Raw genomic sequence first — 92,775 nt, forward strand, 5'->3', positions numbered from 1 at the left:
GGCCCCTCTTCCATGCCCCGGCATCGGCCGACTCACTCGATCCAGGACGCTGTTCGAACCCAGCCGACCACGCAAGCGGATAGAGAACAGGCAGTTAGGCAGCCACTTTGGCGCGAGCCTCGAAGATCATGGCCCCAACGTCGTGCTTTACCGGGCAGGTCCACAGACTGCCCGACGCGCCGGAAGCTTACGGGGCCATGATCACTCGCGCCAAAGCAGCTCCAGCCCAAAGCCGCTCCACCGACCTGTCGGATCGCTGCGGCAGGGAAATTAGAAAAGTCGCATAGCCACAGATCTCGGCGGCAGCAACGGTGAGATACGCATCTCTTCCCGGGACCAATCCCGGAATTCAGGACGTCGCTCGGCGCGCGGAATAGCCCAACGACCCTTATAGTATTCGGAAATCTCGCCAAGCGGGAAAGAGAAGGGCGTGAACTGATCCGTCTCCTGCCGGAGGAAGGCCCTCCATCCGACCCCGAGCGGGGCCAGGTAAACCTCCCGCTTAATCCCATGCCGCAAGAGGTCGCCAGAAAGTCCCAGCTTCACGAGGGCGGTGCGGATGGTGCGCATCTTCCAGTTAGGCCCCTGGCCATACGAATTACCGCGGAAGTTTTCATCATCCTCAATCAATGACACAAGTTCACTGAAAAGTTCTTCGGAGAACTGAAAGTGACCGAAACCTTCCGTGAATCCGACTGGCTGGAAAACTCGACGATCGTGGAATTTGATACGGTTATACACACTCGATCGACCGAGTGCCGACGTGGTGGTAATGAGGACCGGGCGGGAGTCTTTTTCCTTCCCCAAGATATGGGTCACTTTCCCACTATACTTCTTTTCAAGGAAGGAGGTAACTTCATCCGACACCGTGCAGAGAGCGGCAAGTTTACCGGCGATGAGCTGCCTGTACGGCTCAACTGCACCCAGAACGAACGCGTCGAATACGTTATAGAGACGCTCCTGCCGATCACTTGGCGTCCAGTCGATCATATTGTCACGCACGCGCAGATTGAAGACCGGGTCCCCTAGCGCGAAGATTCCGATCAGTTTCCCATTGAAACCATCGGTGATGATGAATCGCGTTCGGCGCCCGTAGCCCTGAGACACCGGTACGCTCCAGTGCAAGCTGGCGAACCGGAAAAGGGCTGCCTCCTCCTCTGTGGCAACGGGGCGCACTTCCGGCTGAATTCTCGCCGGATCAACCTCCTTGCCATCAGCAAAGAACGGAAGTAGACGATCCTCCCATGCGTCAACAAATGACGCTGCCTTTTCAAGTACTTGTCGGCGTTGCGTCTCATGCAGAGCGCGGGTGACCTCTTTGGCGTCGCCAGCAGGACGGACTAGCAAGCCTCCTTGCAGTTCGAACCCTGACGCCATCAGCTCCTTAACAAGGCGCAAGCGCAAGTCACTCGCTTGAGACACGTGCTCGTCCTCCTATGCGTGTGCGGGGAGCCCAGCACCATACCGGGCTCCCCGCACCCATGTGCGCGGCCAGCGGAGCTGGCCCCTCACACCTTCCGTCACTCCATCATCTCACCCGGCATCTCGCTCTCCTCCGGGTACTCCCTGTCGGGGTCGACCTGGTCCTGAGCCAGGGTGAGCAACACGTTGAGCCGGTTCGACCACTCGATACGCTCGGAGACGTAGGTAGCTCGGACGGCTGTCGGTGCGTCCAACTCGCACTGGCCGATCGCGAAGAGCAGCAGTTCCAGACCTGTGCGCAGTTGCCGACCCTCGACGCCGGGCACACCAGAGTACACGTCGGTGAAGAAGCGATGAGCCTTGTTAAGGAGCAGCACCATCTGCCCACCACGCTGCTCGACTCGGAAGAACGGTCCCCCGGTGATCGACTCCGTCTCCACCTTGAAGGGCTTGGAGGCAATCTCCTCGTTCTTCTTCTTTTCGATTACTTTGGGATCAATGCCGGTCGCTTCGGCGATCCTGTCAACTTCCTTTTGGAGGTTGACCTCTGCCTCCCGCTCAACCTCTTCCGGCGCCGGCCTCCGCCGCACGATCGCTTCGGCTTCCTCCATGACCCGTTCAGAGGGCCGAGGAATCTCGGGGCTTGCTTCGAGCAGTGCGCTAACGTCTCCGTCGTCCTCACGTCGGCGTCGCCGGAGGTCTTCCAGAATGCGAAGGAATCCGGCCTCTTTGAGCCTGTCCCAGATGCGATCGGAAATGGTGATCTGCTGCTTCGCCGTCGTAACCCCGAACTCCTCATCGAGTTCCGCCGGGAAGTCGAGCTCCAGACCGATGAGCCGGTCATAGTTGACAAAGGTCGTCAATGGATTGCGGACGATGACGTCCAGTTGTCGGCCGTTACGGCAAACAACGATACCGTGGTTTTCCTTGCGGATGGCCAACCTAGGGTTCGCATTCCGTCCTTGCGCCGGCCGAGTTTTATCGACGGAGAAGAACGTGGGCGGCATGTAGGAGATCCGCAGCTTGACGACGTGTTCCTTCTTACCATCGCTGCTCTTCACCTTGATGGGCAACTCAGGCAGCGCTTCCGCTCGATCATGGTCAAGGTCGAAGTAGCGCGCTCCAGGCGTGACGAAGAGCGGGTCGAGCGATTCGACCTTCTTGCCGTTAACGGTGATGGCGGTTTGGCGGAGGAAGCCCCTGTACACGAGACCGAAATGCTCAAGGAGCTTGGTCTCAAGCACCTTCGTTGTCTTCCAGGTGAGCCTGTCAAGCTTCTCCCACACGACAACTGTGCTCAACCCGTCAACCCCATCGGGGAAGTTTTTGTTGGCGTAATCGACAACCCATTTGGGGAGTTCCTGCACCTTGGGCTGAGGAACTACGACACGGTTGGTCTTGAGGTCGATGTATTTACCGAGGCCGATTTCCTCTGTGTCCATGGTCACCGCATGGAACGGACCCGACTCTGTGCGGGAATAAACGGTAAACCTCTTGCCCTGGCTAACCGAAGCGCTCGGCAGCCCGTAGCCGTAGCGCCCGAAGAGATTTCGACTGCCCTCTCGATCCGTGCCACCCCACACTACGGCCGCCCGAATCATCTTTTTCACCATTCCATAACCATCGTCAAGGATGGCGATAGACTCGGGTTTGGCGTCGCTTTTTCCGTAACCAAAAGCGACATGAACGTTCTGAGCGCCCGCCTCGACCGAGTTATCGATAAGTTCGTCGAGCGCCGTCCCGCAGCTCTTGTAGCCGAGGTCTCGAATCGACCGGACGAATGCGTCAGCGACTGTCAGGCCGAAGTCGAATCCCTCCTTCTCCACCTTGTTGATGTATGCCTCCTGACGCGCAATGACCGTAGATTTCTTGCTCATCAGACATCCCTCTTTCTGCAGCCATTTTTGGGCCGCACTGTTTTCGAATGTTTGGGGGCGCGCATCAAGCGCGGTGGGTGTGAGATCGTTACACGGCTTCTATTGGCCGAGAAGCTCTAATGCCCTAGAACGGGGTGAGCTGATTGGTTACCTGTTGGCTGGGGATCCCGCTTAAAGGGACCACTTACTCAGGGGGTCGCCACAAATGGGGGCGAAACAGAAGATGACATGAAAGACCCTCCCGGATGTAAACACAGGAGGTCGACTCACGTCAGGGACTGTCGTCTCAGCTTCTGCAGCCACATTTGGACCGCGTTGGAGGACGACCTCCGTCTAGTGCAGAGGACTGTAGCACAACAGCACGACCTCAAGTGCCGTTCGCCACACGGTCAGTTGAGAGCCAAGGGCGGGATGGGCTTGACCTGCACTTATTGATCACCATGAAGTTCCCGCATCAGTGCAGGCCTTGATGCAGCAGTGTGCTTGGACGCTATGGCCGGCGCGATCCCCCGGGGAGCGGGCGGTGCATCCCATGCCCTATCCCCCACGCGTCCTCCTCCCTGGCCTGCACTGGCTCACTCAACACTGCGACGTGGTCTGCTGGTTGGGATGTTGAACCTCACGCACCTCGACGCTCCGCGGCTCGACACCACGGTGATCGATTTCGATCTCGTTGTCCGCTCGCCGAGGGAGGTCAGTTCACGTCGAAGGTACTGCGAACAAGAACAAGTAACGCTTGTTAGGATTCGGATCCCGACCGCGCGCGAGATCTCTCCAAGCGACTAACACGGACACATGTCCGGAAAGGTGGTCCAATGCCTTCCTCGCCTCGCAAGATCAAGGCAGCCGATGCCACGGCGGCAGTAGAACTTATTACGGACAAAGCAGTCGGACGAGAAGTCGCCGGTTTTGAAGTCTTCGGCGTCAACAGCCTCAAGACCCTCGAAGACCCGGCCCAAATTTCCTCACAGGTTCTAAGGAAGGCTGAACTCAGTGAGGACCGGATCTCACTCACCTTCGATACAATGCGAATCGAAATCGATCTTCAACGTGCAGGATCGGTGGTTTGGTCTGACGAGCAACTATCGGTCGACGATACGGCCGTCTCCCGACGACCCACCGGACGGCTGGTTTTCTCTGAGTCGGGCGTTCTTTCATTCGAGGAACCAGCCAAGACCAAGCGTATTGGATTCTGGATCAAGTCATTGACTCAGTAAGCCGTCCCTCCGAGGTAGTCGCTGGAGGGATCGCTGATCAACAGGCGGCGACACCGATGCCAGTTGAGCCCAGCGCCGTGGACTATACGTGGACAGCGTGACGGTAGAGACTCGTAGTCAGCAGGCTGACCAGGGGGAACGCGCACAGGGCGAGAGCCCTCCGGAGCCGTGTGCGCAGTCTTTGGGCACCTCGTGCAGGGTGCCCCCGGCAGGATCGAACGGTGCGGACGTAGCCCGGCGTGCCGGTCCCGCTCCGGATTCGCGGCGCCGAATATGCTGCGAGGACGTCCGACCCGACGTGCTTCATAGTGCGCAAACACTGACTGCCGCACGGCGGCGGCTCTTCCCCACGGTCCGGATGGCGCAGCCGCCGCATGCTGGAAGGGATGTGGCATGAGGTCTCCAGGCGTGCACCTGCGTGAGATCACCGATGACAACCGGGATGCCGTTCGTGCCCTCCGCGTCCGACGTGATCAGAAGCAGTTCGTCGCCTCCGTGTCCAAGTCGCTCAAGCAGGCGGCGCAGAATCCGGAGGCCAATCCCTGGTACCGCGCGGTGTACGTCGGTGACGAGCCCGTCGGCTTCGTGATGCTGTCGTGGAAGCCGCCGGCTGGTCCTTACAAGGGGCGGCACTTCATCTGGCGCCTCCTCATCGACAAGCGGCACCAGAGGCGGGGCATCGGCCGAGAGGTGCTCACCCAGATCGCCGCCCTGGTTCGCGCGGACGGCGCCACCGAGCTGCTGACCAGCTACGACCCCGGCGAGGGTGAACCGTGGCCCTTCTACCAGAAGTTCGGGTTCGAGCCCACCGGGGAGATCGATGACGGCGAGATCGTTCTGCGGCTCGTCTTCCCCACTCAGTGAGCCCATACGGGAAACCGCAGACAGTTTTCCGCTGGTCACCTGACCAAGAATTTGGTGGCTCCTGGAAGTCGGCGGGCAGCGGCCGACACCCTGCGACCGGACGCGAGGAAGCCCCCGGCCTGCGCGCGGACACGGTGGGGTGGCAGGCGGTGACGGCCGTGTCCGGGGTGGGAGTCGAGCGTTCGGCCCCGTGTGGGGACGTCACCGCTGGATCGTGTCGGATGAGCTGTGGGACCGCCTGGAGCTGTCGGATCAGTCGTCCTCCGGTGGAGTCCACGCGGCCACGAGGTCCAGCAGGCCGGGGAAGCGGGTGTTCAGGTCGGTCACCCGGACATGGCTGCGGCGTTCCAGGCCGTACTGGCGCTGACGGGTGATGCCCGCCTCGCGCAGCGCCCGGAAGTGGTGGGTCAGGGAGGACTTGGGGCGGTCCAGGCCGAACCAGCCGCAGGTGTGGTCGAACTCCTCCGACTCCAGGAGGAGTTTGCGGACGATCCGCAGCCGCAGGGGGTCGCTGAGGGCGCCCAGCACCGTCTCCAGGCGGAGCTCGGAGACGGGGGGTTCGGGGAGCGGGGCGGGGAGGTCCGGCGGCTCGGGCAGGGTCTTGATCGGTCCGGCTGGTCCTGACTGCCCGGTCTCCCCGGCCGGTGAAGTCCGGCCGGTCCGCTGCGTTCGCGCTGTCACCTGCGGCTCCTTCTCCCCCTGCATGCTTATACGACTCTGATCGTACAGCGTGCTAGGTTCGACTTTCCTCGTACCAGTACGAGCGAAGTCGTACTGACCGCGTCCGGGAGGTATGTCCATGACCGAGGTGATGTCCGATGCGCGTGCCCGGGCGGGGAGCGGTGACGTGCCCGTCCGGTGGGTCTGGCTCGCCGCCTGGCCCGTGACGGCCGTGTTCGTGCTGTCCAACGCGGCCACCCCGCTGTACGTGCTGTGGCAGCGCGAGATGGGGTTCAGCAAGGGCACGCTCACCGTGGTCTTCGCCTGTTACATCGCGGGGTTGCTCGGTTCCCTGCTCGTCTCCGGGGTCGTCTCCGACCGGCTCGGCCGCAAGCCCGTGCTGCTGCCCGCGCTCGGGCTCGCCCTCGTGGCCTGCCTGGTCTTCGCGACCGCCGGTGGCGTGGCCGCGCTGATCGTCGCCCGGCTGTGCACCGGTGTCGCCGTCGGGGCCGTGGTCTCGGCGGGGATGGCCGCGGTGACGGACGTGGCCGGGCCCGACCGTCGGCGGCTCGCGGCGCTGCTCGCTTCCTGCGCGATGGTGTTCGGCGCGGGAGTGGGGCCGTTGCTCGCGGGGGTGCTGTCCGAGACGCTGCCCGCGCCCACGGTCACCGTGTTCGTGGTGGAGGCGGTGCTGCTCGTCACGGCCGGCGTGGTGGTGCTGCGGATGCCGGTACGACGGCCCGTGCGGGGCGGTGGCGGTGCCGGTGCGTGGGTTCGGGTGCCGGGGGTGCCGCGTGGTGCGGGCCGGCGACTGGCCCTCGGAATCGCCGTGTTCGCCCCCGGGATCACCGCCACGTCCTTCGTGCTGTCGCTCGGGCCCTCGCTGCTGTCGGGTCTGCTGGGTACCGGCAGCCGGATCGTTGCCGGGGCGCTGGCGTTCGCGATGTTCCTCAGCGCCACGGGTGTGCAGTTCGCGGTACGACGACTGCGCCGCCGGGTGGTTCTGGTCACCGGGGCCGGCGCCACGGCTCTCGGGATGCTGGCACTCGTGGTCGCCGTGCACGGTGGCTCGGTTCCGGCGTTGGCCGCTGCCGCGGTGCTGGCGGGGAGCGGACAGGGTCTCGGTCAGCTTGGCGGGCTGTCGCTGCTGAACTCGACCGTGCCGGGGGCCCGGCTCGCCGAGGCCAACGCGGCGTTCAACGTGGGGGGTTACCTTCCCGCCGGGCTTCTTCCGGTCACGGCCGGTTATGTGAGCGACGCGGTGGGGCTGACGGCGGGGGCGACGGGCTTCGCTGCGGTGCTGGGCGCCTTGGCTGTGGGCGGGGGCGGGCTGGTGCTGCTGCGGTGGGGCCGGGTGGGGTCTGCGCAGTGAGCGCCCGGTGCGGGGGCTCGGCGGGGGTGGGTGCGCTTGCCGGCGGCGACAGGGTGCCTCTCCTCAAGACCCCGGAGGCGCGGGGCACTGTACGAGCAACCGCAGCGGGCCCGCGCTCGACGCCCCGCCGCCCCCACCCGCCCCACGGCGCTCCGCCGGCACCGTCACGCCGGCCGCTTCCGTGACGCCGTCTTCTTCGTCGTCGTCTTCTTCGCCGCCGTACTCTTCGAGGCCGCCGTATTCCTCGCGTTCGCCGTGCTCTTCGCACTCGCCGCCTTCTTCGTCCCCTCACCCGCCTTGGCCGTCGACTTGCGTGCGGGTGCCGCCTTCTTCGTGGCGGCCGTCTTCTTCGCCGTCGACTTCTTGCCCTCGGTCTCCTTCGGCTCGGCCCGCCCCCGTTGCAGGGGTCTGACCTCGGCCTCCTCGCCGGGGGGCGGGGCGCCGCGGGACTCGCGGGCCGCGCGGACACTGTTCTCCAGCGCGGCCATCAGGTCCAGCACCTTGCCGCCGGCGGCGGGCTCCGGGGTCTCGGGCGGGGCCTCGCCGGAGGCCTTCGCGGCGATGACCTCCTCCAGCGCCTCCCGGTACTCGTCGTGCAGGTCCTCCAGGTCGACCTCGCCGAGGGTGTCCATCAGGGCGTCGGCGAGGTCGAGTTCCTTGTCGCGGATGGTGACGGAGGTGTCGGGGGCGACGCCCTCCGGGGAGCGGACCTCGTCCGGCCAGAGCAGGCCGTGCATGGCGATGGCGTCGCCGACCACGCGGAGCATGCCGAGGCGTTCCCGGCCGCGCAGGGCGTACTTGGCGATCGCGACCTTGTTGCTGCGTTTGAGGGCCTCGCGCAGGAGGGTGTACGGCTTGGCGGCGGGGGCCCCGCCGGCGGCCAGGTAGTAGGCCGCGCCCATCTGGAGCGGGTCGATCCGCTCGGCCGGGACGAAGGCGACGATCTCGATCGTGCGGGCGGTCGGGATGGGGAGGTGGGAGAGGTCCTCGTCGGTGATCGGGATGACCGAGCCGTCGGCGTCCTCGTACGCCTTGCCGATCTCGGCCTGGCTGACCTCGCGGTCCTCCAGTTCGCACACCTTGCGGTAGCGGATGCGGCCGTTGTCCTCGGTGTGGATCTGCCGGAAGGAGATGGCGTGACTCTCCGTGGCGTTCACCAGCTTGATCGGGATGCTGACCAGCCCGAAGGAGATGGCGCCGTTCCATATCGATCGCACGTGCCGCACCCTTCCCTTTGCCGATTTTTCCGGTTCGTCTGGGATTGTCATCCTATGACGCCTATCACAGAGGTGGAGGGGCGCCGGGTCGCGCTCAGCAACCTGGAGAAGGTGCTGTATCCGGAGACCGGCTTCACCAAAGGGGAGCTGCTGCACTACTACGCGACCACCGCCACGGCCCTGCTGCCGCATCTGCGCGACCGGGCGGTGTCCTTCCTGCGCTATCCGGACGGCCCCGAAGGGCAGCTGTTCTTCACCAAGAACGTGCCGCCGGGTACGCCCGAGTGGGTCACCACGGCCGAGGTCCCGCGGTCGTCGGCGGACAGCCCGGCCCGGATGGTCGTGGTGCAGGACCTGCCGAGCCTGGTCTGGGCGGCGAACCTCGTCACCGAGTTCCACACCCACCAGTGGCTGGTGCAGTCCCCGGAGGAGGCGGACCGGCTGGTCTTCGACCTCGATCCGGGCGCGCCCGCGACGGTCGTGCACTGCTGCGAGGTCGCCCTGTGGCTGCGGGAGCGGCTCGCGGCGGACGGGGTCGAGGCGTACCCGAAGACCGCCGGGTCGAAGGGGCTGCATCTGCTGGCGGCGGTGCGCGGCAGCTCGTCCGAACAGACATCCGAGTACGCGAAGGCGCTGGCGGTGGAGGCCGAGCGGGCGATGCCCCGGCTGGTGGTGCACCGGATGACGAAGAGCCTGCGGCCGGGGAAGGTGTTCGTCGACTGGAGCCAGAACGCGGCCCGCAAGACCACGGCCACCCCGTACACCGTGCGCGCCCGCCGGCTGCCCCTGGTGTCCGCGCCGGTGACCTGGGAGGAGGTGGCCGGCTGCCGGCGCCCCGGGCAGCTGGAGTTCCACGCGGAGGACATGGCGCCGCGCTTGCGGGACCACGGGGACCTGATGGAGCCGCTGCTGGATCGGCGGTCGGCGGCCCCGTTGCCGTAACGGCACATCCCCCGTGCGGGCTGACTTCGCTACAGCCTCCCCCACGTGTTGCGGTCCCGGGCCATCCCGTGCAGCGCCTCCACGTCCGCCGGCTTGAGCACCCCGCCCAGCCGGGCCAAGGCCGCCAGCTCCGTGTCCGTCATGATCCGCACCCCGCGCGGCTGCGCCGTCACGGTCACCTCGGACGGGTCGACGAGGGCCAGCAGCGGGCGGACCTCGGCGGTCAGGGCGTAGGAGGCGCGGTCGGCGTCGGCGCGCAGCCGGCGCAGCAGCGGCTCGGCCTCGCGGCGGCCCAGGGTGACCATCGGGTCGGCGACCAGGACCCGGCTCTTGCGGGCGTACAGGGCGTGGACGGCGAACAGGCCGCCGGGGCCGATCACCAGGTGGTGGATGCGGTCGCCGCCGGGCAGGGGGAGGGAGTGCAGGGTGTGCCAGCCGGCCCCTTCCAGGCCGTCCAGGGCCTCGCCGACGGTCTGCTCGGCGGTCAGGGCGCGCCGGCGCGGGTCGGGGCGCAGCCGGTGGACGGGGCCGGGATCGCGGTCGAGGGCGACGAGCAGGGCCTCGCCGGGGCGGTTGGGGGCCAGGTCGTCGTCCGGGTGGAGGGTCAGCCGGGCGAGTTCGGCGGGGGTCGGGACCGGGGGCGGGCCGACGGTCACCGGGCCGGTGAGGAAGGGTTGCAGGGCGTGGAGCACATCGTCCCTGCTGTCCTCGCCGAGCAGGTTGACCCGGCCTGTCTCACGGTCGTACCAGGCGATATTGCTGCCGTCCTCGCGGCAGACGTACAGCCGTTCCCGGCCGTGCCGGAAGGCCGGCACCACGCGCAGTCCGCTCATGCGCCATCACCCCTCGACCATGGGAACAGGCGGGGTGCTCCCGGGGCAAGACCGGTTACCGTGGAGGGCGGCCCGGTGAGGGGGAGTTGGGGAGGCGCCGTTGCGGACCCGCGGAAAGCAGCCCGACGTACCGGCTCCGGACAGCCCGTGGAGCGAGATCGTGCCCGGCCTGTGGATGGGCGGGCACGAGTTCCGGGGCCGGTCCGGACGGCTGGAGTTCGCCGTCGTCCATGACGAGTTCGACGTGGTGCAGTCCTTGCTGCGGCTGCCGGGGTACGGCCCCGATCCGGGCGTGGAGCACCATGTGTGGCCGATCCCGGACGGCCCCCTGGACGGGACGCAGCTCGCCGGGGTGATCCGGCTGGCGCGCGCGGCGAACGAGGCGCTGGACGCCGGCCGGCGGGTGCTCGTGCGCTGTTACCACGGGTACAACCGGTCGGGGCTGGTGATCGCGCACGCCCTGGTGCAGCGGGGTGACCCGGCCGACCAGGCGATCCAGCTGATCCGGGCCCGGCGCTCGGCCTGGGCGCTGCACAACGAGCTGTTCGTGGAGTACCTGCGGGCGGGCCTGGCGACCGTGCGGCTGCTGGAGGAGCTGGCCGAGTAGACAGGCTGGTCGTGCGCGCGGCGCTCGGCGGGGGCCCCCTGCCCCGCACCCGACCCGCGAAGCAGCACAAAGCTCGCTTCCGTCAGAATGTGACCATGCCTGTCCGCCGTCCCGCGCGCACCGCCCTCGCCGTGGCCGCCGTCGCCCTGCTCTCGGCGACCGCGACGGCCTGCGGGGACACCGGCGAGCTGCGCGGCGCCGGGCCGACCACCACCGCCGTCAGTCCCGCCAAGCTCTGGCCCGATCTGCGCCCGGCCTCCAGCCCGGCCTACCCGTACGACGTGGCGACCCGGGCGACCGTGCGGGGCGTCACGGTCCCCGGTGACGACATCCGGATGGTCGATCCGGTGGACGTCGTGGAGGCGGAGCTGAAGGCGCGCCCCGACGACTACGGGTCGAAGGGCGCCTACCACGGGACCGTGGACCGGATGACGGAGTGCCGGCCGGGCGGGGACCGGGCCCGGTGCCCGCTGCTGAAGCCGTACTACCGGGACCTCACCGGGGACGGCCGGGCCGATCTGACGCTCGGCTTCCGGCTGTACCCGACCAACCAGACGGCGGTGCGCGTGTACACCGTCGAGCGGCACGGACTGGTGCAGGTGCTGGCCGACAACGACGCGGTCGTCGGGGTGGAGCTGGCCGGCCGGGCGCTGATCGCACGCTCGCCGGCCGACATCTCCGGCTACGAGTACCGCACCACCTGGCTGTGGGACCCGGGCCAGCGCGCGATGGTGTTCTCCCGTGACGAGTACCTGCACGTCGGCGACGGCCGGCACAGCAAGACGCCGTCCCCGTCGCCCTCCCCCGCGCAGAGCCCGTGATGAGGCTCGCGCTCCCCCAGTGGGCCGGGACCCTCGCCGTCAAGGCCGCCGCGTTCATCACGGTGATGTGCTGCGCGCTGGCGGCGCTGCTCGGCGTGCTCGTGCATGTCTCGGTGCGGAACCAGACCGTCGGCCAGGCCCGTGACCTGGCGCTGTCCCGGCTCGCGGACGCCACCGAGGCGTACGAGGCCGGGGACACGCTGCTGCCGGGCGCCGGCGTGGACCCAAAGGGGCTGCCGGCGTCGCTGCGGGCGCTGGCGGTGGCCGGGAAGCGCGGCACGATGGTCGCCACGCACCGGGGGCGACCGGCCATGTGGGCGGCGGGACCGGCGGCCGGGCACCGGGCGCTGGCCGTGGAGGTCGACTACTCGCAGCAGTCCCGCACCATCGCCGGTCTCGACCAGTCGATCCTGTGGTCGTCGGGGCTGGCGATCGGCGTGACCGTGCTGGTCGGCGTGTTCGCGGTGACCCGGGTGACCCGGCGGCTGCACGGCACCGCGCGGGTGGCCCGGCGGATCAGCGCGGGCGATCTGGACGCCCGGGTGAACGACCCCCGGACGAAGGACCCGACCCGCCCGCAGGACGAGGTGGCGGCGGTGGCCGCGGCCCTGGACTCGATGGCGTCGAGCCTGCAGAGCAAGCTGCTGAGCGAGCAGCGGTTCACCGCGGATGTCGCGCACGAGCTGCGCACTCCGCTGACCGGGCTGCACGCGGCGGCGGAGCTGTTGCCTCCCGGGCGGCCGACGGAACTGGTCCGGGACCGGGTGGCGGCGCTGCGCACGCTCACCGAGGACCTGCTGGAGATCTCGCGGCTGGACACCGGACGAGAGCGGCTGGAGGCCGACACGGAGGAGCTGGGCGCGCTGGCCGAGCGGGTGGTGCGGGCGTCCGGTACGGAGACGCGGGTGCGGATTCTCAGGGACGCGCGGGTGGAGACCGACCGGCGGCGGCTGGAGCGGGTGCTGGGGAACCTGGTGGCCAACGCGCACAGGCACGGGGCACCTCCGGTGGTGCTGACCGTGGACGGGCCTGTGGTGACCGTGCGGGATCACGGGGGCGGGTATCCGGGGTATCTCGTCGCGCACGGGCCGCAGCGGTTCCGTACGGAGGGCGGGGCCACGGGGCACGGGCTGGGTCTGACCATCGCGGTGGGGCAGGCGGAGGTGTTGGGGGCGCGGCTTTCCTTCGCCAACGCGGTGGACGGGGGCGCGGTGGCGACGTTGAGGTTGCCGGTGGCCGAGTAGGGCTCGGGGCGGGGGCGCGGCCCCGCCCTCCGCACACAAGACGTCCCGTTTAGGTAGGTTCCGGGCATGACGAAGGCCGGAACCACCCTGGCGGCGGCTCCCGCTCCCGCGCGTGCCGTGCGCCTCCCCCGGCGTCGGGGCGTCGAGCTGTCCCTGCTCGTGCTGGCCGTCCTGCTGTCCGTGTACGGCTACTGCGCGGTGGGGCTGGCGCGCACCGGTACCGTGCCGCCCGGTGCCGTCGGTTACGGGGCCGGGCTGGGCGTGCTCGCCCTGTTCGCCCATGTCGCGGTCCGCATCCGGGCGCCGTACGCCGATCCGCTGCCGCTGCCCATCGGCGTGCTGCTCAACGGGCTCGGGCTGGTCCTGATCTACCGGCTGGACCTGGAGACACCGGGCGACCAGGCGGCCCCCACGCAACTGGTGTGGTCCACGCTCGGGGTGGGTCTGTTCATCGCCGTCGTGCTGGTGCTGCGCGACCACCGGGTGCTCCAGCGGTACGCGTACGTCTGTGTGGTGGCCGCCCTCGTGCTGCTGGCCCTGCCGATCCTGTTCCCGCCGGTCAACGGGGCCCGGATCTGGATCCGGATCGCCGGGTTCTCCATCCAGCCGGGCGAGTTCGCGAAGGTGCTGCTCGCCGTGTTCTTCGCCGCCTATCTGGCCGCCAACCGCAGCGCGCTCGCGTACACCGGGCGCCGGCTGTGGCGGTTGCAGTTCCCGACCGGGCGGGTGCTCGGGCCGATCCTGACGATCTGGCTGGTGAGCGTGGGCGTGCTGGTGCTGGAGCGGGACCTCGGGACCTCGCTGCTGTTCTTCGGGCTGTTCGTGGTGCTGCTGTACGTGGCGACCGGGCGCACCGGCTGGATCGCGGTCGGGCTGCTGCTGGCCGTGCTCGGTGCGTTCGCCGTGGGGCGTCTGGAACCGCATGTGGGCGGGCGGATCGAGGACTGGCTGCACCCGTTCGCCACCATCGAGGCCGGGCAGGGCCCCAACCAGCTCTCCCAGTCGCTGTTCGCCTTCGCCGCCGGCGGGTTCCTCGGCACCGGGCTGGGGCTCGGCCACTCCATCCTGATCGGTTTCGCCGCCAAGTCGGACTTCATCCTGGCGACCGCCGGTGAGGAGCTGGGCCTCGCGGGACTCGCGGGGATCGTGCTGCTGTACGCCCTGCTGGTGGAGCGCGGCTACCGGGCGGGCCTGGCGCTGCGCGAGCCGTTCGGCCGGCTCCTCGCGGTCGGGCTCGCCTCGATCGTGGCGTTGCAGGTGTTCGTGATCGCGGGCGGGGTCACCGGGCTGATCCCGCTGACCGGCATGGCGATGCCGTTCCTCGCCCAGGGCGGCTCCTCGGTGGTGACCAACTGGGCGATCGTGGCGCTGCTGGTCCGGGTGAGCGACTCGGCGCGCAGCCAGTACGACGGCCGGGAGGCACCGTGAGCGAGTACGGCCTTCCCGACGGCGGGCGCCCGATGGCGAAGTACATCCGGCACGCCTGCGCGTTCTGCGCCCTGCTGCTCGCGGCCCTGCTGGCCAACGCCACCCGGGTGCAGGTCGTGCAGTCGGACGAGTACGACGGCAATCCGGCGAACCGCCGGGCCGCGATCGCCCGCTACCAGGTGCCGCGCGGGAACATCCTGGTGGGCGGCGAGCCGGTCACCGGGTCCCTGGACACCGGCGAGCAGCTGCGCTACGAACGCACCTACCGGGACGGCCCGTTGTACGCGCCGGTCACCGGCTTCTCCTCGCAGAAGTACGGCACCACGCTCCTGGAGCACGCCGAGGACGGGGTGCTCTCCGGCACCGATCCGATGCTCGCGCCGCTGCCGCTGTGGAACGACGTGACGCGGGCACCGAACCGCGGCGGCGATGTCGTCACGACCCTGCACCGGCAGGCGCAGGAGGCCGCGTACCGGGGACTCGCCGGGCGGAAGGGCGCGGTGGCCGCGATCGAGCCGGCCACGGGCCGGGTCCTGGCGCTGGTGAGCAGCCCGTCGTACGACCCCTCGGAGCTGTCCGGCAACAGCGAGGCGGTGACGTCGGCGTGGGCGCGGCTCAACCACGACCCGGAGAGGCCGATGCTCAACCGGGCGGTGCGGCAGACCTATCCGCCGGGGTCGACGTTCAAGGTGGTCACCGCGGCGGCGGCGCTGGACGCGGGGGTGGTCACGGACCTCGACAAGCGCACCGACTCCCCCGACCCCTACCGGCTGCCCGGCACCACCACCCGGCTGACCAACGAGGGCGACGGCTGCCGGGACGCCTCGGTGCGGGACGCCTTCGAGTGGTCCTGCAACACGGTCTTCGCCAAGCTGGGCGTGGACGTGGGGGTGCGGGACATGGCGACCACGGCCCAGGCGTTCGGGTTCAACGACACCGGGGTGCGCATTCCGTTCACCGTGGCGCCCAGCACCTTCGACACGCGGGTGGACAAGGCGCAGCTGGCGCTGTCCTCGATCGGGCAGTACAACACGCGGGCCACGCCGTTGCAGATGGCGATGGTCGCGGCGGCGGTCGCGGACGGCGGCCGGCTGCGGCCGCCGTATCTGGTGGAGCGGACCACCCGGCACGGCGGCGAGACGGTCTCCGGCAGCGAGTCCCGGCCGGGGCGGCAGGTGATGCGGCCGGCCACCGCGGCCCGGATGAAGGAGCTGATGGCCGGCGTGGTGGAGGAGGGCACCGGAACCAACGCGGCCATCCCCGGCGCGCTGGTCGGCGGCAAGACCGGCACCGCCCAGCACGGGATCGGCAACGCCGGGGTGCCGTACGCCTGGTTCGTCTCCTGGGCGCAAGCCGAGGACGCGCTGGAGCCGCAGGTGGCGGTCGCGGTGGTGGTGGAGGACGCCTCGGCGGACCGGGGCGAGATCAGCGGCGGCGGGGACGCGGCGCCGATCGCGCGGGAGGTGATGCGGGCGGTGCTGGGGCGGTGAGGGTCAGCCGATCGGCTCCCGCATCTCCGAGCGGATCGTGAGGGTCTTGCGTGCGAACGCCTCCAGGTCGACGTCCGACGGGTCCTGGTTCATGGCCGCCGTGGCCACCTCGGCGACCGTGGCCCCGGTGTTGCCGTCGGCCCAGGCGCACACCGGTACGGTGATCTTCGTGCCGAGGTGCCCCTCGGTCATCACCTCGCAGCTGATGGTGACGCCGTCCAGCTGGAACTCCTTCGCCGGGACGGCGATCGTGGCGTCGTCGCCCTCGCCGGCGCCCTTCATCATGTTCTTACGGGCCTCGTCGGTGTTCTTGAACCGGCCGTACATGCCGGACACCACCAGGGTGCCCTTGGCCTCGTCACCGCCGGGGCTGTAGGTGCCGACCACGCCGTGGGTGTCCTTGGCGTCCCAGGCTCCGTCGGCCTCCCTGCTGATCTTCTTGCCCTCGGACCCGGAGAGGTCGTCGACGAGTTCGTACTTCCCGTCGAGCAGCTTGCCGGGCAGGGTCAGCTTGTGCTCCGCTGCGGGGAAACCGCTCTCGGCCACCGTCCCGAGCACGATGAGCAGCGCCACGACGGCCGCGACGACACCGCCCACGATGCCGAGCACCAGACCGATCCGCCGCTTCTTGGGGGGCGGGGCCATGGGCGGGACGCCCCAGCCGGGGTACGGCTGCTGGGCCGGGTACGGCTGCTGCTGGGGGTACGGGGAGCCGTACGGGCCCGGGGCCTGCGGGGGCTGCTGGCCGTAGGGCGGCTGCTGGCCGTACGGCCCCGGGTTCTGCGGGGGCTGCTGGCCGTAGGGGCCGGGATTCTGCGGCGGTGGAGGCATGGACACGCCAGCACGCTACTGCACCCGGGTGACGAACCGGCACCGCATTCCGCGCCCGGTCAGTCCTCCGCCGCCCCCGACCGGATCGCCGTCTCCACCTCGGCCACCCGTTCCCGCTCCTCGGCGGCGAAGCGCTCGGCGTCCAGCCGCTCGGCCAGCTCCTCGTCCTGGGCCATCAGCAGGTCCAGGTCGGAGTCGCCCAGCTCCAGCACCCCCATGTCCACGTAGGCCTGCTGGAGCCGTTTGCCCCACAGGCCGATGTCCTTGACGCACGGGACGATGCGGCTGAACAGCAGCTTCCGGAACAGCCGGAGGAACTCGGACCGCTCGCTCAGCGCCTCCGCCTCGGCCTTGGGGATGCCGAAGTTCTCCAGCACCTCCACCCCGCGCAGCCGGTCGCGCATCAGGTAGCAGCCCTCGATGACGAACTCCTCGCGCTCGCGCAGTTCGGCGTCGGTGAGCTGCTTGTAGTAGTCGCGCAGCGCCATCCGGCCGAAGGCCACGTGCCGGGCCTCGTCCTGCATGACGTACGTGAGGATCTGCTGGGGCAGCGGCTTGTTCGTGGTGTCCCGGATCATGCCGAAGGCGGCCAGCGCCAGGCCCTCGATCAGCACCTGCATGCCGAGGTAGGGCATGTCCCAGCGGCTGTCGCGCAGGGTGTCGCCGAGCAGCGACTGGAGGTTGTCGTTGATCGGGTAGACGAGGCCCATCTTCTCGTGCAGGAACCGGCCGTAGATCTCGGCGTGCCGGGCCTCGTCCATGGTCTGGGTCGCGGAGTAGAACTTGGCGTCCAGGTCGGGCACCGACTCGACGATCCGGGCCGCGCAGATCATGGCGCCCTGCTCACCGTGCAGGAACTGGCTGAACTGCCAGGAGGCGTAGTGCCGGCGCAGCTCGCCCCTGTCCTTCTCCGAGAGCTTGTCCCAGTACGGGGTGCCGTACAGGGACATCGCCTCGTCGGGCGTGCCGAGGGCGTCGTACGGGTCGACCTCCAGGTCCCAGTCGATCCGCGTCCGCCCGTCCCACTGCTTGTCCTTGCCCTTCTGGTAGAGGGCGAGGAGGCGGTCGCGGCCGTCGTCGTACTCCCAGCTGAACCGGGCCGCGCCGGCGGCGGGAACCTGCCAGGGGGAGTCTCCCGGGTCGTTGGCGTAGAGCTCATGGGTCGGCATACCCCGCAGGCTCACACGTAGACGCCGAGTCAACAAGTCATGCGCAAGGGATTGACGGCCTTGCTGACAGGCAGTCTCATAAGAGGCAGGACGACTACCCCCGGGTAACGAGGTGAGGGAGCCATGACGACCCTGACGGAAGCGGACGCGCTGGACGGGCTGCGCGACGCGCTCGGCCTGCTCAAGGACCGGGAACAGGTGGCCGAACGGCTGCTCGTCTCTTCCGCCAAGCACTCCTTCGACCCGGACGAGGAGCTGGACTGGGACGCGCCCTTCGAGGAGGGCAAGTGGTTCTGGCCACCGGAGCTGGTGTCGCTGTACGACACGCCGATGTGGAAGCGGATGAGCGAGGAACAGCGCATGCTGCTCTCCCGGCACGAGGCCGCCGCGCTGGCCTCGCTCGGCATCTGGTTCGAGATCATCCTCATGCAGCTGCTCGTCCGGCACATCTACGACAAGGCGGCGACGAGCGCGCACGTGCGGTACGCGCTCACCGAGATCGAGGACGAGTGCCGGCACTCGAAGATGTTCGCCCGGCTGATCTCGCACGGCGGCACGCCCTGGTACCCGGTGAGCCGCGTCCACCAGAACCTGGGCCGCCTGTTCAAGACGATCTCCACGACCCCCGGTTCCTTCACCGCCACGCTGCTCGGGGAGGAGGTGCTGGACTGGATGCAGCGGCTGACGTTCCCCGACGAGCGGGTGCAGCCGCTGATCCGGGGTGTCACGCGGATCCACGTGGTGGAGGAGGCGCGGCATGTCCGGTACGCCCGTGAGGAGCTGCGGCGCCAGATGGTGACCGCCCCGAAGTGGTCCCAGGAGTTCACCCGGGTCACGTCGGGCGAGTTCGCCCGCGTCTTCTCGGTCGCCTTCGTCAACCCGGAGGTCTACACCAACGTCGGCCTGGACAAGCGGGAGGCGATGGCCCAGGTGAAGGCCAGCGCGCACCGGCGGGAGGTCATGCAGACGGGCGCGAAGCGGCTGACGGACTTCCTGGACGACATCGGGGTACTGCGGGGTGTGGGGCGGCGGCTGTGGAGGTCTTCGGGACTGCTGGCGTAGACGGGGGCTGAGCGCCCCGAAGCGGCGCGGGGCTGGTCGACGTGCGGCTCCGCCGCGTGGGCGCGAGCAACCACTACGCACCGGCAGATGGAGGCCGGCCGAAGCCGCGCGGCGATTAGGCTGCTGGCCATGACCCCGTCGGCCACCCCCGCATACCGTCGGCTCAGCGTCGAGGAGCGGCGAAGCCAGCTTCTCGACGCCGCCCTGGGCCTCTTCGCGCACCGCGCGCCCGAGGACGTCTCCCTGGACGACGTGGCGGAGGCGGCCGGAGTGTCGCGCCCGCTGGTGTACCGGTACTTCCCCGGCGGCAAGCAGCAGTTGTACGAGGCCGCGCTGCGCTCCGCCGCCGAGGAACTCCGGCAGTGCTTCGACGAGCCCCGCGAGGGCCCTCTGCTGCCCCGGCTGTCCCGCGCCCTGGACCGCTATCTGGCCTTCGTGGACGAGCACGACACCGGCTTCAGCGCGCTGCTGCAGGGCGGCAGCGTGGTGGAGACCTCGCGCACCACCGCGATCGTGGACGGGGTGCGCCGGTCCGCCGCCGAGCACATCTACCAGCACCTCGGCATCCCCGACCCGGGCCCCCGGCTGCGCATGACCGTCCGGATGTGGATCACGGCCGTGGAGGCGGCCTCCCTGATCTGGCTGGACGAGGACAAGCAGCCCCCGGTGGAGGAGCTGCGCGACTGGCTGGTGGAGCAGTTCGTGGCGGTTCTCACGGTCACCGCGGGCCGGGACCAGCAGACGGCCGCGCTGGTCACCGCGCTGTCGGCGGATGGCTGAGACTGGACCCGTGAAGAGCCAGGACACCCCCTTCGAGGGCGGCCCCATGGACGGGCGCGTGCTGCCCGTCCTGGTCGGCCCCACCGGGCACCCCCCGAAGACGTACCGCATCCCCGTCCCGGACCCCGGCGGCGGCCCGCCCACGGTGCTCGTCTACCGCCGCGTGCCCCGGGGGCACAGCAGGCGGCTGGGGCTGGTCCAGGGGTGGAAGTACCGGTACCACCCGGACGACAGGTCGGGCGGAAAGCTCCGCTGGCCCTGGTCGAAGCCGGACGCCACGCCGTCCGGCAAGCCGGACGACGCGAACGGGTGAAACCGCTGCGCCGAACCGCGCACGCTTCGTATCCAGCCGCACTTACACGTCTGATTATCGGGTTGCGCTGGGAAGTGGAGATTCCGCTTCCTTCGCAGCGGAGGTGATGACGTGTCAGGAAGACTTCTGCGTCTGGCCTGTACGACGGCGGTGACGGCCCAGGCCGCCCTCGTGCCCGTGACCGCCGTGGCCACGCCGGAACCCCAGCGGTCCGTGGCCCAGCTGCTGACGGACCTTCAGCAGCTGTACCGGCGGACCGAGCAGGCCACCGAGACCTACAACGCCACGACCGAGCAGCTGGAGCGGCAGCGCGCCGAGGTGGCCCGGCTCGACGGCGAACTCGCCCGCGCCCGGCTCGTCCTGCGGGGCAGCCGCACCGACGCCGGGCGCCTGGCCCGGCAGCAGTACCAGAACAGCGGCGGCCTCGGCCCGTACGTGCGCGTACTCCTCGCGCCCGATCCGCAGCACGCGCTGGACGAGGGCCACGTCCTCGGCGAGCTGGCACGCGAACGGGCCCGTACGGTGGCCCGGCTGACCACCGCGGAACAGCGCAAGGACACGCTGGCCCGCGCGGCCCGCAAGGCCCTCGACACCCAGCTCAGCCTGGCCGGCCGGCAGAAACGGCAGCGCGACGACGTCCAGGCGAAACTCGCCGACGTGGAACGCCTGCTGGCCGGTCTCACCCCGGCCCAGCTCGCGGCCGTGGCCCGGCTGGAACAGCAGGGGGTCACCGCGGCCCAGCAGCGCCTGGCCACCGCGGGAGCCCTGCCCGCCGACCGCGCGGCCACCCCGGCCGGCGAACGTGCCGTCCGCTACGCCATGGACCAGCTCGGCAAGCCGTACCAGTGGGGCGCGCAGGGCCCCGACGCGTACGACTGCTCGGGCCTGACGTCGCAGGCGTGGTCCCACGCGGGTACCCCGATCCCGCGCACCAGCCAGGAACAGTGGGACCGGCTGAGAAGGGTCCCGCTGAACCAACTCCGGCCGGGCGACCTGGTGGTGTACTTCCCGGAGGCGACGCACGTCGCGATGTACGTGGGCGGCGGAAAGGTCGTGCAGGCGCCCAGGCCGGGGCAGAAGGTCACGGTGTCACCGATCGCCAGCTATCCGGTCCTGGGCGCCGTGCGTCCCGATACGGGCGGGGGCCGCTAGTCCTTGCAGAATCGCTTCAGCGCGGCCTCGGCACCCGCCTTGTATCCGGATTGCCAGTTGGGGTCGGCGGCGGTGACGCCCTGGTTCTTCTTGTTCTCCTTGCAGTCCTGCTTGATGTCGGCGAAGCCGTCCTTGAAGCCCTGCCTGAACTGCTCCCGGGCGTTCTTCTGCTCCCCCTGCTCGGCCGTGCCGCACTTGACCTCGGGGCCGCCGACCTGCTGGGCGCTGACGGTGCCGCTGGCGTCGGTGACGGTCAGGGAGAAGCTGCCACTGGCGTCGGTCTTCACGGTGCCCTCGGATCCGTTGGCGGACTCCACGGCAACGGCCTTGTTCGGCTTGAAGTCCTTGCCGCTGACCTGGAGGTTCTTCGGATCGTTGGTGCTCCTGACACCACAGGTGGGCGATGCCGCCGTAGCGGTGGAGGCGGTGAACGTCACCGCCCCCAGCGCGAGCGACGACACCGCCAGGGGTGCCAGCACCGCCAGGCGTACACGTCGACCGTTCATGGAAACTCCTCCGTGTCCTGTCCCCCCTTCAGCCCCGCCTCCTAGCGTCTCTCCGCCGACAGAGGGTGTCAAAAGGGGACAAACACATCAGGCTCCGGTGAGCGATCCCAGGTACGCGGCCGTCTTCTCCGGGTCGTAGAAGAAGTTCTCGAAGTCGGCCGGGTCGTTGAACGCGTTGGCGAATCGATCCGCCACCGGCTGCAACTGCCCGGCGGCGCCGATGAGGTTCAGGACGTGCTCCGGCGGCGGCGCCAGCATCGCGTTCGTCCACTTGGTGACGTGCTGGGCGGTGGCCCAGTACCGGTCGAACGTCTGCCGCATCCACTCCTCGTCGAACGGCTTGTCGCCGTGCTCCAGGATCGACGCGAGGTACGCGGCGGCGCACTTGGACGCCGAGTTGGAACCCTGTCCGGTGATCGGGTCGTTGGCCACGACCACGTCGGCCACGCCCAGCACCAGCCCGCCGGAGGGCAGCCGGCCGATGGGGTTGCGGACGGTCGGGGCGTAGCGGCCGGACAAGGTGCCGCCCGCGTCCGTGAGTTCGACCTTCGTGGCCCGCGCGTACTCCCAGGGCGTGAACTTCTCCATGAGTTCCAGGGTCAGGGAGAGGTGCTCCGCCGGGTCCTTGACGCCCTGGAAGACGTCGAGCGGGCCGCCGGGTATGCCCTCCCAGAACAGGATGTCGGCGCGGCCGGACGTGGTGAGCGTCGGCATGACGAACAGCTCGCCGACGCCGGGGACCAGGTTGCAGCGGACCGCGTCGAACTCCGGGTGCTCCGGGCGCGGGCCGAGGCCGTGGACGTACGCCACCGCCAGCGCCCGCTGCGGCTCGCTGTACGGGGAGCGCTCCGGGTCACGGGCGAACATCGACACCAGCTCGCCCTTGCCGGCCGCCACCATGACGAGGTCGTAGGTGCGGGAGAAGTAGTCCAGGTCGCCGACCGCCGCACCGTGGATGACCAGCTGGCCGCCGCGCTGGGCGAAGGTCTCCATCCAGCCGGCCATCTTCACCCGCTGGTCCACCGACTGCGCGTACCCGTCGAGCCTGCCCACCCAGTCGATCGCCCGCTGGGTGGGGCCCGGGTCGTGCGAGCCGGGCGCGGCCACCGAGACGCCGAGTCCTTCGATCTTCGGGGCCTGGGACTCCCAGAAGTTCAGCTGGAGGTCGCGCTCGTGCTGGAGGGCCGTGTCGAACATGCACTGCGTCGACATGACCCGGCCGGAGCGGATCTCGTCCGCGGTCCGGTTCGACATCAGGGTGACCTCGTAGCCGTGCGACTGCAGGCCGAGGGCGAGCTGGAGGCCGGACTGGCCGGCTCCGACGACGAGTATCTTCCGCATGCGGGTGGTGCCTCCTACGGGATGAGGACGAGGGGTGAGGACTACTCCGGGGTTTCGTCCAGCGCGTGGGCCACCAGGGCCAGGAGGGTCTCGATCACCGAGATCCGCCGCCGCGCGTCCATGATCATGACAGGGATGTGCGCCGGTATCGTCAGCGCCTCCCGCACGTCCTCCGGTTCGAACCGCTCGCTGCCGTCGAAGTGGTTGACCGCGACGACGTACGGCAGTCCGCAGCTCTCGAAGTAGTCCAGGGCCGGGAAGCAGTCCTTCAGCCGGCGGGTGTCGGCCATGACGACGGCACCGATCGCACCACGCACCAGGTCGTCCCACATGAACCAGAACCGCTGCTGGCCCGGCGTGCCGAACAGGTAGAGCACCAGGTCGTCGTCGAGCGTGATGCGGCCGAAGTCCATGGCCACGGTGGTGGTGAGCTTGCCCGGCGTGGCGGACAGGTCGTCGGTGCCCTCGCTGGCCTCGGTCATCAGCGCCTCGGTCTGCAAGGGCGTGATCTCCGAGACGGAGGTGACGAGCGTGGTCTTGCCGACGCCGAAGCCGCCCGCCACCACGATCTTCGTCGCGATGGGAGCGCGCGTCCGGTCCGTCTGCCAGGACTTCAGGTCCTCGTCCGGCGCGGTGAACCCGGCGACGAGGGGGGCGCCCCCGAAGGAGGCGGTGGCGTCAGAGACGGCGGAGTCCACTCAGCACCCTTTCCAGCAGAGCGCGGTCCGGGCGGCCGGTGCCGTGACCGGTTCCGGTGCCGTACACACGGATCTTTCCCTGGTCCGCGAGATCGCTCAGGAGCACGCGGACCACGCCGAGCGGCATCTTCAGCAGCGCGGCGATCTCGGCCACCGTGCGCATACGGCGGCACAGTTCGACGATGGCCCGCATCTCCGGCATGACCCGGGTGGTGAGCGAGCCGTTCGTCAGTTCCTTGCGCTCCTCCGGGGCCTCCAGCGCCGCCACGAACGTCTCCACGAGGAGGACGTGGCCGAAACGGGTACGGCCGCCGGTGAGCGAGTAGGGGCGCACGCGGGCGGGTTTGCGGTCGCCGCCGCGGACCGGGAGCTGTGTCTTCCCTGGTTTCTTCGGGGTGCCGGTCATCGGCCGCTCCCCGTCGACTCGGCTTCCAGGTTCTTGCGTAGTTCGCTGCGCAGCTCGGGCGTCAGGACGTGCCCGGCGCGGCCGACGAAGAGCGCCATGTGGTACGCCACGACGCTCATGTCGCACTCGGCGGAGCCGTGCACGCCGAGCAGCGATCCGTCGCTGATCGACATCACGAACAGGCTGCCCTCCTCCATCGCGACCATCGTGTGCTTGACCCCGCCGAACTCCAGCAGCTTGGCGGCGCCGACGGTGAGGCTGCCGATGCCGGAGACGATGGTGGCGAGGTCGGCGGAGGAGCCCCGGGGGCCGGTCCGCTTGGTGTCGCGGGACTGGCGGGCCTCCTCCGTGCGACCCGGGTCGGACGACAGCAGGAGCAGCCCGTCGGATGAGACCACGGCGACGGACTGGATGCCGGGTACTTCCTCGACCAGGTTGGTCAGCAGCCAGTGCAGGTTGCGGGCTTCACTGCTCAGTCCGTAGGTAGTGGGCGCGGTCAACTGCTTGCCTCCTCGGCTGTGCCCCCCGTGGCTTCTTCGGCGTGTGCGTGGCTGGTCGGCCGCCGGTTGTTGGCCGTCTGCTCGGCGATCTCCGCCTCTACGTCGCGGTAGCCGGCCTGGGCGCCGGTGCGGAAGCCGCCGAGCCTGCGGCGCAGGGCGTCGGCGTCGACGCTGGTGCTGCGCTGGCGGGGCGGGGTGGTGGGGGCGGTGATCTTCGGTGTGCGCTTGGGGAGCCCCTTGCTGGTGAGCCGCTCCTCCTCCTCGGCTTCCTCTGCGGGGCCCGTGGTCCCACCGGCACCACCCGTGCGGTTCTCGTCGTCGGGTGCGGGTGGCGCCTGTGGGGTCTTCTCGTCGTCGGCGGCCCGCGGGTCGCCGAAGCGGCCGGTCACCGAGTTCGCGGGTTCCGCCGGAACGTCCGGGAGCAGCAGCTCCATCGTCGTCTCGGCGTACGTCTCCGCCGGGGCCTTCGGACGGGTCTCCGTGTCCTGGGCGGGCTGGGCGGCCTGCTCGTGGGCCTCCGGCGGTGCCTTGCGCGGTGACTCCTGCGGTGCCTCGGCGGAGGCGTCCCGTACCGCCTGTTCCGCCAGGGTGACCAGCGGGTCCTGGTGCTTGGCGCGGGTGGGGAGCAGGTTGGAGTTGGCCTCGGCGTCGGCACCGGGGAGGGTGAAGGTGCCCGTGGCGCCGGGCGTGGCGCTCTGGGGCGGGAGCGCCGTGGGCGGGGCCTCGACGAGCAGGGACGCCGGGAGGACCACCACCGCCGCGATGCCGCCCTGCTTCTGCTCGCGCAGCTGGACGCGGACCCCGTGCCGGTGGGCGAGGCGCGCGACGACGTACAGACCGAGGCCGAGGCCCTCCTCGCCCTCCTGGTCGTAGAGCGACTCGGGGTCGAAGTCGCCGAGGCGGGCGTTGAGGGTGTCCAGGCGGTCGGCGGTCATGCCGATGCCCTCGTCCTGGACCGACAGCATGACCTCGCCCGACTCCAGGAGCCAGCCGGAGACCTCGACGGGCAGGTCCGGCGGGGAGAACGAGGTGGCGTTCTCCATCAGTTCGGCCAGCAGGTGGGAGAGGTCGTCGGCGGCGAAGCCCGCGACGTGCGCGTGCGGCGGGAGGGCCGCGATGCGGACGCGCTCGTAGCGTTCGATCTCGCTGACCGCCGCCCGGACCACGTCGACCAGCGGCACCGGGCCCGGATGCTGCTGGACGTGCTCGGTGCCGGCGAGGACCAGGAGGTTCTCGCTGTGCCGGCGCATGACCGTGGCGAAGTGGTCCAGCTTGAACAGGGTGGCGAGGCGTTCGGGGTCCTGTTCCCGGTCCTCCAGGCCCTCGATGACCGCGAGCTGGCGCTCGACCAGGCCCAGGGTGCGCAGGGCCAGGCTGACGAAGGTGGAGCCGATGCTGGTGCGCAGCCGCTCCAGCTGGGCGGTGGACTCGGCCAGTTCGGCGCGCAGTTCCTCCCGGGCGTCGGCCATCTTCTGGCGCTGGCCCACCAGGTGCTTGCGGTCGGTCTCCAGGGTGGTGACCCGCTCGTGCAGCGCCACGGCGTGCGCGTGCAGGGCGTTGACCGAGCGGACCACCTGCGCGAACTCGTCGTTGCGGCCCGTGAAGGCGATCGGCTCCTGGGCCGTCGGGTCCTCGGCCCCGGCGAGGCGGGCCGAGCCGCGGCGCAGGACCGACAGCGGGCGGGTCAGGGTGCGGGCCATGGCCGTGGCGATGCCGACCGCGACCAGCATCAGCGCGCCGAGGACGGCGACGCGGATCTCCAGGGCGGTGACGTCGTCGTCCCGGAGCTGCGCGAGGTCCTTGGTGCGGTGGTCGTAGAGCGCGGACTCGGCGCCGCGCATGAGGTCGACACGGGCGGACAGAGCCGCGTCCAGCTTCTTGGTGCCGGTGGCCAGCTCGCTGTCGGCGAGGGTCGGCTGGTCGGTGAGCGAGGCCAGGTACTTGTCGGCCGAGTTGACCTCGGGGCCGGTGACCGTGGAGTCGTAGGAGTCCACGGCCGCCTTCGGCGCGGTCTCGCGGAAGTCGGCGAGGGCCGCGTCGGCGCGCAGCCGTGCCTGCTGGGCGGCGGCGGTGAGCGCGTCGCGCTGTTTGCGGTCGGCGTCGCTGCTGGTGGCCGTGGTGGTGGGCAGGCCGGTGGCGGGGTCGATCACCGTCTGGGTGCTGGACGGGATGTTCAGCGCGGCCAGCAGCAGGCCGCGGGCGGCGGCGGACTGCTGGACGGCGGAGTCCAGTTCGGCGAGGGCGTGGGCGCCGGAGCCGGCCCGCGGGGGCGTCTGCTCGGCCAGCTGCTCGGCGAGCCGGTGCAGCGCGGTGATCGTCGCCGAGTACGCCTGGTGGGTCTGGAGAGCGCTGGTCTTGCCGGTGAGGGCGCTCCGGCGGAGCGCGTCGATGCCGTCGAGGGCGGTGCGCAGGCTCGCCGGGGTGTCGGTGTCGGCGCGCAGCTCCTCGACCTGCCGGTCCACGCGGGCGCTGCGGTCCTCGGAGGGCGCCTTGGCCTTGGGACGGCCGGCCGCGACGTAGGAGGTGACCTCGTCGCGTTCGTCGGCGAGGGAGTGGGCGAGGGTGAGCGCGTCCTGGGTCCGGGCGGCCAGCGTCACCAGGTCCTGGGAGTCGCTGACGTCCTGGGAGGCGGTGAGCAGTGCGGGCGCTCCGGCTCCCGCGACGGCGGCGGCCACCACGGCGACGGCGACGATCAGCCGGGTGCGCACATGGGTGGGGCGACCGGAGCCCACGGGGGTCTGGGGGACGGTCCCCTCGGGGGCCGTCTGCCTGCCTGTGCGCCGAGGCCGCTTCTTCTGCACCGGTGCTCGCATTCCTGAACTCGTCTACCCAGGGGCCCGGGTGGCGCCCCGTCAGCTCGGTGCCAAGTGGTGCGTACACCCGGTTCGTACGGTTCCCGACCCTCCCAGCGCCGGTGGGCAGTGGTCGCGCATCACCTGACCCGCCACTCGAAGGAGTGAACATCGGAGGGGAGTTGGGGGGCAAGTTCCCCTGGCGCGTGCGACGCTCTTGCGCGGCGGGCCGGTTGGACGCACGCGGCAGGCTTTGGCAGTATTCGCCGCCACGCCTTCCCGGAGTGGATCATTCTCACCCAAAACAGGCGCCTGACCTGCGGGGTCGTGAGAATTCACCGGTTGGTGCCAGCCTTTGGCGCACCGTGTGAAGGGCTCGTGCAGACTGGCTGGATGCGCACTGATCTCGTTTCGGAACCCGGGGACGCGTCCCGCCCCAACGAGGACTTCGCCGGTGTCGGACTACCCGCCTCGGGACAGGGAGGTTGCGTGATCGTCCTGGACGGAGTGACTCCGCCCAGCGGCGGGACGGGCTGTCTGCATTCCGTCCCCTGGTTCACCGCGCGGCTGGGCGGTGCGCTGACCGAACTGACCGTTTCCTTCCGAGATCTGACGCTCTCGGAGATTCTCGCGCGGGCGATCCGGCGCACCGCCGACGCCCATGCGGACACCTGTGAGCTTTCTCACCCGCGAACCCCCCAGGCAACCGTCGTCCTGGCCCGCTGGTCCGCCGCCGCGGTCGAGTACCTGGTGCTGTCCGATTCCGTGCTGCTGGTGCGGGGGCCCGACGGCACGGTCACCCCGGTGCTGGACGACCGGCTCGCCCGGCTCCCCCGCTCCGCGCTCGCCACGGACGCCCTGGTCGACGCGAACCTGCGCAACAAGGAGGGCGGCTTCTTCACCGCCGCCGCCGACCCCGCCGTGGCCGCCCGGGCGGTCACCGGCAGCCTGCCCCGGCGGGAGGTCCGGGCGCTGGCGGCACTGACGGACGGCGCGACCCGCTGGACGGAGACGTTCCGCGAGGGGGACTGGACGGCCCTGTTCGACCTGGTCGCCAAGGAGGGCGCCCGGTCGCTGGTGGACCGGGTACGGGAGCTGGAGACGGCGGACCGGGAGGAGCGGGCGTTCCTGGGGCACGGCAAGACCCACGACGACGCCACGGTGGTGTACGCGGAGCTGTGACGGGCGGACAGGGGCGGCCCGACACCGGGGGCCGCGGCCGGGGCCGGGCTACGCGCCGGGGCGGGGCTGTACGGCGGGACGGGCCGGGACGCCGGGGCGGAGCCGTTTCGCCGGGACGGGCCGGGAAGCCGGGGCCCAGCCCGCCGGGACGCCGGAGCCGGCCTGCGCGCCGGGACGGGCCCGGACGCCGGAGCGGAGCCGTTTCGCCGGGACACCGGGACCGGGCTACGCGACAGAACGGGCCCGGACGCCGGAGCGGAGCCGTTTCGCCGGGACACCGGGGCCGAGCCGTTTCCCCGGGACCGGGACCGGGCTACGCGCCGGGACGGGCCCGGACGCCGGGGCCGAGCCGTCTCCCCGGAACAGGGACCGGGCTACGCGCCGGGACGGGCCGGGACACCGGGGCCGAGCCGTTTCCCCGGGACAGGGATCGGCCTGGGCGCCGGGACACCGGGACCGAACCGTGTCGCCGGGACGCCGGGACACCCCGACCGAACTACGCGCCGGGACGCCAGGACACCCCGACCGAGCTACGCGACGGGACGCCGGGATACCCGGACCGAGCTACGCGGCAGGACGCCGGGACCGGCCTGCGCGGCAGGACGCCGGCACTGGGCTGTTTCGGCGTGCCGGGTCGCGGCGCCGGTGCTGCGCTATTTCGCCATGACGCCGTTCAGCTCGTGCAGCAGCCGGGCCAGTTCGGCGACCTCGCGGCGGTCCCAGTGGGCGAGCTGGCGGACGTAGCGGGCGCGGCGGGCTTCGCGGACCGTGCCGACGCGGCGGCGGCCCTCGTCGGTGAGGGTGACGAGCCACGCGCGGCCGTCGGCCGGGTCGGGCTCGCGGGCGATCAACCCCAGGTTCTCCAGGGCGCGCAGCTGGCGGGACATGGTGGCCTTGCCGACCCCGATGTAGGCGGCGAGTTCCGTGGCCCGCTGGCCGCCCAGTTCGTCCAGCCGGATGAGCAGGCCGTACGCGGAGGACTCCAGGTCGGGGTGGACCTCCCGGGCCATCTCCCCCTGGTTGGCCCGGGCGCGCCGGAGCAGCACGGTCAACTCGCGCTCCAGCGCGAGGAATTCCTGGTCTGCGCCACTGGGCGTCATCTGGCCGACGGCGCCGTGCGCGCCGTCGCTTCCGTCCTCGTGCACGTCAGCACCCCTGCTCGGTTTCGCGGTCCTGAAAGTTTCTGTCAAAAGTCGTCATTGCCGCAGCTCTGTCAGTATTTCGCAGGCGTAGACCAACGGCGTCGTCCGGACCCTCTTCCCACCCCGTCATCTACGTGCGTAGCTTCTTTACCACGTCATTAATGGCATGCCCACGCCAGTGGGCCGACGGTCGGTGTCGCAGTCCCCCACGTCACTGCCCCCACTTCACTCCCGGAGGCACGTCATGCCCGTGCTCAGACCCGGCTCCACCCGCTCCCCCCGTTCCCCCCGCGCCTTCCGCCCGCGCCCCCTCGCCGTCCTCCTCACGGCCCTTCTCGCGGCGCTCTCCCTCACGCTTCCGCTCACCTCCGCCCAGGCCGCGAGCACGCCCAGCCGCGGCTCCGCCTACATGGGCATGGGCGTCCTCGCCCACGACGGCCAGGACGGCACGCCCAGCACCGGTGACGTCACCCAGACCGAGGGCGTCGACGTCTCCGGGTACCAGGGCAACGTCGCCTGGTCGACCCTGTGGAACAGCGGGGTCCGCTGGGCGTACACCAAGGCCACGGAAGGCACGTACTACACGAACCCGTACTTCGCCCAGCAGTACAACGGCTCCTACAACGTGGGCATGATCCGCGGCTCGTACCACTTCGCCACCCCGGACACCACGAGCGGCGCCACCCAGGCCAACTACTTCGTGGACCACGGCGGCGGCTGGTCCCGGGACGGCAAGACGCTGCCCGGCGCCCTCGACATCGAGTGGAACCCGTACGGCGCCGCCTGCTACGGCAAGACCGCGAGCCAGATGGTCAGCTGGATCGCCGACTTCATCAACACCTACAAGGCGCGCACCAGCCGCTACCCGGTGATCTACACCGCCACCAGCTGGTGGACCCAGTGCACCGGCAACTACGGCGGCTTCGCCGTGAACAACCCGCTGTGGATCGCCCGCTACGCCTCCGACCCGGGGACGCTGCCGGCCGGGTGGTCGTACTACACGATGTGGCAGTACACCTCCTCCGGCCCGACGGTCGGCGACCACGACAAGTTCAACGGCGCCCTCGACCGGGTGCAAGCCCTGGCCCTCGGCTGACGGCCGGCGGAGCCGGCAGCTGACGGCGCACACGGTGGCTCCTGTCCGACGGCAGGGGCCACCGTGTGCGCCGCGTTGCGTTGGTGCTCCGCGCCGCCCGGGATCATGCTGGTCAGGAGAGCCTGCCGAGCAAGGGCGAGATGAGCGGCGATGGAGCGACAGTCGACGTACACGGCCACGGCCACCATCGATGAGCACGGCATCCTCACCGGCTGGAGCGAGGGCGCGCGGCGGCTGCTCGGCTACGACTCCCCGGCGGTGCTCGGCCGGCCCGCCACCGCGCTGCTCGCCGCCGACGGCGCGGCGGTCCGGCGGGCGCTGGCCGGCCGGACCCGCTGGAACGGCACCGTCCCGCTGCGCCACCAGGACGGCCGGCTCCTGGAACTGGGCGTGCTCGCCCACCGCCGGACCTCGCACACCGGCGCCAACGACTGGCTGGTGGTGAGCGCGGTGACGGCCCGGACGCAGCCGCCGCGCGGCGAACCGCTGGAGGAGTGGACGTTCCTCCAGTCCCCCTTTCCGCTGGCCATCTTCGACGCGGACCTGCGCCTGGTGCGCGCCAACCGCCGGATGGAACACGCCCTCGCCCTGCCCGAGGCGGCGATGCGCGGGCTGTACCTCACCCACATCGCGCCGGGGGCCGCGAGCGAGGAGGCCGACCGGTCGATGCGGCGGGCGCTGGAGTGCGGCCGGCCGCAGGAGGCGCGCGGCCGGCTCGGCCCGGACCTCGGCCGGGCCATCGTCGTCACCCCGCTGAAGGACGCCGACGGCCGGGTACGGGCCGTCTGCCTGTCCGTGCCGCAGCCGGCCCGGGAAAGCGCCGGTGGGCAGCGCCCCTCGGGCGAGGCCGGCGCACCGGTCGGCACGGCGGCTGAGCAGGCCCGCGCCGCCCAGGAACTCGGCGAGGTCACCGTCCCCCGGCTGGCCGACCTCATGGCGGCCGACCTGCTGGACTCGCCGTGGACCAGCGCCGAGGCCGCCGGCCGGTTGCCGGAGCAGGTGGTCCTGCGCCGCGCCGCCCTGCGCCCGGTCCCGGAGGGCGGCGGGCCCGGCCACGGCAGTGGCGTCGGGACCGGTGCCGGTGTCGGTGTCGGTGTCGGTGTCGGTGTCGGCGTCGGTGTCGGTGAGGCGATCGTCTGCCCGGCGGACTCGCCGCCCGCCCGGTGTCTGACGGCGGCCCGCCCCCTGCTGTACGACATGGCGGACCCGGCCGTGGCCGAGTGGGCGGCGCTGGACCCTGGCGCCTCCTGGCTGCGCACGTCCGGGACGCGCTTCCTGCTGGCGGTGCCGCTGCTCGCCCAGGGCAACACGCTCGGCGTGGCCCTGTTCGGCCGGCACGGCGAGCGGGGGCCCTTCGGACCGGAGGACCTGCGGCTCGCCGAGGAGTTCACCGCCAAGGCGGCCGCCGGCATGGAGCAGGCCCGCGGGTACTCCCGGCCCCGCACCACCACCGTGGCGCTGCAGCGCAGCCTGCTCCCGCACACGGTGCCCGACCAGGCGGCCCTGGAGATCGCCACCCGCTATCTGCCGGCCGCGACCCGGGCCGGCGTGGGCGGCGACTGGTTCGACGTGATCCCGCTGTCCGGGGCACGGGTGGCGCTCGTCGTGGGTGACGTGGTGGGCCACGGCATCCGGGCCTCCGCCACCATGGGCCGGCTGCGCACGGCGGTGCGCACCCTGGCCGACGTCGATCTGCCCGCCGACGAGCTGCTCACCCACCTGGACGACCTGGTGCTGCGGCTGGCCGCGGACGAGGGCAGCGCGGACCCGGGCGCCGACACCGCCGGCGGCATCGGCACCACCTGTCTGTACGCCGTCTACGACCCGGTCTCGCGCCGCTGCTCCGTGGCCCGGGCCGGGCATCCGCCGCCCGCCGTGGTGACGCCGGACGGCACCGTCCGCTTCCTCGACGTGCCCGCCGGGCCGCCGCTCGGGCTCGGCGGGCTGCCCTTCGAGGCGATCGAGACGGAACTGCCCGAGGGCAGTCTGCTCGCGCTCTACACCGACGGGCTGCTGGAGGCCCGCGACCACGACATCGACGAGGCGCTGGACAAGATGTTCATCGCGCTCGGCCGTCCCGCGAAATCGCTGGAGTCGGTGTGCGACCGGATCCTCACCGACCTGCTCAGCCACCGCCCCGACGACGACATCGCCCTGCTGCTGGCCCGCACCCGGGCCCTGCACGAGGACCTGGTCGCCTCCTGGGAGCTTTCCGACGAGCCCGCCGTCGTCTCCCTGGCCCGCCGGTACGCCACCGACCAGCTGTCCGCGTGGGGCCTGGACGAGGCCGCGTTCACCACCGAGCTGATGGTCAGCGAGCTGGTCACCAACGCCATCCGATACGGCCGCCCGCCCATCCGGCTCCGGCTGATCCAGCAGGGCAAGACTCTGATCAGCGAGGTCTACGACTCCAGCGGCACCACCCCGCACATGCGCCGGGCCCGGATCTTCGACGAGGGCGGCCGGGGCCTGCTGCTGGTCGCCCAGCTCGCCGAGCGCTGGGGCACCCGGCACGACCGGATCGGCAAGACGGTGTGGGCGGAGCAGTCGCTGACCGCGCTCTGACACCGGACGCGCACATGCCCCCGCCCCGGCGCGGGTGCGGCGGGGCGGGGTTCGGCAGCGGTCGCGAGTCACTTGACGATCGGTCCGGAGTCCGGGTCGGGACCGGGATCGGGGTGGGTGGGCGGTTCGGAGCCGGCGGGGGACTCCGGGTGGGACGGGGTGCCGGGGTCGGTCGGAGGCTCGGGGTCGGTCGGAGGGTCCGGGCTGGGTGAGGCCGTGGTGCCGGTGCCAGTACCCGTGGTGTTTCTTCCGGTGGTCGTCGTGCCGGTGCCGATGGCCCTTCCTGTCGCGCCTGTCCTCGGCTGCCTTGTCCTTGTGGTGTCTGTCCCCGTGCCCCTTGTCGTCATGGCTCGCCGAGGCCGTCGCGCTGTGCGGGACGGTGGCCGCGACCGCGGAGCCCGCGGGGAGCAGGACGGCGCCGATACGGGCGCAGGGCGAAGGCCCGGGCCTCCCTCACGGAACCCGGGCCTCGCCTCATCCGGCAGCGTCCGTCACGCCGCTACCGGAACCTCCGGCGCCGCGTCGCTCGTGGCGGGCGCGAGCGCCAGTTCCAGGACCTGCCGGACGTCGGTCACGGTGTGGACGTCGAGCTTGTCCAGCACCTCGGCCGGGACGTCGTCCAGGTCGGGCTCGTTGCGCTTGGGGATGATGACGGTGGTCACCCCCGCGCGCTGGGCGGCGAGCAGCTTCTGCTTCACACCGCCGATGGGCAGCACCCGGCCGGTCAGCGAGACCTCGCCGGTCATGGCGACGTCCGTGCGGATCAGGCGGCCGGAGAGCAGCGAGGCGAGGGCCGTGGTCATCGTGATGCCCGCGCTCGGGCCGTCCTTCGGCACCGCGCCCGCCGGGAAGTGGATGTGCACGCCCCGGTCCTTCAGGTCGGCCACCGGCAGCTCCAGCTCGGCGCCGTGGCTGCGCAGGAAGCTCAGCGCGATCTGCGCCGACTCCTTCATCACGTCGCCCAGCTGGCCGGTCAGGGTGAGCCCCGCCCCACCCGTCTCCGGGTCGGCCAGGGACGCCTCCACGAAGAGCACGTCGCCGCCGGCGCCGGTGACCGCGAGGCCGGTCGCCACACCGGGAACGGCCGTCCGGCGCTCGGCCGGGTCCTGGGCGGACTCGGGCACGTGGTGCGGCCGGCCGATCAGGGCGCGCAGATCGCCGTCGGTGACGGTGAACGGCAGTTCCCGCCGGCCCAGTTCGTGCTGGGCCGCGATCTTCCGCAGCAGCCGTGCGATGGACCGCTCCAGGGTCCGCACGCCCGCCTCGCGCGTGTACTCGCCGGCGAGCTTGCGCAGCGCGCTCTCGTCCAGCGTGACCTCGTCCTTGTCCAGGCCGGCCCGCTCCAGCTGGCGCGGGAGCAGGTGGTCCCGGGCGATGACGACCTTCTCGTCCTCGGTGTAACCGTCCAGGCGGACGATCTCCATACGGTCGGCGAGCGCCTCCGGGATGGCCTCCAGGACGTTGGCGGTGGCGAGGAAGACCACGTCGGACAGGTCCAGCTCCACCTCCAGGTAGTGGTCCCGGAAGGTGTGGTTCTGCGCCGGGTCGAGCACTTCGAGGAGGGCGGCGGCCGGGTCGCCCCGGAAGTCGGAGCCCACCTTGTCGATCTCGTCCAGCAGGACCACCGGGTTCATCGACCCGGCCTCCTTGATGGCGCGCACGATCCGGCCGGGCAGCGCGCCGACGTACGTACGGCGGTGACCGCGGATCTCGGCCTCGTCCCGGACGCCGCCGAGGGCGACGCGGACGAACGTGCGGCCCATGGCGTGCGCCACGGACTCGCCGAGCGAGGTCTTGCCGACACCGGGCGGGCCGACGAGCGCGAGCACGGCACCGCCGCGCCGCCCGCCGATGACGCCCAGGCCCCGGTCGCTGCGCCGCTTGCGCACGGCCAGGTACTCGGTGATGCGTTCCTTCACGTCGTCCAGGCCCGCGTGCTCGGCGTCCAGCACGGCCTTCGCGCCCTGGATGTCGTACGCGTCCTCGGTCCGCTCGTTCCACGGCATCTCCAGGACGGTGTCCAGCCAGGTGCGGATCCAGGAGCCCTCGGGCGACTGGTCGGAGGCGCGCTCCAGCTTGTCGACCTCCTTGAGGGCGGCCTCGCGGACCTTCTCCGGCAGGTCGGCGGCCTCGACGCGGGCGCGGTAGTCGTCGGACTCCTCGCCCTCCTTCTCGCCGTTGAGCTCGCGCAACTCCTTGCGGACGGCCTCCAGCTGACGGCGCAGCAGGAACTCGCGCTGCTGCTTGTCGACGCCCTCCTGGACGTCCTTGGCGATGGTCTCGGCCACGTCCTGCTCCGCGAGGTGGTCGCGCAGCTGCTGCGTGGCGAGCTTGAGCCGGGCCACCGGGTCGGCGGTCTCCAGCAGTTCGACCTTCTGCTCGGTCGTCAGGAACGGCGAGTAGCCGGAGTTGTCGGCCAGCGCCGACACGTCGTCGATGGCCTGGACGCGGTCCACGACCTGCCAGGCACCGCGCTTCTTCAGCCAGGTGGTGGCGAGCGCCTTGTACTCCTTGACCAGTTCCGCGACCTGGCCCGGCAGCGGCTCGGGAACGGTCTCCTCGACGCGGGCGCCCTCGACCCAGAGCGCGGCGCCCGGGCCGGTGGTGCCGGCGCCGATGCGGACGCGGCTGCGGCCGCGGATCAGGGCTCCCGGGTCACCGTCGGCGAGCCGGCCCACCTGTTCCACCGTGCCGAGGACGCCGGTCTTGGCGTACGTGCCGTCGATGCGCGGCACCAGCAGCACCTTGGGCTTTCCGGGTTCGGAGCGGGCGGCGGCCTGAGCGGCCTCCACCGCGGCCCGCACCTCGGCGTCGCTCAGGTCCAGCGGGACCACCATGCCGGGCAGCACGACCTCGTCGTCGAGCGGCAGCACGGGCAGGGTCAGCGTGAACGCCGGTGACTCAGCAGCCATGATCTCCCCTTCGGCAGTCAACTTGAGCTATGCCGACTCAATGTTCTGACGGGGTCCATTGTTCCCGGGCTTCCGTTCGCTCTGAGCGATCACGCGCGCCTACGGGGGATGAGCTGCGGGAACGCTCAGACCGGCAGGTGCCGGCGCCGGACCAGGGGCCAGGCGGCCACACCGATCGTCAGGGCGATGACGTGTCCCCAGTTCGTCAGCGGGTCCGCGTACGTCAGCAGGTCGCTCAGCAGCCCGCCGGCCGCCAGGGTCAGCAACGGCCAGCGCAGCCAGGGGCGGAGGAGGCCCGTCAGGGCACCGGTACTCGTGGCCACGCCGAAGCTGATGCCGTAGTCGAGGCGGTGCAGTGAGGTGTCGGGCAGGTGGCCGAGCAGGACGGCGAGGCCCACCGGTACCTCGGTCGCGAGGGTGGCCAGGACATGCCCGGCCAGGAAGACACAGGCGGCCCGCGCCCCGCCTATCCGCCGCTCCAGTGCCGTGAGCACCAGCAGGAACGCGACCGTGTACGGCGAGAGGATGCCGCCCGCGACCCACAGCGCGCTCGCCAGCAGCACGAGCACGGGCGTGCGCACCAGGTGGGCCACGTCGGTGCTGGAGTCCTGGTGGAGCGTGTGCACCAGGCCGGGGTCGGCGTGGGCCGCGAACAGGGAGGTGACGGCCAGGACGGCCACGTAGGCGAAGGTGAACGGGGTGCCGACGGGGGTCGGCAGCAGGCGCCACGGGAGGAGCGGGGACCGGCGCGGGGGTGCGGTGGGGTGCGCGGCGGCGGGGGCCGCCTCGGGGGTGGCGGCGCGCTGGCGGGGCATGCCGTCCAGCAGGCCCGCGAGGACCGGCGCCGGGACGGCGGCCGTGCCGTCCGGAAGGGGCGTGCCCGGCGCGGGCGGGCAGGCGTCCGGCGCGGGACCCGTCGTGCTCCGTTCCACGGTGAGGCGCTCCTTCCGTCGCGCCCCACCCTTCGTGCTCGGCGTGCCGCTGTCTATGACCGACGCCACCCGGGAGCGGATTCACAGCAACCTCTCACCCGCCGGCCGCGTCCGGCCCCGGTGCGGACCACCCCGTCCGTGGGCGTCATGCGCAATTCCCGTGAACGCCAGGCTCCGTTCAAGCAGGATGGGGTCATGACTGCCGTGTACGACACTCCCGTGGTCCTGGACCGACGCGACGGCCCGTACGGCGAGGTGGTGCTGCGCAGACACGGAGCGCTGCTGCAGATCATCGCCAACGGCTGCTTCCTGATGGACACCTCGGACGGGCGCTCGGAGCGGCTGCTGGTCGACGCGGCCCGCGCCGCGCTGGACGGGCGGCCCGCGCCCGAGGTGCTGATCGGCGGGCTGGGCGTGGGGTTCTCGCTCGCGCATGCCGCCGCCGACCCGCGGTGGGGGCGGATCACCGTGGTGGAGCGGGAACCCGCCGTCATCGACTGGCACCGGGGCGGTCCGCTGGCACAGCTGTCCGCCGACGCGCTCGCCGATCCGCGCACCGCGATCGTGGAAGCGGATCTCGTGCGGTACGTCAATGAGACATCGGACACGTTCGACGCGCTGTGTCTCGACATCGACAACGGGCCCGGATGGACCGTCACCGAGGACAACGACAGCCTGTACTCACCGGCCGGACTCGCCGCCTGCGTACGGGTGTTGAGGCCTGGCGGGGTGCTCGCGGTGTGGTCGGCCGAGCCCTCTCCGGAATTTGAAGGAAGCTTGCGGAATGCCGGGTTCCAGCAGGTGCGTACCGAAGAGGTGCCGGTTGCCCGGGGCGTTCCGGACGCCGTCCACCTCGCCGTCCGACCTGGATAGCGACAGCGCGGTCGGTCACCGTAATGTGCTGCCCTGACGCGGATCATTCAAGCGTCAAACGCAGACATGGGATCACCCCACTGATTCCGGAAAGCAACAACAGGGGCGGGCGATGGAGCAGACACACACCTCCCAGAGCGGCGCGGCGACGACCACCCCGGGCGCACAGCGCCGGGTGCTGGTCGTCGAGGACGACCCCACGATCGTCGACGCCATCGCGGCCCGGCTCCGCGCCGAGGGATTTCTCGTGCAAACGGCGGCCGACGGTCCGGCCGCGGTCGACACGGCCGAGGCCTGGCAGCCCGATCTGCTGATCCTCGACATCATGCTGCCGGGCTTCGACGGGCTCGAAGTGTGCCGGCGGGTGCAGGCGCAGCGACCGGTGCCGGTCCTGATGCTCACCGCGCGGGACGACGAGACGGACATGCTGGTCGGGCTCGGCGTGGGCGCCGACGACTACATGACCAAGCCGTTCTCGATGCGGGAGCTGGCCGCACGCGTGCACGTGCTGCTGCGCCGGGTGGAGCGGGCCGCGCTGGCCGCCACCACCCCGCGCTCCGGCATCCTGCGGCTCGGCGAGCTGGAGATCGACCACGCGCAGCGCCGGGTGCGGGTGAAGTCCGAGGACGTCCACCTGACGCCCACCGAGTTCGACCTGCTGGTGTGCCTGGCGAACACCCCGCGCGCGGTCCTCTCCCGGGAGCAGCTGCTGGCCGAGGTGTGGGACTGGGCGGACGCCTCCGGCACCCGCACGGTCGACAGCCACATCAAGGCGCTGCGGCGGAAGATCGGCGCCGAGCGGATCCGTACGGTGCACGGCGTGGGCTACGCGCTGGAGACACCGACCCCATGAGCGACGGCGGGCGCCAGGCCGCACGGAGGAGCCCCGGGACCCTCGGCGAGGACCCCTGGGGCGGTGTGCGCCCGTTCTCGATCAAGACCAAGCTGGGTGCGCTGGTCGTCATCTCGGTGCTGATCACCACGGGTCTGTCGATCGTGGCGGTGCACACCAAGACGGAGCTGCGCTTCATCACGGTCTTCTCGATGATCGCCACCCTGCTGATCACGCAGTTCGTGGCGCACTCGCTCACCATGCCGCTGGACGAGATGAACGCGGTGGCCCGCTCCATCTCCGAGGGCGACTACACCCGCCGGGTGCGCGAGAACCGCCGGGACGAGCTGGGCGACCTGGCCCAGACGATCAACGTCATGGCCGACGAGCTGGAGGCCCAGGACAACCAGCGCAAGGAGCTGGTCGCGAACGTCTCGCACGAGCTGCGCACCCCGATCGCCGGGCTGCGCGCCGTGCTGGAGAACATCGTCGACGGGGTCACCGAGGCCGACCCGGAGACCATGCGGACGGCCCTGAAGCAGACCGAGCGGCTCGGCCGCCTGGTGGAGACGCTGCTGGACCTGTCCCGGCTCGACAACGGCGTCGTACCGCTGAAACTGCGGCGGTTCGAGGTATGGCCGTACCTGTCCGGCGTGCTGAAGGAGGCCAACATGGTCGCCTCCGCGCGCGCGGGCATCGCCTCCGGCTCCGGCAGCCACACGCGCACGGACGTCCATCTGCACCTCGACGTCTCGCCGCCGGAGCTGACCGCGCACGCGGACCCCGAGCGCATCCACCAGGTCGTCGCGAACCTGATCGACAACGCGGTCAAGCACAGCCCGCCGCACGGCCGGGTGACCGTGCGGGCGCGGCGCGGGCCGCAGCCGGAGTCGCTGGAGCTGGAGGTCCTGGACGAGGGCCCCGGCATCCCCCGGTCGGAGTGGCACCGGGTGTTCGAGCGGTTCAACCGCGGTGCGGTGACCCGGCCGCACGGTCCGGGCAGCGACGGCGGTACGGGGCTGGGCCTGGCGATCGCCCGGTGGGCGGTGGATCTGCACGGCGGCCGGATCGGTGTGGCCGAATCCGAGCGGGGCTGCCGGATCATCGTCACTCTTCCGGGACTGACTTCCGCACCAAGTTGACGTAAAGTCCGAGCGGAACCACAAGATCCACGTCGGTCGCCGCCGGTCCGCGCAGCTGGACACGTGTGATCAGGGCAGGCCCGCGCCACCCGTCGAACGAAGACGCGCAGGGCCCGGGCCCGCACACCCTCCGACATGCGGAACCACGCTTGTTTCCCGCCATTTCAAGCCCTGAAACAAGATTCTTGATGTGACTTACGCGACGATGACCTTGCCCGACCTGACCTTCCCGGCCAGGGAGGCGTAGCCTTTATTCCCGCTGTCCATCACCTTGTGAAGCGGAAGAGGGCGGTTGCCGCCGTGTCGCCACAGTCCCCCAGTAACTCGAGCATCTCCACCGACGACCAAGCCGGGAAGAACCCCGCTGCAGCGTTCGGTCCGAACGAGTGGCTCGTCGACGAGATCTATCAGCAGTACCTCCAGGACCCGAATTCGGTAGACCGTGCCTGGTGGGACTTCTTCGCCGATTACAAGCCGGGTGCTCCTGCCACCCCGGCTCCGGCGGGTACTGCGGCCACGGGGGCCGCAGAGACCCCCACCACGGCCCCGCAGGCCCGGCCCGCGGCCCCGGCCCCCCAGGCCGCCGCCCCGGCCGCCCCCGCGGCTCCGAAGCCCGCCCCGGCCCCCGCTCAGGCCCCGGCCCCCGCGGCGAAGGCCGCCCCGGCCAAGCCGGCGCAACCCGCACAGGCGCCCGCTCAGCCGAAGGCCAAGGCCGAACCGGCGAAGGAGGCCCCCGAGGGCCCCGAGCTGATCACGCTGCGCGGCCCGTCCGCCGCCGTGGCGAAGAACATGGACGCCTCGCTGGAGATGCCGACCGCCACCTCGGTCCGCGCCGTCCCGGTGAAGCTTCTGTTCGACAACCGGATCGTCATCAACAACCACCTCAAGCGCGCCCGCGGCGGGAAGATCTCCTTCACGCACATCATCGGGTACGCGATGGTGCAGGCCATCAAGGCCATGCCGTCGATGAACTGGTCGTACGGCGTCAAGGACGGCAAGCCGACCCTGATCAAGCCGCCGCACGTCAACCTCGGCCTGGCCATCGACCTGGTCAAGCCGAACGGCGACCGCCAGCTCGTCGTGGCCGCCATCAAGAAGGCCGAGACGCTGAACTTCTTCGAGTTCTGGCAGGCCTACGAGGACATCGTCCGCCGCGCCCGCGACGGCAAGCTGACGATGGACGACTTCACCGGCGTCACGGTCTCCCTGACCAACCCCGGCGGCCTCGGCACCGTCCACTCCGTGCCGCGCCTCATGCCCGGCCAGTCCGTGATCATGGGCGTCGGCGCCATGGACTACCCGGCGGAGTTCCAGGGCACCAGCCAGGACACCCTGAACAAGCTCGGCGTCTCCAAGGTCATGACGCTCACGTCGACCTACGACCACCGGGTCATCCAGGGCGCCGCCTCCGGCGAGTTCCTCCGCCAGGTCGCCAACCTGCTGCTCGGCGAGAACGGCTTCTACGACGACATCTTCCAGGCGCTGCGCATCCCCTACGAGCCGGTCCGCTGGCTCAAGGACATCGACGCCTCGCACGACGACGACGTCACGAAGGCCGCCCGCGTCTTCGAGCTGATCCACTCCTACCGGGTCCGCGGCCACGTCATGGCCGACACCGACCCGCTGGAGTACAAGCAGCGCAAGCACCCCGACCTGGACATCACCGAGCACGGCCTCACCCTGTGGGACCTGGAGCGCGACTTCGCGGTCGGCGGCTTCGCCGGCAAGTCGATGATGAAGCTGCGCGACATCCTCGGCGTGCTCCGCGACTCGTACTGCCGCACCACCGGCATCGAGTTCATGCACATCCAGGACCCCAAGCAGCGCAAGTGGATCCAGGACCGCGTCGAGCGCCCGCACTCCAAGATGGAGCGCGAGGAGCAGCTGCGCATCCTGCGCCGGCTGAACGCCGCGGAGGCGTTCGAGACCTTCCTGCAGACGAAGTACGTCGGCCAGAAGCGCTTCTCGCTGGAGGGCGGCGAGTCCGTCATCCCGCTGCTCGACGCGGTGATCGACTCCGCCGCCGAGTCCCGCCTGGACGAGGTCGTCATCGGCATGGCCCACCGCGGCCGCCTCAACGTCCTCGCCAACATCGTCGGCAAGTCCTACGCGCAGATCTTCCGTGAGTTCGAGGGCAACCTCGACCCGAAGTCGATGCACGGCTCCGGCGACGTCAAGTACCACCTGGGCGCCGAGGGCACCTTCACCGGCCTGGACGGCGAGCAGATCAAGGTCTCGCTGGCCGCCAACCCGTCCCACCTGGAGACGGTCGACCCGGTCATCGAGGGCATCGCCCGCGCCAAGCAGGACATCATCAACAAGGGCGGAACGGACTTCACCGTGCTGCCCGTCGCACTGCACGGCGACGCGGCCTTCGCGGGCCAGGGCGTGGTGGCCGAGACCCTCAACATGTCGCAGCTGCGCGGTTACCGCACCGGCGGCACGGTCCACATCGTCATCAACAACCAGGTCGGCTTCACCGCGGCCCCCGAGTCCTCGCGTTCCTCCATGTACGCGACGGACGTGGCCCGCATGATCGAGGCCCCGATCTTCCACGTGAACGGCGACGACCCGGAGGCCGTGGTCCGCGTGGCGCGGCTCGCCTTCGAGTTCCGCCAGGCGTTCAACAAGGACGTGGTGATCGACCTCATCTGCTACCGCCGCCGCGGTCACAACGAGTCGGACAACCCGGCCTTCACCCAGCCGCTGATGTACGACCTGATCGACAAGAAGCGCTCGGTGCGCAAGCTCTACACCGAGTCCCTGATCGGTCGCGGCGACATCACCCTGGAAGAGGCCGAGCAGGCCCTGCAGGACTACCAGGGTCAGCTGGAGAAGGTCTTCACGGAGGTCCGCGAGGCCGTCACGACCCAGCAGGCCACCGGCCCCGTGCCGGACCCGCAGGCGGACTTCCCGGTTGCCGTGAACACCGCGATCTCCTCGGAGGTCGTCAAGCGCATCGCCGAGTCCCAGGTCAACATCCCCGACTCCTTCCACGTCCACCCGCGTCTGCTGCCCCAGCTGCAGCGCCGGGCGGCGATGGTCGAGGACGGCACGATCGACTGGGGCATGGGCGAAACCCTCGCCGTCGGCTCCCTGCTGCTGGAGGGCACCCCGGTCCGGCTGTCCGGCCAGGACTCCCAGCGCGGCACCTTCGGCCAGCGCCACGCGGTCCTCATCGACCGCGAGACGGGCGAGGAGTACACCCCGCTCCAGTACCTCGCCGAGGACCAGGCGCGCTACAACGTCTACAACTCCCTGCTGTCCGAGTACGCGGTCATGGGCTTCGAGTACGGCTACTCGCTGGCCCGCCCCGACGCGCTCGTGATGTGGGAGGCGCAGTTCGGCGACTTCGTCAACGGCGCCCAGACGGTGGTCGACGAGTACATCTCGGCAGCGGAGCAGAAGTGGGGGCAGACGTCCGGCGTCACCCTGCTCCTGCCGCACGGCTACGAGGGCCAGGGCCCGGACCACTCCTCGGCCCGGGTCGAGCGCTTCCTCCAGCTCTGCGCGCAGAACAACATGACGGTCGCCATGCCGACCCTGCCGTCGAACTACTTCCACCTCCTGCGGTGGCAGGTGCACAACCCGCACCACAAGCCGCTGGTGGTCTTCACCCCGAAGTCGATGCTTCGCCTGAAGGCCGCCGCGTCGAAGACGGAGGAGTTCACGTCGGGTCAGTTCCGTCCCGTCATCGGGGACACGGCGGCGGACCCGGCCGCGGTCCGCAAGGTCGTGTTCGTGGCCGGCAAGCTGTACTACGACCTCGAGGCCGAGCGGCAGAAGCGGGGCGTGACGGACACCGCGATCATCCGCATCGAGCGGCTGTACCCGCTGCCGGGTGCCGAGATCCAGGCGGAGGTCAACAAGTACCCGAACGCCGAGAAGTACCTGTGGGCGCAGGAGGAGCCGGCGAACCAGGGTGCGTGGCCGTTCATCGCGCTCAACCTGATCGACCACCTGGACCTGGCGGTCGGCGCGGACGTCCCGCACGGCGAGCGCCTGCGGCGCATCTCGCGTCCGCACTCCTCGTCCCCGGCGGTCGGCTCCGCGAAGCGGCACCAGGCGGAGCAGGAGCAGCTGGTGCGTGAGGTCTTCGACGCGTAAGCCTCCGGCGGTTCGCCAGGTATGAGGGCCCGGTGCCGAGTTCTAGCTCGGCACCGGGCCCTTCGCCTGTGCCGGGGGGTTGCGCAAGACCGTGCGCGGCTGCGGGCCGGCTGTGGTCACTCGCGCGGTTCCCCGCGCCCCTTTGGGGCGCTTCAGCCCAGGTATGCCTCGAAGTCCCAGTACGGGCGGACCCGTTGGCGGGCCGAGAGGGTGTGGGGGTGCTGGGCGCCCAGCGTGCGGGTCAGGGACAGCAGGGCGTCCTCCTCCAGCTTGCCCGCCTCCTCCTGCTCGTGCGCCGCCCTCAGATCCGCGGCGAGAGCGACCTGACACGACAGCGTGAGCGGGTGCTCGTGGCCCAGTGTGTGCCGGGACCGGCGCAGGGTGTCGCGGCTCAGCTCCACCGCTTCCTCGATGCGCCCGTTGAAGTTGCGCGCGCCGGCCGCGTTGAGGGCGCAGCCCAGGACCCAGGGATGGTCCGGGCCGAGCGTGGCGCCGAGGCCGGCGAGGGCGGACTCGAACATCGACAGGGCCTCGCCTCGCTCGCCGGCCGCCTGCATCACCAGCCCGGTGCTGGACAGCATGCCGGTGGCCACGGGATGCGCGGGGCCGAGCAGCGACCGGTAGCCGGCCTCCGCCTCGTCGATGAGGTCGCGGGCCTGGCTGAGATCGCCGTGTTCCCGCAGGTAGTTGCCGTAGTTGGTGAGGAACGCCAGCGTGCGGTAGTGCTCGCGGCCGTGCAGCTGGATCAGCTGGTCCAGCAGGCTGGCCATCTGGGGGCCGACGTCCGGTGCGTGCCCGCCCTCCCGGCGCCGGCACATGGCCAGCTGGGAGCGGGCTTCGAGGGTCTGGGGGTGCTGCGGGCCGAGCACCTGCACATGGAGCCGTACGACGGGTTCCTGGCGGGCCAGCGCCTCGCGGTAGCGGCCGAGCAGGCGGAGGCTGTGGGTGACCGCGTTGCCGGAGTGGAGGGTGTTGATGTGCCGGGCGCGCAGCACGCTCTCGCGCCGGGCCAGGGTCTCCAGGTCGAGGTCCAGCGCCTCGGCGTACCGGCCCAGCATGCGCAGGGTGACGCCGAGGTTGTGCCGGGCGACCAGGGTGGGCGGCTCGTCCGGGCCGAGGAGCCGTTCGTTGCCGTCGAGGACCTCACGCTGGAGGTCGTACGCCTCCTGGTAGCGGCCCAGGGAGCGCAGGCCGGAGGCGATGGCGCTCTTGCTGACGAGTTCGCCGATCTCGTTGCGCCGGGGCGCCGCCTGGAGCTGTTTCAGCACGCCCCGGTGCAGCTCGTACAGCTCGCGGAACCGGCCGCTGTTGCGGAGCATGTTGCCCTCCTGGGTGGCCAGGTCGAGCATCGGCTGGTCGATCGGGTCCATGAACCGCGACCAGTGCTCGCGCACCTGCTGCGCCAGTTCCAGGCCGCCGCTGTACTCGCCGCTGCGGGTGCAGTACCGCAGACAGTTCAGGACCAGCTCCTGCACGCGCGGCTGCCGGCTCTCCAGGGCGCCGGACGGTTCGAGGTGGGGCAGCAGCTCGGCGTAGCGCGGCCAGTTGCGGCTGTCGGCGGGGTTGCCCGGATCGGCCTCGGCGAGCAGGGTGCGCACCGCCCGCCGGTGCAGTTCGTGGCTGCCGTCGCCGGTCAGCTTGGAGACGATGTCGTGGACGAGCCGGTGCATGTGCACCGACTCCTGGTGCGGGCCCATCTCGGCGGCCAGCGGGCCACGGGTCTCGCGGGTGAGCACCGAGTAGTTGACGAGGGTGTCCAGGGCCCGCGTCCAGGCGGGCAGGTCGGTGGACATCCAGCGCAGTTCCTCGGGCAGCTCGGCGCGCGGGTAGGCGCGGATGAGGCCGAGCGGGATGCGTCCGGGGGCGAAGGAGGTGCACAGGCCGAGCACCTCGATGGCCTGCGGCTGGGAGCGGCGCAGCCGGTTGAGCAGTATGGCCCAGGAGGTGAGGGAGGACTGCGGGAAGCCCTCGCCGGTGACGGGTTCGTCGACGGTGGACAGCCGCCGTTCGCGCACCATCCGCAGGTACTCGGCGGCCTCCATGCCGGACTCGCCGAGCCAGGACGCGGCCTGCACCAGCGGCAGCGGCACGTCCCCGAACTCGGCCGCCACCTCGTCGGCCTCGCGGGCGGTGATGTGCGGGGCGCGGCGCATCAGGTAGGCGGTGGACTCGGGGCGCAGGAACGCGGGGATCTCCAGTACGTCGGTGTGCTCGCTCCAGCCCCGGTTGCGGGAGGTGATCAGCACGTGCCCGGTGCCCTGCGGGAGCAGCGAGGTCACGCCCTCGATGTCGTCCCAGCCGTCGAAGACCAGCAGCCAGTTGCCGTACGGCTCGCCACGCCTGAGCGCGTTGCGGACCGCGCGGATGCGTTCGCCGGGCTCGCTGCCGATGCGCAGGCCGAGTTCGACGGCGAGTTCGCCGAGGCGGTCGCGCTGGATGGTGCGGTCGTCGCTGTTGACCCACCACACCAGGTCGTAGTCGGTGCTGAAGCGGTGCGCGTACTCGGCGGCCAGCTGGGTCTTGCCGATGCCGGACATGCCGACGAGCGTGCAGGCGGCGGCGCCGCGCTCGGCGTCGGCGAGCCGCTGGTGGAGTTCGCCCAGCAGGTCGTCGCGGCCGGTGAAGCGCGGGTTGCGGCGCGGCACCTCGCCCCAGATCTCGCAGCGCTCGTCCGGGTAGCGGATCCGCCCGGCGAGCGTGCGGGGGCGGGCGAGCGGTTCCAGGCCGAGGCGGCGCAGCAGGCGGTCCTCGGCGGCCTGTTCGCTGAGGGCCCACAGGCTGGCCGGTTCCAGGACGGCGGTGGCGGGCAGCAGCGGCCGGTTGGTGAGGTTGACGGCCGCGAACCGGTCGGCGTGGGCGGCGACGAAGCCGCGCAGCGCGTCGTTCCACTCGCCCGGCGGGCGGGGGCCCAGTTCGAAGAACCAGTCGTTGAGGACCAGCAGCACCTTTCCGCTGGCCAGCAACAGGTCGCCGAGCGAGTCCTCCAGCGCGACCTCGCGCGGCGGGTCCCAGCGCTGCAGGGTGGCCCGGTGTCCGTGCCGCTCCAGGCACTGCGCGATCCACGCCGCCCACGAGCGGTAGTACCCCGGGAAGACCACGAGCACATGTTCGGGTGCCGCCGCACCGTTCGCGCCCGGCCGCCGCTGTTCCGCCATCGCCGCTCCCTGCTTCCACCGCGGCCACCGGTCTCCTGGGCAGCCGCACGCATAACGTAACGCAATAGACCGTCGACGGAGCGTCAGCCCGGCGCGCGGGCGCTCCCCGCGAGGCGCGCGTGGTGGCTGCCCATGTGCCGGACGAACTCCCTTCCACAAGGGGTCAGTTCATCGGACTCGGCCAGCACGGACAAGGCCTCGGCGACCTGCTCCCGGCACGCCTCGAACCGCTCGGCGGCGCGCCGCCGCCACACCCAGGCGGGTCCGCTGCGGGCCCGCCACCACAGGTCCAGCAGCGCCAGGTGCGCGTACGCGCCCTGGAGCACGCCCGGCACCGGGCGCGGGTCCCGCCGCCAGCCCACCCGGTGCAGGCTGCCGCCGGGCCGCCACAGCGGGACCAGCTCGTCCAGCACGGCCAGCTTGGTGTGGTGCGTCTCGTGCACCAGCAGCTCGACCAGCTCCCGCCGGTCGGCCGGGAGCTGTGCCAGGACGGCGCCGGGCGCGGTCCGCACGGTGGCGCTCAGCGGCGGTCCGCCGCCCGCCGACGGCACCAGCGGGACGACGGCACGCACCAGCGCCAGGGTCTCCGCGGCCCGGGCGGGGTGTGTCGCGGCCAGCAGGGCGTGCGCGTCACGCCAGCGGGCGGCCCACCCGGCCGGGTCGGAGTACGGCCGCTCGGCCGCGGGCAGTGCCGCCGGCCCTATGCCGCCCGGGGGCACCCGGTGGGGGTCCACGTCGTCGAGTACGGCGGTGCCGCCGGGCAGGGTGTGCAGCGCCGACCAGGCCAGGCTGCCGTCGGCGGTCCACCGGGTGCCGGGTCCGGCCGGGGCGGCCCCGGACAGCAGCAGCGTCCGGCCCGCGCCGTCGGTGATGCGGAGGGCCCCGGACCGGCCGCTGAGCCGGGCCCGGCCCCGGGCGCAGCGCAGCAGCCCGATACCGGGCAGCGGCAGCAGGCCGGCGGGCAGCGCGCGGGTGGTGGTGAAACGGCAACCGGCGCGCAGGGCGGCGGCGACGGCCACCGCGCCCAGCCCGGCGAGACCCTCGGCGAACTCCGGGCCGTCGGGCGCGGTGAGCACCGTGGCCAGCCAGGCACCGGTCGTCGGATAGTCGAGGACGGCGCGGACGGCCGCGGCGTCGGACCGCTCGGCCCGTTCCAGCAGCGCCCAGTCGTCCTCGAAGCGCCGCCGTACCGCCGCGGGCAGGGTGCCGCGCACGCGGTCGAAGCGGACCAGGACGGACTTCAGCAGCAGCATCCGCCGGGCGTGCAGGGCGGCGCGCAGGGCCGCGGTGGTGGCGGGCAGCGGCCGGGTGCGGGCCAGCGCGCCGAGGATCTCGGGCGGCACCGGTCCGGGAGCGGGGGCGGCCGGGGCGGCCGGCCGTATGTCCCCCAGGGGTCCCACGGCTCCCGGGGTCATGCCACGGTGTCCTCGCCGCGTAAGGGCTGTCGCGCGGGACCGGCCGAAAACGCATGCCCGGGCCGGCCCGGCATGATCTCGTCGTCCCCGCCGGTGGTGTACCAGACCCGGCGCAGCCCGTCCGGGTCGGCGAGCACCCCGGCGACCGCCGCGAGCACCGCCGGATCGTCCATGGCACGCAGTGTCCGCAGGTCGACGTCGGTGAGGTCGGGCGGGAACACGACCTCTTCGGCGTCCTCGCCGAGGCCGGCCCCCCGTGTCCTAAGCTCCCCCACCCTCGGCTCCTCCCTGCCCTACGCCCGCCCCGCACAGCCGCAGTGGCTGCCCACTTCTTCCCGACAGGCCGGAACCAGAAACCCTGGACGGCTCAACTCCGGTCAAGTTCGCGCGCGTCGGCCCACTCCTGGGACCACGGCCACCACGGCGGGGCCGTTTCCCGCCAGTCCGGCTGGGGCAGCGACCGCGCGTCCGCGGGCGGCGGTCGCCGCTCCGCCCGCCGGGTCAGCTCGACATCGGCCCAGTCGACCTCGCGCAGCGCCCCGACGAGCCCCTGCCACTGCTGCAAGGCCGCCCGGAACGCGCCACGGGCCGCGCCCGGCCGCCCCATCAGCGCCAGCACCGCCCCGCAGCCGTGCCGGGCGCGGGCGGCCGTCACCGAGCCGGGGTCACCGCCGTGGGCCGCCTCCGCCTCCCGCTCGGCGTTCTCGTACGCCTGCAGCGCCTCCATCAGCACCGGCGCGCCCGCGTGGTACCAGCCCTCCAGCCGCACCCGGCCCAACTGGAGCCAGACCTCAGCCCGTACCGCCGCGTCGGTCGCCGCGCGCACCGCCTGGCCGAGCAGATGCCGGCTCTCGAACAGGTCGGGCAGGAAGCCGACATGACGGAAGCGCTGGGCCAGCGCGCTGCCGACCAGGCCCTGGAGCCGGCCGCGGTGCGCGGACCGGGCGGGCAGCGACTTCAGCGCCTCGCGCAGCACGTACTCGGCCCGGTCCACCACACCGGCCCCGTCGCCGGCGGAGGCCCGCCGGAGCAGCGACTCGCCCCAGGCGGTGAGGAGCCGGACGCGCAGCGGGCCGTCGGCGGGGGCGAGCAGCGCGGCCCTCTCGTACGCCGCGTCGGCCTCCGCGCTCTCCCCGGCCGCGTCGTGGAACGCGGCCAGCGCGGCCAGGCACGGCAGCAGCAGGTCCGGATCGTCCCCGGCGGCGGCCAGCGCCTCGCCGAGCGCCCGCCGGGTCTCGGTGTCCTCGGCGCCGGCCCCGCGCAGCGCCCGCGCGAGATCGAGCAACGCGGGCCCTCGTACGGCGTCGGGTACCCGCTCCCGTGCCAACACCGCGCAGGCCTCCCGCAGTTCGGGCACGGCGGCACCGGGATGCCGCAGATCGAGCAGAACCCGCCCGCGCAGCAACAGCCGGGCGCGGTGGGCGGTCACCTCCCAGGGCACGCCGTCCCGGCTCACGGCGGACGCGGGCACGCCTTCCGGCTGCGGCCCGCCGACGGCGGCTACGACGGCGTCCGCGCCGTGGAGACCGCGCCCGGAACGGCCGTCACCGGTACGGCCGTGGGCGACCCCGGTGTCACCGGAACCGCCGTCGCCGGCCCCGCCGTCACCGGAACCGCCGTCACCGGAACCGTCGGCGCCGGTCTCGCTGTCACCGACCCGCACGTCACCGGAGCCGGCATCGGGGGCCCGGTCCACGCCGAGCACCCCGTCACCGGGCCCGCCGTGACCGGACCCACCCCCGGACCCGCCGTCACCGGACCCCCCGTCACCGGACCCGCTGTCCCCCGATCGGCCGTCACCGGGGCGGCCGTCGAAGGCGTCCTCGCCGGTGGTGCCCTCGCCCGGCCCGCCAGAGATGCCGTCACCCGGAACCGCGCCCCCCAGTTCCCCGGGGTCGGGCTGCCGGCCGCGGGCGACCGCGGTGATGCGGGGCCAGGGCGGGACCTCGCCGTCCAGGGTGCCGAGCGCTTCCGTCAGGTGGTCCCGTTCCGCCGTCAGCTGCCACAGCTCCCGTCGGCAGGCGGCCAGTTCCAGGGCCGCTTCCGCCCGTTCCCGGCTGTCGGCGGGAGCCGTCCCGTACGCGGTGGCGAGTTCGGCCGCCGCCTCCCGCAGCAGCCCGGCACGCCGCCCCTCCGCCCGCGCACCCGCCGTACCGGCCTCCGCGCGCAGCACGCGGCCGAGGACCAGGCGCGCGCGGGCCACGGGACCCGCACCGTCGGCCCCCGTGCCCGCCGTGGCGACGAGGGCCTGGTCCCGGGCCCGGCGCAGCATCTCCGGGTCGGCCAGCTGCCGCCACCGGTCGAGCAGCCGCTCGGCCTCGGTCAGCGGGTCGGGGGTGACCAGGTCCGGCAGGTAGAACCGCAGTACGCGCGCGGGGATGCGGGCGAACAGCTCGGCCTCCACGCTGCCGCCGCCGTCCCGCGCACCGCCGCCCTCGGCGGAGCGCCCGGCGCCGGCGTCCGGATCGTGGTCGGCGAGCCGGGCCGCGGCCAGGGCGGCGAAGTTGCGGGTGCCCTTGCCGAAGTGCCGTTCCACATAGGCCGAGCAGTGCTTGAGGACGAGCCCGGCGGTGTCCTGGTCGAGGGAGGACAGCAGCAGGTCCTGCATGCGTGGCGAGTATGCGAAGCACGGCTGTTCCTCGGTGCCGGGCAGCTGCCGCAGCAGTCCGCCGAGCAGCACCTCGGCCAGTTCCATGGGGCCGGTGTCGGGCAGCATGGCCCGCTGGACCAGCCGCATCACGGGCAGGGTGAGGGGCGCGGCGGCGAGGTAGACGGCGAGCCGCAGGGCGCCGGGTGAGGCGCCGGCGCGGAAGGCGCGCAGCAGCTCCTCGTCGCTGCGCGCCGGCGGTGCGGCGGAGACGGCCCCCGGTGCGGTGGCGGGGTGGGCGAAGCCGGCCCAGGCGTGCTCGCGGGTCGGCCCGGTGCCGGCGAGCAGCCGGGCGAAGGCCGCGAACGCCTCCGGGGTGGGCTGGAGCACGGGCACCGGCCGGGCAGTCGGCGGTGGTTCCTCCGCTTCGTCCCACGGCTCGTCCTCGGGCAGGAAGTCGAGGCGCCCGCCGGACTCGCCGGTGCGGACCAGCAGCCCTGGCTCGGCGGGCAGCGCGGTACGCCCCCACAGCCGGGGCGGCAGCGGCTGGACCACGGCCAGCGGGGCGGTGCGCGGCCAGCCGTGCAGGAGGCGCTGCGCGGTGCCGTTCTGCCACAGGGGGCCGACGCAGTCGCTGATGACGAAGGTGAGCCGGCGTCCGCTGGGGTCGTGCAGCTCGTCGGCGGGCCGCAGCCGGGTGCGCCGGCCGGGACCGACGGTCGTACCGACGAGGGGGGTGCCGGAGTCGTCGGCGTACAGGTGGTGGACGCGGACGGAGGCGAACGCGCCGGACTGCTGGCAGGCCTGGCGCAGTTCCTCGACCATCTCGCCCCAGACGGCCATGGCGGGCCCGGTGTCCATGAGCAGCTGGACGTCGCAGCGCCGGTGGCGGCCGGGCCGGGTGACGGGGAGCAGGATGCCGCTGGCGGCGGCCCGGTCGGCGGTGGCCGCCTCGTCGATCCGTTCGTCCCGGCCGCGTGCGGAGGCGGTGCGGTAGCGGCCGAGGGCACGCAGTGCCTTCTGCAGGCCGAGCAGTCCGGGCAGGGCGCCGGCGGCGGGGGCGCGGACCGGGAAGGCCGCGGGGTCGCCGTCGGTCCGGGCGTAGGGGGCGGGGCTCGGGGTGTGCAACGGGACGGCGGGGGCGGGTGCGTCCGCGCGGAGCGCCTGCGGGCTGCCGGGGCCGTCCGGACCGGTGCCGTCCGGCGGTACGTCCTTCGCCCCCGGACCGGACGCGCCGCCCGTGCCGGAGGAACCGGAAGAGCCGGGCGGGCCGTCGGGGCCGGTGCCGGTGGGGTCGCCGGGCGCGGCCGTGCCCAGCCGCCGGGCCAGCCAGAGCGCGTCGGCCATGTCCTCGGCGGTCGGCTGGAGCCCGCCCTGGCGCAGCTTGCCGATCAGCTCGTCCAGGCGCATCTCCGGCATCCGCCTCTCACCTCGTACGGTCGAGCGGTTGCATCAGCATCTCGGCGATCCGCTCCCGGGTGAGGCCCTGCGCGTGCGGATCGTGCTGGGTGAGGAACAGGGCGTTGAGGAGCTGGTCGGCGGCGAGCACCTCGCCGGGTTCCCGCTCCAGGAACCGGCGGATGAGTTCGCTGCCGGCGGCGACGCCGTCCGTGCCGAGGTGCGCCTCGACCATGGCGGTGAGCTGCTCCTCGCCGGGCGGGTCCAGTTCCAGCTGGACGCAGCGGCGCAGCAGCGGGGCGGGGAAGTCGCGTTCGCCGTTGGAGGTCATCACGATCACCGGGAACGCGGTGCACGCGACGCGCCCGCCGCGCACGGCCACCCGGTCGCCGTCGTGCGTGAGCACGTCGACGACGGGTTCCCGGTCGGCCAGCCGTTCCAGCTCGGGGACGGAGAACTCGCCCTCCTCCAGGGTGTTCAGCAGGTCGTTGGGCAGATCGAGGTCGCTCTTGTCCAGCTCGTCGATGAGCAGGACGCGGGGCTGCTCGGCGGGCAGGAGCGCGGTGCCGAGCGGGCCGAGGCGGATGTAGGAGCCGATCCCGGAGGCCGCGGCACCGCGGTCGTCCCCGCGGGCGCGCTCCAGCTGGACGTCCTGGAGCCGGGCGATGGCGTCGTACCGGTACAGGCCGTCCTGGAGGGTGGTACGGCTGACGATGGGCCAGCGCAGCACCGTACCCAGGCCGAGTTCATGGGCGATCGCGTACGCCAGGGTCGACTTGCCGGTCCCCGGGTTGCCGGTCACCAGCAGGGGCCGGCGCAGGTAGAGGGCCGCGTTGACCGCGTCGACCTCGGCCGGCCGGGGCGCGTAGTTCTCGACCAGACGGCGGCGCACGCCGAGCCGGCGGGCGCTGCTGGGATCTTCCGGGCCGCTGTCCGCGCCGTCCCGGGAGGCGGCGAAGTCACGCCAGGGCGGCGGCGCCGGCAACCGTCGCATGCCGTCGTGCGGCTGACCCACTCCGCGGTAGATCCGCCAGTCGTTCACCTTGGGCTCCTCCCGGCTCTGGTGATCATGCAGCGGGCCCGGCCGTCCGACGTACGAGGCTACCGCCCGCCGGCCGCGCCCGCCGAGGTTCGCGGCGTACGACGCCCCCTCTCCCTTCCCGCGAACAGCCGTACGACTCGGCAGAGTTGACGGGATGTCCACCGGGAGCGGCGGGCCGCCGACGGCTCAGCCGCCGGGCGCGGCCAGCGGCGGCGGTCGCATGCTCTCCGTCCCGTACGGCGGCCGGTCCGGCGGCGGGTCGAACAGCACGGCGATCTTGCCGCGCAGGCCGTGTGCCCGGGCGGTGTCCGGGTCGGCCAGGCGGATGCGCAGATCGCGGACCGGCCCGTGCAGCCCGTCCGCGTGCCCGGCGAGCCCCAGCAGGTCGGCGGCCTGCCGGTGGAAGTCCCCGCACTCCTCGTGATCATGCAGGTCTCGGCGCCACAGCACCACCGAGTGCCCGGAGCGCAGCGCGTCCCGCATCGCCGCGTAGCCCTCGCCGCTGCCGACGGGACCGCAGTAGACGGGCACGGACGCGTCGCTCATCGCCGACAGCGCGCCGTAGTACGGGAACCTGCCCCCGGCCCGGGCCCCCGGCGGATGCCCCTCGGCGACGGGCCGCCCGTGCAGCGTCCCGTGCGCCAGCGGTCCGCGCAGGACGCCCTTCCAGCGGCGGCGCCACTCCGGGGAGGGCGGCAGACCGTTGCGCCGGACGTCCCGGACGACGACGGTCCGCCGCATCCCGAGCGGCAGGGCCCGCTCGTCCACGAAGTCGTCGTCCTCGTCGTCCTCGTCGGTCGGGGCGGCGCGGAGACCGGGGAGCAACTGCCAGTCGTCCACCGGGAGGTCGAACAGCTTGCGGGGCAGGAAGACCTCGATCGCGGCGAGATGCTCTCCGTGGTCCCCCTGGTTCAGCGCCTTGGCCAACGGCTCCCGCAGCACCCGCGCCAGTTCTTCGGCCCGCACACCCCGGTCGTCCCCGTCGACCGGCGTCACGTCCTGCCCGCCGTAGATCAGCTGCACGCTCCAGGGATGCCGGCCGTAGGTGGCCGGGCCGACCTTGACGAGGACGTCGGTGCGGGTGTCGGGGGAAGGGGCGGGGAGGGAGGGGGTTGTGAACGCGGGCCGCGTCGCGCGGCTCCACTCGGTCGTCCCGGTGGGCCCGGCGGTGAGCGGCGCTGTTCCGGGCTCGGTGGCTGACGGCGTACCGAGGAACTCGACGGTGGACGGCGCTTCGAGGGTGGACGGCGCTTCGACGGCGCCGACCGGCGCCGGCACGTCGACGGCCGGGCTCTGCGCCGCACTGGCCTGCGCCGGAGTCACGACCGCTCCGTTCGACACGGGCACTGCGCCGGACGGACCACCGGGCCGGCTGCCGGACGGGCCACCGGTCGCAGCGGTGGCCGAACCGCCGGCCCGCTCCGTCCCCTCGGCGCTCTCCAGCAGCGCGCGGATGGCCTCGCCGACCGCCCAGTGCCGGTGGCCGGCGGCCTGCCCGGCTATCCACTCGGTGAACGCCCGCAGCCGCCCCGCCTCCACCTCCCCGGCGTGCTCGCGCGCGGCCCTGCGGGCCACCCGGGCCGCGTACAGCAGTACGGCGTCCAGGTCGACCAGCGTTCCACCGCCGCCGGGGTCCAGCGTGCGCAGGCCGTACAGCAGCGCGGCGCCCTCGCGCCAGGTGCGGACGTTCCGCAGCACCAGGGACGGCAGCCGTTCGCCCCGCACCTGCTCCTTCACGTCCTCCACGAGGTGGACGACCTCACCCGTTCCGGCCGGCGGCGGCAGGTGCGCGAGATGGCCGTAGAGCCGCGTGCGCAGTTCGGTGGTGATCCCGGAGACGGGGGGCGCGTGACCGGGCAGCGTGGCGTGGACGGCGGTCCAGTGCGGGTACGGCGAGGGGACGCCGAGGAGGCTCGCGTGATGGAGGTCGTGGGCGCGCAGCACCTCGCGCACCGCGCGCCCGACCTCGCGCGAGTCCAGCAGTTCGTACAGCGCGGTGACCGGGACGGCGACGCCCTCCTCCCGCCGGCGCCCTTTGATCACGCCGATGACGGAGCCGTGCCGCAGGTCGAGCACCGGCCCGCCGGAGAGTCCGCCGATGGGGAGGATGCCGGTGAGCAGCAGGGCGCGGGCGTCGGAACCGGCGAGTTCGCCGCTGCCCTGCCGGATGCCCAGCTCGCCGGTCTGCACCGACCAGCCGTAGAGCCCGAGCGGGCTGCGCGGGCCGGCTTCCCGGTCGCCGAGCCACAGGCAGCGCACCTCGTCGGCGCCGGTCACCCGGACGAGCGCGAGGTCGGGGAAGGGCCAGGGGTCACGCGCCGGTCGCCCGGCCTCGGGCCGGGGCGCGACGACGACGGCCGTCCCGGTGCCGCCGCGCGGCTCCCAGGCGCCGTCGGCGGTGCGCTCCTGCCAGGTCACGCTCAGGGCGCTCTCCCCTCGGCACACCGCGGCTCCCCCTTTTCCCACGACGTGGGCGCAGGTCAACAGCCAACCCGGGGCTATGAAGAACCCCGACCCCCAGTACGAGTCACGGTCCGTTGCATACCCGTCACCCGGTGCGCCGATGCGCGCGAGGGAGGGGCGCACCATCTCGTCGAAGGCGCTCATACGGCGCCGGGGGCCGGGGACTGCGGCGGTACGACCGCGCCGCCCGCCGTCGCCGGGTCCGCGCCGTCCGCTGCCGTGGCCGGTTCGGTCCAGGTCAGGGACACGGTGAGGGAGGATGTGCCGCCGCCCTCGGCGATGGCGCTCACGATCTTGCCGGACTGCGCCGTCAGTTCGATGCCGAAGCTGACGGAGACCTCGACGGGGGCCGGCGTGTCCAGACCGGCGCGCAGGGAGCGCACGACACCACCGACCGTGCCGGCCAGTCCCCCCGCCATGTCGATGACCCGGTCGCCGAGCCCGGTGTCCCAGTAGCCGCCCTCGTCCAGCGCGTCCTCGGCGGCGCTGATCCTCGCCCAGACGACGGTTCCGTCGTCCAGGCGCACGCGTTCGATTCCTCCAGCCATGACGCCCCCGTTCGCCGATGGGAGGAGAAGGCTAACTCCCGGGGAGGCAGAGGGGGAGGGGAAGAGGGGTGCCGGCGAAGGACACGGCCGATGATCGCCCCTACTCGTCCTCCTCGTCATCGAGCCGCGCGAGCCAGGTGGCCAGCCGCTCCACGGGCACCTCGAAGTCCGGGTTCAGGTCGACGAACGTACGCAACTGCTCCGCCAGCCACTCGAAGGTGACCTCTTCCTCGCCACGCCGCTTCTCCAACTCCTCGATACCGCGGTCGGTGAAGTACATCGGTGCCCATCTCCAGCAGATACATCAGCCTGACAACAACTCCCACCAGCCTATGTCGCCGCCGGGCCGCGGCTGGGCCGGCCCGGTCTCCGCCCGCGGCGTCCCCCGGACGAGCGCCTTGACTTCCGCCATCCACGATATATCGTGAATCTCAGAGAACACGATATGGCGTGTCGTGACACGTGCCCCGCCCGGCCGAGGAGGCCCCCATGTCCGAGTGGTCCGTCACCGAACCCCAGAAGCTGACCTTCGACACCCCCGTGCGCGACCTCCAGGTCCGCATCGTCAACGGCACGGTGAACGTGGTGGGCACGGACGAGGGCGCCGCCCGCCTGGAGGTCTCGGAGCTGGAAGGGCCGCCCCTGATCGTCACCCAGCACGGCACCACCCTCACCGTGGCCTACGAGGACCTGCCCTGGAAGGGCTTCCTCAAGTGGCTCGACCGGAAGGGCTGGCGCCGCAGCGCCGTCGTCTCCCTCGCGGTCCCCGCCGACACCCGCGTGGAGGTCGGCGTCGTCGGCGCCGCCGCGGTCGTCTCCGGCATCCGCGGCCCCGCGGTGATCAAGGGAGTGACCGGCGACACCACCCTGGTCGGCGTCTCGGGCCCGGTCCGCGCGGACACCGTCTCGGGGAGCCTGGAGGCCCAGGCGGTCACCGGCGACCTGCGGTACCACTCGGTCTCGGGCGACCTGACCGTGGTCGAGGGCTCCGGCTCCTCCGTGCGCGCCGACACCGTCAGCGGCTCCATGATCGTCGACCTGGACCCGGACGGGCCCACGGACATCGGCCTCACCAGCGTCTCGGGCGAGATCGCCATCCGCCTGCCGCACCCGGCCGACGCCGACGTGGAGGCGAACACCGCGAGCGGCACGATCTCCAACGCCTTCGACGGCCTGCGGGTGCACGGCCAGTGGGGCGCACACAAGATCACCGGCCGCCTCGGCGCCGGCACCGGCAAGCTGCGCGCCACCACCGTCTCCGGCTCGATCGCCCTGCTGCGCCGCCCGCCCCGGGACGACGACGAGAGCACCCCCTGGGACACCGAGCCCCACCCGGCCGGCCACTCCCCCGCCACCCCGGGAGACAATTCCGTCTCCGGCCAGGACGCCACCAGGGACACCCCCGGCACCAGCGATGGCACCGCTTCCACCGGCGGCCCGGCCGACGGCACGACCGACAAGAAGGTGCTCTGACATGCCTCCCGTCTTCGCCCACGGCCGCCTCCGCCTGTACCTGCTCAAGCTGCTCGACGAGGCCCCGCGTCACGGCTACGAGGTGATCAGGCTTCTGGAGGAGCGCTTCCAGGGGCTGTACGCCCCCTCGGCGGGCACGGTCTACCCCCGCCTGGCCAAACTGGAGGCGGAGGGTCTGGTCCGGCACACCACCGAGGGTGGCCGCAAGGTGTACGCCATCACGGACGCGGGCCGCGCCGAACTCGCCGACCGCAGTGGCGAGCTGGCCGACCTGGAGCTGGAGATCCGCGAGTCGGTCGCGGAACTGGCCGCCGAGATAAGGGCCGACGTGCGCGGCGCGGCCGGCGACCTGCGCCGCGAGGTGCGCGCCGCCGCCTCCGAGGCCCGCCGTGGCACGAAGACCTCCGGGGCCGAGTACTCCTTCGGGGAGTACGGCGAGATGAGCGAGAAGGAGGCCTGGAAGACCGCCAAGGAGGAGATGCGCCGGGTCAAGCAGGAGTGGAAGGAGCAGGCGCGGCGCGCCAAGGACGAGAGCCGCCGGGCCCGAGAGGAGGCCCAGCGGGCCCGCCGCCAGGCCCAGGAGGCGCAGGCGCGGGCGCGCGCCCAGGCGCAGGAGGAGATGCAGCGCATCGCCCGCCGTGTCCAGGACCGTGTCCAGGACCACTTCACACGCGGCGACTGGCCGACCGGCGTCCGCGAGGGCCTGACGGAACTGGCCAAGGAGCTAGGGGACTTCGGCAAGGACTTCGGCAGGGACTGGACCTTCGGCCGCCCCACCGAAGAACCGCGTTACACCTCCTCCCAGGAGGACTTCCCCGCCGACTACGAACCCTCCTGGGCCCACGAGGACACCACCGGCGACCCGGCCCGCGACCTGGACCGCCTCCTGGACCGCTTCCGCGACGACATCCGCGACGCGGCCCGCGACCACGGCGTCACCCCCGCCCAACTCCGCGAGGCCCGCCACCACCTCTCCACAGCGGCGGCCCACATCGCAGCCCTACTCCACACCCCCAAACCCTGACACCCCGGCCGCCCGACCCGGGCCAGACCTCCAACCTCCACGCGCCCCGGGCCGGGGCGGGCAGACCCCCGACCTCCACGCACCCCGATCCGGGGCGGGCAGTCCCCCAGCCTTCCGCGCGCCCCGGGCCGGGCCAGACCTCCAACCCCCCACGCGCCCGACCCGAATAGACCTCAAACCTCCCACCCGCCCCGGTCCCAGCCGGGCAGACTTCCAACCCTCCACCCACCCCGACCCGGGCCAGACCTCCAACCGCCCCCACGCGCCCCCCGGGCAGACCCCCAACCTCCCACCAGCCCGGGTCCGAGCCGGGCAGACCCCCAACCCTCCACCCGCCCCGACCCGGGCCAGACCTCCAACCGCCCCCACGCGCCCCCGGGCAGACCCCCAACCTCCCACCAGCCCGGGTCGGAGCCGGGCAGACCCCCAACCTCCCACCAGCCCGGGTCCGAGCCGGGCAGACCCCCAACCCCCCACGCGCCCGACCCGGGCAGCCTTCCAACCCTCCACCCGCCGCGATCCGAGCCGGGCAGACCCCCAACCTCCCACCCGCCCCGACCCGGGCCAGACCCCCCAACCCTCCCCACGGCCGAACCAGACGGATCCCCACCTCCACGAGCCCGAGCCGGGCCGAAGCCCACTCCCACCCGCGGGAACCGGGGGAGGCGGCCGGCCATCCGGCCCCCGAGGCGAAGCCTCCGGGCTCGCACCCGCCGGCCGACCGAGTCGGGTGGGCGGGTGGGAAAGCATCCGGGGTCCGGGGCGGAGCCCCGGGGGGCCACCTTCCAGCCGACCGAGTCGGGCGGGCGGGCGGGAAAACCCCGCCGAGGCGAAGCCAACGCTCACCCCTCAGCCGACCGAGCCGGCGGGCACACCCGCGACACCCCTTCGAACGTCACCCCGTGATCCGCCAACACCTCCCCCGCCACCCCCGGCACCACGGTGAGCGCCAACAGCAGATGCTCATCCCCGATACCGCGATCACGCCGAGCCACAGCAACCCGCAACGCCCGCTCCAACACCCCCTTCGCCGCCCGACCGAAGCCTGGCCGCCGCCCGACCGACGACCACCCCGTCCGGCCCCCACCCCGCCCCCGGTCACCGGACATCGCTCCGACGCCGTGCACCTCCTCCACCCGCGCCACGATCTGAGACACATCGATCCCCAGCCCGGCCAGCGCGTCCGTGTCAGCCCGGGTCAGCCCGGCCCGCCGCCGCGCCTCCCCCACGTCGCGCCGTACCCGCTCCCGCGCCTCCGGTTCCGCGAGTCCGAGGGCGGACAGCGCGAAGGACGCCCGGCTGCCCTCGCGGTCGAGGAGCGCGAGCAGCAGATGCTCGGCGTCCACGGACCGCGCCCCGCCGGTCTCCGCGTACACGAACGCCCCCTCGACCACCGCCCGGGCGTCCTTGGTGAACCGCTCGAACATCAATGCCTCCCGTATTTCTTGTGCACGGCCTGCCTGCTGACACCCAGCTCCGCGGCGATCTCCTGCCACGACCAGCCCTGGTTGCGCGCACTGCGCACCTGTACCGCCTCCAGCTGCTCCAGCAGCCGGCGCAGCGCGGCCACGGCCCGCAGTCCGACCCGTGGATCACGGTCACCGGCGCGCTCGGCGAGATCGGTTGCCTCACTCATGCTGTCAATCTAGGTTGACACCCCGCAGCTGTCAACCTCAGTTGACAACCGTGCCGTGCAAAAGGCGGGCCCGGCACCCCGGACCCGCCTCTCGACCTCTCCGCCGTTCGACCTCTCGGCCGTTCGACCTCTCAGCCGTTCGACCTCTCGGCCTCTCGGCCGTTCGCCCCTCAGTCCGACGACCCGCCGAACGTCAGGAGTTGGTAAGCACGATCTTCCCGAACTGCTCCCCGGAAGCCAGCCGTTCGAAGCCCTCGCGGGCCCGGTCCAGCGGCAGCTCCTCGTCGATGACGGGCCGTACCCCCGTCGCGGCGCAGAAGGCGAGCAGGTCCTCCAGCTCGTCCTTGGTGCCCATGGTGGAGCCGACCACCTTCAGTTCGAGGAAGAAGATCCGGGTCAGCTCGGCGTGCGAGGGCCGGTCCCCGCTGGTGGCACCGGAGATGACGAGCGTCCCGCCGGGCCGCAGGGACTTCACGGAGTGGGACCAGGTGGCGGCGCCCACGGTCTCGATGACGGCGTCCACCCGCTGCGGCAGCCGTGCCCCGGGCTCCACGGCCTCCACCGCGCCCAGCTCCAGGGCCCGCTTCCGCTTGGCCTCGTCCCGGCTGGTGGCGAAGACCCGCAGCCCGGCGGCCTTGCCGAGGACGATCGCGGCCGTGGCGACACCGCCGCCCGCGCCCTGCACGAGGACGGAGTCACCGGGTCGTACCCCGGCGTTGGTGAACAGCATCCGGTACGCCGTCAGCCAGGCGGTCGGCAGACAGGCCGCCTCGGCGAAGGACAGCTCCTTCGGCTTGGGCAGGATGTTCCAGGTCGGCACGGCGACCTGTTCGGCGAAGGTGCCCTGGTACCGCTCGGTGAGGATGGAGCGCGGCTCGTCGGGGCCGACGCCGTGGCCGGTCTGGCCGACGACGGAGTGCAGGACGACCTCGTTGCCGTCCGCGTCGACGCCGGCGGCGTCGCAGCCGAGGATCATGGGCAGCCGGTCCTCCGGGAGGCCGACGCCCCGCAGGGACCAGAGGTCGTGGTGATTGAGGGAAGCGGCCCGCACCGTGACGGTGCTCCAGCCGGGACGGGCCTCGGGAGCCGGGCGCTCCCCCAACTCGAGGCCGGTGAGCGGCTGGTCGCGGTCGATTCGGGCGGCGTAGACAGCGAACATGCTGCCGACGATAGGTGCGCGATGCAGCCGGCGGAACCAGGCCCCCCTGTGACACATGCCCTCTTGCGCGACGGCACCCGGGCGGCGCACGCCCACCGGCACCCCCGAACGGCACCGCCCGAACACTGAACGGGCAGGCGGTGGGCGGAGAAATGGCCCCGTCCGACCGGACGGGGCCATTCAGCGCGGCTCAGCGCACCGTCACCGACGAGCCACGCCCTCGGCCCGCGCGGCAGCGGCGACCGCCGCCGTGACGGCGGGAGCGACCCGCTCGTCGAACGGAGAGGGAATCACGTAGTCGGCGGCGAGATCGTCACCGACCACCGAGGCCAGCGCCTCCGCGGCGGCGATCTTCATCCCCTCGGTGATCCGCGTGGCCCGCACCTGGAGCGCGCCCGCGAAGATCCCGGGGAAGGCCAGCACGTTGTTGATCTGGTTCGGGAAGTCCGAGCGCCCGGTGGCGACGACGGCGGCGTACTTGTGCGCGACGTCCGGGTGCACCTCGGGGTTCGGGTTGGCCATCGCGAACACGAAGGCGCCCTTGGCCATGGAGGCGACGGCGTCCTCGGGGACCGTACCGCCGGAGACGCCGATGAAGACGTCGGCGCCCGCGAGGGCGTCCTCCAGCGAGCCGGTGAGGCCGGCCTTGTTCGTGAAGCCGGCCAGTTCGCGCTTGACCGGGGTCAGGTCCTCCCGGTCGGCCGACACGACGCCCTTGCGGTCGGCAACCGCCACGTCCCCGATGCCGGCCTCGACCAGCATCTTGGCGATGGCGACACCGGCCGCGCCGGCGCCGGAGATGACGGCCCGCAGCTGACCGATCTCGCGCCCGCTGAGCCGCGCCGCGTTCCGCAGCGCCGCGAGCGTCACGACGGCCGTGCCGTGCTGGTCGTCGTGGAAGACGGGGATGTCCAGGCGCTCCTGGAGCCGGCGCTCGATCTCGAAGCACCGGGGCGCCGAGATGTCCTCCAGGTTCACTCCGCCGAAGGAGGGAGCGAGCCGGACGACGGTCTCGATGATGTCGTCCACGTCGGTGCAGTCGAGCGCGATCGGCACCGCGTCGACGCCGCCGAACTGTTTGAACAGGATCGCCTTGCCCTCCATCACGGGGAGGGAGGCCTGGGGACCGATGTCCCCGAGTCCGAGGACGGCCGTACCGTCGGTGACGACGGCGACCACGTTGGACTTCCATGTGTAGTCGTTGACCAGCTCCGGCTGTTCCGCGATCGCGGTGCACACGCGAGCGACGCCGGGCGTGTACGCGAGGGAAAGGTCGTCCTTGTCGCGGACCGGCACGGTGGCCTGCACGGCCATCTTGCCGCCGCGGTGCAGCGCGAACGCCGGATCCAGGGAATCGAGGGGCTCCGCCCCGCCGTCCTGGTCCGTTGTGCCGTCGCTGCGAGGATTGACGATCTCCGCTGCCACTTTGTTTTACCCCTTAGGTATGCATGGTTTGAGGGTCGACCACTCCTGGTGAGGGGTGGGCGGGCACCGCGTACGGCCCGATTGCGGATACGTACGAGCTCATACGCGACGGGCGCGCCGCACACGCGCCCTGAGCCCCGGATGAGGGGTGTAAAGAACCTTCTTACCGGACGGACGGCGCCCGCGACGAGTCCATTAGGTGCAAGGTCACATCCCGGAACCGGAAGGCGACACGCAGATGACGGGCGATCGACGGAGCGGAATGGCCCGAAAACACCCAAGGCCGACCGATGGGGCGGGCGGAGGAGCGACCACATCCTGAGACACGCCGAAGATTTTCCGGCCGGAGGGCTGGATTCCCGCAGATGGTTCGGCGGTGATGGACCAAGGATGTACCGACCTGATGCGGTTCGTGGGTCACCCGTTATCCGATTTTGACATAGCGACGCCCCTGAATGGCGTAGTCCGAATGGCAAGATGCCGTAAACCCACGAGGTCGCGACACCCGAAGGTGTGTGTTTCCGTCGACCCATCGGCAACTCTTCCCATCCGCCGGAGGAACCACGATGACCGCAAGCTCCACCCGTCGTACGACCGCAGCGCGCTCCCGTCTGGCCGCGGCCGGTGCGATCGCGGTCGCAGGGGCCCTGCTGCTCACCGGCTGCGGTGACCAGACCAAGGACAAGAACGAGAACTCCGGCAGCGCTTCCGCCGGCAGCGCCCCGCTCGCCGGCAAGCTCCCGCAGGACATCCGGAGCAAGGGCAAGATCAGGGTCGGCTCGGACATCGCCTACGCCCCGGTGGAGTACAAGGACTCCGCCGGCAAGGTCGTCGGCCTGGACCCCGACCTGGCGGCGGCCCTGGGCAAGCAGCTCGGGGTGACGTTCGACTTCCAGAACGGCACCTTCGACGCCCTGCTCACCGGTCTGCGCTCGGACCGCTACGACATCGCCATGTCGGCCATGACGGACAACAAGAACCGTCAGGAGGGCGTCGACCCGGACACCGGCAAGAAGGTCGGCGAGGGCGTCGACTTCGTCGACTACCTGACCGCCGGTGTGTCGATCTACACCCGCAAGGGCGACACCAAGGGCATCACCAGCTGGGAAGACCTCTGCGGCAAGAAGCTCGCCGTGCAGCGCGGCACCACCTCCGAGGACCTGGCCAAGCAGCAGGCCAAGAAGTGTCCGGCCGGCAAGAAGCTCGCTATCGAGGCCTTCGACGACAACCAGCAGGCCCAGACCCGGCTGCGCTCGGGCGGCGCGGACGCCGTGTCCGCCGACTTCCCGGTGGCGGCGTACGCGGTGAAGACCTCCGGCGGCGGCAAGGACTTCGAGATCGTCGGCGACCAGGTCGAGGCGGCTCCGTACGGCATCGCGGTCTCCAAGAAGGAGACCCAGCTGCGCGACGCCCTGCAGGCCGCGATGAACGCGATCATCAAGAACGGCGAGTACCAGAAGATCCTCGAGAAGTGGGGCGCGCAGGACGGCGCCGTCAAGGAGTCCGTGATCAACGGCGGCAAGTGACCCGCGAGAACGAAGCGGCCGCTGAGAGGCAATTCCCGTGACTGACATCGACAAGACGGCGGGGCCGGTGGACACGCCCCCGGCCGGCGCGGAGGCCATCAAGGCCATTCCGGTCCGGCACTACGGACGCTATGTCTCCGCCGTCATCGCGATCGCGCTCCTCGTCGCGATCATCTACGCGTTCGGCCAGGGCAGGATCAACTGGCACGCGGTACCGGACTACTTCTTCGACGACCGGATCCTGACCGGTGTCGGCAAGACCCTCCTGCTGACGGTGCTGTCGATGCTGATCGGCATCGTGGGCGGCATCGTCCTCGCGGTGATGCGGCTGTCGAAGAACCCGGTGACCTCGTCCATCGCCTGGTTCTACATCTGGTTCTTCCGCGGCACCCCGGTCCTGGTCCAGCTGTTCCTCTGGTTCAACCTGGGCCTGGTCTTCGAGTACATCAACCTGATGCCGTTCTACAAGGACTACTGGTCGAACTTCATGACGCCGTTGCTGACGGCGCTGCTCGGCCTGGGTCTGAACGAGGCGGCCTACATGGCCGAGATCTGCCGTGCGGGTCTGCTCGCGGTGGACGAGGGCCAGACCGAGGCGGCCCACGCGCTCGGCATGAGCCACGGCAAGACGCTGCGCCGGGTGGTCATCCCGCAGGCGATGCGCGTGATCGTGCCGCCGACGGGCAACGAAGTGATCAACATGCTGAAGACGACCTCGCTCGTGGCGGCCGTCCAGTATCCCGAGCTGTTCCGTTACGCCCAGGACATCGGCCAGAACTCCGGCGCCCCGGTGGAGATGTACTTCCTCGCCGCGGCCTGGTACCTGATCATGACCTCGGTGCTGAGTGTCGGCCAGTACTACATCGAGCGGTACTACGCCCGCGGCTCCAGCCGCCAACTGCCACCGACGCCGTGGCAAAAGGTGAAGACCAACATGCTCTCCCTGGGCCGGCCCAAGGGAGGCATGGCATGACCGACAAGCTGAGCAAGAAGCAGGACACCCCGGCCGAGGGCACCGTCCCGATGGTCAGGGCGCAGGGCGTCCACAAGTCCTTCGGCCATGTCGAGGTGCTCAAGGGCATCGACCTGGAGGTCAAGCCGGGCGAGGTGTTCTGCCTCATCGGCCCCTCCGGCTCCGGCAAGTCGACCTTCCTGCGGTGCATCAACCACCTGGAGAAGATCAACTCCGGGCGGCTGTACGTCGACGGCGAGCTGGTCGGCTACCGCCAGCAGGGCGACAAGCTGTACGAGCTGCGCGACCGCGAGGTCGCGATGAAGCGCCGGGACATCGGCATGGTCTTCCAGCGCTTCAACCTGTTCCCGCACATGACGGCCGTGGAGAACGTCATGGAGGCGCCGGTGCAGGTCAAGGGCGCGAACCGGGCGCAGGCCAGGGAACGCGCGATGCAGCTGCTGGAGCGCGTGGGCCTGGCGGACCGGGCCGGGCACTACCCCTCGCAGCTCTCCGGCGGCCAGCAGCAGCGCGTGGCGATCGCCCGGGCGCTGGCGATGGACCCGAAGCTGATGCTGTTCGACGAGCCGACCTCGGCCCTGGACCCGGAGCTGGTCGGTGACGTCCTGGACGTCATGCGGGACCTCGCCGAGTCCGGCATGACCATGGTCGTCGTCACGCACGAGATGGGCTTCGCCCGCGAGGTGGGCGACAGCCTGGTGTTCATGGACGACGGTGTGGTGGTGGAATCCGGCCACCCGCGGGACGTCCTGACGAACCCACAGCACGAGCGGACGCAGTCGTTCCTGTCCAAGGTGCTCTGAGGCCGGTGCTCTGACGCGGGTGCTCCGACGCCACACCGGGCGAGGGCGGTACGGGATCTCCGTACCGCCCTCGCCCGTCGTCAGGGCAGCAGCTGCGGCTTGAGCGCCGGTTCCCGCGGCTGGGACCGCTGTGGACGGGCTGGACCGCTTTCTGCGCGGGCCACTGCCAGAGGGGCACCAGCACCGCCCGCTGTTCGGGCGCCGAGCCCTGCCGGAGCGGCCCGGATCGTCAGGCCGGTGTCGGTGTCCTCCGGCCGTCCCGGCACGTCGGGTACATCGCCGTACGCCTGCTCGCGCCGCCAGAACCGGCGGCGGGCCGAGACGAAGGTGTCGACCAGCGCCCTGCGGACGTGGGCCTCCAGGTTCTCCGGCCGCCCGTGCCTGCGTGCGCCGAAAACGACCTTCACGAGGGTCGTCCGGACGAGGTCCTCCGCCTCCGCGCGGCTCCCGCACAACAGGCGTGCGGAGCCGCTTGCGCGCCCCGCGTCATCCCTCCCCTTCCCACCGGTCCCCGGATTCGGACCGTCTCACCCGTACCAGTGCGCTGGGGGCCCGGGGGACGCGGAAGAGGCGGTACGACTTCTCGTACCGCCTCCGTGCGTGCCGGGCGCCGGTCTACTTCAGGGCGAGGAGCAGCGTGTCCGAGGGCGAGCACCACACCGGCCGGGCCTCGCTGAAGCCCTGGGCGAGCAGGGTGCGCGCGTGCCACGCCGCCGACGGCATGTCCCCGTCCGCGTGTTCCCCGTAGATCCCGAAGCGACGGGCGGTCGGCTCGGCGAGGACCGGGTCCTGGGCCGCCAGCTGCCACCACTCCGCCCAGTCCAGGGCGCCGTCCCGCTTGGCCTGATCCATGCGGGCGTGGCGCTGGGCGCGCTCGGCCGCGTTGATCCGGGGCGTGGTGTCGTCGATCATGTGGTCCGCGTTCATGAAGACACCGCCGTCGCGGACCAGCCCCGCGACCTGACCGTAGAGGGCCGCGAGAGGTTCGCTGTGCAGCCAGTGGAGGGCCGTGGCGGTCAGTACGGCGTCGTAGGAGTCGTACGGCAGCCCGGCCGGCCAGTCGGGGTCCTTGAGGTCGGCGGTGACGAGGGAGACCCGGTCGTCGCCCGCGAAGGTGCCCTGGGCTATGGCGAGCAGCGCGGGGTCGAGGTCGACGCCGGTGCTGGTGGCGTCGGGGAAACGGCGCAGCAGCCGGGCGGTGATGCTGCCGGTGCCGCACGCGAGGTCGAGCACGCGCGGGGCCGTACCGACGAGCGCCTCGACCATGTCGAGCATGATCCGGAAGCGTTCCTCGCGGTCCGGCATGTACCACTCCTGCTGCCGGTCCCAGCTCTCCTGCCAGGCGGCCCAGTCGGTTCCGGCACTCGTCGTCATGGAACACCGACTCCCCTCGGTTCGCGTAATACCCTGGAAGCACGACCGGCTGTTACCCGACCGCAGACCCGACGATAAAGCGCCTCCGTAAGGACTACAAGTGGAACTGGCCTATTACTCGGATTACGCCGTACGTCTCGTCAACAGCGAGGAACCGGCCCGGGGCAGGGACATCCTGACCACGGTCGAGGCCGTCCGCGATCTCTTCGGCGACAACGCGTCGGCGGCCCGCCGCGCCACCGACGCCGACGTCACACGCTTCCGCTCGGTCCGGGCGCGGCTGCGCGGGGTCTTCGAGGCCGCCGACCAGGGCGACGAGACCCTGGCCGTGGACCTGCTGAACTCCCTGCTGCTGGAGTTCCCGGTCAGCCCGCAGATCTCCGGGCACGACCACCGCGACGAGGACGGCCGCCCGCTCTGGCACATGCACCTGGCCGACCACCCGTCCAACGCCACCGCCGGCTACGCGGCGATCGCGGCGATGGGCCTCGCCTTCCACCTCACCGAGTACGGCGTCGACCGGCTCGGCCTGTGCGAGGCCGCCCCGTGCCGCAACGCCTACCTGGACACCTCGACCAACCGCTCCCGCCGCTACTGCTCGGACCGCTGCGCCACCCGCGCCAACGTCGCCGCCTACCGGGCCCGCAAGCGCCTGGAGGCCGACCGGTCGGGCAGCAGCGGCCTCGCCGCCGAGATCGCCCAGCGCAGCAGCGCGAGCGGCGACCGCTGACCGGCCCGCAGCGGCCGGAACCGGAACCGGGCCGTCCCGAGAATCAGCTCCTCGGGCACGACCCCGTAATCCGTGCTGTCCCCGCCCGCGTACGGGTTGTCGCCGAGCACCCACCAGCCGCCCTCGCGCCGCTCCACGGCACGCTTGACCACCAGCAGGTCCTGCTGGAACGGATGACGCAGGACCACGACGTCCCCGGGCCTGACCGCACCCCCGTACCGCACGAGCAACTGGTCCCCGTGGTGCAGCGTGGGCACCATGGACGGGCCGGTCACCTCGGCCAGTCCGAAGGGCGCCACGGCCCGCCCCCTTTCGGTCTCCTGCGACAGCTCCGGCATCCCCGGCACCTCCCCGGTCCGTTCCTCCACCAGTCTCAGTCTCACCCTGGACTTTTGTCCTAAGCCCTAGGGGGCACCCGAGAAATCGCCTTCCTCAGGGAGTAATGTCGCACCTGAGAAGACGATCACGAGGAAGGAATGCTCCATGCTTTCCCGCCTGTTTGCCCCCAAGGTCAAGGTCAGCGCCCACTGCGACCTGCCCTGCGGCGTGTACGACCCGGCCCAGGCCCGCATCGAGGCGGAGTCGGTGAAGGCCGTCCAGGAGAAGATGGCCGGCAACGACGACCCCCACTTCCAGGCGCGCGCCACCGTCATCAAGGAGCAGCGCGCGGAGCTGGCCAAGCACCACGTCTCCGTGCTCTGGAGCGACTACTTCAAGGCCCCGCACTTCGAGAAGTACCCGGAGCTGCACCAGCTGGTCAACGACACCCTGAAGGCCCTCTCGGCCGCCAAGGCGTCCACCGACCCGGCGACGGGCCAGAAGGCGCTGGACTACATCGCCCAGATCGACAAGATCTTCTGGGAGACCAAGAAGGCCTGATCTTTTCTTACGCCTTCTGACCTGCGGTTTCTTTGATTGCAGCGTCTCCCTGACCGACCGCACCCGGTCCGCAGGGCGCCGAGCACGGCGTCTTGACGGTCCGGGTGCGGTCGTCTTCCACCGGCGCGTCGATCGACCGGAGTGGTGGCCTGATGGCGGCCGGTGCGTCCCCTGTGGAGGGCGACAACCGGCTCGCCCCCCACCTCAGACCTCGCCATCGCTCCTGCCATGACGATGCTGCTTGCCGCGGTCGGATCTTCGAGATGCCCTTCAAGCGGACAGGCACGGTGACCCGTCGCTCACCCAGCCCCGCCTGGGCCCGGCCGGTGACGGACGCCCAGGGCAGACCAGTGCCCGGAACGACCGGGGCAGAACGCTCCGTCGCACTCGTGGGACTCCGCCGCGCGGTCCTGTGCGAAGCTGAGCAGGTGACCGCCCTGGAGGACCTGAGACGGCTGCGGCGCGTGCGTGACCGCATGGACCGGGAGTACGCCGAGCCGCTCGACATGACCGAGCTGGCCCGTGACGCCCTCATGTCCCCGGGCCACTTCCAGCGCAGCTTCCGCAAGGCGTTCGGGGAGACGCCGTACAGCTACCTGATGACCCGGCGGATCGAGCGGGCCAAGGCGCTGCTGCGCCGGGGCGATCTCAGCGTGACCGAGGTGTGCCTCGCCGTCGGCTGTACCTCGCTCGGCTCCTTCAGCTCCCGGTTCACCGAGCTGGTCGGCGAGACGCCGAGCGCCTACCGCGCCCGCGATCACCAGGAGACCGCCGCGATCCCGCCCTGTGTGGCCCGCAGACTGACCCGGCCGCGCCGCCGCCCGTACTGAGGCGCGGCCCGCCGCACGGTTCTAGGGTGAGTCCATGGACGTGAAACTCGCGCAGTGTTTCCTCGCCGTGGACGACCACGACAAGGCCATCGCCTTCTACCGCGATGTGCTCGGTCTGGAGATCCGCAACGACGTGGGCTTCGAGGGGATGCGCTGGGTGACCCTGGGCTCTCCGCTCCAGCCGGACGTGGCGATCGTCCTGGAGCCGCCGGACGCGAGCCCGGACGCCTCCCCCGCCGACAAGCAGGCGCTCAACGAACTCCTCGCCAAGGGCCTGCTGCGCGGAGTCATCTTCACCACGCCCGACTGCGACGCGCTGTACGAGCGGGTGCGCGAGTCCGGCGCCGACGTCCTCCAGGAGCCGATGGACCAGCCGTACGGGGTGCGCGACTGCGCCTTCCGGGACCCGGCCGGCAACCAGCTGCGCTTCATCGAACGCCCCACGGGCTGAACTCCCGCCGCCCGCCGCCCTGTTCGGTCACCGCTCCGGCTGGCCCCCGGATGACGATCCGCTGGACGTACGCGCCTTCGCCGACCGGCCCGCCGCACGCCTCGCCGACGCGTGGGCCTTCTCGACGGCCGTCACCGGCACCCGGCTCTCCGCATTCCGGGGCGAGCGGGGCGAGTTCGTGACCCTGCTGCCCGAGGGGACGGACCCCAGCGCGAAGCTCCACGGCGGCACCGACGGCGACGGCGGCGCCCACATCGGCCTGTGCGCCGGCGACGTGCGGGAGTCGACGGCACTCGCCCGGCGACCCGGCGCCGGGCTCGTGGCGGACCACGGCGACTGGGCCGTACTGCGCTCTCCGGCAGGCCAGTTGTTCCGCGTCCGCGCTCCGGGCCGTACTGACCGGGTGGGAGCGGCAGGCGGGCTCCCGTCCGGAGTTCGCCGTACCACGGCCGCCGGCGGGCCTACCGGTACGGCTGCTGCTCCGCGGCTCGACGAGAGCGCCCGGCCTCCGCTCCTCGACCTGGCCTGCGCGGACATCACCGTCGTCCGGGCGCGGCACGAGGAGCCGGGTGCGGTCCTGGTGCGTAACGGCGCCCACTGGACGGTGATGCACGACCCGGCCGGCGGCACGTACTGCCTGACCGGCCGCGACCCGGAGACGGGCGGACTGCCGACCGGCGGCGGTCGCCGTGATCAGGGCGCCGACGCCGGCTGGCCGCCACGCGGGACCGTCAGTCGTTTGCCTTCCCTGCCTCCCGTCTCAGCCCCACGGCTCCACGTCCACCACCGCCTCGACCGGTACCGGCCCGTACACGTGCGGGAACTCCTCCCCGCCCGGCTCGACGGACTCGTACCTCACCGGCACCCCGACCCGCGCCGGATCCACGACCAGCACGACCAGCTCGTCCGGGCCGTCGTAGCCGCCGTAGAGGAAGTCGGCGATGCGCGGGAGCTGCTCGCGGGTGGAGCAGTGGATGAAGCCCTCCTCCTGGAGGGTGCGGCCCCGGGTGGACATCTCATAGACGCCGCGCTCGCGCGCCGCCTCCCACAGGGAGCGCTCGGTGATGTGCAGGATGTACGGCAGTTTCGGCATGCGCACACGCTACGGCGGCCCCGCCCGCCACCTGCGCTCAGACGGCGCTGTTCCCGGCGCCCGCCGCCGACGGGTCCTCCGGACCGCTGCCGCCGCCCGGCCGGGCCTGCGCACCGGCGGACCGCTCGTGCCCGGCGGGCCGGGGGCCGGTCTGGGGGGCTCGGCCGGTCTCAGCGGACCGGCCGGTCTCAGCGGATCGGCCGGAATCCGCGGGACGGCCGGTCTCGGCGTACGCCGCGCAGTCGGGGTTGCGGCAGGGGCCGGGGCCCCAGACCGGCACCCAGGCGCCCAGCGTCTTGTGCCGCTTGACGACCGTTTCCACGGGCTGTCCGCAGACGGGACAGACGTGTTCCTCGCTGTCCATGTCCTCAGGGTAGATCGGTGGCGCCCTCAGCGCTCCTTTCCGCGACGACGTCGACGTCCGTCGCCGAGGGATCGGCGGCTCCCGCACACTGTGGGAGTGTGCGGGGGCCGCCTGGCCGGAGCCTCCGCTGACCGCGCGGGGTCAGGAGCCGCACGGGCACGGGGACTCCGGGTTCTGCTCGGCCGCCGGGACGGACGGCCCTCAGCTGGTGCGCCGGGTCACGAACTCGGCGAGCGCCAGCAGACCGCCCGCAGCCTCCGGATCGGGGACCGCGCGGGCCAGCTCCTGCATGGCCCGGGCCATCCGGTCGGCCGCCTCCGCCTGCGCCCAGTCCCGGCCGCCGGCGCGCTCCACCGCCAGCGCCGTACGCGTGATCTCCCCGGCCTCCGCCTCCTCCTCGCGGTACGGCGTCCCGTACAGCGCGGCGAGCTCGGCCGCCGCCGGGGTGCCGGAGGTGAGCGCCGCCACCACCGGCAGGGACTTCTTGCGGGCGGCGAGATCCGCGCCGGCCGGCTTGCCGGTGTGCCGCGGGTCTCCCCATATGCCGATGACGTCGTCGATGAGCTGGAAGGCGAGCCCCGCCTGCCGGCCGAAGCCGTCCAGCGCGGCCACCTCCTCCTCGCCCGCGCCCGCGTACAGCGCGCCGAGCGCGCAGGCACAGCCCAGCAGGGCGCCGGTCTTGGCCTCGGCCATCGCGAGCACCTCGTCCAGGGTGACCGCGTCCGGCGCGCGCCGCTCCAGGTCGGTGTCGGTGTGCTGGCCCTCGCACAACTCCACGACACAGGCCGCGAGCCGGGCCGCGGCCGGCACGGAGGCCGGGTGCGGATCCGCGGCGAGCAGCCGCAGGGCCAGCGCCTGGAGGGCGTCCCCGGCGAGGATCGCGTCGGCGTCGCCGAACACGGTCCACGCCGTCGGCCGGTGACGGCGGGTGGTGTCCCGGTCCATCACGTCGTCGTGCAACAGCGTGAAGTTGTGGACCAGTTCCACCGCCGCTGCCGCCGGGATGGCCGCCGTCCGGGCCGCCGGGCCGCCGAGCGCGGCGGCGGCCGCCAGCACGAGCGCCGGCCTGATCGCCTTGCCCGCGTTGCCCGCCGCCGGAGTGCCGTCGGCGTGCTGCCAGCCGAAGTGGTAGCGCGCGATCCGGCGCATGGAACCGGGCAGCGACTCCACGGCCGCGCGCAGCTCCGGGTCGACCAGCGCCCGGGCGCGCTCCAGCTGCGCCGCCGCCTCCTGCCCGTCGAGCGAACCGGCGGCGCCGTCCCCGACCTTCTCCGGTGGTTCTCCCACTGTGCCGGGACGCGGCACACCGGAGGAACGCTCTTCGGTCTCCGTCATGAACTCGGCCATGCCTCCCCCTCGCCAGGTCCGTGGAGTACGGCGTCACCGGCCCGGCCGGACGCGTACCCCGAGGACCTACCCGCCCCGGGGGGCGGGGACACGGCCGCGACGTGCGGAAACGTCACCTCCACCGACCGATCTCGACGTTCTCCAGCACGCCGAGCGCGTCGGGCACCAGGACCGCGGCCGAGTAGTACGCCGTCACCAGGTATTTGATGACGGCCTGCTCGTTGATGCCCATGAACCGGACGGACAGGCTCGGCTCGATCTCGTCCGGGATGCCGGACTGCCTGAGGCCGATGACGCCCTGGTCGGCCTCGCCGGTACGCATGGCGATGATGGAGGTCGTACGGGCCTCGCTGATCGGGATCTTGTTGCACGGGTAGATCGGCACCCCGCGCCAGGTGGGGATGCGGTTGCCGGCGATGTCGATGGTCTCCGGGACCAGTCCCCGCTTGTTCAGCTCGCGCCCGATCGCGGCGATGGCGCGCGGGTGGGCCAGGAGGAGCTTGGTGCCACGGCGGCGGCTGAGCAGCTCGTCCAGGTCGTCCGGGCTCGGCGCGCCGTCGTGCGGCTGGATCCGCTGGTCGTACTCGCAGTTGCTGAGCAGACCGAACTCCGGGTTGTTGACCAGCTCGTGTTCCTGGCGCTCCTTCAGCGCCTCGACCGTGAGCCGCAACTGCTGCTCGGTCTGGTTCATCGGCTGGTTGTACAGGTCGGCCACGCGGGTGTGGATGCGCAACACGGTCTGGGCGATGCTCAGTTCGTACTCGCGGGGCCGTGGCTCGTAATCCACGAAGGTGTGCGGGATGTCGGGCTCGCCAAAGTGGCCGGCCGCCAGCTCGACCTCCTTCTCCCCGTACTTGTTGGTCCGCTGCTCGGGGATCGAGCGCAGCCGTTCCAGATGCGCGCGCAGCGAGTCGGAGCGCTCCGCGACCTGCTGGAAGTCCTGGCGGCTGAGGATCAGCACCGTGGTCGAGGTGTCCGCGCGGACGGTGTACTCCCAGATCGCCTCCGGGTCGAGCAGCGCCTGGTCGCCGAAGTAGGCGCCGTCGGCCAGGACACCGAGGACGGCGTCGTCGCCGTAGGGACCGGTGCCGACCTTCTCCACCCGGCCGTGGGCGAGGAGATAGACCTCGTCCGTCTGGTTGCCGAAGTCGGCGATCACCTCGCCGGGCGCGAAGTCGCGCTGCCGGCAGCGGCGGGCCAGCTCGGTCAGCACCTCCTCGTCCTCGTACGACCGCAGGGCCGGCAGCTCGCCCAGTTCGTTCGGGATGACCTCCACCTGGTTGCCGGTCTTCACGAAGGTGATCCGGCCGTCGCCGACGGCGTACGTGAGACGCCGGTTCACCCGGTACGTGCCGCCCTGGACGTCCACCCAGGGAAGCGTGCGCAGCAGCCAGCGGGAGCTGATCTCCTGCATCTGCGGAACGGACTTGGTGGTGGTGGCCAGGTTCCGCGCGGCCGCCGTCCCGAGGGACTGCTGCGGCCTGCCCTGATCCGCGCGGACCTCTTCGCCTACCGACATAGAGAAATGCCCTCCCATGTATGCCCGGTGCCGAAGCGCACCGGGCACCGGTCTCGCATCGAGCGTCCCAGCACGGAGCGTGTGCGCGCCATTACCCGAAAGAGCGGGAATGGATCATCGGACTACTGGGCACAATGAGGGACCTCGTCCCGGCCTGCACGGCATGCCCCCGTCTGTCCGGATCGGCTCGCACACCGTACGAACGATGTGTTCCGGGTCGTCCGGTTTCGGTAGAAGCAGGCAGGACATCCGGCAGCCGCGACCGGCGGCCGCACGGGCACGGCACGAAGGAGTCGGGCATGGCCCCACCCATGTCGGCGAGCGGATTTCTGGACGCGCTCAGGGCGGAGGGCGTCACGGTCGTCGAGGTCGGCGACTGGCAGCACCACAACCGCAATCACAAGGGCCCCTGGGGTCCCGTCCACGGCGTGATGATCCACCACACGGTGACCAAGGGCAGCGCGCGCACGGTGGAGAGGTGCCGGGACGGCCACCCGGACCTGCCGGGGCCGCTGTGCCACGGCGTGATCACCAAGGACGGCACGGTCCATCTCGTCGGCTACGGCCGCGCCAACCACGCCGGGCTCGGGGACGACGAGGTACTGCGCGCGGTGATCGCCGAGAAGCGGCTGCCGCCGGACAACGAGGCCAACACCGACGGCAACCGGCACTTCTACGGTTTCGAGTGCGAGAACCTCGGCGACGGGGAGGATCCGTGGCCGGAGGAACAGCTGGAGGCGGTCGAGCGGGTCGCCGCGGCACTGTGCCGGCACCACGGGTGGACGGAACGGTCGGTCATCGGCCACCGGGAGTGGCAGCCGGGGAAGGTGGACCCCCGGGGCTTCGAGATGTCCTGGCTGAGGGAGCGGGTGCGGGAACGGCTGAAGGACTAGGACTGCGGGGGTGGGGCCGCCTCGGGCTGCGGGTCCGCCGCGGCCGGTCGCGCAGTTCGCCGCCCCCTTCGGGGCGCTCGGCGGCACCTGTCGGCGCCGGTGAGCGACACCCGCCCCCGCCCGGCCTCCGCGCCGGGCGACAATGAAGCCGTGACCAGCTCCGACCCGCTCAGCCCCCGCCTCCCCTCGCCCCTCCACGAGGTGCGGGACGGCCGGTTCGAGCGCCGCGGGCTCCGGCTGCTGCTCAAGCGCGACGACCTCATCCACCCGCAGCTGATCGGCAACAAGTGGCGCAAGCTGGTGCCGAACATCGCGGCTGCCGGGGGCCGCCCCCTGGTCACCTTCGGCGGCGCCTACTCCAACCACCTGCGGGCCACCGCCGCCGCGGGCCGCCTGCTGGGCGTGCCGGTCACGGGCGTGGTCCGCGGCCAGGAACTGGCCGGCCGCCCGCTCAACCCGTCCCTGGCCCGCTGCGCGGCCGACGGCATGCGGCTGCACTTCATCGACAGATCGACATATCGCCGCAAGACCGAACCGGAGACCCTGGCCGGGATCCTGCGCGCGGCCGGCGCCGAGGACGCGTACGTCGTACCCGAGGGCGGCAGCAACGCCGAGGCGGTACGCGGCTGCCGTGCCCTCGGCACGGAACTGCGCGGCCAGGCCGACGTCGTCGCGGTCGCCTGCGGCACCGGCGGCACCCTCGCCGGGCTCGCCGCCGGACTGGCGGACGGACAGCGCGCGCTCGGCGTCCCGGTTCTGAAGGGCGGCTTCCTGGAGGCCGACGTACAGGCCCTGCAGGAACGTGCCTTCGGTGCCCGGAGCGGCACCTGGTCCCTGGACGACCGTTTCCACTGCGGCGGTTACGCCCGTACGACACCGGAACTTGAGGCATTCGCACAGGACTTCGAGCAGCGGCACGCGCTGCCCGTGGAGCGTCTTTATGTCGCCAAGTTGCTGTTCGGACTGGCCGCCCTGGCGGAAGAAAGCGCCTTCGCGCGCGGGACGACGATCGCCGCCGTCGTCACGGGACGGCCCTTCCCGGAACCCGCGGCAGTCGCCCCGGAACGCTAACCGGCCTCCCGGTAGGCCGCCGCCTCCTCCAGGTCCAGGCGTCTGAGCAGGGCGCGCAGCATCTCGTCGTCGATGTAGCGCAGGTCGCGGAGCCTGACGAAGACCTCGCGCTCGGCGCTGATCATCTCGCGGGACAGCCGGCGGTAGGTGTCGTCCACGGACTCGCCGGTGATCGGGTTGACCTGCCCGAGCCGTTCCCAGACGGCGTTGCGGCGGCGTTCCAGGACCATGCGGAGCCGGTCGGCGAGCGGCTGCGGCAGGGCGTTGCGCTCGTCGGAGAGGAGTTCGTCGAGCCGGGCCTCGGCGGCCCGGGAGGCCTGCGCCTGGGCGTTGGCCTCGGCGAGCGTCTCGGCCTGCCGGTCCCGGCCGGGGAACTTCAGCAGCCGGATCAGCGGCGGCAGCGTCACGCCCTGCACGACGAGGGTGCCGATGACGGTGGTGAAGGTCAGGAAGAGGATCAGGTTGCGCGGGCCGTCGGGCATGGTCGACGGGATGGCGAAGGCGATGGCCAGGGAGACGACGCCGCGCATACCGGCCCACGAGGTGACCGTCGCGCCCCGCCAGGTGGGGTTCTCCTCGCGCTCCTTGATGCGCGTCGACAGGATCCGGGGCAGGAAGGTCGCCGGATAGACCCAGACGAACCGGGCCACCACCACGACCAGGAAGACGGCGACCGCGTACCAGACGGCGGAGGCGCCCTCGTACTCCCCGAGCCGCTTCAGGACGATCGGCAGCTGGAGACCGATCAGGGCGAACACCGCGGACTCCAGCACGAAGGCGACCATCTTCCACACCGCGGACTCCTGGAGGCGGGTGGCGAAATCGACCTCCCACGCGCGGTGACCGAGGTAGAGGGCGACGACCACCACCGCGAGCACCCCGGAGGCGTGCGCCTGCTCGGCGACCCCGTAGGCGACGAACGGGATCAGCAGGGAGAGCGTGTTCTGCAGGAGGGGCTCGGTCAGGTGCGTGCGCAGCCAGTGCAGGGGCGCCATGAGGACGAGACCGATCCCGACACCGCCGACCGCGGCGATCGCGAACTCGCGGAGTCCGCCCGCCCAGGTGGCACCTTCCCCGACGGCGGCGCCGAGCGCCACCTTGTAGGCGGTGATCGCCGTGGCGTCGTTCAGCAGGGACTCGCCCTGGAGGATGGTGGTGATCCGGGACGGCAGGCCCACCCGGCGCGCGACCGCCGTGGCGGCGACCGCGTCCGGCGGTGCCACCACCGCGCCCAGCACCAGGGCGGCGGTCAGCGACAGCCCGGGGATGATCAGATAGGCGGCCCAGCCGACGACGACGGTCGCGAAGAGCACGTATCCCACCGAGAGCAGCGCCACCGGCCGCATCTGTGCCCGCAGGTCGAGGTAGGAGCTGTCGCTCGCCGAGGTGTACAGCAGCGGGGGCAGCAGCAGCGGCAGGACGATGTGCGGATCGAGGGTGTAGGACGGGACGCCGGGCACGTAGGAGACCGCCAGACCGACCGCGACGAGCAGCAGGGGCGCCGGCGCCGGGGTACGCCGGGCCGCCGCGGCCACCGCGGCACTGCCCGCCACCAGCAACAGCAGGGGCATCACGTCCATGGTCCTCGCCCACCCTCGTCTTTCGCGCGGCAACCCGCACAACCGTCGTAATCTGGCAATCATGAAACAGTGCACGCACGCCGCCGCGCTGCCGCACCCGGAACCGAAGCCGCTCGACGAGACCTGTCCGGAGTGCCTGCGGGACGGCACGAACCCGGTCCAGCTGCGGCTGTGCCTCACGTGCGGCCACGTCGGCTGCTGCGACTCCTCGCCGGGACGGCACGCGACGGAGCACCACGCGCAGTCCGGTCATCCGGTGATGCGGACCTTCGAGCCCGGCGAGGACTGGCGGTGGTGCTTCGTGGACCACGTGCTCGTCTAGCCCCGCCCCGCCGTTCCGGGCGCGCTTTCGAGCACCGCCCCGGACCCCCGTTCGAACGCGTCTCTGAGAGCGTTCTCGCCGAGAGCGTCCCGTCCGACCGCGTTCTCGTGTGACACTGCATGCGGCGGCTGCCGCACGACGGTTCGAGCGTCTGACGTCTGGGTACGTCAACCCGGCGCGCGCTCTCCCCATTTGGGCCCGCAAACCCTCTAGACACGGAGCGTATCCACAGCTTTACTGTGAGTGACGCCAGGGGGTTGGGGTCCCGGGGACAGAAACGTTCGGAGCGCGATAGCGTCACCGCTTGAACCACGTACGCGTTACCCCGGGGGGCGACCCTCGGCCCCGTAAAGCTTGTACCACCATGGAGGTGAGGGTGTCCCAGATCGCAGGCGAGCCCGCGGCGAACCAGGACTTCGTGGAAGTCCGGCTGCCGGCCGCGGGTGCCTACCTGTCGGTGCTGCGGACGGCCACGGCCGGTCTCGCGGCCCGCTTGGACTTCACCCTGGACGAGATCGAGGACCTGCGCATCGCCGTGGACGAGGCCTGCGCGATCCTGCTCCAGCAAGCCGTGCCCGGCTCGGTGCTGAGCTGTGTCTTCCGGCTCGTCGACGACTCGCTGGAAGTCACGGTGTCGGCGCCGACCACGGACGGCCACGCCCCCTCGCGGGACACCTTCGCCTGGACCGTGCTGTCGGCCCTCGCGGGCAAGGTCTCGTCCGCCGTGGACGAGGACAAGACGGTGTCGATCAGCCTCTACAAACAGCGTGGCGCCGGCCCCGGGCCGGCGTGAGGAACGGGGACGGGCCGGTGCGGGACGAAGAGCGCGGCACACGGGAGCTGCCGACCGGGGACGGGGGTGCCTCCTGGTCGGGCGATGCCGAGACCTCCGGGGCAGGCCCCCGGGACGGTTCCCGGCGCATGGCGGACGGCATCGACGGCATCCCCGAGCAGGCCAGACCGCACCCGGAGGACGACTCCGCGCGGGTCGGCGGTGACGGTGCCATGGGCACGCCACCGCAGGCACGCGACGGCGCCGGACCCGCCGTCCGCGCGGGGGCCAGGGCTCGGGGAAGGGCTACGGGCGGGACGATGAGCGAGCACGAGCGATACGCCGAGGACGACGCGCCGGGCACGGAGGCCGCGCAGGCCGTGCAGCACGACGCCCAGGACCGCAGCGGGGCGCGGGCGATGTTCGTCGAGCTGCGCACCCTGCCGGAGGGCAGCACGCAGTACGCGGAGCTGCGCAACCAGCTGGTCCGTATGCACCTGCCGCTCGTGGAGCACCTGGCGCGCCGCTTCCGCAACCGCGGCGAGCCGCTGGACGACCTCACCCAGGTCGCCACGATCGGTCTGATCAAGTCCGTCGACCGCTTCGACCCCGAGCGCGGCGTGGAGTTCTCCACGTACGCCACGCCGACCGTCGTCGGCGAGATCAAGCGGCACTTCCGCGACAAGGGCTGGGCGGTCCGCGTGCCGCGCCGGCTCCAGGAGCTGCGGCTCGCGCTGACCACCGCGACGGCCGAGCTGTCCCAGCTGCACGGCCGTTCCCCGACGGTCCACGAGCTGGCCGAGAAGCTCGCCATCTCCGAGGAGGAGGTCCTGGAGGGCCTGGAGTCCGCGAACGCGTACTCCACGCTGTCGCTGGACGTCCCCGACACGGACGACGAGTCACCGGCGGTCGCCGACACCCTGGGCGCCGAGGACGAGGCGCTGGAGGGCGTGGAGTACCGCGAGTCCCTCAAGCCGCTGCTGGAGGACCTGCCGCCGCGCGAGAAGCGGATCCTGCTGCTGCGCTTCTTCGGGAACATGACCCAGTCGCAGATCGCGCAGGAGGTCGGCATCTCGCAGATGCACGTCTCCCGCCTGCTGGCCCGCACCCTGGCCCAGCTCCGCGAGAAGCTCCTCGTGGAGGAGTGAGCGGGGAGTGAGCCCTACTCGCCCCGGCCCGGTCCCTTGATCCCGAGGGCCCGGGTCGTCTCGCCGTTGACGAGAAGCACGAGCGCCACCAGGGCGACCACCCCGAGCGCGATACCGGCCGGGATGGCCATGCTGTCGGCCCGGAGCAGGTTGTAGGCCACGGGAAGGGCCATGAGCTGGGTGATCAGCGCGGGCCCCCGGCTCCAGGAGCGCCGCAGCAGCAGACCGCGCGCGGCGAGCAGCGGCAGCAGCGCGAGGACGGCCAGGGTGATGCCCAGGGTCACGGCCTGCTGCCGGTCGTCCGGGTCACCGGTGAGCCCCAGGACGAGCACCCACAGGCCGCCGGCCACCAGCGCCGCGCCCTCCAGCGCGGCCAGCGCCGCCGCGTACGTCAGCCGGCGCGGGCGCGGCCCGGCGGCCGGATCGGCCGCGTCGGCCGCGGCGGCTTTGGCGGTGTCCGGGGCGGGATTCTGCTGACTGCTCACCTCAGCAGGGTAGCCCTCCCCCTCCGGCGCGCTGCCGCGCCCCGCGCCCCCGAGTGTCCAGGCTCACGCCCCGGTCTCTTACCGGATCCCTAACTCGGTCTGGGCCGAGTACCACCCAGTAGGTACGCTGCCATGCATGCGTGCACTTCTCGTGGTCAATCCGGCGGCAACCACCACAAGCGCACGCAGACGTGACGTACTGATCCACGCGCTGGCGAGCGAGATGAAGCTGGAGGCGGTCACCACCGAGTACCGCGGCCATGCCCGCGACCTCGGCCGGCAGGCGGCGGAGAGCGACGACATCGACCTGGTGGTGGCGCTCGGCGGCGACGGCACGGTCAACGAGGTCGTCAACGGCCTCCTGCACGCCGGTCCCGCCCCTGACCGTCTCCCCGGCCTCGCCGTCGTCCCGGGCGGCTCCACGAACGTCTTCGCCCGCGCCCTGGGCCTGCCCAACGACCCCGTCGAGGCCACCGGAGCGCTGCTGGACGCGCTGCGCGACGGCACCGAGCGGGTCGTCGGCCTCGGCCTGACCTCGGGCACGCCGGGCACCGAGGACGAAGCGGTGCCGGCCCGCTGGTTCACCTTCAACGCCGGGCTCGGCTTCGACGCGGGCGTGGTGGGCCGGGTCGAGCAGCAGCGCGAGCGCGGGAAGAAGTCGACGCACGCGCTCTACGTCCGCCAGGTGGTCCGGCAGTTCCTCGGTGAGCCGAACCGCCGGCACGGCACCATCACGCTCGACCAGCCCGGCGCTGACCCGATCGAGGACCTTGTCGTCGCCATAGTCTCGAACACGTCTCCGTGGACGTATCTCGGCAATCGCCCGATGTACACGTCACCTAAGGCCTCGTTCGATACAGGCATCGACGTGCTCGGCCTCAGCCGTCTGTCCACGGCCGCGGTTGCCCGGTATGGCACCCAGTTGCTCACTTCGTCCCCCGAGCGGGGACCGCAGGGGAAGCACGCCGTCTCCCTGCACGATCTGGACCAGTTCACCTTGCATTCGAAGGTGCCTCTGCCCCTTCAGATGGACGGTGACCATCTCGGGCTGCGTACGAGCGTGACGTTCACAGGCGTACGCCGTGCACTGCGTGTGATTGTGTGAGCGGAACGGGCGAAAGTCCTTTCACTCGAACGTTTAGGCCAGGGTCCACCCCATGGAAGTACGGCTGTGACCTAGTCGACACCGAGGAATCAAAAAAAACTTTCCGGAAGGGGTTGTATCCGCCGCTGAGGTTTGCGAGTCTCTACGTGGCGATCGGGACGGCCCGCAACACCGGCCTCCACTGATCACCGGAACCCCTCTTCAAACACAGGACCACGCCGGGTGAAGACTCGGCGGTCGGCCCTTCACTTGTTGAGGGATTCGTGAAAGCGTTCACATTCACAAGCAACCTGCACGTAATACCAAGGAGAGGTAGCAGCCATGGACTGGCGTCACAACGCCGTTTGCCGCGAGGAAGACCCCGAGCTCTTCTTCCCCATCGGCAACACCGGTCCTGCGCTGCTGCAGATCGAGGAAGCCAAGGCCGTCTGCCGTCGCTGCCCGGTGATCGAGCAGTGTCTGCAGTGGGCGCTCGAGTCCGGTCAGGACTCCGGCGTCTGGGGTGGTCTCAGCGAGGACGAGCGCCGCGCCATGAAGCGCCGCGCCGCCCGCAACCGGGCTCGTCAGGCCTCCGCCTGACACACCCACCCCTGCTGACAGCCTGAGCTTGGCGGCGCGCACAGCACGTACGCATCTCCCGCCCCCGAGCCGCAGCGCGCAGTTCCCCCGATGCTCCCCCAACTCTCGGCTACGCTCGAGCCGGGGGGACCCCCATCGCGATACAAGCAGAGCAGCAACGAGCGACAGCCTCGGACCAATGGCGGTCCGGGGCTTTTTGCTGCGCCGGCTTCCCCGGCGCGCCCCCATCGCCCGGTGCGCCGGGCCCGACGGCTCACTTCTGCGCCCGCACCGGAATGTCGAGGATCACCCGCGTCCCGCGCTCCGGCGCCGGCACCATGTCGAACGAGCCGCCCAACTCGCCCTCCACCAGTGTCCGTACGATCTGCAGGCCGAGGTTGCCCGAGCGGTGCGGGTCGAAGCCCTCGGGCAGTCCGACACCGTCGTCCTGGACGGTGACCAGCAGCCGGGCCTCCTTGATGGTGCCGCCACGCACCGCGGAGACCTCGACCGTGCCGGTGTCGCCCTCACGGAAACCGTGCTCCAGGGCGTTCTGCAGGATCTCGGTGAGGACCATGGACAGCGGGGTGGCGACCTCGGCGTCGAGTATGCCGAACCGTCCGCTGCGCCGGCCGGTCACCTTGCCCGGCGAGATCTCGGCGACCATCGCCAGCACCCGGTCGGCGATGTCGTCGAACTCCACCCGCTCGTCCAGGTTCTGAGACAGCGTCTCATGGACGATCGCGATGGAGCCGACCCGGCGGACCGCCTCCTCCAGGGCCTCCCGGCCGCGTTCGGACTCGATGCGCCGGGCCTGGAGCCGGAGCAGGGCGGCGACCGTCTGGAGGTTGTTCTTCACCCGGTGGTGGATCTCCCGGATGGTGGCGTCCTTGGTGATCAACTCACGTTCGCGGCGTCGCAGTTCGGTGACGTCCCGGAGCAGCACGAGCGAACCGATGCGCGTGCCCTTGGGTTTGAGCGGGATGGCCCGGAACTGGATGACCCCGTCGTGGGCCTCGATCTCGAACTCGCGCGGCGCCCAGCCGCTGGCCACCTTGGCCAGCGCCTCGTCCACCGGCCCCCGGGTCGGGGCGAGTTCGGCGGTGGTCTGGCCGAGGTGGTGGCCGACGAGGTCGGCGGCGAGGCCGAGCCGGTGGTAGGCGGACAGGGCGTTCGGAGAGGCGTACTGGACGATGCCGTCCGCGTCGAGCCGGATCAGGCCGTCGCCGACGCGCGGGGAGGCGTCCATGTCGACCTGCTGGTCCGGGAAGGGGAAGGCGCCGGCCGCGATCATCTGCGCGAGATCGGAGGCGCTCTGGAGGTAGGTCAGCTCCAGGCGGCTCGGGGTGCGCACGGTGAGCAGGTTGGTGTTCCGGGCGATCACCCCGAGGACGCGGCCCTCACGACGTACGGGGATGGACTCGACCCGTACGGGGACCTCTTCGCGCCACTCCGGGTCGCCCTCGCGCACGATCCGGCCCTCGTCCAGGGCCGCGTCCAGCATGGGCCGACGGCCGCGCGGCACCAGGTGGCCGACCATGTCGTCCTGGTAGGAGGTCGGGCCGGTGTTGGGGCGCATCTGGGCGACCGAGACGTACCGGGTGCCGTCCCGGGTGGGGACCCACAGCACCAGGTCGGCGAAGGAGAGGTCGGAGAGCAGCTGCCACTCCGAGACCAGCAGGTGGAGCCACTCGAGATCGGAGTCGTCGAGGGCGGTGTGCTGGCGTACGAGTTCGTTCATGGAGGGCACGTCTGCGAGCGTACCCGGGGCCCCGCGGGTGGCCGAAAAACACCCGCGGGCCGCGGCGCCTGGAAGGGACCCTCAACCCTCCCGGCACCGCAGCCCGGAGCATCATCGGCCGTGGGGTGTGCGGTCCCGGTCGGCCGAAGGCCGAGGAGCCGGGGCAGTCAGGGCAGAGAGCGCCGGTTCCTCGATCCGCCTTCCTGTGCGGGGAAGACGGAAGCGTGTTCTTCTCGATTGTGGACTAGACCACGACGGCGTGTCCATGGTGTGGAGGCGTCCGCGCCGCGAGGGGCGCCGGCACGCGATGCCACGCAGCCTAGCCCGCTCGGGTCAATCGTGGGGCCAGATGGCCATGGCAATTTCCGCGAGTGCTTCCAGTTCCTCCCGGCGTGCGCCGTCGCGGGCCTGCTGGGACATTCCCTGGATCACCGCGCCGGTGTGCCGGGCGAGAGCGGCGGCGTCGGTGCCGGCCGGCAGCAGCCCGGCCGCGATGTCCGCCCGGATCCGGGCTTCGACGGCGGCGATGTTGGCGTTGCGCATGTCCCGCAGCAGCGCCTCCACCTCGGGGCTGGTGCAGTTGGTGGCCGCGTGGATGATCAGGCAGCCGTGCGGGTGGGCGGGGTCGGTGTACTCGGCGGCGGCCTCCCGGAGCATACGGGCGACGCCCGCCCGGGCCGTGGGCTCCTCGGCGAGGGCGCGGTCGGTGAAGGCGCCGTGGGAGCCGGCGTAGACCCGGACGACCTCGTCGAAGAGGGTCCGCTTGTCACCGAAGGCCGCGTACAGACTGGGCGCGCCGATATCCATGAGCCGGGTGAGGTCGGAGACCGAGGTGGCCTCGTACCCGTGCTCCCAGAAGGCCATCAGCGCCTTCTCCAGCGCGGTGGTCCGGTCGAAGGAGCGCGGCCGGCCCCGCGTCCGGCCCGTGCCGCCCTGTGCTCGCCTGTCCTGACCCGTCTCCTGACCCGTCGTCATGGGGACTATTTTATAGCGCCCCCTAGAAAATTGTCGGCGAGGTGGTGTACGGTTTTTTTGTAGTGACCGCTAGACAAATCTGGAGGGGGCAGACATGGGCGTGCTCACAGGGAAGACGGCACTGGTCACGGGCGGGAGCCGGGGCATCGGGCGCGGAATCGCCGAGCGGCTGGGACGCGACGGGGCGCGGGTGGCGGTGCACTACGGACGCGACGAGACCGCCGCGAAGGAGACGGTCGCGGCGATCGAGACGGCCGGCGGCTCGGCGTTCCCACTCGGGGTGGAGCTGGGGACGCCCGGGGACGCCGAGCGGCTGTGGGCGGAGTTCGACCGGCGCACGGACGGCCTGGACATCCTCGTGCACAACGCGGGCATCGGCACCGCCCGCCCGTTCCCGGAGATCGACGAGGAGGAGTACGACCGGCTCTTCGCGGTGAACGTGAAGGCCCCGTTCTTCCTCACCCGGCTCGGGGCGGAGCGGCTGCGGGACGGCGGGCGGGTGGTGACCATATCGTCCGGTCTCTCCCGGACCGCAGCGATGCCCGAACTGATGGCGTACGCGATGACGAAGGCGGCCCTGGACGTCTTCACCCGGGACCTGTCCAAGGTGCTGGGCCCCCGCGGGATCACGGTGAACTCGGTGGCGCCCGGCGTCGTGGACACCGACGTCAACGCCTCCTGGCTGCGCGCGAGCGACGAGGCGTGGCAGCGGGCGGCCGGCTACTCGGCGCTGGGCCGGGTGGGCACGCCGGCCGACATCGCCGACGTGGTCTCCTTCCTGGTCTCGGAGGACGGCCGCTGGGTGACCGGGCACTGGCTGGACGCGACGGGAGGTTCCCTCACCTAAGGGCTCACCGGACGCGTGCCCTTCCCCGTCTTTCCCGCGCTCTCGAACGCCGATTCTGTTAGATTGGTCTAAACCACATAGAGACGCACAGAGCCCTCTCCAGAACGGCAGGCCCAGCGTGGAAGTTGTCATCGTTCCGGACGCCGCGGCGGGCGGCGAGCTGATCGCCGAGGCCATGGCGCAACTGCTGCGACGCAAGCCCGACGCCCTGCTCGGCGTGGCCACCGGCTCCACCCCGCTGCCCGTCTACCAGGCACTGGCCGCCAAGGTGCGCTCCGGCGCCGTGGACGTCTCACGGGCGCGGATCGCCCAGCTCGACGAGTACGTGGGGCTGCCCGCGGACCACCCCGAGTCCTACCGCTCGGTGCTGCGCCGGGAGGTGCTGGAGCCGCTCGGCATAGACATGGACGCGTTCATGGGCCCGGACGGCACGGCCGAGGACGTCCAGGCGGCGTGCGAGGCGTACGACCGCGCACTCGCCGAGGCCGGGGGCGTGGACCTGCAACTGCTCGGCATCGGGACCGACGGGCACATCGGATTCAACGAACCGTGCTCCTCGCTCGCCTCGCGCACCCGGATCAAGACGCTGACCGAGCAGACCCGGATCGACAACGCCCGCTTCTTCGACGGCGACATCGAACAGGTTCCGCACCACGTCATCACCCAGGGCATCGGGACGATCCTGGAGGCCCGCCACCTGGTGCTGCTGGCGACCGGCGAGGGCAAGGCGGACGCGGTCGCCGCGACCGTCGAGGGCCCGGTGGCGGCCGTCTGCCCGGCCTCCGCGCTCCAGCTCCACCCGCACGCCACGGTGGTCGCCGACGAGGCCGCCGCGTCCAAGCTGAAGCTGGCCGACTACTTCCGGCACACGTACGCCAACAAGCCGGACTGGCAGGGGATCTAGCCCGGAGCGCCCCACGGGAGGGCGGCCCCGGCCCCGCGGGCTCACCGGGCTCATCCTCCCGATGGACTAGACCAACAGCGGGGGCAACGGTATATAGAGGAGATCACGGAGCGTGCGGGTGGAGTGCTGACACGACAACCCGTGCCACGATGTGAGCCGTGGCCGATGGGGATGTCGGTCGCTTTCGGCATTCGGAGCCGGGAAGGCAGAGCATGAGCACCGACGTCAGCAGTGCGGAGAACGAGGCCGGCACCACCCGTACCGCGCGCGTGCCGAAGTACTACCGCTTGAAGAAGCACCTGCTCGACATGACGGAGACGCAGGCACCGGGCACCCCGGTCCCGCCCGAGCGCACGCTGGCCGCCGAGTTCGACACCTCCCGCACCACGGTGCGCCAGGCCCTGCAGGAACTGGTCGTGGAGGGCCGGCTGGAGCGCATCCAGGGCAAGGGCACCTTCGTGGCCAAGCCCAAGGTCTCCCAGGCGCTGCAGCTCACCTCCTACACGGAGGACATGCGCGCCCAGGGCCTGGAGCCGACCTCGCAGCTGCTGGACATCGGGTACGTCACCGCCGACGACCGGCTCGCCGAGCTGCTCGACATCACGGCCGGCGGGCGCGTGCTGCGCATCGAGCGGCTGCGCATGGCCAACGGCGAGCCGATGGCCATCGAGACCACCCACCTGTCGGCCAAGCGCTTCCCGGCCCTCAGGCGCTCACTGGTGAAGTACACCTCCCTGTACACCGCGCTCGCCGAGGTCTACGACGTCCACCTCGCCGAGGCCGAGGAGACCATCGAGACCTCCCTGGCCACGCCGCGCGAGGCGGGGCTGCTCGGCACCGACGTGGGCCTGCCGATGCTGATGCTCTCCCGGCACTCGCTGGACCGCGAGGGCAAGCCGGTGGAGTGGGTGCGGTCGGTGTACCGCGGGGACCGGTACAAGTTCGTGGCCCGGCTCAAGCGGCCGGCGGAGTAGGCGCCGGGCCGGCCGTACCCGGCACGTTCGCTGAATCGATATACCGATATGCGGACGAGGTCTTCCGCTCCCGCGACACCGTCACCTAGATTGCCTGCTCATTACACAGCTGATCAGCGAGGGGACGGAGCCGTGGCATGTCCGAAACGCCTGAAGTGAGACCACCGGTGGTGACACCGGGCCGGGTGATCATCGCCCTGTGTCTCGTCGCGCCCTTCGTGGCGATGCTGTGGGTCGGCTCGTACGCCAAGACGGATCCCGCGTTCATCGGGATCCCGTTCTTCTACTGGTACCAGATGCTCTGGGTGCTGATCTCCACCGCGCTCACCATGCTGGCGTACAAGCTCTGGCAGCGTGACCAGCGTGCCCACAGGGACACGAACGGGGGTGCGGCGAAGTGAAGGACGGCGTCAACGGCGTCGCTCTCGGCGTCTTCATCTTCTTCTTCCTGGCCGTCACGGTCGTGGGCTTCCTGGCCGCGCGCTGGCGCAGGGCCGAGAACGAGCACTCCCTGGACGAATGGGGTCTGGGCGGCCGGTCCTTCGGCACCTGGATCACCTGGTTCCTGCTCGGCGGTGACCTGTACACGGCGTACACCTTCGTCGCCGTACCGGCGGCGATCTACGCGGCGGGCGCGGCCGGGTTCTTCGCGGTGCCGTACACGATCCTGGTGTACCCGCTGATCTTCACCTTCCTGCCGCGCCTGTGGTCGGTCTCGCACCGCCACGGGTACGTCACCACCTCCGACTTCGTGCGCGGCCGGTTCGGCTCGAAGGGCCTGTCGCTGGCGGTGGCGGTGACCGGCATCCTGGCGACGATGCCGTACATCGCGCTCCAGCTCGTCGGCATCCAGGCGGTGCTGGACGTGATGGGCGTCGGCGGCGGCGAGAACACCAACTGGTTCGTGAAGGACCTGCCGCTGCTCATCGCCTTCGGTGTGCTGGCCGCCTACACCTACTCGTCCGGTCTGCGCGCCCCCGCTCTGATCGCGTTCGTCAAGGACACGCTGATCTACATCGTCATCGCGGTGGCGATCATCTACATCCCGATCAAGCTGGGCGGGTTCGACGACATCTTCGCCAAGGCGGGCGAGGCGTTCAGCCAGGTGAATCCGGCCACCGGCAAGCCGCGCGGGGCGCTGGCGCCGGGGGAGGCGAACCAGTGGACGTACGCCACGCTGGCGCTCGGCTCGGCGCTCGCGCTGTTCATGTACCCGCACTCGATCACCGCGACTCTGTCGTCCAGGAGCCGTGAGGTGATCCGCCGCAACACCACGATCCTGCCGCTGTACTCCCTCATGCTGGGTCTGCTGGCGCTGCTGGGCTTCATGGCGATCGCGGCCGGCGTGAAGGTCACCAACGGCCAGCTGGCCATCCCGCAGCTGTTCGAGGACATGTTCCCGGACTGGTTCGCGGGCGTGGCGTTCGCGGCGATCGGCATCGGCGCGCTGGTCCCGGCGGCGATCATGTCCATCGCGGCGGCCAACCTCTTCACCCGCAACATCTACAAGGACTTCATCAAGCCCGACGCGACGGCGGAGCAGGAGACCAAGGTCTCCAAGCTGGTCTCGCTGCTGGTGAAGGTCGGCGCGCTGGTCTTCGTCCTCACCATGGACAAGACGGTCGCCATCAACTTCCAGCTGCTGGGCGGCATCTGGATCCTGCAGACCTTCCCGGCGCTGGTGGGCGGCCTGTTCACCCGCTGGTTCCACCGCTGGGCGCTGCTCGCGGGCTGGGCGGTCGGCATGATCTACGGCACGGCCGCGGCGTACGGCATCGCCTCGCCGACGCAGAAGCACTTCGGCGGCAACGCCAAGGAGATCCCCGGCATCGGCGAGATCGGCTACATCGGTCTGACGGCGTTCGTCCTGAACGTCCTGGTGACCGTGGTCCTCACCGTCGTCCTGAAGGCCGTGAAGGCCCCCGAGGGCGTCGACGAGACCAGGCCGGGAGACTACACGGCGGACGCCGGCGACCCCGGTGTCCAGGTGGAGCTGCCGCCCGCGACCGCGGGCGCCGGTCACTAGACAGCCGTCGCTCAACGGGCCGTCGGAGGCAGATCCGGCGGCCCGTTGTCATACCCATGGGGTCGGGCGTCGTGCCTCTCGGCCCCTCGTCGTGCCTCTCGCCTCCGTTGTCGTACCCGTCCGGCAGACTCGGTGGCATGGACTTCGTGATCCGACGGGCCGCTGCCGACGAGTACGACGACCTGGGCGAGATCACCGCCCAGGCCTACCTGGGCGACGGCCTCCTCGCCTTCGACGACAGCGACTGGTACCTCGGCGAGCTGAGGGACGTGGCCAAGCGGGCCGCCGCCGCGGACGTCCTCGTGGCCGTCCGTGACGGAGTCCTCCTCGGCGGGGTCACCTTCGTCCGCTCCGGCGGCCCCATGACCGACATAGCGGGCCCGGGCGAGGCCGAGATCCGGATGCTCGCGGTCGCCCCCGCGGCCCGGGGCCAGGGTGCCGGCGAGGCACTGGTGCGGGCCTGCGTCGACCGCGCGCGGGCCACCGAGGGCTGCGTCCGCGTGGTCCTCTCCACCCAGCGGACCATGCACACCGCCCACCGCCTCTACGCCCGCCTCGGTTTCGCCCGCGCCCCCGAGCGGGACTGGAATCCCCTCCCGGGCCGGGACGACATCACGCTCCTCGCGTACGAGTTGACCCTCTGAGACCGGATCGGCACTACATCTGGGGGTGACATGACAGCCCGGCACTAGATGTATGCTCGTCCTCGCTGTCGTCGCAGGGGAATCCGGTGCGAATCCGGAACTGTCCCGCAACGGTGTACTCGTGTGCCTCCGCACGCCTGTCGAGTCCGAAGACCTGCCGGCGGTGCACCCGGCCGTCCAGGCCCGGGTGGTTCCGACGTCCGGGCCTCGTGGAGTGGGCCGGTGGACGCGACGCCGTGCGCGCTCGTGGCTGCCCCTGCCCTCCGCCAGGCCCCGTGCCGAGCGAGGGAGAGCCCCACGTGACCATCGCGCCAGCCGACCCGGCTTCAGTCAGCGAGCTGAAGACCGACGGTCCCGGTGCCGCGCTGCTGCGGACCCTGACCGAGCTGACCGCCGACCTGCCCGACGCCGACCCGGGCCGGGTCGCCGCCGCCGCGCTGCGCGGCCGGTCCGCTCGGGCCGACGAGGCGGAGCTGCGGGAGCTGGCCACGGAGGCCGCCGCCGGCCTGATCTCCGAGGACCCCGCCTACTCGAAGCTGGCCGCCCGGCTGCTGACCCGCGCGATCCGGGACGAGGCCGCCTCGCAGGGCGTGACGTCCTTCACCGGGTCCATCGCGGTCGGCCACCGCGAGGGCCTGATCGCCGACCGCACCGCCGAGTTCGTGCGGCTGCACGCCGAGCGCCTCGACGCGCTGGTCGACGGCGCGGCCGACGACCGGTTCGGCTACTTCGGCCTGCGCACCCTGCACAGCCGCTACCTGCTGCGCCACCCGGTCACCCGCAAGGTGATCGAGACGCCCCAGCACTTCCTGCTGCGCGTGGCGAGCGGCCTGGCGGAGGACGACACGACCCGCTCCGTGGACGAAGTCACGGCGCTGTACAGGCTGATGAGCCGCCTGGACTACCTGCCGTCCTCCCCCACGCTCTTCAACTCCGGTACGCGGCACCCCCAGATGTCGTCCTGCTACCTGCTCGACTCGCCCCTGGACGAGCTGGACTCCCTCTACGACCGTTACCACCAGGTCGCCCGCCTCTCCAAGCACGCCGGCGGCATCGGCCTGTCGTACTCCCGTGTCCGCTCGCGCGGTTCGCTGATCCGGGGGACGAACGGGCACTCCAACGGGATCGTGCCGTTCCTGAAGACCCTGGACGCCTCGGTGGCGGCGGTCAACCAGGGCGGCCGGCGCAA

81 protein-coding genes, 2 pseudogenes and 1 riboswitch are annotated in these 92,775 nt (G+C 71.5%); of the genes and pseudogenes, 44 read left to right on the forward strand and 39 right to left on the reverse strand.

From position 1 onward, the window contains the following. Nucleotides 1-270: 270 nt before the first annotated feature. The gene (locus tag AB0L21_RS28695; protein WP_365787325.1) at nt 271-1,377 is read right to left on the reverse strand and encodes a Druantia anti-phage system protein DruA; all 1,107 of its coding nucleotides are present in this window, start codon (nt 1,375-1,377) and stop codon (nt 271-273) included. Between the two features lie 143 nt (nt 1,378-1,520). Beyond that, nucleotides 1,521-3,299 (reverse strand): ATP-binding protein, encoded by a 1,779-nt coding sequence (locus tag AB0L21_RS28700; RefSeq protein ID WP_365787327.1) that lies wholly within the window; start codon nt 3,297-3,299, stop codon nt 1,521-1,523. Nucleotides 3,300-4,114: 815 nt separating this feature from the next. On the opposite strand from AB0L21_RS28700, the gene AB0L21_RS28705 reads away from it, so the two are divergent. Together AB0L21_RS28705 and AB0L21_RS28710 are read left to right on the forward strand one after the other, a co-directional pair. Next, nucleotides 4,115-4,516: a hypothetical protein gene (locus AB0L21_RS28705; protein ID WP_365787328.1), complete on the forward strand. Its 402-nt coding sequence runs from the start codon at nt 4,115-4,117 to the stop codon at nt 4,514-4,516. A gap of 393 nt (nt 4,517-4,909) precedes the next feature. Beyond that, nucleotides 4,910-5,380, forward strand: coding sequence for a GNAT family N-acetyltransferase (locus AB0L21_RS28710; protein WP_365787330.1), 471 nt, complete (start codon nt 4,910-4,912; stop codon nt 5,378-5,380). A 252-nt stretch (nt 5,381-5,632) separates the two neighbouring features. On the opposite strand, the gene AB0L21_RS28715 is transcribed toward AB0L21_RS28710, so the two are convergent. Then, on the reverse strand, nt 5,633-5,986 hold the full coding sequence (locus AB0L21_RS28715) for an ArsR family transcriptional regulator (protein ID WP_365787402.1): 354 nt from the start codon (nt 5,984-5,986) through the stop codon (nt 5,633-5,635). A gap of 193 nt (nt 5,987-6,179) precedes the next feature. Between AB0L21_RS28715 and AB0L21_RS28720 the strand changes: the two genes are divergently transcribed. Further along, entirely contained in the window at nt 6,180-7,412 is a 1,233-nt protein-coding gene (locus AB0L21_RS28720) for an MFS transporter (RefSeq protein WP_365787332.1), read from the forward strand. A gap of 164 nt (nt 7,413-7,576) precedes the next feature. Here the strand turns inward: AB0L21_RS28720 and AB0L21_RS28725 are convergent, their stop codons facing one another. After that, on the reverse strand, nt 7,577-8,629 hold the full coding sequence (locus AB0L21_RS28725) for a Ku protein (RefSeq protein WP_365787334.1): 1,053 nt from the start codon (nt 8,627-8,629) through the stop codon (nt 7,577-7,579). 54 nt (nt 8,630-8,683) lie between these two features. Here AB0L21_RS28725 and ligD point away from each other — a divergent pair, with 54 nt between their 5' ends. Further along, a complete protein-coding gene (gene ligD / locus AB0L21_RS28730; protein ID WP_365787336.1) occupies nt 8,684-9,571 on the forward strand; it encodes a non-homologous end-joining DNA ligase in 888 nt (295 codons plus the stop codon). A 29-nt stretch (nt 9,572-9,600) separates the two neighbouring features. Here the strand turns inward: ligD and AB0L21_RS28735 are convergent, their stop codons facing one another. After that, nucleotides 9,601-10,404: a nuclease-related domain-containing protein gene (locus AB0L21_RS28735; protein ID WP_365787338.1), complete on the reverse strand. Its 804-nt coding sequence runs from the start codon at nt 10,402-10,404 to the stop codon at nt 9,601-9,603. A gap of 100 nt (nt 10,405-10,504) precedes the next feature. Between AB0L21_RS28735 and AB0L21_RS28740 the strand changes: the two genes are divergently transcribed. The 5 genes from AB0L21_RS28740 (at nt 10,505) to AB0L21_RS28760 (ending at nt 15,994) form a co-directional block, all read left to right on the forward strand. Further along, nucleotides 10,505-11,011, forward strand: coding sequence for a protein phosphatase (locus AB0L21_RS28740; protein WP_365700470.1), 507 nt, complete (start codon nt 10,505-10,507; stop codon nt 11,009-11,011). Between the two features lie 95 nt (nt 11,012-11,106). Next, the gene (locus AB0L21_RS28745) at nt 11,107-11,832 is read left to right on the forward strand and encodes a hypothetical protein (protein ID WP_365787340.1); all 726 of its coding nucleotides are present in this window, start codon (nt 11,107-11,109) and stop codon (nt 11,830-11,832) included. Continuing rightward, the gene (locus tag AB0L21_RS28750; protein ID WP_365700466.1) at nt 11,832-13,076 is read left to right on the forward strand and encodes a HAMP domain-containing sensor histidine kinase; all 1,245 of its coding nucleotides are present in this window, start codon (nt 11,832-11,834) and stop codon (nt 13,074-13,076) included. Before AB0L21_RS28745 ends, AB0L21_RS28750 begins: the two co-directional genes overlap by 1 nt. A 66-nt stretch (nt 13,077-13,142) precedes the next feature. After that, nucleotides 13,143-14,504: an FtsW/RodA/SpoVE family cell cycle protein gene (locus AB0L21_RS28755; RefSeq protein ID WP_365787342.1), complete on the forward strand. Its 1,362-nt coding sequence runs from the start codon at nt 13,143-13,145 to the stop codon at nt 14,502-14,504. Between the two features lie 32 nt (nt 14,505-14,536). Then, nucleotides 14,537-15,994 (forward strand): penicillin-binding transpeptidase domain-containing protein, encoded by a 1,458-nt coding sequence (locus tag AB0L21_RS28760; protein ID WP_365700686.1) that lies wholly within the window; start codon nt 14,537-14,539, stop codon nt 15,992-15,994. 3 nt (nt 15,995-15,997) lie between these two features. On the opposite strand, the gene AB0L21_RS28765 is transcribed toward AB0L21_RS28760, so the two are convergent. Both AB0L21_RS28765 and AB0L21_RS28770 read right to left on the reverse strand, forming a co-directional pair. Then, on the reverse strand, nt 15,998-16,831 hold the full coding sequence (locus tag AB0L21_RS28765) for a hypothetical protein (RefSeq protein WP_365787345.1): 834 nt from the start codon (nt 16,829-16,831) through the stop codon (nt 15,998-16,000). Between the two features lie 53 nt (nt 16,832-16,884). Then, entirely contained in the window at nt 16,885-17,994 is a 1,110-nt protein-coding gene (locus tag AB0L21_RS28770; protein WP_365787347.1) for a ferritin-like domain-containing protein, read from the reverse strand. Between the two features lie 123 nt (nt 17,995-18,117). Here AB0L21_RS28770 and AB0L21_RS28775 point away from each other — a divergent pair, with 123 nt between their 5' ends. From AB0L21_RS28775 to AB0L21_RS28790, 4 genes are all read left to right on the forward strand, one after another. Next, nucleotides 18,118-19,056 carry a diiron oxygenase gene (locus AB0L21_RS28775; protein ID WP_365700458.1) on the forward strand — a complete coding sequence of 313 codons (939 nt, stop codon included), beginning with the start codon at nt 18,118-18,120 and terminating at the stop codon, nt 19,054-19,056. A gap of 129 nt (nt 19,057-19,185) precedes the next feature. After that, on the forward strand, nt 19,186-19,836 hold the full coding sequence (locus tag AB0L21_RS28780; RefSeq protein WP_365787349.1) for a TetR/AcrR family transcriptional regulator: 651 nt from the start codon (nt 19,186-19,188) through the stop codon (nt 19,834-19,836). Further along, nucleotides 19,829-20,149: a hypothetical protein gene (locus tag AB0L21_RS28785; RefSeq protein WP_365787351.1), complete on the forward strand. Its 321-nt coding sequence runs from the start codon at nt 19,829-19,831 to the stop codon at nt 20,147-20,149. The genes AB0L21_RS28780 and AB0L21_RS28785 overlap by 8 nt, the downstream gene beginning before the upstream one ends. A gap of 111 nt (nt 20,150-20,260) precedes the next feature. Next, the gene (locus tag AB0L21_RS28790; protein ID WP_365700452.1) at nt 20,261-21,301 is read left to right on the forward strand and encodes an NlpC/P60 family protein; all 1,041 of its coding nucleotides are present in this window, start codon (nt 20,261-20,263) and stop codon (nt 21,299-21,301) included. Here AB0L21_RS28790 and AB0L21_RS28795 read toward each other — a convergent pair. From AB0L21_RS28795 to AB0L21_RS28820, 6 genes are all read right to left on the reverse strand, one after another. Further along, complete coding sequence (locus tag AB0L21_RS28795; RefSeq protein WP_365700450.1) at nt 21,298-21,807, reverse strand: hypothetical protein; 510 nt, start codon at nt 21,805-21,807, stop codon at nt 21,298-21,300. The genes AB0L21_RS28790 and AB0L21_RS28795 overlap by 4 nt on opposite strands. Nucleotides 21,808-21,894: 87 nt before the next feature. Next, complete coding sequence (locus tag AB0L21_RS28800; protein WP_365700448.1) at nt 21,895-23,148, reverse strand: styrene monooxygenase/indole monooxygenase family protein; 1,254 nt, start codon at nt 23,146-23,148, stop codon at nt 21,895-21,897. 41 nt (nt 23,149-23,189) lie between these two features. After that, a complete protein-coding gene (locus AB0L21_RS28805; RefSeq protein WP_365700446.1) occupies nt 23,190-23,846 on the reverse strand; it encodes an ATP/GTP-binding protein in 657 nt (218 codons plus the stop codon). Then, complete coding sequence (locus tag AB0L21_RS28810; protein WP_030657823.1) at nt 23,827-24,252, reverse strand: DUF742 domain-containing protein; 426 nt, start codon at nt 24,250-24,252, stop codon at nt 23,827-23,829. Before AB0L21_RS28810 ends, AB0L21_RS28805 begins: the two co-directional genes overlap by 20 nt. Continuing rightward, nucleotides 24,249-24,752 carry a roadblock/LC7 domain-containing protein gene (locus AB0L21_RS28815; RefSeq protein ID WP_365700444.1) on the reverse strand — a complete coding sequence of 168 codons (504 nt, stop codon included), beginning with the start codon at nt 24,750-24,752 and terminating at the stop codon, nt 24,249-24,251. Before AB0L21_RS28815 ends, AB0L21_RS28810 begins: the two co-directional genes overlap by 4 nt. Beyond that, on the reverse strand, nt 24,749-27,553 hold the full coding sequence (locus tag AB0L21_RS28820) for a nitrate- and nitrite sensing domain-containing protein (RefSeq protein ID WP_365787353.1): 2,805 nt from the start codon (nt 27,551-27,553) through the stop codon (nt 24,749-24,751). The genes AB0L21_RS28815 and AB0L21_RS28820 overlap by 4 nt, the downstream gene beginning before the upstream one ends. A gap of 384 nt (nt 27,554-27,937) precedes the next feature. On the opposite strand from AB0L21_RS28820, the gene AB0L21_RS28825 reads away from it, so the two are divergent. Beyond that, the gene (locus tag AB0L21_RS28825) at nt 27,938-28,726 is read left to right on the forward strand and encodes a protein phosphatase 2C domain-containing protein (RefSeq protein ID WP_365700440.1); all 789 of its coding nucleotides are present in this window, start codon (nt 27,938-27,940) and stop codon (nt 28,724-28,726) included. 653 nt (nt 28,727-29,379) lie between these two features. Here the strand turns inward: AB0L21_RS28825 and AB0L21_RS28830 are convergent. Next, nucleotides 29,380-29,871, reverse strand: a complete 492-nt coding sequence (locus AB0L21_RS28830; RefSeq protein WP_365700438.1) for a MarR family transcriptional regulator — start codon at nt 29,869-29,871, stop codon at nt 29,380-29,382. A gap of 241 nt (nt 29,872-30,112) precedes the next feature. Here AB0L21_RS28830 and AB0L21_RS28835 point away from each other — a divergent pair, with 241 nt between their 5' ends. Then, nucleotides 30,113-30,964: a lysozyme gene (locus AB0L21_RS28835; RefSeq protein WP_365700436.1), complete on the forward strand. Its 852-nt coding sequence runs from the start codon at nt 30,113-30,115 to the stop codon at nt 30,962-30,964. Nucleotides 30,965-31,114: 150 nt separating this feature from the next. Next, the gene (locus tag AB0L21_RS28840; protein ID WP_365787355.1) at nt 31,115-33,529 is read left to right on the forward strand and encodes a SpoIIE family protein phosphatase; all 2,415 of its coding nucleotides are present in this window, start codon (nt 31,115-31,117) and stop codon (nt 33,527-33,529) included. A 491-nt stretch (nt 33,530-34,020) separates the two neighbouring features. Here AB0L21_RS28840 and lon read toward each other — a convergent pair whose 3' ends face one another. Then, entirely contained in the window at nt 34,021-36,441 is a 2,421-nt protein-coding gene (gene lon, locus AB0L21_RS28845; protein WP_365787357.1) for an endopeptidase La, read from the reverse strand. 125 nt (nt 36,442-36,566) lie between these two features. Next, nucleotides 36,567-37,373 carry a rhomboid-like protein gene (locus AB0L21_RS28850; RefSeq protein ID WP_365787359.1) on the reverse strand — a complete coding sequence of 269 codons (807 nt, stop codon included), beginning with the start codon at nt 37,371-37,373 and terminating at the stop codon, nt 36,567-36,569. 195 nt (nt 37,374-37,568) lie between these two features. Here AB0L21_RS28850 and AB0L21_RS28855 point away from each other — a divergent pair, with 195 nt between their 5' ends. The 4 genes from AB0L21_RS28855 to AB0L21_RS28870 all read left to right on the forward strand — a co-directional run bounded on the left by AB0L21_RS28855 (nt 37,569) and on the right by AB0L21_RS28870 (nt 44,327). Beyond that, a complete protein-coding gene (locus AB0L21_RS28855; RefSeq protein ID WP_365700428.1) occupies nt 37,569-38,246 on the forward strand; it encodes a spermidine synthase in 678 nt (225 codons plus the stop codon). A 112-nt stretch (nt 38,247-38,358) separates the two neighbouring features. Then, on the forward strand, nt 38,359-39,099 hold the full coding sequence (locus AB0L21_RS28860; RefSeq protein ID WP_014674952.1) for a response regulator transcription factor: 741 nt from the start codon (nt 38,359-38,361) through the stop codon (nt 39,097-39,099). Then, entirely contained in the window at nt 39,096-40,220 is a 1,125-nt protein-coding gene (locus tag AB0L21_RS28865; protein WP_365700426.1) for an ATP-binding protein, read from the forward strand. The genes AB0L21_RS28860 and AB0L21_RS28865 overlap by 4 nt, the downstream gene beginning before the upstream one ends. A gap of 300 nt (nt 40,221-40,520) precedes the next feature. Next, on the forward strand, nt 40,521-44,327 hold the full coding sequence (locus AB0L21_RS28870; protein WP_365787361.1) for a multifunctional oxoglutarate decarboxylase/oxoglutarate dehydrogenase thiamine pyrophosphate-binding subunit/dihydrolipoyllysine-residue succinyltransferase subunit: 3,807 nt from the start codon (nt 40,521-40,523) through the stop codon (nt 44,325-44,327). A 152-nt stretch (nt 44,328-44,479) separates the two neighbouring features. Here the strand turns inward: AB0L21_RS28870 and fxsT are convergent, their stop codons facing one another. From fxsT to AB0L21_RS28910, 8 genes are all read right to left on the reverse strand, one after another. Beyond that, nucleotides 44,480-47,482: an FxSxx-COOH system tetratricopeptide repeat protein gene (gene fxsT / locus AB0L21_RS28875; protein WP_365700422.1), complete on the reverse strand. Its 3,003-nt coding sequence runs from the start codon at nt 47,480-47,482 to the stop codon at nt 44,480-44,482. Nucleotides 47,483-47,565: 83 nt separating this feature from the next. Then, nucleotides 47,566-48,897, reverse strand: coding sequence for an HEXXH motif-containing putative peptide modification protein (locus AB0L21_RS28880; protein WP_365787363.1), 1,332 nt, complete (start codon nt 48,895-48,897; stop codon nt 47,566-47,568). Continuing rightward, nucleotides 48,894-49,172 carry a hypothetical protein gene (locus AB0L21_RS28885; protein WP_365700418.1) on the reverse strand — a complete coding sequence of 93 codons (279 nt, stop codon included), beginning with the start codon at nt 49,170-49,172 and terminating at the stop codon, nt 48,894-48,896. Before AB0L21_RS28885 ends, AB0L21_RS28880 begins: the two co-directional genes overlap by 4 nt. Nucleotides 49,173-49,264: 92 nt before the next feature. Beyond that, nucleotides 49,265-52,903, reverse strand: a complete 3,639-nt coding sequence (locus AB0L21_RS28890; RefSeq protein WP_365787365.1) for an SAV_2336 N-terminal domain-related protein — start codon at nt 52,901-52,903, stop codon at nt 49,265-49,267. 7 nt (nt 52,904-52,910) lie between these two features. After that, a complete protein-coding gene (locus AB0L21_RS28895) occupies nt 52,911-53,924 on the reverse strand; it encodes a MoxR family ATPase (protein WP_365700414.1) in 1,014 nt (337 codons plus the stop codon). Nucleotides 53,925-54,110: 186 nt separating this feature from the next. Beyond that, the gene (locus AB0L21_RS28900; protein ID WP_365787367.1) at nt 54,111-56,531 is read right to left on the reverse strand and encodes a trypsin-like peptidase domain-containing protein; all 2,421 of its coding nucleotides are present in this window, start codon (nt 56,529-56,531) and stop codon (nt 54,111-54,113) included. Then, nucleotides 56,528-56,935, reverse strand: coding sequence for a CU044_2847 family protein (locus tag AB0L21_RS28905; protein ID WP_365787369.1), 408 nt, complete (start codon nt 56,933-56,935; stop codon nt 56,528-56,530). The genes AB0L21_RS28900 and AB0L21_RS28905 overlap by 4 nt, the downstream gene beginning before the upstream one ends. Nucleotides 56,936-57,035: 100 nt before the next feature. After that, a complete protein-coding gene (locus AB0L21_RS28910) occupies nt 57,036-57,215 on the reverse strand; it encodes a DUF6104 family protein (RefSeq protein ID WP_014674941.1) in 180 nt (59 codons plus the stop codon). A gap of 209 nt (nt 57,216-57,424) precedes the next feature. Between AB0L21_RS28910 and AB0L21_RS28915 the strand changes: the two genes are divergently transcribed. Together AB0L21_RS28915 and AB0L21_RS28920 are read left to right on the forward strand one after the other, a co-directional pair. Next, nucleotides 57,425-58,408 carry a DUF4097 family beta strand repeat-containing protein gene (locus tag AB0L21_RS28915; RefSeq protein ID WP_365787371.1) on the forward strand — a complete coding sequence of 328 codons (984 nt, stop codon included), beginning with the start codon at nt 57,425-57,427 and terminating at the stop codon, nt 58,406-58,408. A gap of 1 nt (nt 58,409) precedes the next feature. Next, nucleotides 58,410-59,432: a PadR family transcriptional regulator gene (locus AB0L21_RS28920; protein WP_365787373.1), complete on the forward strand. Its 1,023-nt coding sequence runs from the start codon at nt 58,410-58,412 to the stop codon at nt 59,430-59,432. Nucleotides 59,433-60,274: 842 nt separating this feature from the next. On the opposite strand, the gene AB0L21_RS28925 is transcribed toward AB0L21_RS28920, so the two are convergent. From AB0L21_RS28925 to AB0L21_RS28940, 4 genes are all read right to left on the reverse strand, one after another. Next, nucleotides 60,275-60,859 (reverse strand): Clp protease N-terminal domain-containing protein, encoded by a 585-nt coding sequence (locus tag AB0L21_RS28925; protein ID WP_365700406.1) that lies wholly within the window; start codon nt 60,857-60,859, stop codon nt 60,275-60,277. Then, a complete protein-coding gene (locus AB0L21_RS28930; RefSeq protein WP_014674937.1) occupies nt 60,859-61,068 on the reverse strand; it encodes an HTH domain-containing protein in 210 nt (69 codons plus the stop codon). Before AB0L21_RS28930 ends, AB0L21_RS28925 begins: the two co-directional genes overlap by 1 nt. Nucleotides 61,069-61,261: 193 nt before the next feature. Beyond that, nucleotides 61,262-62,227, reverse strand: coding sequence for a zinc-binding dehydrogenase (locus tag AB0L21_RS28935; protein WP_365787375.1), 966 nt, complete (start codon nt 62,225-62,227; stop codon nt 61,262-61,264). A gap of 201 nt (nt 62,228-62,428) precedes the next feature. Beyond that, entirely contained in the window at nt 62,429-63,652 is a 1,224-nt protein-coding gene (locus AB0L21_RS28940; protein WP_365787377.1) for an NADP-dependent malic enzyme, read from the reverse strand. A 566-nt stretch (nt 63,653-64,218) separates the two neighbouring features. Between AB0L21_RS28940 and AB0L21_RS28945 the strand changes: the two genes are divergently transcribed. Genes AB0L21_RS28945 through AB0L21_RS28955 form a run of 3 tightly spaced genes read left to right on the forward strand, consistent with a single transcriptional unit; the run spans nt 64,219 to nt 66,954 of the window. Next, complete coding sequence (locus AB0L21_RS28945; RefSeq protein ID WP_365787379.1) at nt 64,219-65,178, forward strand: ABC transporter substrate-binding protein; 960 nt, start codon at nt 64,219-64,221, stop codon at nt 65,176-65,178. A gap of 37 nt (nt 65,179-65,215) precedes the next feature. Next, nucleotides 65,216-66,151 carry an amino acid ABC transporter permease gene (locus tag AB0L21_RS28950; protein WP_014674933.1) on the forward strand — a complete coding sequence of 312 codons (936 nt, stop codon included), beginning with the start codon at nt 65,216-65,218 and terminating at the stop codon, nt 66,149-66,151. Beyond that, nucleotides 66,148-66,954, forward strand: coding sequence for an amino acid ABC transporter ATP-binding protein (locus AB0L21_RS28955; RefSeq protein ID WP_365700399.1), 807 nt, complete (start codon nt 66,148-66,150; stop codon nt 66,952-66,954). Before AB0L21_RS28950 ends, AB0L21_RS28955 begins: the two co-directional genes overlap by 4 nt. A 175-nt stretch (nt 66,955-67,129) precedes the next feature. Here the strand turns inward: AB0L21_RS28955 and AB0L21_RS28960 are convergent. Both AB0L21_RS28960 and AB0L21_RS28965 read right to left on the reverse strand, forming a co-directional pair. Further along, a pseudogene (locus AB0L21_RS28960) lies at nt 67,130-67,421 on the reverse strand (SigE family RNA polymerase sigma factor); the annotation flags it as partial. 148 nt (nt 67,422-67,569) lie between these two features. After that, nucleotides 67,570-68,328 (reverse strand): class I SAM-dependent methyltransferase, encoded by a 759-nt coding sequence (locus AB0L21_RS28965; RefSeq protein ID WP_365787381.1) that lies wholly within the window; start codon nt 68,326-68,328, stop codon nt 67,570-67,572. A gap of 100 nt (nt 68,329-68,428) precedes the next feature. Between AB0L21_RS28965 and AB0L21_RS28970 the strand changes: the two genes are divergently transcribed. Further along, the gene (locus tag AB0L21_RS28970; protein ID WP_365700395.1) at nt 68,429-69,058 is read left to right on the forward strand and encodes a CGNR zinc finger domain-containing protein; all 630 of its coding nucleotides are present in this window, start codon (nt 68,429-68,431) and stop codon (nt 69,056-69,058) included. Here the strand turns inward: AB0L21_RS28970 and sodX are convergent. Next, nucleotides 68,962-69,396, reverse strand: a complete 435-nt coding sequence (gene sodX, locus AB0L21_RS28975) for a nickel-type superoxide dismutase maturation protease (RefSeq protein ID WP_365700393.1) — start codon at nt 69,394-69,396, stop codon at nt 68,962-68,964. The two genes, AB0L21_RS28970 and sodX, sit on opposite strands and share 97 nt — an antisense overlap. A 145-nt stretch (nt 69,397-69,541) precedes the next feature. On the opposite strand from sodX, the gene sodN reads away from it, so the two are divergent. The 4 genes and pseudogenes from sodN to AB0L21_RS28995 form a co-directional block, all read left to right on the forward strand. Next, nucleotides 69,542-69,937, forward strand: a complete 396-nt coding sequence (sodN, locus tag AB0L21_RS28980) for a superoxide dismutase, Ni (protein ID WP_014674929.1) — start codon at nt 69,542-69,544, stop codon at nt 69,935-69,937. Between the two features lie 428 nt (nt 69,938-70,365). Beyond that, on the forward strand, nt 70,366-70,767 hold the full coding sequence (locus tag AB0L21_RS28985; protein WP_365700391.1) for a helix-turn-helix transcriptional regulator: 402 nt from the start codon (nt 70,366-70,368) through the stop codon (nt 70,765-70,767). A gap of 34 nt (nt 70,768-70,801) precedes the next feature. Further along, a complete protein-coding gene (locus AB0L21_RS28990; RefSeq protein WP_365700389.1) occupies nt 70,802-71,218 on the forward strand; it encodes a VOC family protein in 417 nt (138 codons plus the stop codon). Between the two features lie 50 nt (nt 71,219-71,268). Continuing rightward, nucleotides 71,269-71,891: pseudogene (locus AB0L21_RS28995) on the forward strand (VOC family protein); the annotation flags it as partial. A gap of 87 nt (nt 71,892-71,978) precedes the next feature. Here the strand turns inward: AB0L21_RS28995 and AB0L21_RS29000 are convergent. The 4 genes from AB0L21_RS29000 to AB0L21_RS29015 form a co-directional block, all read right to left on the reverse strand. Then, entirely contained in the window at nt 71,979-72,311 is a 333-nt protein-coding gene (locus tag AB0L21_RS29000) for a DUF952 domain-containing protein (RefSeq protein WP_365787383.1), read from the reverse strand. 37 nt (nt 72,312-72,348) lie between these two features. Then, nucleotides 72,349-72,675 (reverse strand): hypothetical protein, encoded by a 327-nt coding sequence (locus AB0L21_RS29005; protein ID WP_365700385.1) that lies wholly within the window; start codon nt 72,673-72,675, stop codon nt 72,349-72,351. 201 nt (nt 72,676-72,876) lie between these two features. Beyond that, nucleotides 72,877-74,022, reverse strand: a complete 1,146-nt coding sequence (locus tag AB0L21_RS29010) for a family 2 encapsulin nanocompartment cargo protein polyprenyl transferase (protein ID WP_365787385.1) — start codon at nt 74,020-74,022, stop codon at nt 72,877-72,879. Between the two features lie 112 nt (nt 74,023-74,134). Continuing rightward, the gene (locus tag AB0L21_RS29015) at nt 74,135-75,541 is read right to left on the reverse strand and encodes a family 2B encapsulin nanocompartment shell protein (RefSeq protein WP_365787387.1); all 1,407 of its coding nucleotides are present in this window, start codon (nt 75,539-75,541) and stop codon (nt 74,135-74,137) included. Between the two features lie 299 nt (nt 75,542-75,840). On the opposite strand from AB0L21_RS29015, the gene AB0L21_RS29020 reads away from it, so the two are divergent. After that, the gene (locus AB0L21_RS29020; RefSeq protein WP_365700379.1) at nt 75,841-76,434 is read left to right on the forward strand and encodes an N-acetylmuramoyl-L-alanine amidase; all 594 of its coding nucleotides are present in this window, start codon (nt 75,841-75,843) and stop codon (nt 76,432-76,434) included. A gap of 150 nt (nt 76,435-76,584) precedes the next feature. Continuing rightward, complete coding sequence (locus AB0L21_RS29025) at nt 76,585-77,505, forward strand: pyridoxal-phosphate dependent enzyme (protein ID WP_365700377.1); 921 nt, start codon at nt 76,585-76,587, stop codon at nt 77,503-77,505. Here the strand turns inward: AB0L21_RS29025 and AB0L21_RS29030 are convergent. Then, nucleotides 77,502-79,085, reverse strand: coding sequence for a Na+/H+ antiporter (locus AB0L21_RS29030; RefSeq protein WP_365787388.1), 1,584 nt, complete (start codon nt 79,083-79,085; stop codon nt 77,502-77,504). The genes AB0L21_RS29025 and AB0L21_RS29030 overlap by 4 nt on opposite strands. 61 nt (nt 79,086-79,146) lie before the next feature. On the opposite strand from AB0L21_RS29030, the gene AB0L21_RS29035 reads away from it, so the two are divergent. From AB0L21_RS29035 to AB0L21_RS29045, 3 genes are all read left to right on the forward strand, one after another. Then, the gene (locus tag AB0L21_RS29035; RefSeq protein ID WP_365700373.1) at nt 79,147-79,407 is read left to right on the forward strand and encodes a UBP-type zinc finger domain-containing protein; all 261 of its coding nucleotides are present in this window, start codon (nt 79,147-79,149) and stop codon (nt 79,405-79,407) included. A 376-nt stretch (nt 79,408-79,783) separates the two neighbouring features. Further along, on the forward strand, nt 79,784-80,200 hold the full coding sequence (locus AB0L21_RS29040) for an anti-sigma regulatory factor (protein WP_009190566.1): 417 nt from the start codon (nt 79,784-79,786) through the stop codon (nt 80,198-80,200). A 17-nt stretch (nt 80,201-80,217) separates the two neighbouring features. Beyond that, the gene (locus tag AB0L21_RS29045; RefSeq protein WP_365787390.1) at nt 80,218-81,327 is read left to right on the forward strand and encodes an RNA polymerase sigma factor SigF; all 1,110 of its coding nucleotides are present in this window, start codon (nt 80,218-80,220) and stop codon (nt 81,325-81,327) included. A 14-nt stretch (nt 81,328-81,341) separates the two neighbouring features. Here AB0L21_RS29045 and AB0L21_RS29050 read toward each other — a convergent pair whose 3' ends face one another. Continuing rightward, nucleotides 81,342-81,812 carry a hypothetical protein gene (locus AB0L21_RS29050; protein ID WP_365787391.1) on the reverse strand — a complete coding sequence of 157 codons (471 nt, stop codon included), beginning with the start codon at nt 81,810-81,812 and terminating at the stop codon, nt 81,342-81,344. Between the two features lie 136 nt (nt 81,813-81,948). Between AB0L21_RS29050 and AB0L21_RS29055 the strand changes: the two genes are divergently transcribed. Both AB0L21_RS29055 and AB0L21_RS29060 read left to right on the forward strand, forming a co-directional pair. Beyond that, the gene (locus tag AB0L21_RS29055) at nt 81,949-82,917 is read left to right on the forward strand and encodes a diacylglycerol kinase family protein (protein WP_365700367.1); all 969 of its coding nucleotides are present in this window, start codon (nt 81,949-81,951) and stop codon (nt 82,915-82,917) included. A gap of 321 nt (nt 82,918-83,238) precedes the next feature. Continuing rightward, nucleotides 83,239-83,496, forward strand: a complete 258-nt coding sequence (locus AB0L21_RS29060) for a WhiB family transcriptional regulator (protein WP_003992873.1) — start codon at nt 83,239-83,241, stop codon at nt 83,494-83,496. Nucleotides 83,497-83,749: 253 nt separating this feature from the next. Here AB0L21_RS29060 and AB0L21_RS29065 read toward each other — a convergent pair whose 3' ends face one another. Continuing rightward, the gene (locus AB0L21_RS29065) at nt 83,750-85,216 is read right to left on the reverse strand and encodes a PAS domain-containing sensor histidine kinase (RefSeq protein ID WP_365700682.1); all 1,467 of its coding nucleotides are present in this window, start codon (nt 85,214-85,216) and stop codon (nt 83,750-83,752) included. A gap of 333 nt (nt 85,217-85,549) precedes the next feature. Beyond that, nucleotides 85,550-86,191, reverse strand: a complete 642-nt coding sequence (locus tag AB0L21_RS29070) for a TetR/AcrR family transcriptional regulator (protein WP_365787393.1) — start codon at nt 86,189-86,191, stop codon at nt 85,550-85,552. Between the two features lie 94 nt (nt 86,192-86,285). Between AB0L21_RS29070 and AB0L21_RS29075 the strand changes: the two genes are divergently transcribed. From AB0L21_RS29075 to AB0L21_RS29105, 7 genes are all read left to right on the forward strand, one after another. After that, nucleotides 86,286-87,038 carry an SDR family oxidoreductase gene (locus AB0L21_RS29075; RefSeq protein ID WP_365787395.1) on the forward strand — a complete coding sequence of 251 codons (753 nt, stop codon included), beginning with the start codon at nt 86,286-86,288 and terminating at the stop codon, nt 87,036-87,038. 118 nt (nt 87,039-87,156) lie between these two features. Then, nucleotides 87,157-87,942, forward strand: a complete 786-nt coding sequence (gene nagB, locus AB0L21_RS29080; protein WP_365787397.1) for a glucosamine-6-phosphate deaminase — start codon at nt 87,157-87,159, stop codon at nt 87,940-87,942. Between the two features lie 212 nt (nt 87,943-88,154). Continuing rightward, nucleotides 88,155-88,916, forward strand: coding sequence for a GntR family transcriptional regulator (locus tag AB0L21_RS29085; protein ID WP_030657187.1), 762 nt, complete (start codon nt 88,155-88,157; stop codon nt 88,914-88,916). A gap of 137 nt (nt 88,917-89,053) precedes the next feature. Beyond that, nucleotides 89,054-89,317 (forward strand): DUF3311 domain-containing protein, encoded by a 264-nt coding sequence (locus AB0L21_RS29090; protein WP_365700359.1) that lies wholly within the window; start codon nt 89,054-89,056, stop codon nt 89,315-89,317. Next, nucleotides 89,314-90,942, forward strand: a complete 1,629-nt coding sequence (gene mctP, locus AB0L21_RS29095; protein WP_365700357.1) for a monocarboxylate uptake permease MctP — start codon at nt 89,314-89,316, stop codon at nt 90,940-90,942. The genes AB0L21_RS29090 and mctP overlap by 4 nt, the downstream gene beginning before the upstream one ends. Nucleotides 90,943-91,079: 137 nt before the next feature. Then, nucleotides 91,080-91,586, forward strand: a complete 507-nt coding sequence (locus AB0L21_RS29100) for a GNAT family N-acetyltransferase (RefSeq protein WP_365787399.1) — start codon at nt 91,080-91,082, stop codon at nt 91,584-91,586. Between the two features lie 39 nt (nt 91,587-91,625). Further along, nucleotides 91,626-91,763: riboswitch (cobalamin riboswitch) on the forward strand. Nucleotides 91,764-91,885: 122 nt separating this feature from the next. Then, nucleotides 91,886-92,775 (forward strand): ribonucleotide reductase N-terminal alpha domain-containing protein (locus AB0L21_RS29105; protein ID WP_365787401.1); only part of this gene is annotated, 890 nt, incomplete at its 3' end.

Source organism: Streptomyces sp. NPDC052721, from assembly GCF_040678315.1.
GTDB lineage: Bacteria > Actinomycetota > Actinomycetes > Streptomycetales > Streptomycetaceae > Streptomyces.

Excerpts from the sequence above, each read along its gene's own strand:
- AB0L21_RS28695 (WP_365787325.1), bottom strand. The coding sequence starts at position 1,377 with ATGGCGTCAGGGTTCGAACTGCAAGGAGGCTTGCTAGTCCGTCCTGCT.
- AB0L21_RS28700 (WP_365787327.1), bottom strand. The coding sequence starts at position 3,299 with ATGAGCAAGAAATCTACGGTCATTGCGCGTCAGGAGGCATACATCAAC.
- AB0L21_RS28705 (WP_365787328.1), top strand. The coding sequence starts at position 4,115 with ATGCCTTCCTCGCCTCGCAAGATCAAGGCAGCCGATGCCACGGCGGCA.
- AB0L21_RS28710 (WP_365787330.1), top strand. The coding sequence starts at position 4,910 with ATGAGGTCTCCAGGCGTGCACCTGCGTGAGATCACCGATGACAACCGG.
- AB0L21_RS28720 (WP_365787332.1), top strand. The coding sequence starts at position 6,180 with ATGACCGAGGTGATGTCCGATGCGCGTGCCCGGGCGGGGAGCGGTGAC.
- ligD (WP_365787336.1), top strand. The coding sequence starts at position 8,684 with ATGACGCCTATCACAGAGGTGGAGGGGCGCCGGGTCGCGCTCAGCAAC.
- AB0L21_RS28735 (WP_365787338.1), bottom strand. The coding sequence starts at position 10,404 with ATGAGCGGACTGCGCGTGGTGCCGGCCTTCCGGCACGGCCGGGAACGG.
- AB0L21_RS28745 (WP_365787340.1), top strand. The coding sequence starts at position 11,107 with ATGCCTGTCCGCCGTCCCGCGCGCACCGCCCTCGCCGTGGCCGCCGTC.
- AB0L21_RS28750 (WP_365700466.1), top strand. The coding sequence starts at position 11,832 with ATGAGGCTCGCGCTCCCCCAGTGGGCCGGGACCCTCGCCGTCAAGGCC.
- AB0L21_RS28755 (WP_365787342.1), top strand. The coding sequence starts at position 13,143 with ATGACGAAGGCCGGAACCACCCTGGCGGCGGCTCCCGCTCCCGCGCGT.
- AB0L21_RS28760 (WP_365700686.1), top strand. The coding sequence starts at position 14,537 with ATGGCGAAGTACATCCGGCACGCCTGCGCGTTCTGCGCCCTGCTGCTC.
- AB0L21_RS28770 (WP_365787347.1), bottom strand. The coding sequence starts at position 17,994 with ATGCCGACCCATGAGCTCTACGCCAACGACCCGGGAGACTCCCCCTGG.
- AB0L21_RS28775 (WP_365700458.1), top strand. The coding sequence starts at position 18,118 with ATGACGACCCTGACGGAAGCGGACGCGCTGGACGGGCTGCGCGACGCG.
- AB0L21_RS28780 (WP_365787349.1), top strand. The coding sequence starts at position 19,186 with ATGACCCCGTCGGCCACCCCCGCATACCGTCGGCTCAGCGTCGAGGAG.
- AB0L21_RS28785 (WP_365787351.1), top strand. The coding sequence starts at position 19,829 with ATGGCTGAGACTGGACCCGTGAAGAGCCAGGACACCCCCTTCGAGGGC.
- AB0L21_RS28795 (WP_365700450.1), bottom strand. The coding sequence starts at position 21,807 with ATGAACGGTCGACGTGTACGCCTGGCGGTGCTGGCACCCCTGGCGGTG.
- AB0L21_RS28800 (WP_365700448.1), bottom strand. The coding sequence starts at position 23,148 with ATGCGGAAGATACTCGTCGTCGGAGCCGGCCAGTCCGGCCTCCAGCTC.
- AB0L21_RS28810 (WP_030657823.1), bottom strand. The coding sequence starts at position 24,252 with ATGACCGGCACCCCGAAGAAACCAGGGAAGACACAGCTCCCGGTCCGC.
- AB0L21_RS28825 (WP_365700440.1), top strand. The coding sequence starts at position 27,938 with ATGCGCACTGATCTCGTTTCGGAACCCGGGGACGCGTCCCGCCCCAAC.
- AB0L21_RS28835 (WP_365700436.1), top strand. The coding sequence starts at position 30,113 with ATGCCCGTGCTCAGACCCGGCTCCACCCGCTCCCCCCGTTCCCCCCGC.
- AB0L21_RS28840 (WP_365787355.1), top strand. The coding sequence starts at position 31,115 with ATGGAGCGACAGTCGACGTACACGGCCACGGCCACCATCGATGAGCAC.
- lon (WP_365787357.1), bottom strand. The coding sequence starts at position 36,441 with ATGGCTGCTGAGTCACCGGCGTTCACGCTGACCCTGCCCGTGCTGCCG.
- AB0L21_RS28855 (WP_365700428.1), top strand. The coding sequence starts at position 37,569 with ATGACTGCCGTGTACGACACTCCCGTGGTCCTGGACCGACGCGACGGC.
- AB0L21_RS28860 (WP_014674952.1), top strand. The coding sequence starts at position 38,359 with ATGGAGCAGACACACACCTCCCAGAGCGGCGCGGCGACGACCACCCCG.
- AB0L21_RS28865 (WP_365700426.1), top strand. The coding sequence starts at position 39,096 with ATGAGCGACGGCGGGCGCCAGGCCGCACGGAGGAGCCCCGGGACCCTC.
- fxsT (WP_365700422.1), bottom strand. The coding sequence starts at position 47,482 with ATGGCGGAACAGCGGCGGCCGGGCGCGAACGGTGCGGCGGCACCCGAA.
- AB0L21_RS28880 (WP_365787363.1), bottom strand. The coding sequence starts at position 48,897 with ATGACCCCGGGAGCCGTGGGACCCCTGGGGGACATACGGCCGGCCGCC.
- AB0L21_RS28890 (WP_365787365.1), bottom strand. The coding sequence starts at position 52,903 with ATGCCGGAGATGCGCCTGGACGAGCTGATCGGCAAGCTGCGCCAGGGC.
- AB0L21_RS28900 (WP_365787367.1), bottom strand. The coding sequence starts at position 56,531 with ATGAGCGCCTTCGACGAGATGGTGCGCCCCTCCCTCGCGCGCATCGGC.
- AB0L21_RS28905 (WP_365787369.1), bottom strand. The coding sequence starts at position 56,935 with ATGGCTGGAGGAATCGAACGCGTGCGCCTGGACGACGGAACCGTCGTC.
- AB0L21_RS28910 (WP_014674941.1), bottom strand. The coding sequence starts at position 57,215 with ATGTACTTCACCGACCGCGGTATCGAGGAGTTGGAGAAGCGGCGTGGC.
- AB0L21_RS28915 (WP_365787371.1), top strand. The coding sequence starts at position 57,425 with ATGTCCGAGTGGTCCGTCACCGAACCCCAGAAGCTGACCTTCGACACC.
- AB0L21_RS28920 (WP_365787373.1), top strand. The coding sequence starts at position 58,410 with ATGCCTCCCGTCTTCGCCCACGGCCGCCTCCGCCTGTACCTGCTCAAG.
- AB0L21_RS28925 (WP_365700406.1), bottom strand. The coding sequence starts at position 60,859 with ATGTTCGAGCGGTTCACCAAGGACGCCCGGGCGGTGGTCGAGGGGGCG.
- AB0L21_RS28930 (WP_014674937.1), bottom strand. The coding sequence starts at position 61,068 with ATGAGTGAGGCAACCGATCTCGCCGAGCGCGCCGGTGACCGTGATCCA.
- AB0L21_RS28935 (WP_365787375.1), bottom strand. The coding sequence starts at position 62,227 with ATGTTCGCTGTCTACGCCGCCCGAATCGACCGCGACCAGCCGCTCACC.
- AB0L21_RS28945 (WP_365787379.1), top strand. The coding sequence starts at position 64,219 with ATGACCGCAAGCTCCACCCGTCGTACGACCGCAGCGCGCTCCCGTCTG.
- AB0L21_RS28955 (WP_365700399.1), top strand. The coding sequence starts at position 66,148 with ATGACCGACAAGCTGAGCAAGAAGCAGGACACCCCGGCCGAGGGCACC.
- AB0L21_RS28965 (WP_365787381.1), bottom strand. The coding sequence starts at position 68,328 with ATGACGACGAGTGCCGGAACCGACTGGGCCGCCTGGCAGGAGAGCTGG.
- sodX (WP_365700393.1), bottom strand. The coding sequence starts at position 69,396 with ATGCCGGAGCTGTCGCAGGAGACCGAAAGGGGGCGGGCCGTGGCGCCC.
- sodN (WP_014674929.1), top strand. The coding sequence starts at position 69,542 with ATGCTTTCCCGCCTGTTTGCCCCCAAGGTCAAGGTCAGCGCCCACTGC.
- AB0L21_RS28990 (WP_365700389.1), top strand. The coding sequence starts at position 70,802 with ATGGACGTGAAACTCGCGCAGTGTTTCCTCGCCGTGGACGACCACGAC.
- AB0L21_RS29000 (WP_365787383.1), bottom strand. The coding sequence starts at position 72,311 with ATGCCGAAACTGCCGTACATCCTGCACATCACCGAGCGCTCCCTGTGG.
- AB0L21_RS29005 (WP_365700385.1), bottom strand. The coding sequence starts at position 72,675 with ATGGACAGCGAGGAACACGTCTGTCCCGTCTGCGGACAGCCCGTGGAA.
- AB0L21_RS29010 (WP_365787385.1), bottom strand. The coding sequence starts at position 74,022 with ATGGCCGAGTTCATGACGGAGACCGAAGAGCGTTCCTCCGGTGTGCCG.
- AB0L21_RS29015 (WP_365787387.1), bottom strand. The coding sequence starts at position 75,541 with ATGTCGGTAGGCGAAGAGGTCCGCGCGGATCAGGGCAGGCCGCAGCAG.
- AB0L21_RS29020 (WP_365700379.1), top strand. The coding sequence starts at position 75,841 with ATGGCCCCACCCATGTCGGCGAGCGGATTTCTGGACGCGCTCAGGGCG.
- AB0L21_RS29030 (WP_365787388.1), bottom strand. The coding sequence starts at position 79,085 with ATGGACGTGATGCCCCTGCTGTTGCTGGTGGCGGGCAGTGCCGCGGTG.
- AB0L21_RS29035 (WP_365700373.1), top strand. The coding sequence starts at position 79,147 with ATGAAACAGTGCACGCACGCCGCCGCGCTGCCGCACCCGGAACCGAAG.
- AB0L21_RS29055 (WP_365700367.1), top strand. The coding sequence starts at position 81,949 with ATGCGTGCACTTCTCGTGGTCAATCCGGCGGCAACCACCACAAGCGCA.
- AB0L21_RS29060 (WP_003992873.1), top strand. The coding sequence starts at position 83,239 with ATGGACTGGCGTCACAACGCCGTTTGCCGCGAGGAAGACCCCGAGCTC.
- AB0L21_RS29065 (WP_365700682.1), bottom strand. The coding sequence starts at position 85,216 with ATGAACGAACTCGTACGCCAGCACACCGCCCTCGACGACTCCGATCTC.
- AB0L21_RS29070 (WP_365787393.1), bottom strand. The coding sequence starts at position 86,191 with ATGACGACGGGTCAGGAGACGGGTCAGGACAGGCGAGCACAGGGCGGC.
- AB0L21_RS29075 (WP_365787395.1), top strand. The coding sequence starts at position 86,286 with ATGGGCGTGCTCACAGGGAAGACGGCACTGGTCACGGGCGGGAGCCGG.
- AB0L21_RS29085 (WP_030657187.1), top strand. The coding sequence starts at position 88,155 with ATGAGCACCGACGTCAGCAGTGCGGAGAACGAGGCCGGCACCACCCGT.
- AB0L21_RS29090 (WP_365700359.1), top strand. The coding sequence starts at position 89,054 with ATGTCCGAAACGCCTGAAGTGAGACCACCGGTGGTGACACCGGGCCGG.
- AB0L21_RS29100 (WP_365787399.1), top strand. The coding sequence starts at position 91,080 with ATGGACTTCGTGATCCGACGGGCCGCTGCCGACGAGTACGACGACCTG.